This window comes from Micromonospora sp. IBHARD004 (genome assembly GCF_052814115.1).
The window spans coordinates 2,579,374-2,692,139 of sequence record NZ_CP199934.1 but is presented as its reverse complement, the minus strand read 5'-3'; the positions used below and the strand labels follow the sequence as shown (position 1 = coordinate 2,692,139).

Here is a 112,766-nt window from a genome sequence, read left to right as displayed (position 1 = left end):
CGCCGACGATAGGTTTCCTGCCGATTCAACACGATAAGAGCCGACAAGAGCGGGATGGCCAAGGAAAAAGCGATCACGCAGATCTTGGCGGACAGATCAAGCGAAGCGGCTTCCGACGTCAGGAACGGCTGCACGAAGACGGCTCCGATAGCGATCAAGCCGCCGTACATCAGGCTGTTCTGCCGGAGGGTCTCCTCCTGCTGTGCTGCCGCTCGTTTCTGCCACCGTTCCACTTGTACGGCGGCTTGCCGCCTCCACCACGCTTCGTTCGCGACGTTCTCGTCCATAGCGACCATTGTGCAGCTGGCGCGAGCCGCCTCCACCGGGCAGTGCCGCAGCCACGCTGCTCATCGCGGGCAGCGAAGCCTGCCGAGGCGCTTCCGGCATCCGGATCTGCCGCGAGTCGCGCGCTACGCAACGTCACGATGCTCGGTCGGGTCGGGGTCCGGCCGTGCCGGAGAGCGGACACCGCGTCGCCGACCCTGGATGACTGAGGATGCTTTCTCCCCACGCAGGCTCACTGTATAAACGGACCGTGGTTGAGCTTGCCGCCGCCTCAGCTATGGCCCAGCGGGAGAGCCTGGCGGGACGCGTGCGTGATGAACTGGCCGTGGCCGGCCTGCCGATCGTGGCCGCCGACATGAGTCCGCATCTACGACAGTCCGGCGCGGAGGTGAGGGTCGACAAACTTGCGGACTGCCATGCCCCGGTACGCGTCGAGTGGCGCACCGACCGCACGCTACAAGAACTGTTCCAGCGAGTAGCCATGGCGGAACAGGTCGATGCACCCGTCTTCCGCCATTACCAGATGGTTGTCGAGGCCATGCTCCGGACCATGACGGAGATCCTGACCGCGGCGGGCTTCACCGTCCATGGCAGCACCAATGACTTCGCACCGTTGACCCTCGAAATCCTCGACGGCCCGCGCGGCGCTTCTCCATGGTCTTCGCGCTAGCGGATCACGCTCGGCGCCAGCGTGGGCGCGACCCAATCCCAAGGTCAGGTGCACTGATCTGCCGCGATCAGGGCGCCGGCTCACCGGTCGCTGAACGACCGGATCTGCCGATGACCGTGCACCGCGCGACGTAGTCTTCAACGGTGGACACAACGGCCCTCACACCTCGCGTGCTGGTGATCGGGTTGGATCCGTATCGGGTGCCGGGGCCGTGGGACCCCAAGCCAGTCGCAGACGGCATCGAAGTCGGGAGGGCCCGATTCGTCGAACACGGAGTGGGGGCTGAATTCTGCCTGTTCGGCCTCGACGGCAGCGACGATGTGGAGGCGGTCGTCACCACTGCCCTTTGCGCCCAGCCTTGGGAGTGCGTCGTCATTGGTGGCGGGGTGCGCAATCAGCCGGAACTGTTCGAGCTGGTGGTCAATCTGGTGCGGCGGCACGCGCCCGACGCAGCGATCGCATTCAACGCCACCCCGGCGGACACGTTCGACGCGGCCGCCCGCTGGGTTGAGGTGCCCGGATGATCGCTCATGCCGCGATCCGGGCGTGCTGGCCGATCGTGACCATCACGCTCGGTGGCTGGCCTCTGAGTCGAGCGGGCATCCTGAACTGCCGATGAGAGGATGTTCGTTTCCTGGGATTCGCCGGTCCTTCGAACACGCCGCCGTGCGGCGCCCTCGTTCCCGAGCTGTATCAGGTGCCGCTCGCCGGGAGATCTGGTCGGGTAGGTTCGTCGATGGCGGTACCGGTACGTGCGGCCCGCGCGGCGCCCCAGTCGTACAGGGCCTGCAGCACCGGGACCAGGCTGAGTCCTTCCTCGGTGAGCCGGTACTCGACATGGGGTGGTGTGGTCTTGTGGTCGTGCCGCACGACGAGCCCGTCGGCCTCCAGCTCGCGCAGACGCTGGGTCAGCATCTTCTCGCTCACCCCTGGCATCCGGCGGCGCAGTTCGCCATAGCGGTGTACGCCCTCCTTGAGATGGGCCAGGATCACCGGCCGCCATTTGCCGCCGATGACGTCGACGGCAAGCTCCACCGGGCAGTGGTATCGCTTGGGCATGGTGGGCCCCCTTAAAGGCACGTACCAGATGGTGCGTACTTGATCGCCGTGGCTGCGGGTGTTGGGCTGTACCCATGGTCATCGAGTACATCAGGTACCGCGTGCCGCAGGAGCGGCTGGACGGCTTCGAGGCGGCGTACGAGCAGGCCGCTGACGCGCTACGCGCTGCGCCGCAGTGCGTGGACTACGAGTTGAGCCGCTGCCTGGACGACCCCGCCTGCTACCTGCTGCGCATCACCTGGACATCAGTAGACGAGCACCTGGGCGGGTTTCGGGGCGGCCCGGTGTTCGGGCAGTTCTTCGCCGCCATCAAGCCGTACGTCGAGGACATCGAGGAGATGCGGCACTACGCCCAAACCTCGGTTGCCGGCCCTGGTGGCGCCGCGCCGCCGAGCTTGTACGAGTGGGCCGGCGGCACCGACGCGTTCATGAAGCTCTGCGATGCGTTCTACCGCCTGGTCCGCTCCGACGACCTACTCGCGCCGATGTTCGCGCACATGGACCCCGACCACGCCCGGTATGTAGCGGTATGGCTTGCCGAGGTCTTCGGCGGACCGGCTACCTACACCATGGAGCACGGCGGCTACCGCCACATGGTCGGCCAGCACCTGGGCAAGGCGATCAGCGAGGCGCAGCGTCGGCGGTGGGTCAATCTGATGATGGACGCCGCCGACGAGGTCGGCCTACCCGACGATCCGGAGTTCCGCGCCGCCTTCACGAGCTACCTCGAGTGGGGCACCCGGTTGGCGGTACGCAATTCCCAACCCGACGCAGACCCGATCCGGCAGGCACCGGTACCACGCTGGGGCTGGGGTGTGGCCCCGCCTTACCAGGGATGACCCGCATCCCGCCTGACCTCGTGCCAGCAGTCGCTGATCCTGGTCCAACTCCGGCATGGCCAAGTCCTCATCTGCCGCGCAGCGTGCGCGGTGGCGGGTTGTGGTCCGTCACCGAGAGTGGTCGCTTGGTGGGTCGGCTCGGCATCCGGAACTGCCGAGAAGCGTGCAGTCGGCGACGAGCCTGAGCCAGCCGGATTCCGGTGCAGTGCGCGTCAGTGATAGAGGTCTTGCACCAGATCACACGGTCATCTCCAAAGTGGCCCGGCCGGGGGCCGGGCCACCTTGGTCCGATGGGATCAGGCGGGCCGCGGGGCGGGCGTCGCCGGAGCGGCCGCGACCTTGCGGGTCTCGCGCATCATCAGCAGGCCGTTGACCACGATCAGCGTCGCGGTCAGGCCGTGGACGCCGAGCGCTTTGGCCACGGAGCCGTGGTGGGCCAGCACGGTGGTCATGTCGCCGTACGCGGCGAGGGCCTCCACCAGCAGCACCCAGCCCAGCGCTCGGCGGTGGCCCGTCACCAGCAGGATGCCCAGGACCAGGGCCAAGACGATGTCGCGGATTCCCTTTATGATCAGGAAGCCGCCGCCGTCGCCGGACGGCCAGCTCGGCAGACCGAAGCCCGGCGCCGTCGTCTCCGGGTTCAGGATGAACTCCGTCCCGAACCAGAGGATGAAGAGAATGAAGGCGGCGGCCAGGACGGTGTTGATCTTCTTCAGCGACATTGTTCTTCTCCTTGCGAGTCTTCGTGAGCTTGGTGGAGCCTGGTGAGTCGTATGGAGCCTGGTCAGGCTGCGCGGACGCGGCTGATGTGGCGGGCGTAGCGGGGGCGGCCGATGATGTGCCAGATGCCGCGTACCGGAGCGGGAAGGGCGGACAGGAGCGTGGCGCGCTCGGCCGGGTTCGCATCCTCCAGGACGAGGCCGAAGAGGGTGAGCAGGGTGAGCATGGGCGTGTTGGCCACCAGGTGGTCGCCCAGGGAGGCCCATTCCTTTTCGGTGATGTGCTCGGCCGCGAGCGGAAGGAGAGTGGCCTCCTCGTCGTCGAGGTGTTCGAGGAGGACGGCCCGGTGGTCGGCTAGGGCGGCCACGAGCGTGTCGCGCTCGTCCGCCCCGGCGGTGGCCTCCCACGCGGGGACCGCCGCGTCCAGCCTGGTCAGCGTCGCGGCGACGCGTTCGTGCTGGGCCTCCATGCGCAGCACGATGTCGGCCTCCAGGTCCACCCGGGACAGGAGCGGCGGCCAGAGCAGCTCGTCCTCGCCCTCGTGGTGGTTCTTCAGTCCCAGCCGGTAGTCGCGGAAGTGATCGGCGATCACCTTTGCGCGAGCGGTGTCACCCGGGGCCACCGCCGCGACGAGCTCCATCAGCAGCCGCGACTCTCGGCGGAAGGCGCGGTGGACGATCTCCATGTCCTGGGTGTTGACGCTCATTTCGTTCCTGCCCTTCATCGGTTCGACGTGTCAAGGCTGCTCCCAGGCGTTTGGAAGGCACTTGGAACCGACTTGGAACACCCGCGCGCGTACGATGTCCCGCGTCATGGTCTTGATCCGGGTTTTGGGCTCTCTCGGCGCCGAGGTCAACGGCGAGTCCGTTCCCCTGGGCGGCCCGCGGCAGCGCGGCGTCCTGGCCCTCCTGGTCGCGGCGCGCGGACAGGTCGTGTCGGTCGACCGAATGATCGAGGACCTCTGGCGCGGCGAGCCACCCTCCCGTGCGCTGGCCTCCCTGCAGGCGTACGTCTCCAACCTGCGCCGGCTGCTGGAGCCCGGCCGCCCGCCCCGAACCCCGGCCCGCCTCCTGGTGAGCGCCTCCCCCGGCTACGCATTGCGGCTACCGCCGGAATCGGTGGACGCATGGCGGTTCGAGGACCTGCTCGACGAAGCCCGCACGCTCACCGAGCCTCAGGCCGCCCGCGCCCGCCTGGCCGAGGCACTGGGCCTATGGCAGGGACCCGCGTTCGCCGAGGTCGCCGACGAAGCCTGGGCCGCCGCCGAGACCGCCCGCCTGAACGAGCTGCGCCTGGTCGCCCGCGAGCTCCACGTCGCGGCGGGCCTGCGGACGGGCGACCCCGCCTCGGTGGTCCCCGAAGCCGAACGCCTCACCCGCGACGAACCCCTGCGCGAAGAGGGCTGGCGCCTGCACGCCCTCGCGCTGTGGAGCAGCGCCCGCCAGGCCGACGCCCTCGCGACGCTCCGCCGCGCCCGCGCCACCTTCGCCGACGACCTCGGCCTCGACCCCGGCCCCGACCTGGTCGCCCTGGAAGAGGCGATCCTCGCCCAGCGCATCGACATCCTCCGCGCGGCCGTTCCCGCACCCCCACAGGCCACGCCCTCGCATGACGCGACCTTGCACACCGCGTCGCCACACACCGCTTCCGCACACGCCACGCCCCCACACGATGCGCGCATGCACGACGCGTCCCCGCACCGTGCGGCCTCGCACGACGCGACTCCGCATCGCGCTGCCTCGTTCGTGGGGCGGGAGGCCGAGCTTGCCGCGCTGGTTTCGGCCGCCGGGGAGGCTGCCGCCGATGGGGCGCGCGTCGCTCTTGTCACCGGGGAAGCGGGGCTGGGCAAGTCGACGCTCTTGGAGCACCTCGGCGCACAGCTGGAGCGCGACGGCTAGCTCGTCGCCGCCGGGCGCTGTCCGGAGGTCGACGGCGCGCCGCCCGCGTGGGCGTGGGTCGAGGCGCTGCGGGCCGTCGCCGCGGCCGTTCCTCAGGGGGAGTTCGCGGAAGACCTGGCGCCGCTGCTCTCCGACTCCATGCCGGTGGACAGCGACGCCGCCGCCGGGCGGTTCCGGCTGCGCCGGGCCGTGTGGGGCTGGCTCGCGGCGGCCGCCACGCAACAGCCCGTCGCTGTCGTGCTGGACGACCTGCACTGGGCGGACACGACCACGCTGGGGCTGCTCGGCGGCGGCGTCGGCGTGCGGGCCCCGATCCTGGTCGTCGCGGCGTACCGCCCGGACGAGAGCGAGCACCTCACCGAGACGCTGGGCGCGCTCGCCCGCACCGCGCCGCTGCGGATCGCGCTGCCCGGGCTCGACGGCGCGGCGGTGGCCGAGCTCGTACGGGCCGAAAGCGAGGCCGACGACGCGACGGTGGCGGGGATCGCCGAGCGCACCGGCGGCAACCCGTTCTACGTGCGGGAGAGCGCGCGGCTGCTGAACGGCGAGGGTGCGCTGGTCGCGCTCTCCGAGGTCCCCGAGGGCGTACGGGACGTGCTGCGGCGGCGGCTCGCGCGGCTGCCCGGCGACGCGGTGCCCGTCCTGCGGCTGGCCGCGGTCGCCGGGCGGGAGAGCCCGGTGGACGTCCTCGTGCGGGCCGCCGACACGGGCGAGGACGGTGTCTTGGACGCGCTGGACGCGGGCGTCATCACCGGGCTGCTCGACGAGCCGGGGCCGGGGCGCGTCCGGTTCGTTCACGCGCTGGTAAGAGACACGCTGGTCGCCGACCTCAGCCGGTTGCGCGCCACCAGGATGCACGCCCGGATCGCCGAGGCGCTGGAGGGCACCGGCGACATCGCCGCGCTGGCCCATCACTATGCACGAGCGGGGTCGCCGAAGGCCGTCGGCTATTGCGTGCGGGCCGCCGAGCTGGCCGAGGCGCGCTACGCGCACCACGTGGCCGCCGCCCTCCTGACCGACGCAGTCGCGAATTCCGCCGAACCGGAGGAACGCATCAACCTGTTCGGCAGGCTGCTGCGCGCGCAGATCAGGGCCGGGGCCGTGACGGCGGCGCGGGACACGCGGCGGCAGGCCGTGGAGCTCGCCGAGTCTCTCGGGCGCGACGACCTGATGATCGCGGCGTTCACCGCCTGGACCGAGCCCACGCCCTGGCAGGCCCGCGCGTACGGCACCGTGGACCGGCCCATCGTCGACCGCCTCAGCCGCCTGCTCAAGCGGACGGACCTGGCGCCCGAAGTGCGGTCCCGCCTGCTGACCGCGTACGCCGAGGAGCTGGCGGGCGAGGACAATCCGACGGTGATGGAGGCGGCGCGGGAGGCACTCGACCTTGCCACCGATCCCCGCCTCCGGGGCGCGGCGCTCCAGGTGCTGGCGCGCGCCTCCGGCGGTACGCCCGGGCAGGACGAGGCCTGGCGCGAGCTGCTGGAGATCGGCCTCGAGCACGACCTGCCCGTCTACCGCGTGACCGGGCTACTGAACCAGGCCACCGGCGCCGCCGCGGCCAATGATCCGGCGACCCTGCGCGAGGCGGTCGGGGAGGCCCTCGCCCTCGCGCGCACCTACCGGATGCCCGAGGCGGTCGGCGTCGCGGAGATCGCGCTGGCGACCCTGGTGCTCATCGAGGGCCGGTTCGCCGAGGCCGAGCGCCTCTACACCGAGGCCACGGAACGCATGGAACGCGCCGGATCCGGCCACGCCGTGGGCTTCCTCCGCCTCGTACTGGCCGCGATCTGGCTGAACGACGGCACGCTCGGCGACCACCTGGACGAAGTGTGCGCCCTCCACGAGACGTTCGGCCCGATGGTTGCGGACCTGCTCGCCCTCGCCCTCCACGCCGCCGGCCGTGACGACGAGGCACGACGGGCCCGCACGCCACCAGGCCCGAGCCCGATCCGCCCCGACTTCTACTTCACCTTCCTGACCACCCTGCGCGCCATGGCCGTCATCGCCCTGAACGACACCGCCCCGATCGATAGCGACGCGGCCGAGGAGTGCTACGCCGCCCTGCTCCCCCATCGCGACGGTCCTCCGGCCGGCGCCACCAGCCTGTCGCTGGCCGTGCGCCCGGCCGCCCACACGCTCGGCGCGCTGGCACTGCTGCTCGGCCGCGACGACGAGGCCGCCGCCCACTTCGCGCGGGCCGCCTCCATCGCCGACCGATGGAACGCTCCACACTGGGCTGCCGAGGCCCGCGCACGCCTCTGACACGCGGGACTTGCTCCCAGCGGACAACAACACTCGCCGGTTTATCAATGGACGATAGAGGCGCAGCGGCCGGATCATCGAGGGCTCCCCGTAACGAACGCCGAGAATTCAACGATGGCGGATGGGTGGCCGAGGACCATGTTGCGCAGTTGCTGCGGCAGATCAGCACCTATATCGGCTATCCCTATGACGATCTGGACGAGGCGGCGCTCACCGGCGCGCTCGATGGCACGAACGACGAGGTAGCCAACGGCTGGCTCGAATACCCGCTCGCCGGCACGCCGCCACTGGTGATCCAGCTGGCGCAGTCACCGGGAAGCGCAGTGGTCAGCGTCCGCGTCGACGGGACCTTGGCCACACGGCTAGAAACGCTGCTCGACCTGTTGTCGCGGCTCGCAAAGTGAAGGGCCGTCCGTATCCGGATCTGCCGCATTGCGCGCGTTCGACCAGGCTGTCGCAGCGCCCGACTCCGACGGATCAGTTGAGGCTCAGCGATCTTTCGGCCGGACAAGCCGGAAGGCGAGGTGGGTGGCGATCGGGCCGTTAACAACTCCCGTTCGCTCAAGGTCGAGCCGTGTGAGCTCAGGGTGGTCGAAGAGGCGGGAGCCCGCGCCGATGAGGATTGGCGCCAGATGGATCCGCAACTGGTCGACGAGCCCTGCTCGTAGGCACTGCTGTGCGATGTCAGCCCCGCCCATGACGCAGACGTTTTTGCCGGCTGCGACTGTTCTCGCTTCCTTGACTGCTTGATCCACGCCGTCTGTGACGAAGGTGAACGTGGTGGGGCCCTTGGTGAGCGTTCCCTTGGCGCGTTGGGTGACGACGAAGCACGGCACGCCGAACGCGCCGTCGTCGCCCCATAGATCAATGCCCACGTCGAACGTCCGTCTGCCCATCACGAACGCACCCGTCGTCGTGAACATCTCCTGCACGGCTTGCCCATCCGCGTTGGGGCCATCGCTGCCCCCGGTGTTTGTGATCCAGTCGTGGAGGTGCTCGGCGCCCTCACCGAGGGGACTCGTCACACCGACGTTACGGCCGGCCGTAAAGCCGTCCAGGGACATGGTCATGTTGACGACTACCTGCGTCATACGTCTGGTTCCTTCCAGAATCCTGCGCGGCTGGTGCCGCTTTCGAAAGTGGAGACTGGCGGCCAGCGACGAACTCATCGGTCGGCGGCGACGCCACTGGCGACGGCTGGCGAACCGTGGACCATCAGGCGGCCTGCGCTGCCAGGCCTGTCCTCACCGGACGCGCGCTCATGCCGCCGGGGTTGGCCCTACAACGAACTCGATGACAGTACCTATAGAGGCCGGTGACCACCCCCTGACGGACACGCTCGCATACCGAGAACAGTGCGTCGCAATCTTGTTCGTGAAGCATGGGGAGGGGATCGGCGTGGATGAGTACGTCCAGCGGGCAGCGGTGATCTACGGTTTGAGAGACTTTCGGCGTGGCTGTAACGCGGCAACTGGCACGGCTCTCGCCCGGGCAGCTTGCCGCGTGCCGCAGCTCGGCCGAGGAGTTGGACAAGCTCTGTGAGTTCGGGCTGCTGCCCTCGTCGGATTACCTGGACCTCGATTTGGCGCCGGCGCCACTCATCCGCGTTTTCGAGCTAGCGCAGGTCAGCCCGCCGATCGTCGTAGCGCTGCGGCGCGGGCTCGACGGCGATGGGGAGATCAATCCGGCATATCGAGACCGCCAGGACACGATGTGGGGGCATCCCGTGGCGGCGCTTGAACCTGACATCGTCGCTGATGTTGCCAGGTTGCTCGGGCAGGTTGAGCCGGAGGTGGTGCTGGCCGCCCTGCCGGAGGACGCCGCGGCTGCAGCGCTGAGCATCGGAATGCGCGAGTTCGATGGACACCCGCGACCATACCTGCATCGGCATTTCGCCGCGCTCCGCGACTTTTATGCGTATGCGGCGCAACGGCGGCTTTCGGTTGCCCTCTGGTGGGACTGAGTCGCACCGAATCTGTTGCGCATCCTCAACTGCCGCCGGTCGGGCGTCGCACCGGATAATCAGCCGCGGTGCCTAGCCGTCCGGTCGTGCCGAGATCAGTGCGCCCCGGGCGCCTTCGTTGGCTGTGGGCAACGTGGTGACGCGGGCCGGTTGAGTGGGCTGAGGAGCGACAACCGACATCACCATATCGGTGCACATCGGCTCTAGTCACTCCATCGACCGGCCCTGTTGACTGTTGAACTGCGGACTTGCCTCCTACGCTGGCTGCACGCCATCCGGCCCGCACAGGACAGGGCACGGTCAAACGAGGCCTGGAGGTCTCGCTGTACGTCAACGACGCGTTCCTCGCCCATTACAACAAGCCGGCCCGAGCACGGCTGCGGGGCCTTGTCCGCAACCCCGCGATTCCCGGCACCGTGCTGCGGCGGCTCGTCAACGAGCAATTCACCGAGGTGAGGTCTTACCTCAGCTTCCGTCTAGAGTGGTCCAACGAGCAGTTCGAGGCACTGATCGACCACCCCGAGGTGCTGTGCGTGCTGGCGGAGGGCCCGATGACGGACGCTCTGCGGTTCACGACGCTTGAGCCGCTGCTGCCCCGATGGGCCTATCGCCGGCTGATCGAACGAGACGCTCGCCTGGGCGAGCTCCTCGCGACGAGTCGGTGGGTGCCGTGGGAACTGCGCGAACAGCTATCGCCGACGTTGGCGAACGCTTCGCGTCCGGCACCCGTCGAGGACTCTCCGTTGAACAGCGGGGAGGCCGAGGCCATCGCGGGTAGCGAGAGCGAGTGGACGCGAGCCGGCGGTGCCGCCGATCCCAGGCTGCCCGTCGACCTCGTGGCAAGACTCGCGGTCGATCCGTCCCCCATGGTCCGGCTGGCCGTGTCGATGCGTCCTGAGCTCAGCGAGGAGGAGCGCGCGGCCATCGACTACCAGGTGGCCCCGGACGACCGGATCGATCCGGCACATTGGGCGACGGTCACTCGCAATCCGCAGGAGCAGTGCCGGTGTGTTTACTCCGCGCACATCGGGCTTCGCCGCAGTGTCGCGTATAACCCATCGCTGTCACCGGACCTGGTCGCGGTGCTCGCCACCGACGACGACTTCGCGGTACGGCTACTGCTCTGCGAGAACCATGCCGACGTGCCGCCCGAGACCGTGCTCGATACCTATTTGAAGGCCAGGACCATTACCCGCGGTCGGCTGCTGCACCATCCCGCCTTCAAGCGGGTCGGACTGGCCCGCCTAACGGAGTCCCCGGATCCCAGTGCCCGCTGCCTGGCTGTGCTCGACCCCGAGGCTCCGGCGGAACTCCTCGAACGGCTCAGCCACGATCCCCACCCCGCCGTGCGCACATGCGTCGCGGCCGATCCTCGGCTGTCACGCGAGCGGGCGCTCGAACTGTTCGACGACCCGTTGACCACTGGTGAGGCCGCCGCCAACCCGCACCTACCCGTGCCGGTGATGGAGCGCATCCTGGCCGGCGCGACCAGCCTGAGCGAGGAGCAGGTCGAAGGCACACCAACCATGTACCTCGGGAACTGGAAGCCCGACGAACTGCCTGCCGACGAGACCTGACGCCGGGCGCCGCGACATCGAGAGTCAGCGGGTGTGGCTCCCCGGCCCAAAAGCGGACCCCATCCAACTGATTCCGGGCCGCGACGAATAGCGAGCGATCCAAGCTCAAACAAGATCACGTGCACTGATCTGCCGCTGGTAGCGCACACACCCTGAACCGCCCCGGGTTTGGTAGCGGCTAGATGGGTTGGGTTTCTGGCTGGGTCAGCCGTGGTTGGTTGGGATGGTAGAGGGCTTCGAAGGCGGCTGGTGGTAGGTCCGCGGCGCCGCTGTGGGGGCGGCGGTGGTTGTACCAGTCGACGTACTCCAGGGTCGCGATCTCGACGTGGTCGCAGGTGCGCCACGGCCCTCGCGGTTTGATCAGCTCGGTCTTGAACAGGCCGATGGTGGATTCGGCCAGGGCGTTGTCGTAGGCGTCGCCGACGGATCCGACGGACGGGTCGACGCCGGCGGCGGCGAGGCGTTCGGTGAACGCAATGGAGGTGTACTGACTGCCGGCGTCGGTGTGATGCACCAGCCCGGCCAAGTCCGTGACGCCGGTGCGGCCGCGGGCCCAGATCGCCATCTCCAGGGCGTCCAATACGAGACTGGTCTTCATGCTGGTGGCCGCCCGCCAGCCGACGATCCGGCGGGAGTAGGCGTCGATGACGAACGCGACGTAGACCATCCCGGACCAGGTGGGCACGTAGGTGAAGTCGGCGACCCACAAGCGGTTCGGCGCCTCGGTGGTGAACCGCCGTTGCACGAGGTCCGCCGGACGCGCCGCATGCTCGCCGGCGATCGTGGTGCGGCGGGTCTTGCCGCGCACCACCCCGCGCAAGCCGAGCTGCCGCATGAGCCGTTCGACGGTGCAGCGGGCAACCGGGACGCCTTCACGGTTGAGCGTCAGCCACACCTTGCGGGCTCCGTAGACGCCGTAGTTCGCCGCGTGCACCCGGCGGATCTCCTGCCCGAGCCATGCGTCACGGCGCGAGCGGGTTGAGGGCGTCCGTCGGCAGGCGGCGCGGTAGGTGCTGGCCGCGATCTGCCAGCCGTGCTCGCTCAGGGCACGGCAGATCGGCTCGACGCCGAACACCTGCTTGTGCTCGTCGATGAACCTCACGAGCGTGCCTGTGGCCGGTCGAGCTCGGCCGCGAAGAAAGCCGACGCCGCCTTCAGGATCTCATTCGCCCGGCGCAGCTCGGCGTTCTCCCGACGCAGCCGCTTCAGCTCCGCCGACTCGTCCGTGCTCACCCCGGAACGCTCACCGGCGTCGACCTGGGCCTGGCGCACCCACTTACGCAGCGTCTCCGCGGTGCCGATCCCAAGCTTGTGGGCCACCGCGCCGATCGCCGCGTACTCCGACTCGTAATTCGGCCGCACCTCGGCTACCATCCGCACCGCTCGCTCACGCAGCTCACGCGGATAGGGGGAAGGGCGTGACATGACTCGATCCTCCACAAGAGGTCGCGCCGCTACCAAACCCGGGGCGGTTCACACACCGATGGGCGGGTCGTCGACATCGCCGTCATGGGGTGGACCTTCTCGGTCAGACATAGCTGAACAACGGAGGGAAGAGGAGGACCACGATCCAGGCCCACACGGCGTACACGGGTAGGTAGCCGGTCTGCCAGCGCTCGAGCGCCGCGAACGGTGTGCGCCGCCGGATGAACCTCAGCAACAGCCACGCCGAGTAGGCGAGGTTGGCCAGCAGGATGACGTTCTCGCCGAGCGCGGCAGCCCTGTTGGGTGTGGTGCCGTACTCGTCGGTGATGCGTCCGGTGATCGCGAGCAGTACCAGTACGTCGATGGCCAACGCGCTGACCACGAGGGCGAGCTGAAGTTTGTCGAACAGGCCGGTCGGGGCCAGCGGATCGCGGGCTGAGATCGAGTAGAGCAGTAGCCCCAGCACCACGACCAGCAGGAGGTCGAACAGGATCAGCGCTTCGCGCTCCACGTTGATGCCATGGCTGGTCCAGACGACGGCGACGAGGAAGGCCAGCAGTGCTGCCGTGAACAGCGGAGTGAATAGCCGCGTGAGCACCGGGGCGATATTTTCGACCACGCTCTGCTTGGCCTCGACCAGCCACCCGGCCACGACAGCCCCGGCCACGGCGCCGCAGGGAAGGAGCCACTGCGAGATGAACTCCTGCGGGATGATCCCGATGGCATTGAAGGTGTGGAACAGGAACAAGCTGAGCACACCGCCGCCGAGGGCGATGAGGACGAAGTAGATGAACCACTCGCCGGTGAAGCGGATGAAGTCCATGCGTCGGCGCGAGGAGCGCCAGTCGTCGGCAACGTAGGCCAGACCCACCACAAGCCACAGGGCGATGGGGAGGTGGATGCTGGTGAGGACCAGCGACTTTGACTCCTCGGCCAGGGGGTAGGCGTTGGCCGCCACCGCGCCGAGCCCGAACAGCGCCACCAGTGTCCCGATCAGCGGGCGTCGGGCCTGTCGGCGCCAGGCCAGGAAGACCGCCAGCCAGGGCAGGGCGAACAGGGTGAAGTTCCGCGCGTAGAACGGGCCGTCGTCCGCCAACCTCAACCCGAACAGCTCCGGCACCTTGATGGACACCGCCGCGCCCGCCGCGCAGATGACCATCGCCCACAGGTCCCGCCGCGACCGCGTGTCCGCCATCGGGCTGCCGGCCTCGCCGGTCAGCACCAGCTGCTTCCACAATCGTTCCGAATGCTCCCGGGCGAACTCGAGCGACAGTTCGTCGAGGCTGCCCATCCGCTTCACCGCGACGAGGAACGCCTCGTCCGGGCTCAGGCCGACCGCGACGAGTTCGTCGACGGAACCGCGGAGATGGTCTTCGAGCTCGTCGGCGTCGGACGGCTGCAGTTCCCGGCGGCGCTGTACGTACTGACGCCACTGCCCGAACTGCGCCTCCAACTCCTCCTGACCCTCCCGCGCCGTCATGCCCGGCACCCCAGCGGGATCGCCGTCAGCGGCCTGCGGTCGCCGAGGCCGAGCCAGATCTCCTTGAGCGCGTCGGTGACCGTGTCCCACTGGCGGCGTTGCTCGGCCAACTCTGCCAGGCCCTTGTCAGTGATGCGGTAGTACTTGCGCCGCCGCTCGCCGGCTACCGACTGCCAGCTCGACTCCGAATAGCCGAGGCGCTCAAGCCGGTGCAGCAACGGGTACAGCAGCCCCTCGGTCCAGTCCAGCTCGCCACCGGACAGCTCGTTGATCCGCCTGAGGATGGCGTAGCCGTAGCTCTCCCCCTCGGCCAGGATGCCGAGCACCATCGGTGTCGCCGAGGCGGCCACCAGATCCTTGGCGACCTTCACGAGAACTCACCCCGTTCCATACCCTAGAAGTATTGTGCATAGTACTGCTAGGTATCGTGTGGCACAACGGCCCGGTCACGCGTCCGTGGCGGCGGTACCTGCGATCCCGCCGCAGCCAGATGACTGTCATGCCGCCGAGCGGGCGTCACCTTGGGTAAGCGACCGCGGCGCCGAGGCCGTCCGCTCGTGCCGATGAGCGTGCGGCATCCGAGTCTTCAGGCCTGTTGAGAAAGCATCTGCCATCCGCGCTCCTGCCAGGGCTCGTCCCGGCGCCGGAGTGCCCCGGCACGATCTTCGGCCGTGGACTGTGCGAGCTTGGCTTCATCCGCGCTCATCCAGCCGTTGCGGCACGCCTGTTCGTACTCGTCCCAGTCCTCGATCTCGACACGCCAATCCCGCTCGTGGAGCACCGGGTCCAGTTCGAGATCGACATACCGCCAGCCTGCTTCGGTACGCTCCGGCGGGAGGCACACGTCGATCTCAATCCGCCGATCAGCAGGATCGCCGACCCACCACGCCACCCACGGGCGGCCCGCCGTGAGCAGCACCACGACGGGTACCGAAAGAGCGCCACTGTCATGCGGAGCACCCCATGGTGAACCGTCCAGGCCCCGCAGCCACGTCCCGTCACGGTCTTGGAGGACCTGCTGGAGATCAAACCAAAAGACTCCTGCGGGGCGTTTGATTTTGCATAGACGTACGCTCCCGCTGTTCTGAACCGCGCCCACGGGAGCACGCTAGGGGCAAACGGAGTACGCCCGCGACCCGGCGCACCATGGAGCGTCCGCATCTGCCGCTATGAGCTCGAACCTGCCGATGACATCTCGGTTCCAGGCCGAGAAGATGGCTCCATGACCGAACCGCGCTGGACTCGCCTGCAGAGCGCCGCGCCGGCGCTGGTTGCAGCATTCGGGCATCGAGGGGTCGTCCGGGTCGAGTACGTGTCCGCCTTCCCCAGGCCCGAGGTCTGGGTCTGGCTGGGCACCTCTACCGACCAGGAGCGAGAGGCCCTGAAAGGTGGCCCAGAGTTGGTCGGCCAAGTGCTCCGAGTCCTCGACCTGAAGAGCGACGAGGGCATTGCAGTCGAGGGCGTCACGGTCCAGTCCGAGGAGACGGTCTCACGCGACTACGCCGGCAGTTGGTTCTACGCACTGCGCTGATCTGCCGCGATGCGAGCGCCGCCGTGACGACGGATATCCGGGCTCGGGCTTTCGAGGCGGCTGCTCCTCTCTGTTCACCAATCCGCCGCGGCAGGTAGGCGGCGGTCGTCCCCGCGAGGCTGCCGAAGGACAGGGCGAAGGCCAGCGGGAGGAACAAGTCCCACGGGGGCGGCCGGAATACGGCAGAAAGGGGGCGCGGGGGCGATCGGCGCGTGGTCGACGCCCAGCTCGCCGACCCCTCCCCTCAGTGCTCGGCACCAGGACAAAAATGGGTGGCCTCGCCAGCCCGTCCCGCCCTACCTTGTAACTGGATCTTCTTCTCCGACCCACTCACGAGAGGACTTCACCCCGCGTGACGCCGCCTGCTCTTTAGACCTGACACCTTCCCCGTGCATCGGTCGCCGACGTCGCCGTCGGCTCTTTTCCCATGCCTTCCGTCAGGTCTTCAGAGAGATCATGTCTACGCGTCCTCATATCGTGCTGTCCTGGACCCTTCGGCGCACGCGCCTTCCCCTGCTCGCGTTCCGCTGCGTCCACTGCCATTCCGGCCTCGCCAGCACCGGCGACGGGAAGTTCCGCGTCAATGCCAACGGCAAACTCCTCGACATCTGGCTCCTGGTCGCCTGCGTTTCCTGCGACCGCACCAGCAAAATCACCGTTCACGATCGCGTCCCGGTCCGGTACCTGGATCCGATCCTTCTGGAGGGCTACTCCGGCAACTCCTCTTCCCTCGTCGCCCGCGTCCTTCTCGACCCGCTGATCGCCCGGCGCAACCGGTTCGCCCTGGAGTGGGACTCATGCTGGGAACTGCTCGCCCCGTCCCCTCCCGAAAGCCCCTGGCCCGTCCAGGTTTCGGTCATCTTCGACGACCCCGTGCCCCTTCGCCCCGAACGGCTCATCGCCCAGGGGGCTGGGCATCAGCCGCGGGGAGGTCGCTCGCCGCGTCAAGATCGGCATTCCGCTGAACCGCAGAACTCACAGGGACTTCTCGTTCGTCCGGCTATGAGCCGCCGCCGTGGGCCTGAGCCGGGGCGAGAGGCAAGGTGGCCTTGCCCCGGACTGCATCACGCGGCGGTCCGCGCGCGGTCGCTCATGACCGGGCGCGAACGAAGGTCAGGGCCGGTCCGATACCGGCGACGAAGGTGAACGCCCGGGTGCATACATCCGGACGTGCCAATGAGAGGGTGCGCCGCTGGTCCGGTCTTGACAACTCCGGAAACCCTCGGAGTGCATCCTTTACGGCGTTCATCCTCCGGCTGCGCCGGTCGATCTTTGGCGGCCCGCCTGACAATCGGGATCCGCCCGGCGGCTCCGCTTCCGTCAGGCATGAGGGCTCGGATCTTCGTCCGGTGACGGCGCCCGGGTGGGCGGTACAGGAGACCGGTCCCGGCGGGTGCCGGTGATCCCGGCCGCCTGTTCGTGCGCCCGGTTCAGGATCGCCTCCGCCTCCCGTCGGGCGGCGGTCACGATCCCCTCGGCTTCGAGCCGCGCCTCGGCGCGGTGGTCGTCGGCCTGCTCCTCGGCGAGTTTGAGGATCTGTTCTACCCGGGTGCCCAGGCCGCTGAGGGTTGGCCGCTGCCGGTTCCGCCGTCGTCGTTCCGCGAGGACCGCGGTTCCTGTGGTCGTCCCGTCGCCTGCCACCCCGGCGTCCTCGTCGCGGTCGACCAGGCCGTCCCCGACGAGATCGGATTCCGTCGTACCGACCAGGGAGAGCGCGACGCCGAGCGCGGCGATCGCGACGCCGGACCAGACGGCGGCCGGCCCGAGGGATGGACCGACCGTGGCGCCGACGCCGAGCCCGAAAAGGACGGCGGCAGTCTTGGCCGGCTTGCGCACAGGTCCTCCTCGGGTGCGGGCGTGGGGCTTCCGGTTCCAGCATGACGAACGAGTCAACCCGGGTCGATCCCCGACGGAAGGTCCCGGCGCACGAGGGGCGCTGGATCAGCCGAGCTCGTAGTCCCCAGTGGCGGACAATCGAACATCCGGATCTGCCGCTGACCGCGCGGTCGTGCCGAGATGTGCGAGCACCGGCCCGTATGGTGGCGTCATGATCACCTGCGTCGTGCACTACACCATCAACCCCGCGCAGATCGAGGCGTTTGAACGCTTCGCCCGCGCGTGGATGCGGCTAGTGGCCAAGCACGGTGGTGTGCACCACGGCTACTTCCTACCCGCCGAGGGAGCCAGCGACCAGGCCGAGGCGCTGTTCAGCTTCGAGAGCCTGGCAGCCTACGAGCGTTACCGCGCACGGTTCGGCAATGACCCGGAGTTCGTCGCGGCTGACAGCATCCGCGACGACTCGGGTTGTGTCGTGCGGTACGAGCGAACGTTCATGCGCCCGCTCCTGCCGACTGATTGAGCGCGCACTCTTCTAATGGGTTCCGTCAGCCTGCTGGTGCAGGATGGCTCCGGTAGCGGCTGGCGGGTCAGCACTCCACTCTTCAGGCCTTCGAGGCCTTGCGGCAGACCGTGCGCCCGCTGGTCGTGAGGAGGCTGGACAGCTGATGGGATGACGTGCCCCGGGTTTGCGGTGAGCACTTGGCCATTAGATCGCTGGGGTCTCTTCCGCGCTGCCATGGACGATGTGGTCCATAGAGGAGGAGAGGCGTGATGCTGTTCCTGGGAGACGACTGGGCCGAGGACCACCACGACGTCGAACTCGTTGACGGCAACGGTGGCAAGCTGGTCCGTAAACGGCTACCCGAAGGCCTCGAAGGTGTCACCCGGCTGCACGCTTTGATCGCCGAGCACATGCCGGCCGACTGGGCCGATCTCGACCCGGCCGAGGCAGCAGCCCAGGTGCGGATCGGGATCGAGACCGACCGTGGCCCGTGGGTGCAGGCGCTGCTCGCGGCCGGCTATCAGGTGTATGCGATCAACCCGATGTCGGTCGCTCGCTATCGGGAGCGGCATTCCACCTCGGGGGCGAAGTCCGACGCCGGCGACGCGCACGTGCTGGCCGAGATCGTGCGTTTGGATCACGCCCATCACCGTCCGGTTGCCGGCGACAGCGCCGAGGCGGAGGCCATGAAACTGGTGGCCCGCACTCATCAGACGTTGATCTGGGACCGGTCGCGGCAGATGCTGCGGCTGCGCAGCGCGTTACGCGAGTTCTTCCCCGCCGCCCTGGACGCCTTCGACGACCTGACCGCGCCCGACGTTTTGGAGCTGCTCGGCCGCGCGCCGGACCCGACTCGCGCCGCCCGGCTGTCACGATCACAGATCGCCGCCGCGTTGCGGCGGGCGAACCGCCGCAACATCGACACGAAAGCCGCCGACTTGCAGCAGCGGCTGCGCGCCGGGCAGCTGCGCCAACCGGACGCGGTTCAGGCCGCTTACGCGGCCATCGTGACTGCCCAGGTTCGGCTGATCGCCGCTCTCAACGCCGAGGTCGAGCAGCTCGGGCAGGTGGTGGCCGACCATTTTGGCCGGCACCGGGACGCTGACCACTACCTGAGCCAGCCCGGCCTCGGGGTGGTCCTCGGCGCCCGGATCCTCGGCGAGTTCGGCGACGACCCGCACCGCTTCACCGACGCAAAGGCCCGCAAGAACTACGCCGGCACGTCCCCGATCACCCGGGCCTCCGGCACTCGCAAAGTCGTCTTGGCGCGCTACGCCCGCAACCGAAGACTCAGCGACGCCGTCCACCAATGGGCGTTCTGCTCGCTGAAAGGCTCACCCGGCGCCCGCGCCTACTACGACACTCTCCGCGCCCGCGGCACCGGTCACCAAGCCGCCCTGCGACAACTCGGCAATCGCCTCGTCGGCATCCTGCACGGCTGCCTCAAGACCGGCACCGCCTACAACGAGACAACGGCCTGGGCCCATCTCCACCCCAGTTCTTGACAACGAAAAACATGGGATGTCTGCCGCGATCCGCGCGAGTGCGGCGAGCGCCTCTTCACATCCGAACCGCGCCTACGCCGATACGCTCGCGGTGTGGGCCCCGAGGACGTTGGACCCCTGACCGACCTGAGTCCGGCCGACTGGTTGATCCAGGAGGTGACGGGCTTTGAGGGGCGGGTCCGCGACGTTGTGCCGGCGACGTACGACGCCTTCTCGCGGGTCGTCTCCCAAGAGGACCTGCCGTTGCCGCTGCTCCGCAACGTGCTGGCCAGGCATACCCAGACGCCGGACACGTGCTGGTTTGCCCTCTGGGACGGCTGGCCGGCGGCGGGGGCCTGGAGGCGGCGAGCACCGATGTTCCATCTGCCGCATCGCGAATTTCTCCTGTTCACCGGAAGCCTCGACGACGATCTGATGGCCTTCGCGGGCGACAACCGGGGGCCGAGCCTGTGGTGGCCTGAGGACAGGGCGTGGGTGGTCGCAAACGAAGTGGACTCCGATGCGACCTACATCGGCGGGTCGCGCCAACTCCTGGACGACCTCCTTCGAACCAACGGGCTCGACGTCGCCGAGGTCGGACCCAACGACCAGATCACGGTCGATGAATGACGAATCGCCGAGGCTGTTACCCGACATCCGGATCTGCCGCCGGGCGTGTCGGCTACGTGCGTCCGTCACGGTCGGGGTTCTCGGCTGCGAGGCCGCACAGTGCCGAGTCACTGTAAGTAACTGTGGACTATGGCCACAGCGCCGTGCCCTGTACGGGTTCAGGCCGTTGACCACGGTCGAGACGATTCGCTGAGCCGGGCGGGGCAACTCGTTGACGGCGGCAGGCCCGATGCCGCCGGCGACGAGGCCGACCGTGACCACGCCGACGACCCCGGCGCGGCGGGCGCGACGGGGTCGTACCGAAGCAAGGGTTGCGTGCCGGCCAGCAGTGCAGCCAAAGCGCCGACTCCCAGTCAGCCAGGACGGCGGTGCCGGCGACGCTGGGAACGGCTCCGGAACCAACGGTGCTGCCGGAACCTCGGGCGACGCCGGACAGGGCTGACCTCCCGCCGGCTCAGTGCCAGTCGCTGATCTGCACGTCCCGCGGCGCCGGCGCGCCCTCGCCGGTCTCCACCAGCGACTTCAGGCTCATCAGGAACGAGCCCCACTTGGTGCTGCAGTGGTGCATGAACTCCACCGGCTCCTTCCAGCCCTGGTGCTTGAACAGCACGATCGTGTAGTCGCCGTCCTGGCGGAGGTCCCAGTCGATCGTGGTCCCGATCCACTCCTCGGGGCCGTCGACCACCCGCCACGCCACCCGGTCGGACGGCCGTAGCTCGACGACCTCCATGTCGAAGCCACCGACCGGGAACCGGAACTCGAGGACGCCGCCGACGTCGCCACTGCCCTTCGTGTCGTCGGTCCACCAGCCGGCGAGGCCCTCGACCGTCGTCAGCGCGTCGTACACCTTCTCCGGCGTCGGGGTCTTGACCCCGACCCTGTGCAGAATGTCCACCATCTCGACTCTCCTTGATCTCGTCAGTCCTGTTGTCAGTCCTGTTGGGTGCGCTGGATCGCCTCGGCGATCCGCTTGATCCGCTGCAGCCGGGCATCCCACGCCGAGCCGACCGAGGACAGCTGGGCCACCGCGCGGGCGAGCTGGGCGTCGTCCACCCGGTACCGCTTCTCCCGACCCGCCGGCGTCGCCCGGACCAGGCCGACCCGGTCGAGGACGCCGAGGTGCTTGGCCACCGCCTGACGGGTGACCGGCAGCTGCTGGCCCAGCGTGGTCGCGGTGCCGTCGCCCTCGATGAGCAGCAGGTCGATCATTCGGCGCCGGGTCGGGTCCCCGATCGCGGACCAGAGGTCGTCGTCGACCTTCTCGGCCACCGCGGCGCTCATCGCCGCACCTGCAGCGTCGCGACGTACGGCGCCAGCCGCGGCAGATAGAAGTCCCACCCGGTGACGTGCTCCTGGTACTGCTGCTCCAGGACGGCGACCTCCCAGCCCATCTCGCGGAAGCCGGTCTCGGTCATCTTGAGCAGCGTCCCGCCGCCGGACGGGGTCAGGTCGAAGGTGACCAGCAGCGAGTTGCCCTCCGCCGCGACCTCGTCGGCCGGGTGCGTCCACCGGAACGACAACGTCCGCGGCGGTCGCGCGTCGACGACGGTGAACGGCACCACTGCGCCGCCGGCGTCGCGGTCGCCGAAGACGATCTCCCCCGCCGACCCGGGCGTCGGGTCGTACCGGGCGTCGTCCGGCCACCACTGCTTGAGGTGGTCGGGACTGCTCACCACCTCGAAGACGATCTCAGGCGACGCCTCGACGTAGATCTCGCGCTCGATGGTCCCGAACTCCATGACACCCTCCCGCAACGTTTGGTTGCGCATGACGGTACCCGGAAGGTCGGCGTCGCGCAACCATCAGTTGCACTTTGGAGGCGACAACCCGACCCGGTCCGATAGCTGGCCAACATGAGCACGCCCGATCCACGTCCTCCACCGCCGAGATCACGTGCACTGAAATGCCGCGATGCGCGCGTTCAGCACCGCTCCCGCAACGTCCGCCTTTGCCGATGTGAGGGCGTGGCTGGGTCTTCAGCAGGGCTTCGTTGCGTCCTGGTATGCCTGGTTCGCGTGGGACCGCCCCCACAAGTTCGGGGTCAGCGAGCGGGCCGCGGTCGTGGCGCTCGCCGGCTACAGCGCCCACGCGTTGCAACGGCTGTTGGACCTGCGGGCCCGCGTCACCGTCGCCGAGACGCTCCAGCGGGGCGATGCTCACCACGCTGCCGGGCGTGCCGGGCGCGGAGCTGGCCACCCAGTACCGGCCAGCGCACGCCGGAAAGGTCGGCGACGTCCACAACAACCGCATGGGCGCCAGTAGCTGCGCTCAGGCGAGGCGGGCGGCGCGCAGCGTGAGGTAGTCGCGTTCGGGACGGCTCGCGGTCATCCGCGCCGCACGCAGGTAGCTCTCGCGGGCCGCGGCCACGTCGCCGGCCTGGTCGAGCAGGTGGGCGCGGACCGCCTCGAGGCGGTGGGTGTGCGCCATCCGGTCGTCGCCGTCAAGCGTGCCGAGGAGTGCCAGCCCGGCGCGGGGGCCGCGCACCATCGCGAGGGCGACGGCACGGCTCAGCGTGACGAGCGGGCCGGGCGCGACGTGGTCGAGGACGTCGTAGAGGGCGAGGATCTGCGGCCAGTCTGTGTCGTCGGCGGTCGCGGCCTCGTCGTGCAGCGCGGCGACGGTGGCCTGGATCTGGTACGGCCCGACCAGCCCCGTCCCCAACGTCCGGGTCACCAGCGCGACGCCCTCGGCGATCGCGGATGCGTCCCAGAGTTCGCGCCGCTGCTCGGCGAGGGGCACGATCGCGCCGGCGGCGTCGGTGCGGGCGGCCCGGCGGGCGTCGGTGAGCAACATCAGCGCGAGGACCCCGGCGACCTCGCCCTCGACGGGCAGGAGCCGGTGCAGCAGCCGGGTCAGCCGGATCGCCTCGGCGGTCAGGTCGGCGCGATGCAGGACGGGTCCGGCGCTGGTGGTGTAGCCCTCGTTGAAGACCAGGTACAGCACGTGGAGGACGACGTCGAGCCGCGCCCGCCACTGCTCGGCAGCGGGCAGCTCGAACCGGGCCCCGGACGCGCGGATGCGCTGCTTGGCCCGGACGATCCGCTTCGCGATCGTCGCCTCTGGCACCAGGAACGCGGCGGCGATCTCGACGGTGGTGAGACCGCCGACGGCGCGCAGCGTCAGGGCGAGCTGCGACGAGGGTGACAGGTCGGGATGGCAGCACAGGAACAGCAGGACGAGCGTGTCGTCGACGTCCGCCGTCTCCGCTACCCCGGCCGGCTCGAGCGCGGCGGCCTCCAGTTCGCGCCGCCGGCGGGCGCTGTCGCGGCGCCAGAAGTCGACCAGCGTCCGGGTCGCTACAGTCAGCAGCCAGGCGTGCGGCCGCTCCGGCACGCCGTCGGCCGGCCAGCGCTGGGCCGCCGCGAGCAACGCCTCCTGCACCGCGTCCTCGCACACGTCGAACTGCCCGTGCCGGTGCACCAGCGTGCCGAGGACCCGCGGCGCGAACTCGCGCAGCAGGTCCCCGACGGACTGGTCGCTCACTCGGTCACGACTGGGGCGGCTGGTGGTCCATGAGGCGGCGGACCTCCATCGGGAACTCGATGTAGGCGACCGCCCGCGACGCGATCTCGATGGCCCGCTCCTCGCTCACATCGACGATCCAGAAGCCCGCGAGGGACTCCTTCACCTCGGCGAACGGCCCGTCCGTCGGCAGCGGCGCGCCGTTGTGGAAGCGCACCGTGGTCGCCTGCGCCGGGTCGACCAGCGCGTCGCTCGCCAGCAGCTCGCCGTTCTCCCGCAGCTCGCCGTCGATCTCCATCATGAGCTTCTGCATGCCGCTGATCCACTCCGGCGACCGGTTCGCGAGCGTCTCACCGAGCCCACCAAACATCATGATCATGTACTTCATGCCGCATCCTCTCCGTCCGGCGCCCTCATCCGGGGCGCGGCTCCTGGTCGGAGCCGCCACCCTGTTCTGGACATCCCGAGCGGAACTATTCTCCGGCGGTCGACCCGGCGTGATCGCGCGCCTCGATTAGCAGGCCCCGCCAGCGCGTCCGCGACGCCTGGGGACCGCCACCCTATCCGGAACACCCGCCCGGCCGATGCGAACGGTTCGCCGTGCCCGGCTGCGATCAGCGCGACGACACGCTCCCTCGGCAGCTTCACCAGCAAGCGCCGCTCCGTATTCCCCCGGTCGAGGCGCGACCTCGTGCGCAACACGCTGTCATGCCGCGATCAGGGCGCCGGCTCACCGGTCGCTGAACGACCGGCTCTGCCGAATAGCGGGCGTTTCCGCCTCAGCTCCTCTTCGGCCATCCGCCGAAACCCGCTGGAACACGAACCGCGGCTATTGCTGCCCGATCCCTGTCCCTGCAAGAGGAGCGCACGGTCTACGCCAGAGAGAAGACCCGCTGCAGCCGGACCAACGCGTCGGCGTCACCGTCGATCCGCACGCGGTCTCCTGCGTGGCCCCGGGCAAGCTCCATGAAGCCCTGTCGATCGGTGACGATCCTGAGCGTGGCGTGTTCCCCGGCGCCACCTGATGTGACATCGACCGTGCCGTCGTGAACCCGAACGGTGACTCGTTCACCGTCCACCTCGATGTCGTAGGTCTCATCCAGGCCAACTGCGGCATCCGGGTGGAACGCTGCCTCAAAGCCGAGCAAGAGGGCGCTGTCGGGCAGGCGGTCGTCGGCGGGATCGCGCAGCAGCGGGCGTCCCCAGCGCGCGAGCTCGAGGATCGTCGGCTTGAGCGCGTGGCCGCGCTCGGTCAGCTCGTACACCGTCGCCGGCGTCGGTGGCGGCACTTCGCGCCGATCGATCACACCGGCCTCCTGGAGTTCGCGCAGTCGCGCCGCAAGTAGATCGGTGGCCAGTCCCTCCAGTCCCTGCCGCAGGTCGGTGTACCGCTTCGGCCCGCTCAAGAGCTCACGGACGATCAGCAGGGTCCAACGCTCGCCGAGGACGTCGAGCGCCTTGGCGAGCGGGCAGAACTGTCTGTATCGGCGTCGAGACATGCGCCTAATACTACCGAACAGTTGACGAGTAGTCCTACCGTGGAGTTTGACAAGTCGTCGCATGGCTTGGAAAACTTGTCTCTACCTACTTCTCCCGATCTAGCGGAGGTAACCATGTCGATCCGCGACCTCCCGTTCCGACGCCAGGTTCGCCACGTCGATCCCGCCGTGCACGACCCGCGCACGTCCGCCGTACGCCGGCAGATCGTGCGGGACTTCGGCATGCTGGTCCCGCCGTTCGCGCTCCACCTCCCGGCGCCCGACGCCCTTTGCGCCTACTGGGCCATCGTTCGTGAACCGACCTACGGCCGGCTTGTCGATCGCGCGAAGAAGGAAGCTGTTGCCGCCGCGGTATCAGCGATCAACGCGTGTCCCTACTGCGTGGACGTCCACACGACGATGCTCGACGCCCTTGGAGACCGAGCCCCGGCCGCGGCCATCGTTTCCGGAGACACGGACGGCATCGCGGATCCGGACCTGCGTGCGGTGGTTGCTTGGGCACGCGCGAACCGCCAGCCGGACGCGCCCATCCTGCAACAACGGCCGTTTCCTGACCAGCACGCGCCCGAGCTGATCGGCGTCGCCCTCGCGTACCACTACATCAACCGCATGGTCAACATCTTCGCTGTCGCATCGCCGTTCCCGTTCGGGGACTCGAAGATCAAGCCGATCGCCAGACGCATCGCCGTGCCGGTCTTTCGGAGACTGCTCGCTCGCGAGGTACGACCCGGCGCGTCGCTCGACCTACTTCCCCCTGCCCCGCTGCCCGACGACCTCGGCTGGGCTCGAGGCGATCCGGTCATCGCCGATGCGTTCGGCCGAGCCGCGGCCGCGTTCGATGCGGTTGGCAAGCAGGCACTCCCAGAGCACGTGCGACAACTAGTGGCCACCCGGCTCAGCGCATGGCGTGGCGAGGAGCCAGGCATATCTCGCGGCTGGGTCGAAAGCGCCATCGAGACGCTGCCAGCACCACAACGGCCACTCGGGCGGCTCGCGCTGCTGGCCGCGCTCGCCTCCTACCAGGTCGACGCTCAGGTCCTCAACGACGCACGGGCGCGCCCCGGACCAGCCGGAGACGAAGCGCTCATAGCGGCGGCCGGCTGGGCAAGCTTCGCTGCCGCTCGTCGGATCGGGTCGTGGCTCCACACCGCACCCGCAACACCGACCAGCGGTGGCGACCTCACCCCCCGACCGTAACGAGCCGCCCCCGGACCGCGCGACGCTCGCAACCGGTGGCCGCGCCACGCCCAAACGCCGACCGAGCGGCGCTCGCAGCAACATCCGGTAGCCGATGAGCGCAAAGTTCTTTGACCGGCCGCCCAGCGGCGAACATGATCGACAGCATGCTGCCTCCGCAACTGCCGGTGCTCACCCGCGAGCCGGTACGTCTACGCGCCTTCCGCGAAACAGATGTTGACCTCGTCCTGTCCGTCGCGGGGGATCCGCTGATCCCGCTCATCACGACAGTGCCGACCGCCGGTGACCGCGAAGACGCCTTGGCCTACCTCGCACGCCACGCAAGCGGTGGGCGAGGAGCGCCATGACATGTACATGTACAGCCTCCTGAAGGGCGATCACTTCGCCTGACTCGCGTGCACTCTCATAGCCGCGATCAGGGCGCCGGCTCACCGGTCGCTGAACGACCGGATCTGCCGAGATCAGTGCGCCGTTGTCGTCGGACGTTGGATTGCGCGCTCGCTTGGGCGACGACGAGGAGCGTGGGTCGGCCGCGGCTATCTGCGCCGTTTAGGACGGGTACGCTTTGCCAGGCGTCGTTGCGATCAGTACATCGGCCACCGGCTGCCAGCCGAGCGTCATGTACAGACGCTGACCGTCCTCGCTGGCGATGAGAATGCCCTGTTCGACGCCTTCTTCGATCGCGGAACGGGCTAGTGCACTCATGACCGCGCTGGCTAGGCCCTTGCGGCGATGAGCCGGCATGGTTTCGATCCGGTCTGCGACCGCATCCGTACCGGCCAGTCCCATCGTCCCGCGCGCACCGACCTCTCCCGACTCGTGCCGTACCGTGGCCGTGACCACGCTGTCGCCTCCCTGCGAGTCGACCTGGGTCAGGAGCCGGTACGGTGCCACGGGCATGTTCTGCGGATGCCCGCGAAGATCGGCCGTCATCAGCAGTTCCGAGTGCTTAAGCACGATCAGGCCGGCAGCCGCCAGAGCCGAAGCCGCCCTCGCCGGGTCGGTGGTAGGCACGGTCAGCCACGTGACGGCGTCCTCGCCAGCGACTAGCTCAGCCAGCGTGGTGAGCGATGCGAGGTCCTCGCCGGCATCGAGCGCGACATACTCGATGTCGCGGCCGGGCTGCATGCACCGGACCCGCAACGCGCCGCCTACGTCTTCGGCGACGGGCAGCGCGCGAGCCACGCCCCAGCCGCGCTGCCAGCGGACGATGAGATCTCGCAGGTTGCTCACCCATCGAGTAGATCACTTGCACCTGAGCGGCCCGCCACGCCTTGGGACGCAATGAGCCCGAGATCACGTGCGCTGATCTGCCGCGATGCGCGCGGCGACTCGGGCGCCAAATCAGTCACCCTCAGTAATCACGATCTCGGCCCGACTCGGACAGCGATAGTCGTTGAAGCCGATGGCCGGATCGACCGCACGGGCACCGGACCTCCGGGATCAATCGTTGAACGTCGTTATGGACCTGTGCACGTTCGGCCGTACCCGGTTGGGCACGTTGACCCGTACGCCGACAGCGGTCGCCGCCCAGCAAATCCTCGACAGTCACGGGGCCGGACGAACCACCTACCAAGCCGGCACTAACGACGAGACCAGTTGATCCGTGTACGAGGTATACGCCGCGCTCGGCCAACCATCCGCTGGCTCCGCGAAGGAAATCAAGGCCGCCGAGGGGCCGCACGGGCGCCGACCCTACGCCTTGCAGCCGCGTCCGCTCCCGCCTCGTCTTGCCAGGTGGTGGGTCAGCAGCCTGCCACACCCGTTTCCGTAACAGGCCAGCCCGTAACACGCCGCTAGTCCAACGAACAGTTCATGCCGTAGGTGAAATAGACGTAGGCGTGGCCCGCCGGCCCGAACATCACCGCGTTGCGCGGGGTACGTCCCCGGTAGGCGTACGAGGCCGCGTCGCCGGCCGTCCCGGCGTACGCCTCGACCTCGGTGATCCGGACGGTGACCCCGCCCGCGGCGAGCCGGCAGCCGAGCAGTCCGCGCGCGGCCGGCACCACCGGGCCGGCGAGCAGGTCGGCCAGCCCGGCGCTGGTCACGGGTCAGCGATGGTCATGGCTCGACCCTACCGGCGACCCGGAGATGAGCACGACTTGCTTTCAACAGGCTGTTGACAAAAGGGCGTTCAAGCGGCTGTGATGGAACACATGGTCACGCTGGACAACGATCCGTTCACTGCTCCGGATGCTGCCCAGGCCCGGGCGCACCGCAACTACGCGGCGCTGCTGCGGATCGCCGAGCGGCACGCCGGCACGGACGCCCGCCGCCGCCGGTACGCCCACCCGGACGTGCCGGACGCGTACGAGGCGGCGACGCTGGTGATGGCGCTGGCCGGCGGGGCCGAGCTGGAGCCCGGCGAGGAGCCGGTCGACCAGGCCGATCTGATGGCGGCGCTGACCCTGATCCCGCACGTCCGCGCCGAGGTCGACGCCCTGGAGGCGGGGCTGTTGCAAGTCGCCCGCGGCCGGGGCCTGACCTGGCAGGCGATCGCCTTCGGGCTGGGGCTGGGCAGCGCCCAGGCGGCCCGCCAGCGCTACGAGCGGCTGACCGTCCGGACCGGCACCGGCGACTGAGCCGCGGCGCGAGCGGTGGGACTGTCGCAGGCACCGGCGAGACTGGGCCCGCAATGGGGCGACGGGAGGACGCGATGACGCGTGCGGAGATGCTGGCGTACTGCCTGGCCAAGCCGGGCGCCTGGCTGGACCGCCCGTGGGAGGGCGACGAGGTGGTGAAGGTGGGGAGCCGGATCTTCGCGTTCCTCGGCTCCCCCGACGGCGAGGCGCGGGTAGGGGTGAAGTGCGGCCCGAACCGGGACGTCGCCGACGAGTGGCTGCACCGGTTCCCCGACGATGCGAAGGCCTCGGCCTACATCGGGCGGTCCGGCTGGAACACGCTGCGCCTGGAGGGCGGGATCGACGACGAGGAGCTGATCGACGCCGTCGACGGGTCGTACGACGCGGTGGTGGCGAAGCTGCCGAAGCGGGAGCGCCCGGCGGGCTGAGGAGGGTCGGCGCGGGTGGAGTCACCCGCGCCGACCCGACGACCTCAGCGGGGGACGACCCGCGCCGCGGCCCACTCCCGCCAGCCGACCAGCTTGTCGGCGGCGGTGGCGAGCTGGTCGGCGACCGGGCCCGGCCCGGTCGAGCCGGGCGTGGTGCGCGCGGCGAGCGCGGAGCGGACCGACAGCACGTCGCGCACCGACGGGTCGAGGTGCTCGCTCACCGTCGCGAGGTCGGCGTCGGAGACCTCGTCGAGGGCGCAGTCCCGGGCCACGCAGAGCGCGACCAGCTTGCCGGTGATCTCGTGCGCGTCGCGGAACGGCACGCCCTTGCGGACCAGCCAGTCGGCCACCTCGGTGGCGAGGGAGAAGCCGACCGGCGCGGCGGCTACCAGGCGGTCCACCCGGACCGTCATGGTGGAGATCATCCCGGCCAGGGCCGGCAGCAGCAGCTCCAGGGTGTCGACCGCGTCGAAGGCCGGCTCCTTGTCCTCCTGCATGTCCCGGTCGTACGTCATCGGCAGGCCCTTGAGCATGGTGAGCACGCTCATCAGCCCGCCGACCAGGCGGCCGGACTTGCCCCGGGCCAGCTCGGCGATGTCCGCGTTCTTCTTCTGCGGCATGATCGACGAGCCGGTGGCGAAGGCGTCGTCCAGCTCGACCCAGCCGAACTCGTGCGACGTCCAGAGCACCACCTCCTCGCCGAGGCGGGACAGGTGCACGCCGATCAGCGCGGTGACGAAGAGGAACTCGGCGACGAAGTCCCGGTCGGCGACCGCGTCCATCGAGTTGGCGAAGGACGTGCGGAAGCCCAGCTCCTTGGAGACGGCCACCGGGTCCAGCGGCAGGCCGGAGCCGGCGAGCGCGCCCGCGCCGAGCGGGCTGATCGCCGCCCGGTGGTCCCAGTCGCGCAGCCGCTCCAGGTCGCGCAGCAGCGGCTGCACGTGGGCGAGCAGCCAGTGCCCGAAGGTGACCGGCTGGGCGTGCTGGAGGTGGGTCATGCCGGGCGCGGCGGTGTCCACGTGCCGCTCGGCCTGCTCGACCAGCGCCTCGGCCAGCTCGACCAGCCGGCTGGCCACCCCGCGGGCGTGGTCGCGCAGGTAGAGCCGCAGGTCGGTGGCGACCTGGTCGTTGCGGGACCGGCCGGCGCGCAACTTGCCGCCGAGGCTGCCGAGCCGCTCCAACAGGCCGCGTTCCAGGGCGGTGTGCACGTCCTCGTCGTCGACGGTCGGGCGGAACTGCCCGGAGGCGCAGGCCGCCTCCAGGTCGTCCAGCGCGGCCAGGATCCGGCCCAGCTCGTCGGGGTCGAGCAGGCCGGCGCCGGCGAGGACCCGGGCGTGCGCCCGGGAGCCGGCGATGTCGTACGGGGCGAGGCGCCAGTCGAACTGGACGCTCACCGACAGCCGCGCGAGGGCCTCGGCGGGGCCGCCGGCGAACCGGCCGCCCCACAGGCTCGTCCGGTTGGTGGCGGCGCTGTTCTCGGTCAGGCTCTTGTCGTCCACCCCGCCCATTGTGGTCCCCACGATCAGGAGCCACCCAGCCGGGCGTCCCGCGCGGCGGCCATCTTGCTGGGCAGGCCCCAGAGCTGCACGAAGCCCTTCGCGAGGGACTGGTCGAAGGTGTCGCCGGTGTCGTAGGTGGCCATGCCGAAGTCGTAGAGGCTGGCCTCGGAGCGCCGGCCGGTGACGGTGGCCCGACCGCCGTGCAGGGTCAGCCGCACCTCGCCCGAGACGTGCTGCTGCGCGTCGGCGATGAACGCGTCGAGGGAGTTCTTCAGCGGCGAGAACCAGAGGCCGTCGTAGACCAGCTCGCCCCAGCGCTGGTCCACGCCGCGCTTGAACCGGGCCAGGTCCCGCTCGACGGTGACCGCCTCCAGCTCCTGGTGCGCGGTGATCAGCGCGATCGCGCCGGGAGCCTCGTACACCTCGCGGCTCTTGATGCCGACGAGGCGGTCCTCCACCATGTCGAGCCGACCGACGCCCTGGGCGCCGGCGCGCCGGTTCAGCTCCAGGATCGCCTGGTACGGGGTGACGGTCTCGCCGTCGATCGCGACCGGGTTGCCGGCGTCGAAGGTGATCACGACCTCGTCGGCGTCCCGCGGCTCGGCCGGGTCGGACGTGTACGAGTACAGGTCCTCGATGGGGCCGTTCCAGATGTCCTCCAGGAAGCCGGTCTCCACCGCGCGGCCCCACAGGTTCTGGTCGATGGAGTACGGCGACTTGGCCGACACGTCGATCGGCAGCCCCTTCTCCTCGGCGAAGGCGATCGCCTTGTCCCGGGTCCAGGCGAAGTCCCGGGCCGGGGCCACGATCTTCAGGTCGGGGGCGAGCGCGCCCAGGCCGACCTCGAAGCGGACCTGGTCGTTGCCCTTGCCGGTGCAGCCGTGCGACACGATGGTGCCGCCATGCTTGCGGGCCGCGGCGACCAGGTGCTTGACGATCAGCGGCCGGGACAGCGCGGAGACCAGCGGGTAGCGGTCCATGTAGAGGGCGTTGGCCCGGATCGCCGGCAGGCAGTAGTCGGCGGCGAACTCGTCGCGCGCGTCGACCACCTCGGACTCGACGGCGCCGCAGTCCAGGGCGCGCTGCCGGATGGCGTTCAGGTCCTCGCCGCCCTGCCCGACGTCGACCGCGACCGCGATCACCTCGGCGCCGGTCTGATCGGCCAGGTAGGGAATGGCGACGGAGGTGTCCAGCCCTCCGGAGTACGCCAGAACTACACGTTCAGTCATCTGAGTTGCGGCGTGCCATCGAAGCGGGCGGGACGCGCCGCTCCCTCCCTTCAAGTGATTGTCGTACCCGGTTGGTAGAACCTGAGGCGTGGCTGGGGTGAAGCGGTCGTTCAAGTGCCGCTTCTATCCGTCTCCCCAGCAGGCTGAGCAGTTGAATAGGACGTTCGGATGTGTGCGTCTGGTCTACAACCGCGCGTTGGAGGCGCGGACCCGAGCGTGGAAGGTGGACCGGCAGCGAAGCAGTTACGCGCAGACCTCGGCTTGGCTGACGGAGTGGAAACGGACCGACGACCTGGCGTTTCTGAACGAGGTGAGTGCGGTGCCGTTGCAGCAGACGCTGCGGCATCTGCAGGCCGCATTCGCCGGCTTCTGGCAAAGGCGCTGCGGGTACCCGCGGTTTAAGTCCAAGCGCAGGTCGCGGGCGTCGGCCGAATACACCCGCTCGGCGTTCCGCTGGCGCGACGGGCATCTCACCCTCGCCAAGATGGACGCTCCCCTGGACATCGTGTGGTCCAGACCCCTGCCCACGGATGTCGAGCCGTCCACGGTCACCGTGTCGCGAGACGCAGCCGGCCGGTGGTTCGTATCCCTCCTGGTAGAGGACCCGACCGTGCAGGCCCTGCCCGCACTGGATCGGGCGGTGGGAGTGGACGCGGGGATCACCAGCCTGGTCACCCTGTCCACCGGGGAGAAGATTGCCAATCCGCGCCACGAGCAGGCGGATCGACGGAAGTTGGCCAAGGCGCAGCGCAACCTGTCCCGCAAGGAAAAGGGCTCCGCCAACCGGGCCAAGGCCCAGGCGAGGGTGGGCCGGATTCATGCCCGCGTCGCTGACCGGCGGCGTGATCATCTGCACAAGCTGAGCACTCGACTTGTTCGTGAGAACCAAGCGGTAATGATCGAGGATCTCAGCCTCCGCACCTTGCTGCGCAACCACCGCATGGCCCGGGTGATCTCCGACGCGGCGTGGTCGGAACTGCGTCGCATGCTGGAATACAAGGCCGCCTGGTACGGGCGCGCGGTGATCGTTGTGGACCGGTGGTTTCCGTCGTCGAAGACATGTTCCACGTGTGGCCGAATCAACCCGTCGATGCCGTTGACTGTCAGGGAGTGGGTCTGCACCGCCTGCCACACAGAGCATGACCGGGACGTCAATGCCGCACAAAACATCCTCGCCGCCGGGCTGGCGGAGAGGCGAAACGCCTGCGGAGCTGACGTAAGACCTCATGGGATCCCCTCCCTTCGGGGCAGTCGGCAATGAAACAGGAAGCCTCACGGGTGACCGTGGGAATCCCCTCGCTGCAACGAGGGGAGCAGGTCAAGGTGTGGTGCTCCCTTCAACGTTTTCTTCCCGGCGCGCCCACCCGGCGAGCTTGTCGCCCAACGCGGCGCCGCCGACGGCCTCGCGGGCGACGACGAGGATGGTGTCGTCGCCCGCGATGGTGCCGACGATCTCGGGCAGGCCCGCTCGGTCCAACGCGCTGGCCAGGTAGTGGGCTGCGCCCGGCGGGGTACGCAGCACGGCGATGTTGCCGCTGGAGTCGACCCCGTTGAGCAGCTCGCGCAGCAGCCGGACGAGCCGGGCCGGGGCGGCCTCAGCCTCGCGCAGCGGCCGCTGGCCGTCCTCGGGGATCACGTAGACGCCCCGCCCGTCGCCACCCCGCGCGGTGACCGCACCCAGCTCCTTGAGGTCCCGGGAGAGGGTGGCCTGGGTGACCTGGATGCCGTCGCCGGCGAGCCGGTCGGCCAGCTCGGTCTGCGAGTGGATCGCCTTGTCGCGGATCAGCTCGACGATGCGGGCGTGCCGCGCGGCGCGGGTCAGCGGGGCGGTCATGATGTCGGGGCCTCCTTGGTCGCGACTGCGGGGCTCGCAAGCTCACTCCTCGCGCTCCCGGATGCCTCCAGGAGAAACGTCAGCAGCGCCTTCTGGGCGTGCAGGCGATTCTCCGCCTGGTCGAAGACCGCGCTCCGCGGCCCGTCGAGGACCTCGTCGGTGATCTCCTCGCCCCGGTGGGCGGGCAGGCAGTGCAGCACGATCGCGTCCCGCCCGGCGTGGCCGAGCAGCGCGGCGTTGATCTGGTACGGCAGGAACGGGGTGATCCGGTCCAGCCCGTCGTCCTCCTGGCCCATCGAGGTCCAGCTGTCGGTGGCCAGCACGTCGGCCCCGCGGGCCGCCTCGACCGGGTCGGTGAGCACCCGCACCGAGCCGCCGGTGCCGGCGGCGATCTTCTCGGCCCGGGCCACGATCTCGGTATCGGGCTGGAAGCCGACCGGGCCGGCGATCCGGATGTGCATCCCGGCGGTGGCCCCGGCCAGCAGGTACGAGTGGGCCATGTTGTTGGCCGCGTCCCCCACGTACGCCAGGGTCCGGCCGGCGACGGCGCCGAACCGTTCGCGGACGGTGAGCAGGTCGGCGAGGAGCTGGCAGGGGTGGTAGTCGTCGGTGAGCGCGTTGACCACCGGCACGGTGGCGTGCGAGGCGACCTCGGCGATCCGGTCGTCGCCGTGGGTGCGCAGCACGATCGCGGCGACGTACCGGGAGAGCACCCGGCCGGCGTCGGCGAGGGTCTCGCCCCGGCCGAAGTGGGTGACCTGGGTGTCCACCACGAGCGGGTGGCCGCCCAGTTCGGCGATGCCGGCGTCGAAGGAGATCCTGGTGCGCAGGCTCTGCTTGTCGAAGAGCACCGCCACCGAGCGCGGCCCGGCGAGGGGCTGGTACGCGAACCGGTCGGCCTTCATCCGGGCGGCCAGGTCGAGCACCGTCGCCTGTTCGGCCGGGGTCAGGTCGTCGTCCCGCAGGAAGTGCCGGATCATGCGCTGACCTCCGTGCTGGTCGCGGTCGTCGGAGTCGGTGTCGGGATCGTGGCCGCTGCCGGCCCCTCCGGGGTGCCGTCGAGAACCGGAGCGGACGGGGCCGCCGCGTCGAGCGCCGCCGGGAGGGCGGCGAGGAAGGCGTCGGCCTGCGCCGCGGTGAGGATCAGCGGTGGGGCGAGCCGGACCACGCCGGGCTGCACCGGGTTGACCAGGAAGCCCGCCTCGCGCAGCGCGGTCGCCGCCGCGCCGGAGACCGGCTCGGTGAGCACGACGCCCAGCAGCAGCCCGGCCCCGCGCACCTCGGCCACCAGCGGGTGACCGAGCGCTTCGATCCCCCGGCGCAGCCGCTCGCCGACCCGCTTGACGTGGTCGAGCAGCCCCTCGTTGGCGATGGTGGCGATCACGGCGAGGGCGGCGGCGCTGCTGACCGGGTTGCCGCCGAAGGTGGTGCCGTGCGTGCCGGGACCGAGCAGCTCGGCGGCCCGCCCGAAGGCCAGGCAGGCGCCGATCGGCAGGCCGCCGCCGAGGCCCTTGGCCAGGGTGACGATGTCCGGCTCGACGCCCTCGGCCTGGTGGGCGAACCAGTGCCCGGTCCGGCCGACGCCGGTCTGCACCTCGTCGAGCACCAGCAGCGCGCCGTGCCGGGCGGTGATCCGCCGGGCCGCCGCGAGGTAGCCGGCGGGCGGGACCACCACGCCGTTCTCGCCCTGGACCGGCTCCAGGATCACCATCGCGGTCGCGTCGGTCACGGCCGCCTCCAGCTCCGCCACGTCGCCGTACGCCACGTGGGTGACGTCGCCGGGGAGCGGGCGGAACGGGTCGACCTTGGCCGGTTGGCCGGTGAGCGCCAGCGCCCCCATGGTGCGGCCGTGGAAGCCGCCCCGCGCGGCGACTACGTGGGTGCGGCCGGTGAGCCGGGAGAGCTTGAACGCGGCCTCGTTCGCCTCGGCGCCGGAGTTGGCGAAGAAGACCCGGCCGGGGCGGCCGGCCAGGGCCAGCAGCAGTTCGGCCAGGGCCACCGGCGGCTCGGCGACGAAGAGGTTGGAGACGTGGCCGAGGGTGGCGACCTGCTTGGAGACGGCGGCCACCACGGCCGGGTGGGCGTGGCCGAGGGCGTTGACCGCGATGCCGCCGAGCAGGTCGACGTACTCCCGGCCGGCCTCGTCGGTGACCACCGCACCGGTGCCGGAGACCAGCGCCAGCGGCGGGGTGCCGTAGTTGTCCATCATGGACTGGCCCCAGCGTTCCACCAGCGTGCTCATGACGGAGTCACCATCGTGCCGAATCCTTCCGACGTGAACACTTCGAGCAGCGTGGAGTGGGCGACCCGGCCGTCGACGACGTGCGCGGCGGGCACTCCGCCGCGCACCGCCCGCAGGCAGGCCTCCATCTTCGGGACCATCCCCGACTCCAGGGACGGCAGCAGCTTGGCCAGGTCGTCGATGCTGATCTCGCTGACCAGGCTGCCGGTGTCCGGCCAGTCCGCGTACAGGCCGGGGACGTCGGTGAGGACGACCAGCTTGCGGGCGTCGAGGGCGACCGCGAGGGCGGCGGCGGCGGTGTCGGCGTTGAGGTTGTGCAGCACCCCGTCGACGTCCGGCGCGACGGTGGAGATCACCGGGATCCGACCGGCGCCGATCAGGTCGGCCACCGCGGAGATGTCCACCGACTCCACGTCGCCGACCTGCCCGACGTCGACCGGCTCGCCGTCGACGTACGCCGGGCGGCGCACGGCGGTGAAGAGCCCGGCGTCCTCGCCGGAGAGGCCGACGGCGCACGGGCCGTACGCGTTGATCAGGCCGACCAGCTCCCGGCCGACCTGGCCCACCAGCACCATCCGGACGACGTCCATCGCCTCCGGGGTGGTGACCCGCAGGCCGCCCTTGAACTCGCTGGCGATGCCGAGCCGGCCGAGCATCGCGGAGATCTGCGGCCCGCCGCCGTGCACGACGACCGGCTTGAGGCCGGCGTACCGGAGGAAGACCATGTCGGCGGCGAAGGCGCGCTGGAGTGCGGGGTCGACCATGGCGTTGCCGCCGTACTTGACCACGACGGTCGCGCCGGAGAAGTTCGCCAGCCAGGGCAGGGCCTCGATCAGCGTCTCGGCCTTGGCCTGGGCCCGGGTGAGGTCCGCGGAGAGGCTCATGTCGAGTACGCCGAGTTCTCGTGCACGTACGCGTGCGACAGGTCGTTGGTCCAGATCGTCGCCGCCGCGTCGCCGGCGTGCAGGTCGATCCGGATGGTGACGTCCCGCCCGCTCAGGTCCACCTTGGACCGGTCCTCGGCGGCGGCGCCGGAGCGGCACACCCAGACGCCGTTGACCGCGACGTCCACGCCGTCCGGCTCGAACGCGGCCGAGGTGGTGCCGACGGCCGCGAGGATCCGGCCCCAGTTCGGGTCGTTGCCGAAGAGCGCGGTCTTGACCAGGTTGTTGCGGGCCACCGAGCGGCCCACCTCGACCGCGTCTTCCTCGTCGGCGGCGCCCACCACGTCGATCGCGATCTGCTTGGTGGCGCCCTCGGCGTCGGCGATGAGCTGCTGGGCCAGGTCGTGGCAGGCGGCGGTGACCGCGGCGGTCAGCTCGGCCCCGGTCGGCTCGATGCCGGACGCGCCGCTGGCCAGCAGCAGCACCGTGTCGTTGGTGGACATGCAGCCGTCGGAATCGATCCGGTCGAAGGTGACCCGGGTGGCGGCGCGCAGCGCGGCGTCGAGGGCCTCCGGCCCGGCCACCGCGTCGGTGGTGATGACGCAGAGCATGGTGGCCATGGCCGGGGCGAGCATCCCGGCGCCCTTGGCCATGCCGCCGACGGTCCAGCCGCTGCCCTTGGCAACGGTGGTCTTCGGCCGGGTGTCGGTGGTCATGATCGCCTCGGCCGCCGCCGCACCGCCGTCGCGGGCGAGGCCGCGGATGGCGGCGCGCACGCCGGGGAGGAGCTTCTGCATCGGCAGCCGCTCGCCGATCAGGCCGGTGGAGCAGACCGCCACCTCGCCGGCGCCGAGGATCAGCCGGTTGCTGCTGGAGGTGAGCGCGGCGGCGGTGTGCTCGGCGGTGGCGTGGGTGTCCTGGAAGCCGGCCGGGCCGGTGCAGGCGTTGGCGCCGCCGGAGTTGAGCACCACGGCGCGGACCACGCCGCCCCGGACCACCTGCTGGCTCCAGCGCACCGGCGCGGCCTTGACCCGGTTGGCGGTGAAGACGCCGGCGATCCCGGCGTCGGGGCCGTCGTTGACGACGAGGGCGAGGTCGGTGGCGCCGCTGGTCTTGAGCCCGGCGGCGACCCCGGCGGCCCGGAAGCCCCGGGGGGTGGTGACGGTCACGGCGCCACTCCGAAGGTCGAGAGGCCGGCGGTCTCGGGGAGGCCGAACATGAGGTTGGCGTTCTGCACGGCCTGGCCGGCGGCGCCCTTGCCGAGGTTGTCGATGGCGCTGACCACGATCACCCGGCCGGAGTCGACGTCGACCGTGGCCTGGAGGTGGCAGGAGTTCGCGCCGGCGGTGGCGGCGGTGTGCGGCCAGGCCCCCTCGGGCAGCACATGCACGAAGGGGGCGTCCGCGTACGCCGCGGTGAGCACCTCGCGCGGGTCGGCGTCGCCGGTGGGCACGGCGGTGACCGTGGCGAGGATGCCGCGCGGCATGGGGGCGAGCACCGGGGTGAAGGAGAGGCTGGTCGCGCCGGTGGCCTGCTTGATCTCCGGCACGTGCTGGTGGGCGCCGACCTTGTAGGGCGACAGGTCGCCCATCACCTCGCTGCCGAGCAGGTGGGCCTTGGCGGCCCGGCCGGCGCCGGAGGTGCCGGAGGCGGCGACCACCACCACGTCGGTGGGGAGGACCGCGCCCGCGGCGATCAGCGGCGCGAGGGCCAGGATGGTGGCCACCGCGTAGCAGCCGGTGCTGGCCACCCGGCTCGCGGCGGTGATGGCGGCCCGCTGGCCGGGCAGCTCGGGCAGGCCGTAGGTCCACACGCCGGCGTACGGGCCGCCGTAGTACCGGGCCCAGGCGTCGGCGTCGCACAGCCGGTGGTCGGCGCCGAGGTCGACCACCTTGACCGACTCGGGCAGGGCCGCGGCCAGGGCCGCCGACCCGCCGTGCGGCAGGGCCAGGAACACCAGGTCCGCGTCGCCCAGGGCGGTCGGGTCGGTCGCCCCGAGCACCAGGTCCAGGCCCGCGAGCTGCGGATGTACGGCGGCGACGGGCTGGCCGGCCTGCGCGTGGGCGGTGGCGGCGACCAGGTCGAACTCCGGGTGCCCGGCGACCAGGCGCAGCAGCTCGCCGCCGGCGTAACCGCTGGCCCCGGCGACCGCGACTCGGATGCCCATACTCACCTCCGCATGACTATGCAGAGAAGGTTAGTCGCAACCACCCTCCAGTGCAAGTTCATGCGTTCCACTGCATGGAAATGAAGGCGTGACCCCGACCACCTGATCTGAACGCCGAACGGCCCGGATCGCACTCAGGCGATCCGGGCCGTCCGGGACGAAGAGCGGGCAGCCGTCAGAGGCGGCCCTCCTCGACCGCCCGGGTCACCCACGGGATGACCTCGTCGAGCATCTCGTCCAGCGACGTGGTGGCGGCGAAGCCGAGCACCTCGCGGGACTTCGTCACGTCCGGCACCCGCTTCTGCACGTCGTACTGGAAGGGTTCGTCGGAGACGTGCCGGAACGGCACGTCCGGACCCTTGATCTTGTGCCAGATCAGCTCGGCCAGCTCCAGCACGCTCGTCGACTCGGCGGTGGAGAGGTTGAAGTCCTCGTTGCGGGCGGCGGGGTGATCGACCGCGGTGGCGATGCCCCGGGCCAGGTCTCCGCCGTAGGTGTAGTGCCGCACCTGGTCGCCCTCGCCGAGGATGTGCAGCGGGTCCTGCCCCTTGACGATCTTCTGCACCAGGTCGGGCACCACGTGCGACATGGCCAGCTTCACGTTGCCGGAGAGCACCTCGACCTGGCCCAGCGCGCGCCCCTCCCCCACGCCGACGCAGTTGAACGGCCGCACGATTGTGTACGGCAGCTGGTACTGCTCCCAGGCGGCCCGGGCGTAGTACTCCACGGCCAGCTTCTGGAACCCGTACGACGACAGCGGCGGTGGGATGCGCCGCTCGTCACCCTCCCTGCTCGGCCAGTGCTCCGTGGACTCGAAGACCATCGAGGAGGAGAGGTAGGTGACCTTCGCCAGCCGACCGTCCCGATGAGCGCGGATAGCCGCGTCGCAGGTGGCCGCCATGATCCGCTCGTTGGTGGCGAGCAGGTCGTAGGCGTACGCGTGGAAGTAGGAGATGCCGCCGATCATCGCCGCGCCCGCGACCAGGTGGTCACAGCCGTCCAGCAGCGTGGTCAGCAGGTCCGCGTCGCGCGCGTCGCCCTCGACGAACCGGAACCGGGGGTGGTCGTCGTAGCTGTGGCTGACCGGACCGTACTTGGAGAAGTTGTCGATCCCGACGACCTCGTGGCCCCGGCCCAACAACTCCTGCACCAGGTAGCCGCCGATGAACCCGGCCGAACCAGTTACCAGGACTTTCGCCACGTGCGCTCCTAAGCGGTCTTCTCGTACTCGCTGCTGTCATGCGGTTCGTGCGGTGCCGGCACCGCGGACGACCGCGAGCGGGCAGCCCGGGCCACCAGCCTCTCCCGGCTCAACCGTCGACCGTAGGCGAAGAGGTACCAGCGCAGGTAACCGGGAAGGAACCGACCCAGGTCGAAGTGGGACTCCCCGAGCGGCCGGTCCAACCAGATCGTGGGAATCTCGGCGACCGGCAGGCGCAGCCGGTTGGCCTTGGCGGTCAGCTCGAGCCCGATCTCGAAGCCGGTCCGCGACTCGATCCCCACCTCGCGGACAAACGCCGTGTCATAGGCCTTGAAGCTGTTGGTGGCGTCCCGGGTGCCGACCCGGGCGAAGGTGTAGAGGCTGCGCCCGGCCCAGCGGGACATCATCCGCTTCAGCCGGGGCCCGCCCACCTGCTGGCCGCCCGGCATGTAGCGGGACGCGGCCGCGACCACCACGCCCCGGTCCACCAGCCGGGCCAGCTCGTCGATCTGGCGCGGGTCGTCGCAGCCGTCAGCCATCGTCACCACCACGACCGGGGCGAGGGCCACGTCGATGCCGAACCGAATGGCGTTCGCCGGGCCCCGGCCGTAGGTGTTGAGCACCGCGCGCACCCGCGGATCGGTGCGGGCGATCTGCTCCACGTACGGGACCGTGGTGTCCTCCGGCATGTCGTGCACGATCAGCACCTCGGCCGGAAGCAGCATTTCGCGCAGCATCCGCTCCAGGCAGCGCAGAATCGCCTCGCCCTCGTTGTAGACCGGCACGATCACCGACACCCGCGGCGTCACACCCGCACCCCGGTCCCGGTCAGGCCCCACATGTCGATGACCGGTCGGTCGGTCTCCAGCCGGGCGTACTGCTCGTGCGGGGCGGCGATCACCAGCAGGTCCGCCCGACGCAGCACCTCGTCCAGGTCGACCAGGCGGTCGTCGGCGACGTACGGGTCGGTGCAGAGCGTCTCCCGGGTCTTCAACGCCAGGATCTTGCGCAGCTTGTACGCCAGGCTCTCCCGCGGGTCGTCGCTGCCGCCCTTGAAGGCCATCCCGAGGATGCCCACGGTAAGGTCCGCCAGGTCGAACCGGTCCTCCAGCCGGGACACCAGGTAGAGCGGCAGCCCCTCGTTGATCAGCATCGCGGAGTGGCCGAGCACGAAGTTGTTCCGGTTGAACGCGGCCAGCTGCATGGTGTCCTTGAACAGGCAGGGGCCGGCGGCGAAACCGGGCATCGGCAGGTCGGCGGCGCGCGGGTAGTCGTGGGCGACCGCGTGCCGGATCCGGGCGAAGTCGAGCCCGAAGTCGTTGGCCATCATCCAGAACTGGTTCGCGGTGGCGAACTTGATGTACCGCCAGGTGTTGGTGAACAACTTCGCCAGCTCGGCCTCCTCCGGCTCGAGCGGCACGATCTCCTCGGTCAGGTGCCGGAAGAGCTTCTCGGCGCGGGCGAGGGCGTGCGGCGTACGGGCGGCCACGATCTGCGGCAGCGCGAACAGCTCCGTCATCGCCCGGCCCTCGGCGATCCGCTCCGGGCAGAACGCCACGTCGGCGCGGATGCCCTTGCCGACCAGCAGCTTCTCGGTCAGCGCCGTCACCCCCGGGTAGACGGTGCTGCGCAGCACCACCAGCTGACCGTCGCGCAGGTGCTCGGCGCAGCGCTCCAGCGCCCGGGGCACCGCACCCAGGTCCGGGTTGAGGTGCTCGTCGACCGGGGTTCCGACGACCACGACCAGGTGCTCGGCGGCACCCACGCTGACCGGGTCGGTGCTGGCCCGCAGCCGGCCGGCGGTCACCGCCTCGGTGAGCGCCTCGGCGGCGCCCGGCTCCGCGAAGGGCAGGATGCCGGCGTTCACCGTGGCGACCGCGTCGGCGTTGATGTCGTACAGCACGACGGAGAGGCCGCGGGAGGCGAACGCGATGCCCAGCGGCAGACCGACCCGACCGCAGCCGCCGACGATGCAGACGTCGACGGAGATGGGCGGGGGAACCGGATCCTCGGACATGGCTGGACTCCCGTGTGGGTGGCGGGGGTGTGATCCCGGCGATAGCCGGAATCCAAGCAGGCTAACCGCTCGCAGGTGAGCCGTGGGTAGCCGAAGATGCCGTCGCCGCTGACCTTTCGGCCTATCCGTGACGCTGTGCATCAGTCGGATCACGAACGGCGAGAGACGGCGGTGGCCGGCCCCGACCCGGGGGGTGCCGGATCGGGGCCGTGCGCCGTACCGGTCAGGCGCCGCGCAGGGTGGCACCGAAGCGGCGGGCCGCCTCGGCGACCGCCGCGTCCCGGGCGGCCACCGCCTCGTCGACGGTCAGCGTCCGGTCCGGGGCCCGGAAGGTCAGCTTGTACGCGAGCGACTTGCGCCCCGCGCCGAGCTGCTCCGAGGCGTACACGTCGAAGAGCCGGACGCCCTCCAGCAGCTCGCCGGCCCCCTCGGTGAGGGCCCGCTGCACCTCGGCGGTCGGGACCGACTCGTCCACCACCAGCGCCACGTCGATCAGCGCCGGCGGGAAGGTGGACATGGCCGGCCCGGTCACCACCGGCGCGGCGGGCAGCGCGTCCAGGTTGAGCTCCATGGCGCTGGTCCGGCGGGGCAGCTCCAGCGTCGCCACCACGGCCGGGTGCAGCTCACCGGCGTGCCCGACCACCGCGTCGTCCACCAGCAGCTCGGCGCAGCGGCCGGGGTGCCAGGGGGCGTACCCGGCGGCCCGGACGGTGATCCGGTCGGCCGGGATGCCGGCGGCGGCGAGGACGGCCCGGCCGGCCTCGACCGCGTCCGCCCAGCCGGCCGCCCGACCCGCGCCCCACCAGCCGGCCGGCTCGATCTCACCGGCGAGCACCACGGCCACGTGCCGCGGCTGGTCCGGCACCACCGCGTCGGCGGCGGCGAACTCCTCGTCGGTCGGCCGCCGGTCCACGCCCATGGCCGGCGGGGCGCCGACGCCCGGACGCGGGTGGAAGACCGCGCCGATCTCGTAGATCGCCACGTCCCGCAGGCCCCGGCCGATGTTGCGCTTCGCGATGCCGAGCAGCGGGCCGAGCAGCGTGGTGCGCAGCAGTGGCTCCTCCTCGGAGAGCGGGTTGGCGACCCGCACCGCCGCCCGGCGCGGGTCGTCGCCCGGCAGGCCGAGCTGGTCGGCCAGCTCGGGGGAGACGAACGGGTGCGCGAGGACCTCGACGTACCCGCGCTCGGCGAGCGACCGGGCGACCGCCCGGCGGCGCTGCTGCTGCCAGGTGAGGCCACGGCCGGCGGGCGCGGTCGGCAGCACCGACGGCACCCGGTCGTACCCGTCGAGGCGGACCACCTCCTCGACCAGGTCGGCCGGGTCGGTGAGGTCGGGCCGCCAGGTCGGCGGGGTGACGGCGAGCACGTCGCCGCCGCCCGCGGCCACCCCGACCTCGCCCGGGTCCTCGGCGAGGCGGTCGGCGCCCCGGACCACGGTGCAGCCCACCTGCTCCAGCAGCTCGACCACCCGCTCCGGCGGGTACGCCACCCCGACCCGCCGGGACGGCAGGTCCGCCGGCAGGGTGACCGGGGTACGCGGCCGGACGTGGTCGATGTCGAGGATCTCGTCACCGACCGTGCCGCCGGCGTGCTCGGTGAGCAGCCGCACCGCGCGCTCCAGGGCGACCAGCGGCAGGGCCGGGTCGACGCCCCGCTCCCAGCGCTTCGCCGCCTCGCTGAACAGCTTGTGCCGGCGGGCGGTCCGGCCGACCATCGCCGGGTCCCAGTGGGCCGCCTCGAACAGCACGTCGGTGGTGGAGGCGATCACCTCGCTGGTCTCGCCGCCCATCACGGCGGCGAGCGAGATGGGCCCGGTGTCGTCGCAGATCACCATGTCCTCGGCGACCAGGGTGCGGGTGACCCCGTCCAGGGTGGTCAGCTTCTCCCCCGGCTCGGCCCGGCGGACCACCAGCGGCCCGCTGATCCGGTCGGCGTCGAAGGCGTGCATCGGCTGGCCGAGTTCGAGCATCAGGTAGTTGGTGACGTCGACCGGCAGCGAGATGCTGCGGATGCCGGCCACGGTGAGCCGCTGCTGCATCCAGCCGGGCGTCTGCGCGGTCGGGTCGATGCCGCGGACCATCCGGGCGGCGAACCGGTCGCAGCCGTGGGTGTCCCGCACCTCGACCGGGTACGCCGGCCGCTCGGTCGCGCCGGGCGCGGTCGCCAGGGCGGGGTCGCGGAACGGCACGCCGAGGGCGTGCGACAGCTCGCGGGCGATGCCCCGGACGCTGAGCGCGTAGCCGCGGTCCGGGGTGATCTCCAGCTCGACCACCACGTCGTCGAGGCCGACCACCGGGCGGGCGTCGTCGCCGGGCTTTGCCGGGGTGTCCTCGGGCAGCACGATGATGCCCGAGTGGTCGTCGCCCAGGCCCAGCTCCTTGGCGGAGCAGATCATGCCGTTGGAGTTGCGCCCGTACGTCTTGCGCGCGCCGATGACGAAGTTCCCGGGCAGCACGCCGCCGGGGAGGATCACCACCACCTTGTCGCCCGGGGCGAAGTTCGTCGCCCCGCAGACGATCTCCTGCGGCTCGCCGGTGCCGTTGGCGGCGCCGACGTCGACGCGACAGAACCGGATCGGCTTCTTGAAGCCGGTCAGCTCCTCGATCTCCAGGACCTCGCCGACCACCAGCGGACCGGTGACCGTCTCCCGCAGGTCCACGATGGACTCGACCTCGATGCCGAGGTCGACCAGCGCCTGCTCCAGGTCACCGACGGGCAGGTCGGCGGGGAGGTCGACGTACTCCCGCAGCCAACTGACAGAAACTCGCATGACTCAGACCACCGTCTCCGTAACTCGTGCCCGCATCGTCTACGCCCCGAACGCGCGGGTGAACCGCACGTCCCCCTCGACCATGTCCCGCATGTCGCCGACCCCGTGCCGGAACATCACCGTCCGGTCGATGCCCATGCCGAAGGCGAATCCGGAGTAGACCTCCGGGTCGATGCCGCAGGCGCGCAGCACCCGCGGGTTGACCATGCCGCAGCCGCCCCACTCGACCCACTGCGGCCCCCTGCGGTGCTCCGGGAACCAGACGTCGAACTCGGCCGATGGCTCGGTGAACGGAAAGTAGTGCGGCCGCCACCGGGTCTTCGCCTCCGGCCCGAACATCGCCCGGGCGAAGTGGTCCAGGGTGCCGCGCAGGTGCGCCATGGTGATGCCCTTGTCCACGACGAGGCCCTCCACCTGGTGGAAAACGGGGGCGTGGGTGGCGTCCAGCTCGTCGGTGCGGTAGGCCCGGCCGGGCACGATGACGTAGATCGGCGGCTTACGGGTCAGCATGGTGCGCGCCTGCACCGGCGAGGTGTGGGTGCGCAGCACCAGCCCGGAGCTCTCCGCCCCGTCCGGGGGTGCGATGTGGAAGGTGTCCATCAAGCCGCGCGCCGGGTGGTCGGCGGGGATGTTCAGCGCGTCGAAGTTGGTCCACTCCAGCTCGACCTCGGGCCCCTCGGCCACCTCGTAGCCCATCCCGACGAAAAAGTCGCTGATCTGCTCCATCAGCAGGCTGAGCGGGTGGCGGGCGCCGCGCGGACGCCGGTCGTACGGCAGGGTGACGTCGACCCGCTCCTCGACCAGCACCCGCTCGGCCTGCTCGCGCTCCAGGGTCTCCTGCCGGGCGGCGTACGCGGCCTCGATGGCGCGGCGGGCCTCGTTGACCCGCTTGCCGGCGTCGGACTTGGCGGCCGGCGGCAGCGCGCCGATCTCCCGCCGCGCCAGGGAGACCGGGGACCGGTCACCGAGGTGCGCGGGGCGCAGCGCGGCCAACGCGTCCGGGTCGGCGGCGGCGGCGAACGCCTTCTCGGCGTCGGCCACGGCCCCGGCCAGGGCGCCCGGGTCGAGCAGGGCGACCTGCTTCGGGTCGTACGGATCGTTGCGGTAGCTCATGGCGTACGGGCACTCCCTCACGGCGGCGCCGGCCCTCACGGGCGGCTAGGCGAGTCTACGGACGCGCGGCTGTGCCGCAGCCCGCCGGTGGGAGTTGCGCGCAGGAGGAAGGGTCAGGCCCGCCGCCCGCCGACACCGGCGGGCTGGCTAAACGAACGCCGTGGCGCGTTCATCATCCGGACGACTCCCCTGCTGTGACGACCGCGCGACCGGGTGACGGTCAACGCAGTGCTCTGGCTGAAGCGTACAGGCAGACGGCGGCGGCCGCAGCCAGGTTCAGGCTCTCGGCGCGCCCGTGCAGCGGCACCCGGACCCGGGCGTCGGCGGCGGCGGCCAGTTCCTCGGGCAGCCCGTGCGCCTCGGAGCCGAAGAGCCAGGCGGTGGGCGCGGCGAGCCGGCCGGCGTCGGCCAGATCGTCCAGGTTGGTGTCGCCGTAACCGGTGGTGGCGAAAACGGAGAGCCCGGCCGTCCGTAGCGCATCGACCACCTGGCGGGGGTCGGGGGCGCGGACCACGTCGACGTGGAAGAGGCTGCCGGCCGAGGCCCGCACGCACTTGCCGTTGTACGGGTCGACCGCGTCGCCGGCGAAGACCACCGCCCCGGCGCCGGCCGCGTCGGCGGTACGCAGCACGGTGCCGGCGTTGCCCGGGTCGCGGATCTCGGCGAGCACCGCGACCAGCCGCGGGCCCCGGGACAGGGCGGCGTCCAGGGGGACGTCGAGGTGCCGGCAGACGGCGACCAGGCCCTGCGGGGCGACGGTCTCGGCGAGCGCGGCGAGCCCCTCCTCGGTCACCTCGGAGACCGGTACGTCCGCACGGGCGGCCTGTGCCGCCAGGTCGGCGTACCGGTCGAGGGCGGCCGGCGTGCCGAACAGCTCGGTGACCGTCCCGGCGCGGGCCAGGGCCTCGCGGACCGCCTGCGGGCCCTCGGCCAGGAACCGGCCGGTGGCCTCGCGGTCCCGGCGGCGCTGGAGCCGGCGGGCGGCGACCACCCTGGGGGTACGCGGGGTGAACGGGCCGGAGACAGCGTCGAGGCGCCTCCCGCGCGATGGTGACTGCATGGGAGACGCCTCGATCTGCTGCGGGTGGATCAGGCGGCCTGGGCCGCGGCGCCACCGGTGCCCTCGGCCGCCACGGCGGCGCGGGCCAGCTCGACGATCGCGGCGAACGCCGCGGCGTCGTTGACGGCCAGGTCGGCCAGGATCTTGCGGTCGACCTCGATGCCGGCCAGGCGCAGGCCCTGGATCAGCCGGTTGTAGGTCATGCCGTTGGCCCGGGCGCCAGCGTTGATCCGCTGGATCCAGAGCTGCCGGAAGTCGCCCTTGCGGTCGCGACGGTCCCGGTAGGCGTACTGCATCGAGTGCAGCACCTGCTCCTTCGCCTTGCGGTACAGGCGGGAGCGCTGACCGCGGTAACCGCTCGCGGTCTCCAACAGGGTACGACGCTTCTTCTGGGCGTTCACAGCCCGCTTGACGCGTGCCATCTCAACTCCTTCTTCGGTTCAGGTGGCGCGCGTCAGCGGCCGAGCAGCTTCTTGATGCGCTTGACGTCGGCCTTGGCCAGCTCGACCGTGCCGGTCAGCCGCCGGGTGTGGGTGGAGGACTTCTTCTCCAGCTTGTGGCGGAGGCCGGCCTGCTGGGCAACGATCTTGCCCCTGCCGGTCACCTTGACCCGCTTGCCCGTACCCGTGTGGCTCTTCATCTTCGGCATGTGGAACGTCTTCTCCCTGTTACTGGCCGCTGGTGTCAGCGGTCGGGCCGGTCTCGCCGGCTGCTGCGGTCTCGCCGGCCTCCGGGGTCTCGCCGGCCTCCGGAGCACCGGCCTCCTCCGCGGCCCGTTCCCGAGGTCCACCGCGGGACGCCGTGGCGGCGACCGCGGAGGCCTTCACGGCCCGGTGCGGAGCGAGAACCATGATCATGTTGCGGCCGTCCTGCTTCGGAGCGGCCTCGACATATCCCAGGTCCGTGATCTCGGACTCGAGCCGGCGCAGGAGCCGGTAACCCAGCTCCGGGCGGCTCTGCTCGCGACCGCGGAACATGATCGTCACCTTGACCTTGTCGCCGGCCTTGAGGAACCGCACCACGTGACCCTTCTTGGTCTCGTAGTCGTGCGGGTCGATCTTCGGCCGGAGCTTCATCTCCTTGATGACGGTCTGCTGCTGGTTACGCCGCGCTTCGCGCGCCTTGAGTGCGCTCTCGTACTTGAACTTGCCGAAGTCCATGAGCTTGCACACCGGCGGGCGCGCCATCGGCGCAACCTCGACCAGGTCCAGGTCGACGTCCGCGGCCAGCTGCAGGGCGCGCTCCAGCGGGACGATGCCCACCTGCTCACCCTCAGGGCCGACCAGTCGGACCTCACGTGCCCGGATCTGTTCGTTCACGCGTGGTTCGACGCTGATGGGGCCTCCTCGAGTCGAGTCTCCTACCGTGCCGACTCCGCGGGCTCCCGGACGGGAGCCGACCCGGAAAGCAGAAGGCCCCGGCGCATGCCAGGGCCCGCTCGACCGGTCGGCACGATCACATGATCGCGCATCCGGGACCGGGATGTCCCCGGAACCGGTGACCGGACCCGGCCACCGTCAGGGGCGACTCGGGTGGGAGCAGGCGCTCCGCTTCAGGACCGCCCGCACGTCGGAAACGGGGGCAGTCTGGTCGACTCGGCAACACTACACCCTGGCCGCAGGCATCCCCAAACCGGGCTCGCAGCTCAGGCGGGTCGTCGGGGCGGATCGAAGCCGCCGGGCGGGGGCCCGGGCGGCGGGGCCGCCGTCAGCGGGCGGTGGGGCCGCCGGCGAGGGCGGCCAGGTGCGCCTGGTGGAGGCGGCGCAGGGCGCGCACGCCCTCGACCGCCAGCTCCTTGTCGGCCGCCTGCAGGGCGACCATCGGCAGCAGGTCGTCGTCGTGCAGCTCCAGGCTGGCCCACGGGGCGCCCCGGTCGAACCGGACCCCCCGGACGACCTCCCAGGGCAGCTCGTACGAGCCGATCACGTTGCGGACCCGGACGCCCCAGGCGTCGGCCACCACTCGTGGCCGGGTGAAGAGCAGGATGCCGAGCGCGCCGAAGACGCCCAGGCCGATCATGGCCAACTGGTCGCCGCGCTGGAACGTGCCGTAGCCGTCACCGGTCCGGCCGGTCAGCGAGGTCGCCACCAGGCTGAAGACCACCAGCAGGGTCGCCGCCGAGGCCCAGCAGACCAGCCGGATCCGCCGCGGCCGCACGGTCACCAGTGAATCGCTCACCCGACCAGTCTGCCATCCGGCTCCGGGCTCCGGTCCGGTACCACGCGGATCACGGCGCGTCGCCGGCCACCGGCCACCACGACCGCGACCAGGGTGAGCGCCGCGCCGGCCAGCACCGGCAGCCGCGCGCCCGCGCCGCCGGGCAGCAGCACGTCCAGCAGGAGCGCGCCACCGAGCTGCCCGGCGACCAGCGCCAGGCCGGTCCGCAGCACGCCGACCGCGCGTACCCCGACCAGCAGGGACAGCACGATGCCGACGCCGAGCAGGCCGCCCCCGTACAGCCACCACTGCCCCGGCCAGCTGGGGCGGGCGGCGAACGCGCCGACCAGCGCCGCGACGGCCAGGATCACCGGCGTGCCGACGGCGAAGTTGACCGCGATCCCGGCGGCGGTGCTGCCGGCGGCGGAGACCCGCCCGTTCAGCGCCGACTGGAGGGCGACCGCCAGGCCGCCCGCCACCGCGAGCAGCACCAGCCCGACCGCCAGGTCGCCGACCGGGCGGCCGAGCTGGGCCAGGGTCACCGCGCCGACGCCGAGCAGCGCCCCGGCCACCCGGGGCCCGGTGAACGGCAGCCGCCCCACCGGGGCCAGGCCGGCCCGGTCCACCGCCAGCCCGCCGACGCTGCCACCGGCGACCTGGGCGATGGTGAAGACCGCCACCCCGAGCACCGGAACGACGTACGTGCCGATCACCACGATCGCCGCGCCGCCGAGCCCGCCCAGATACGACCACCAGGGCAGCCGGGACCGGCGCAGCGCGGCCAGCCCGGCGCGCATCGACGGCACGGCGAGCAGCCCCACCACGACGAGCAGGCTGCCGCCGAGGTTGTTGACCACCGCGCCGAGCACCGGGCTGCCGGCGCGCTCGCCCAGCTCGGCGTTGACCACGCCCTGGGCCGCGGAGGCCGCGCCGCCCAGCACCACCATGGCGAGGGCGGCCGACGGCGGGAGCGGCCTCACAGCCGGCAGGCGTGGATGTTGGTGACCAGGATCGCCCGGGCGCCGAGCTCGTAGAGCTCGTCCATGATCCGGTGCACGTCGTCGCGCTGCACCATCGCCTGCACGGCGACCCAGCCCTCCCGGTGCAGCGGGGAGACGGTCGGCGACTCGATCCCAGGGGTCAGCGAGCTGGCCCGGTCGAGCAGGCCGGCCGGCACGTCGTAGGCGAGCATCACGTAGCGCCGGGCGACCAGCACGCCGTGCAGCCGGCGGAGCAGCTGCTCGGCCTGGGCACAACCGGGCGCGCCAGCGCGCCGGACCAGCACCGCCGAGGAGACCAGCAGCGGCTCGCCGATGATCTGCAGCCCGGCCTGGCGCAGGGTGGCCCCGGTGGAGACCACGTCGGCCACCACGTCGGCCACGCCGAGACGGACGGCGTTCTCCACCGCGCCGTCGAGCCGGATGACGTCCGCGGTCAGCCCGTTGTCGTCGAGGTAGCGGCGGACCACCCCCGGGTACGCGGTGGCGATCCGGTGCCCGCCCAGCTCCTTGGGCGAGTCGATGGTGTCCGGGCCGGCGGCGAAGCGGAAGGTCGCCCCGCCGAAGGCGAGGTCGACGATCTCCTCGGCCGGGGCGCCGGAGTCGACCAGCAGGTCCCGGCCGGTGATGCCGAGGTCCAGGTCGCCGGAGCCGACGTAGGTGGCGATGTCCCGGGGACGCAGGTAGAGGAATTCGACGTCGTTGGCCTCGTCCCGGCAGGCCAGGTCCTTGGGGTCGCGGCGCTGCCGGTAACCGGCCTCGCGCAGCATCTCGGCGGCCGGCTCGGCCAGGGTGCCCTTGTTCGGAATGGCGACACGCAGCATGGGAGTGCTCCTTCGATCGGGTTGATCAGCGGACGGGGGCAATCACCGAAAGGCTGCCAGGATGCCCCGTCCTTCAAGGTGGGGAGGAATGGCGGCCCACTGCGCTTCAGCCATGATCGTCCCTTTTGGTAAATCTGCCGTGTGAGGACGGCGTACCGGTGCCGGGCGTACCCGACACCCGAACAAGCGGCGGTGCTGAACCGAACGTTCGGGTGCGTGCGCGTGGTCTGGAACCGCACCCTCGCCGCCCGGCACGCCCGCTACCACATCGAAGGAAAGTCCACCTCGTACGCCGAGACAGACCGGGCGTTGACCGAGATGAAGAAGCAGTCCGATCTGGCGTTCCTGGGCGAGGTCTCGTCGGTGCCGTTGCAACAGACGCTGCGGCATCAGCACAACGCCTTGGTCGGCAACCGCAAGCTGGCCCGCGCGATCTCCTGCACCGGCTGGGCCGAATTCCGCGAACTGCTGACCTACAAGGCGCACCGGGATGGGCGGCACCTCGCGGTCGTGGACCGCTGGTATCCGTCCTCGAAGACCTGCTCGGCGTGCGGACATCTGCTCGCCACACTCTCCCTCGGCACACGCCGTTGGACGTGTCCGAACTGCGGCACCCTGCACGACAGGGACGTCAACGCCGCCAAGAACATCGCCGTCGCGGCCGGGCTGGCCGAGACGAAAAACGCCTGCGGAGCGGACGTCAGACACGAAGGGCAACCTTCCGTGCAGTGTGCGATGAACCAGGAACACTCACCCGCGAGGGTGGGAATCCCGGCCCTTTAGAGCCGGGAGGATGTCAAAGATGTCGGTAGACGTCCTTGAGCTCGAGACCGGTGGCGAGCATCAGCACCTGGGCCTGGTAGAGCAGCTGGGAGATCTCCTCGGCGGCCCGCTCGGGACCCTCGTGCTCGGCGGCCATCCAGGACTCGGCCGCCTCCTCGACGACCTTCTTGCCGATGAAGTGCACCCCCTTCTCGAGCGCGGCGACCGTGCCCGAGCCCGGGGTGCCGGCGGCGGCCTTGGCCTGCAGCTCGGCGAACAACTCCTCGAACGTCTTCACGGAATGCGATTCTTCCAGCCGCCCGGATCCACGACGTGCTCCGGGTCCGGGCGCGTCATCTTTCCCCCGCCGTGCCGACGGCGCCCGGACAGCCGTGGCGTACGTCCGGACGCCGTCGAGCGCGCCGGCCAGCGCGGACCAGGTGGCGCCGTCCGCCGGGCCGGCGTGCAGCGCGACCAGCGGCCGCCCGTCGGCCGGGCCCCAGCTGCGGTACGCCATCCGCAGCCCGGGCAGGTCCGCGTACTCGATCTCCGCCACCCCGGAGTCAGCCACGACGATCAGCTGGGGAGGTCAGCCGCCGAAGCCGACCCGCTGGGCGGCGGCCGCGGACAGGCCGCGGATCGCCAGCGCGGCATCCAGCGCGGCGACCGTCGCCGCCCAGCCCTTGTCCTCCGCCGAGCCGGGCAGCCCGGCCCGGTCCCGGGCCTGCTCGATCGTCTCCACCGTCAGCACCCCGTGCGCGACCGGCTTCCCCTCGTCCAGGGCCACCCGGGTCAGCCCGTCGGTGACCGACCGGCAGACGTAGTCGAAGTGTGCGGTCGCCCCGCGGACCACCACGCCGAGGGCGACCACCACGTCGTACCGGCGGGCCATCGCCTGGGCCACCACGGGCAGCTCCACCGAGCCGGCCACCCGGGCCACCACCGCGCGGGCCCCGCACGCCTGCGCGGCGGCGACCGCCCGGTCGACCATGTGGTCGGTCAGGTCGCCGTGCCAACGCGCGGCGACCACGCCGACGGTCAGCCCGGCGGCGTCCACGGACGTCACGCCCGGTTCGCCGAAACCCGCCATGTCTACGCTCCGATCTCGTCGCCGTCGACCGGGCGGCCCATCGGCGCCTCGGTCACCTCGTCCAACTCGTCCAGCAGGTGCCCCATCCGGTCCCGCTTGGTCCGCAGGTACCGCACGTTCTCCGGGTTCGACCGGATCGGCAGCCCCTCGCGGCCGCTCACGGTGAGGCCGTAGCCCTCCAGGCCGGCCCGCTTGGCCGGGTTGTTGGTGAGCAGCCGCATCGAGCGCACGCCGAGGTCGTAGAGGATCTGCGCGCCGGTGCCGTAGTCGCGGGCGTCGGCGGGCAGCCCCAGGTCGAGGTTCGCGTCCACGGTGTCCCGGCCCAGGTCCTGGAGCTGGTACGCCTGGAGCTTGTGCAGCAGGCCGATCCCGCGCCCCTCGTGCCCGCGCACGTAGAGCACCACCCCGCGCCCCTCCTGCGCCACCCGGGCCAGCGCGGCCTGCAACTGCGGGCCGCAGTCGCAGCGCAGCGAGCCGAAGACATCCCCGGTGAGGCACTCGGAGTGCACCCGGACCAGCACGTCCCGACCGTCGCCGAGGTCGCCCATCACCAGCGCGACGTGCTCGGCCGGGTCGTGCTCGGCGCGGTAGCCCAGCGCCCGGAACACCCCGTACGGGGTGGGCATCCGCGCGTCCGCGACCTGCTCCACCTGCTTCTCGGTCCGCCGCCGGTACGCGATCAGGTCGGCGATGGTGACCAGGGTCAGCCCGTGCTCGGCGCAGAACTTCTCCAGGTCCGGCAGGCGCATCATGGTGCCGTCGTCGTTGACCATCTCGCAGAGCACCCCGGCCGGACGCAGCCCGGCCAGCCGGGTCAGGTCGACGGCCGCCTCGGTGTGCCCGGGCCGGCGCAGCACGCCGCCCTCGCGGGCCCGCAGCGGCACCACGTGCCCGGGGCGGGCCAGGTCGGTGGGGTCGGTGGCGGCGTCGGCGAGCAGCCGGATGGTGTGCGACCGGTCGGCCGCCGAGATGCCGGTGCTGATCCCTTCCCGGGCGTCCACGGTCACCGTGTACGCGGTGCCGCGCCGGTCCTGGTTGGTGTGGTGCATCGGCGGCAGGTCCAGCCGGTCGCACTCGCTCTCGGTCAGCGGCACGCAGATGTAGCCCGAGGTGTACCGGACCATGAACGCGACCAGCTCGGGCGTGGCCAGCTCGGCCGCGAAGATCAGGTCGCCCTCGTTCTCGCGGTCCTCGTCGTCGACCACGACGACGGGCCGCCCGGCGGCGATGTCCGCCACCGCCTGCTCGATGCTGCCAAAGGTGGTCATGCGACGGCCTCCGAATAGGTGGGCGGGATCGGGGTGCGGACCGGCGGGGTGGTCCGCGAGGCGCGCCACCAGGCGGCCAGGCCCCAGACGCAGAACGCGCCGTAGACCAGGTACATGGCGGCCGACGGGTAGAAGCCGCCGCGCAGCAGCAGGGGCACGCCGACCGCGTCGACGGCGATCCAGATCAGCCAGAACTCGACCCAGCCGCGGGCCATGCCGTACGTGGCGAGCAGGCTGCCGACCAGGATCCAGGCGTCCGGCAGCGGACCCCACGAGCCGAGCGCGGCGAGCACCGGGTACCCGGCTGCGGTGCCGACCGCCGCCGCGGCGAGCAGGCCGAGGCGTTCCCGGCCGGTGGCCCAGCGGGGCGTCACGGCGGGCTGCTCCCCGGCCGCGGAGCGGCGGTTGCGCGACCAGCGCCACCAGCCGTAGACGCTGACCGCGAAGAAGAAGACCTGCCGGCCGGCCTGGCCGTAGAGGTCGTGCGCCTGCGGGGTGACGAAGACGCCGCCGAGGAAGACGGTGAAGAGCAGCGCGTTGCCGATCATGCCGACCGGCCAGGCCCAGACCAGCCGGCGCAGCCCGAACAGCGCCGAGGCCAGGCCGAAGACGTTGCCGACGATCTCCCGGACCAGCACCGGCGAGCCGGCCACCTGGACCTGGGCGTCGAGCAGCCAGCCGAGCGGGCCCATCAGAGCTCACCGCCCGGTACGGCCGCGCCGCCGGCGAGCCGGTCGCCGAGCAGCCGCTCGACGTACTTCGCCACGACGTCCACCTCCAGGTTGACCGGGGCGCAGACGCCCTTGGCGCCGAGCGTGGTCAGCTTGAGGGTGGTGGGGATCAGCCCGACGGCGAACCAGTCGTCGCCGACCTCGGCGACGGTCAGCGAGACGCCGTCGATGGTGATCGAGCCCTTCTCCACCACGTACCGGGACAGCGCGGCGGGAAGCCGGAACCGGACCGTCTCCCACTGCGCGGCCGGCTCCCGGGAGATCAGCTCGCCGACCCCGTCGATGTGGCCCTGCACCAGGTGGCCGCCGAGCCGGCTGCCGAGCGCGGCGGCGCGCTCCAGGTTGACCGGGTCGCCCGGACGCAGCGCGCCGAGCGCGGAGCGGCGCAGGGTCTCCCCCATCACGTCGGCGGTGAAGACGCCGCCGTCGACGTCGACCACCGTCAGACAGACCCCGTTGACGGCGATGGAGTCGCCGTGCCGGGCGTCCGAGGTGACCAGCGGGCCGCGGATGGCGACCAGCGCCGAGTCACCCCCGGTCTCGGTGGTCCGGACGACCTCGCCCAACTCCTCGACGATGCCGGTGAACATGTCAGGCCTCCCTCTTCCGGGGCAGCGCGGTGATCCGCAGGTCGGGACCGACCTGCGTAACGTCGGTGATCTCCAGATCGATGGCGTCGGCGACGGTGCCCACACCCGCGTCGAGCAGAGCGGTGGGGCCGGCGCCGAGCAGCTTCGGCGCGACGTACCCGACGACCTTGTCGACCAGCCCGGCGGCGAGGAACGCACCGGCCAGTTGGGGGCCGCCCTCCAGCAGGGCCGCCCGCACGCCGCGGTGGTGCAGCTCGGCCAGGAGCGCCGGCAGGTCGACCCGGCCGTCCGGGCCCGCCCCGACCTCCGCGGCGGTGGCGATCCAGGTCCGCGCGGCGCCGTCGCGGACCCGGGCCGCCGCGGGCGTACGCCCCGAGCTGTCCACCACCACGCGCAGCGGCTGCCGGATCGCGAGGGTGCCGTCACGCAGGTTGCGGGCGGTGAGCCGGGGGTCGTCGGCGAGCACGGTGCCGACCCCGGCTAGCACCGCGTCGACGGTGCCGCGCAGCGCGTGCACGTCCATCCGGGCCGCCTCGGAGGTGATCCACATGCTGGTGCCGTCGGCCGCGGCGGAGCGCCCGTCGAGAGTGGCGGCGTATTTCCAGATGACGTACGGCCAGCCGCGGCGCATCGAGGTCAGCCAGGCCACGTTGCCGGCCTCGGCCTCCTCGGCGCGTACCCCGAACTCGACCTGGATCCCGGCGGCGCGCAGGGTGGCGGCGCCACCGGAGGCGACCGGGTTGGGGTCGCCGACCGCGACCACCACGCGGGCCACGCTGGCCTGGATCAGCGCGTGGCTGCAGGGGCCGGTGCGGCCGGTGTGGTCGCAGGGTTCCAGGGTGACCACGGCGGTGCCGCCGCGGGCGCGGCGGCCGGCCTGGGCGAGCGCGACGATTTCGGCGTGCGGCCCGCCGGCGTACGCGTGGAAGCCCTCGCCGACGACCTCGCCGTCCGGGTCGAGGAGCACGCAGCCGACGACCGGGTTGGGGCTGGTGGTGCCCAGCCCGCGGGCGGCCAGCGCGATCGCGCGACGCATCGCCTCGTCGATGGAGACGCTCGCCATCGCCTGTCACTGCCCTTTCACTCGCCGGTCGCGCGCGGGCGAGGGCGGGAGGCAGTCGGCACGGTGTGCCGCAGGCAGGCGGCGGCGGAGATTCGGGGACGGCACAGCCGACCCCGGGAGCCCACGCGGCGCTGAGGAACAGCAGCCGGCAGGGGCCCTCCCCGTCCCGCGCGCTGTCTCCCATCCGGACTTTCGGGGGGCGGACGGACCGCTCCCCACCGTCGGCCCCGGATTCTCACCAGGTCCACCGTCCGGCCGAAGCCGTCCGGGTCGCGGGCTTACCACGGTCGGACCGTGGATCACCGCCGGTTCGGAATTTCACCGAGCCCCGCCAGCGCGTGGTGGGTACACCGAAGTCTTACACGCCGGACGGCCGCCGTCGCCACCGAAGGCGAGCTACCTCACAGATGTCCGGTTGCGCTCAGGTGACGCCGCGGCGCCGGTCGACCGCCACGTACGACCCGGGCTGGCTCTTCGCGACCGTCTTCATCTCCGAGGCCACCGCGATCGCCTCCAGCGGGTCGGTGAAGCGCTTCCCGGAGTCGGAGAGGGAGACGCCGATGGAGAGGGTGACCAGGGCGGCCCGCCGGATGTTGCCCCGCCGGTCCTTGAGCTCGACGAAGCCGCGCTCCCGGTCGGTGGGGTCGTAGAGGGCGTCCGCGGCCTTCTCGAAGTCGACCACCGCCCGGCTGGTCAGCGGCCGGACCTGGCCGGGGGTGCAGACGATGACGAAGTCGTCGCCGCCGACGTGGCCGAGGAAGGCCGGCGGCAGCCCGATCGAGACCACCGCCCGGTGCAGGCTGCGGGCCAGGGCGGAGATGAATTCGTCGCCGCGGACGAAGCCGTACCGGTCGTTGACGCTCTTGAACCGGTCGATGTCGATGTACCCGACAGCGTAGTCGACGCCGTTGCGGACCCGGTCGCTGATCTCCCGCCGGATCCGGCTGTTGCCGGGCAGCCCGGTCAGCGGCGAGACCTCGCGGAACTCCTTGTTGCGGCGCAGCGTGGAGTTGACCCGGGCCACCAGCTCCAGGGTGTCGAAGGGCTTCACCAGGTAGTCGTCGGCACCGACGCTGAGGCCGTTGACCTTGTCCTGCGTCATCCCCTTGGCGGTCAGCATGATCACCGGCAGGGCGGAGGTCATCGGGTCGGCGCGCAGCCGGCGGGTCAGCTCCAGGCCGTCGATGCGCGGCATCATCAGGTCGACCACGGCCAGGTCGGGCCGTTGCCGCTCGATCACCTCGAGCGCCTCCTGGCCGTCGCTGGCGTGGAGCACCTCGAAGCCGTGCAGCCGCAGGTTGAACTCGACGAAACGCGCGATGTCCTCGTCGTCGTCGACGACCAGGATGATGTCGGGTCGCTCGCCGGCCGGGTCCACCTCAGGCCCCGGTGGCCGCGCGTTCCGCCAGGGCGCGCAGGCGGCGGACCGCCTCGGCGGGGTCGTCGGCGCCGTAGACGGCGGTGCCGGCGACGAAGGCGTCCGCGCCGGCCGCCGCCGCCTGCTCGATGGTGTCGGCGGCGATCCCGCCGTCGACCTCGATCCGCAGCTCCAGGTGGCCGCTGTCGACGTGCCGCCGGGCGGCCCGCACCTTGTCGAGGAGCTGCGGGATGAACCGCTGGCCGCCGAACCCGGCCTTGATCGTCATGATCAGCAGGGTGTCGAAGCTGGGCAGCAGGTCGAGGTACGGCTCGATCGGGGTGTCCCGGTCGATCGCCAGCCCCGCCTTGGCGCCGGCCGAGCGCAGGTCCTTCGCCAGGGCCACCGGGTCGTCGCACGCCTCGGCGTGGAACGTCACGTTGTACGCCCCGGCGTCGGCGTACCCGGGCGCCCAGCGGCGCGGGTCCTCGATCATGAGGTGCACGTCGAAGGGGAGTTCGGTCGCGGCGCGCAGGCTCTGCACCACCGGCAGGCCGATGGTCAGGTTCGGCACGAAGTGGTTGTCCATGACGTCCACGTGCAACCAGTCGGCGGCGTGCTCTACGGCGCGGACCTCGTCGGCGAGGTGGGCGAAATCGGCGGCCAGGATGCTCGGCGCGACGATGGGCGGCGGTACGGTCACGGGGCCAGTGTACGAACGCGGTCACCCGCCGCCCGCAGCACGGCACCAACCGGGACCCGCTGTGACCCAGCCGTGACCGGTGGTGCAGAATCGGCCCTCCCGGACCCGATATCCCGGACGAAAAGCCAGTCGCGACTGGCCGATCGACGGAAACCCCGCAACACTCCATCGGGGACGGTCACAGATGCCGCACGCCCGTCGGCGGGGAACGCCGTACGGGCCGCGGCGACCGGCTGCCATCTCCCGGAAGGGGCGGAGGATGCGACGGTGGCTCGTGGCGCTGGCGCTGGCCGGCACGGCGACGGCGGCCCTGAGCGGCTGCGTCAAGTCGCACCGGGCCGACGGCGACCTGACCGACGACTGGCCCGCCCTGCCGGCGCCCCAGCTGTTCATGCCCGCCACGGACGCCTGCCTGCCCCGGATCACCGCGGTCGTGCAGGCCGGCACCTACGAGACGGTGGCCTGCGGACGCAGCCACCTGGCCGAGGCCGTGCACGTCGGCACCTTCACCGGGCCGGCCGCGGCCGGCGCCCGCCCCGAACCGGGCTCCCCCGCACTGCGGACCGCCCGGGCGGAATGCGATCAGCGGGCCCGGGAGGTGATCGGCGGGGACTGGCACTCCGCCCGGCTTACCATGAACATCGCGCTGCCCTCGGTGACCGCCTGGCTCGCCGGCGCCCGCTGGTATCGGTGCGACCTGGCCGAGACCGACAGCATCGACAACACCCGGCCGGTAAACCGGGTGGGCAGCCTGCGCGGCGCGATGGTCGGCGACAACCCGCTGGTCCACCGCTGCTTCGACCCGAAGCTGATCGGCGACAACCTGAACTACATGGCGCCGGTGCTCTGCACCGAGCCGCACCGGGCCGAGTTCGTCGGCGTCTACGTGGAACGCGACATGAGCTGGGCGCAGTTCAGCCGGTCCAGCCAACTGGTGCACCGGCGCTGCATGGCGCTCATCGCCCTCTTCGCCAACGTGCCGAACAACAGCGAGCTGCCGTACCGGGCCGGCTCGATCTTCTACCCGCCGTCGCAGCGGGAGTGGGCGGAGGGCGACCGGGGGGTGCGCTGTTTCCTGTGGAGCGACGACCGGAAGCTGACCCGCTCGATGCGCGGCGTCGGCCCGCAGGGACTCCCCGTCATCTGAGCCCGATTGCCGTATGCTGCTGCGCCGTGGCGTACCGGCGGTGCCAGCCGGGTCGGCGCGACGACGGACGACGGGGAGGTCGGCGGATGCGGCGGTGGTGGACGACGGTCGTCGTGACCGGAACGGTGGCGCTGGCGCTCGCCGGCTGCGCGCCGGCCGGGGTGGACCGGAACCTGGCCGACGACTGGCCGGACCTCGCGCCGGCGAAGGCCTTCGTGCCGGAGAACGGGGCCTGTCACCCCACGGTCCAGGATGTCGGCTACCTCAGCGGCTACAACCCGGTCGAGTGCACCGCCACGCACCGGGCGGAGACCCTGCACGTCGGCACGCTGACCGGGCCGGACGCCGAGCGGAGCGCTCCACCGAAGGCCGGCTCGACCGGCGTGCGGACGGCCCGCGCCGAGTGCGACAAGCAGGTCAGCAAGGCGGTCGGCGCCGACTGGCGGTCCGGACGGCTGCTGGTCTCCGTCATCTTCCCGTCGGCGCTGGCCTGGACGGGCGGCGCCCGCTGGTTCCGCTGCGACGTCGCCGAGGTGGCCGGCCTCGACGACAGCAGCATCACCCCGCGCGGCGCCTCGTTGCGCGACGCGCTGGCCCCGGGCTCCCCGCTCGCCTACGGCTGCTTCAACCCGAAGCTCGTCAAGGACGACATCGACCAGATGCGGCCGGTCGCCTGCACCGCCAAGCACCACGCGGAGTTCGTCGGCGTCTGGCAGGCACCGGACATCAGCTACGACGAGTTCCGGCGCACCTCGCTGCGGGCGCACAAGGCGTGCCGGGGGCTGATCGCCAAGTACGTCAAGGTGCCGAACAACAGCGACATGCAGTACCGCGCCGGCACGGTCATCTACCACCCCTTCGAGCAGGAGTGGCAGGACGGCAACCACGGCGTGCAGTGCTTCCTCTGGGTCGACGACCGCACGTTGACCCGGTCGTTGAAGGGCGCCGGGACCAAGGGCCTGCCGGTCCAGTGAGCGGGGTGGGCCGTCGCCCGCCGCGCTCCCCGGTGCCGCCTAGTGCGGTGTCCACCAACGTTCACCGGGTTTCCGGTGGGTGTTGTGGATCCTCGCCTTGAGGGGCGAGCGACTCCCCACCGGATGGTGGGGCGGGCCTCCGCAGGCCAACTGATCCTCGCGCCACCCCTGGTGGGCGGCGGGGGTCACGTCGGGACCGGCCGGCACCGGGCAGGTGCCGGCCGGCTCGACGGTGCGTGACCACCTCCGGCAGCACAACGGCTGCCGGGGTGGTGGGTCCGCCGCCCGGAACGCGGGTGGCGATGCTGGCGGCCGCGACCAGGTCGCGGTGGCCGGAGAATGCGCAGTGCGGGCAGGACAATGTCCTGCCCCGGGGTTTCGGCACCCGCCGTCGGCAGGCGGGGCAGGTGGAGGAGGTGCCGCGTTCGTCGACCAGCCGGACGGTGATCCCGGCCAGCGCGGCTTTGTCGGTGAGGACCTGCAGGAGCCGGCCGATCTGCCACTGCCGCAACCGCAGGTTGTGCCGCCGCCCCGCCGGCAGATTCAGCACCCCGCGGGGATCACCGACGTGCAGCACACCGACCCGCTGCCGCACCGCCCACGAGACGACGCCGCGGGCGGCTTCGTGCTGGGCCTGGCGGACCCTGCGCCGGTGCCGGCCCCTCCACCAGGCGTGTCCGGCGGCGGTACTGCCGCCACCGCCGCGACCCCTTCTCACCACGTTTCGGCGCCCGCCGTGCCACGGCGCGGCGGCGGGCTTTGGTGTCGGCGAGGTGCATGCGGTGCTCGGCGCGGATCGCCCGCCCCGACACCAGCAGTGCCTCCCCGTCGGGGCCGGCCACGGCGTAGGGGTGGATAATCCCGAGATCCACCCCGGCCACCCTGCCGGAGTCCGGTCCCTCACCCGGCGGGTAGACCGCCACCGGCACCTCGGCGGTGACGTCGAGGAACAGCTGGCCACCCTCACACAGCAACGTGACCGACCGGACCTGCTCGGCCGGATACGGCACCTCCCGCGCCAGGCGCACCCACAACGGCGCACTGCCCCTGGCGGTCGGGATCCGGACGCGGCGCCCGTCGAGGGTGAACGTGCCGTGATACCAGCGCACCGGCACCAACCCCCGCCGACGACGCGGAAACCGGGCCGACACGTCACCGCCCTTGCGGCGTTTCGCCGCCGCGAACCACGCATCGGAGAACCGGCGCAACACCGACCGGGCACCCGTGGTGTCCAGTTCTGCGAACGTGCCCGGCCCCGACGCGGACAGCTCCCGGCATAGCTGCTGATAGCCGACCAGCGGCGCGTCGTGACGGCGGCGCCGCCACGTGTTGACCTCCAACACGCACGCCCACAGGTCACCGGCGGAGCGCAGCAGCCCGAAACACCGCCGCCGCTGCCCGGCTGTCACCCGCAACGCGACGCGCGCGGTGCGGTGCACGACCCGCGGGGCGGCGGGATCCCGACGGCGAGGCACGAACCGAAGCCAACATCACCGGTACGACACTTTCCCCCACCCCGACCAATCCGGCCAACGTTTGTGGTCAGAGCACTAGCTGGCCTGCAGCGTCACGTCGTCGACGACGAAGCTCGTCTGCAGCGACGAGTCCTCGACCCCGGTGAACTTCATAGTGACGGTCTGGCCGGCGTACGCGGCCAGGTTGAAGGTGCGCTGCACGTAGCCGCTGGCGGCGTTGAGGTTCGAGTACGTCGCCAGCGTGGTGGTGCCGATCTGGACGGTCAGCCTGTCGTACGCCGTCGAGGTGGTGGTCTCGGCGGTGTCGATGTGCAGCCAGAAGGCCAGGGTGTAGCTGGCGCAGCCGGCCGGCACCGTCACCGACTGGGACAGCGTGTCGGTGTGGGTGCTGCCGTACCCGTCCAGCCAGGCCTTGTAGGAGCCGGTCCGGGCCGCCTGGCTGGTCGAGTTGGTGATCACGCCCGAGGTGGCGGTCCACGGCGTGGTGCCCGACTCGAAGCTGCTGTTGCCGATCAGCTGACCGCCGGCGCATCCGCCGCTGCCGGTCACCGTGACGCGGTACGTCGCGCTGCGGCTGACCGAGCCGGTGCCGGTGACCGTGATGGTGAAGGTGCTGGTGGTGGCGGTCGACGAGGCGCTGACCGTCATGGTGGCGGAGCCGCCGGAGGTCACCGACGACGGGCTGAACGACACGGTGACCCCGCTCGGCGCGCCGGCGGCCGACAGGCTGACCGTCTGCGCGCTGCCGCTGGTCGTGGTGGTGCTGACCGTCGCGGTGGTGGAGGCGCCCCGGGCCACGCTGCCGGAGGTGGGGCTCACCGCCACGGAGAAGTCGTTCGTCGGGGTGCCGCCGACCGCGAGCTGCCAGATCGCGTACGCGACGCCGTCGGCGCTGCGGTTGAGGATCGTCGCGTTGATGTTGCTGGTGGTGTCGCAGGAGCGGTGGTAGCAGGAGTCGTACGCCGCGCCGGCCGTGCCGCCCCACTTGCTGGCCTGCGCGGAGGTCTTGGTGGCGCTGGCCCCGGCGGCGTACCCCGAGGTGGGGATGCCGGCGTTCTGGAACGAGTAGTCGTCGGAGCGGCCCTGCCCCTCGACGTTCTCCTCAGGCTGAAGGCTGAACGAGTCCCAGTACGCCTTCAGCGGCGCCGCCGTGGTGGAGGTGACCCGGTTGATGAAGTAGCCCCCGTTGGGCGAGCCGACCATGTCGAAGTTGTAGTAGCCCTTGAGGTAGCTCTTCTGGGTGGCGCTGAGCGAGTTGACGTAGAACTTCGAGCCCTGCAGGCCCTGCTCCTCGCCGTTCCACCAGGCGAACCGGACGCGCTTGGTCATGCTCGGGTTCTGCTGGGCCAGCACGAGCGCGTTCTCCAGCAGGGTGGCCGAGCCGGAGCCGTTGTCGTTGATGCCCGGGCCGGCGGAGACGCTGTCCAGGTGGGCGCCGAACATGACCACCTGGTCGGCCGGGCCCTGCGGCCACTCGGCGATCACGTTGTTGCCCGGGTAGGTGCAGGTGGTGCAGTTCTGCTCGGTGACGGTGTAGCCGGCGGCCTGGAGCCTGCCCTTCACGTAGCTGACCGAGGCGGTGTAGCCGGCGGAGCCGGCCCGTCGGTTGCCGCCGTTGTTGGTGGCGATCGTGTTGAGCTGGGTCAGGTGGGCCTGGACGTTGGTCACCGAGATGTCCGGCGCGGCGGCGAGCAGGGTGGGGGCGGCCGCGGCCGCGGTCACGGGCGCGGGTGCTGCGCTGGCCGTGGTCGCGGCCAGCGTCGACGTCATGCCGGCGAAGAGGGCGAGCGCGAGGCCCGCGATCGGGGTGCGACGACTCATCGAGACTCCTCGTGGGGGTCGGCGGGGAGCGGTTCGGGGATGGTGCTGGTGATCGAAACAGTTACATGTATCGATTGAATAGTCAACGGGGTGTCACCGATCCGGCGCGGTCGGGGGCGGGCCGACGTCCGCCCCCCGACGCCGTACGACCCGGTCCGCGTCGCCTGGCCCCGTGTCATTGGTGATCACACCGCTGCTCGCCGTCCACGGCGTCGTGCCCGACTCGAAACCGCCGGCGCGGGTGCCGGCGGGTCGGGTGGTGCAGGCATGCACCACCGCATCCGGGCAGGTCATTGCGGTGCGTCGCGGGTTCAGCCCCGGCGCAGCACCGCCAGGAACATCGCGTCGGTGCCGTGCCGGTGCGGCCAGAGCTGCACCGTCGGCCCGTCGCCCAGCCCCGGCATGCCCGCCGGCATCAGCGGCCGGGCGTCGACGAAGTCGACCGGCAGGCCGCAGCGGCGGGCGGCCTCGGTCACCGTCACGTGCGTCTCCACCGTGTGCGGTGAGCAGGTGACGTAGGCGACCAGACCGCCCGGGCGAACCGCCCGCAGCGCCGCGGTGAGCAGCTCCCGCTGCAACCGGGTCAGCGGCGGCAGGTCGGAGGGCTGGCGGCGCCAGCGGGACTCCGGCCGGCGGCGCAGCGAGCCCAGACCGGTGCAGGGGGCGTCGACCAGCACCCGGTCGAAGTGCCCCTCGGGCAGCTCCGGGTCGGCGCCGACCGTCCGGCCGTCGGTGGCGAGCACGGTCACCGGCAGCCCCCGGGTCGCCTGCTCGACCAGCCGGGCCCGGTGCTCGGCCACCTCCACCGCGGTGAGCCGGGCACCCCGCTGCGCGGCGAGGGCGCCGAGCAGGCCGGCCTTGCCGCCCGGACCCGCGCAGAGGTCGAGCCAGCGGGCGTCCGGGCCGTCCAGCGGCGCGGCCACCAGGGCGTTCGCCACCAGCTGGGAGCCCTCGTCCTGGACGTGCGCCCGACCGTCGAGGACCGCCCGCAGCTCGCCCGGCGCGCCGCCGGAGAGGTAGACCGCGTACGGCGAGAAGGCGCCCGGGGCGCCGCCCACCTCGTCGGCCAGCTCCACCGGATCGGCCAGGCCGGGCCGGGCGCACAGGTGCACCGGTGGCCGTTCGTTGTCCTCGATCAGCAGCCGTTCCGTCTCGCCGAGATCGCCGCCGAGCGCCTCGGCGAAGGCCCGGACGATCCACTGCGGGTGGCTGTACGCCAGCGCGAGGTGCCCGACCGGGTCGGTCTCCGTTGCCGGGGCGAGCTTCGCCACCCAGCCGTCGTGGTCCCGGGTGGTGATCTCCCGCAGCACCGCGTTGGCGAAGCCGGTGGCGCCCGGACCCACCGACCGCACCAGGTCGACGGTCGAGGAGACCGCCGCGTGCGCCGGCACCCGGGTGTGCAGGAGCTGGTACGCCCCGAGCCGCAGCGCGTCGCGTACCGGCGGGTCGATCCGCTGCACGTCGCGGGCGGCGGCGTCGGTGATGATCGCGTCGAGGGTGCCGGTCTGGCGCAGGGTGCCGTAGGTCAGCTCGGTGGCGAAGGCGGCGTCCCGACCGACCAGCCCCTCCTCCCGCAGCATCACGGGCAGCACCAGGTTGGCGTACGCGTCGTCCCGGTGCACCGCCGCGATCGCCTGGTACGCGACCTGCCGTGGCAGGTCGACGACGGGCCGGACCGGCCGCCGGCCGGCGCCACGCCGGTCCGCGCCGAACTGGCCGCCGCGCGGGCGGTCCCCGCCCTGGCCCGTTCGCCCGCCGCGCGGGTACCGGTCGCCGCGCTCGGCCCCGAAGGACCGGCCCCGGTCGCCGGGCCGCTCCCCGCGGCCACCCTCGTCGGAGCGCGGGCCGTCGGCACGGTCGAACCCGCCCCGCTCGCCGCCGGACGGCCGTCCGGTCGACGGGCCGCGTCGGCCCTCGTCGGAGTCGCGCCCGCCCCGGGGCTCGGCCGGCCCGGTCACGCGAGTACCTCCCCGGCGGCGACCCGGGCGCCGCGCGCCCAGTCGCTCGCCGACATGGCCTTCTTGCCGGCCGCCCGCACCTCGCCGAGCAGCACCGGGACGGTGGCCGTACCGGCCAGCACCCGGGCCTTCTCCACCAGCAGCTCGCCGGGCTTCAACTCGGGGCCGTTCGCCACCGGGACGACCGGGCCGAGCTTGACCCGCTCGGCGCGGAAGGTCGTCCACGGGCCGGGGGCCGGCGTGCAGGCGCGGATCCGCCGGTCGACGGCGAAGGCGGGGTCGCCCCAGCGCACCCGGGCGTCCTCGACGGTCAGCTTCGGGGCGAGGGAGACCCCGTCGGCCGGCTGCGGCTCGGCCCGCGCGGTGCCGGCCTCGATCGCGTCGAGGACGGCCACCAGCAGGCCGGCGCCGGAGTGGGCGAGCCGCTCCAGCAGGTCGCCCGAGGTGTCGGCGGGGCGGACCTCGTCGGTCACCGTGCCGTACACCGGGCCGGTGTCCAGCCCCTGCTCGAGCTGGAAGACGCTGGCCCCGGTCAGCTCGTCGCCGTGCAGCACGGCGTGCTGCACGGGCGCCGCGCCCCGCCAGGCGGGCAGCAGCGAGAAGTGCAGGTTGATCCAGCCGTGCCGGGGGATCTCCAGCGCGACCGGCGGCACCAGCGCGCCGTACGCGACCACCGGCACGCAGTCCGGCGCCAGCTCGCGGAGCCGGTCCAGGAACTCGGGCTCGCGGGGCCGGGCCGGGGTGAGCACCTCGACGCCGTGCGCGTCGGCCCAGGCGCCGACGGGCGAGCGGACCAGGCCCCGGCCGCGACCGGCCGGCGCGTCGGGACGGGTGACCACGGCCAGCAGCTCGTGGCCGGACGCGGCGATGGCGTCCAGGGCGGGGACGGCGACGTCGGGGGTGCCGGCGAAGATCAGACGCACCGGCGGCTCACCTACCCAGACCGAACGGATTGCTCAGGTGCGGGCTGAGCTTGACCACCGGCGGGGCGGCCTGGTCGTACCACTCGGCCTGGCGGATCGCCTTCATGGCCTCCTTGCGCCCTTCGGGATCCAGCCGGTCGACGAAGAGCACCCCGTCGAGGTGGTCGGTCTCGTGCTGCACGCAGCGGGCCATCAGGCCGCTGCCCACGATCTGCATCGGGTCACCGAAGGCGCTGAACCCCTTGGCGATCACGTTCTGCCGGCGCTTGGTGTCGAAGTAGAGCCCGGGGATGGACAGGCAGCCCTCCGGGCCGTCCTGTTCCTCCTCGTCGGGGAACTCCAGCACCGGGTTGACCAGGTGGCCGAGCACGTCGTCCACGTCGAAGGTGAACACCCGCAGGCCCACGCCGAGCTGGGGCGCGGCCAGGCCGGCGCCGCTCTGCTCGCGCATCGTGTCGGTCAGGTCGGCGACGAGCTTGCGCAGCTCGGCGTCGAAGTCGACCACCGGATCGGCCGGCGTGCGCAGCACCGGATCCCCGAACAGACGGATGGGCTGAACGGTCACGCGGGGTGGCTCCTTCGACGGCGGGACGAACTCTGCAGCACCAGTCTACGGAGTGGCCCGGGCCGCCCCGGCCGGCGTACCGCGATCGGTGAGCGGGGACTCCTCACCCACGGTGACCGGCAGGGTGGCGTAGCCGCGCAGGGTCAGCCGGACCCGCCGCACCGGCTCGCCGGCCAGCGCCAGCCCGGGCAGCCGGCTCAGCAGCAGCGGGAAGGCGACCTGCGCCTCCAGCCGGGCCAGCCCCGCGCCGAGGCAGTAGTGCGGGCCGGCGCCGAAGGAGAGCGGGTGGATCTGCGCCCGCCACGGGTCGAACCGCGCCGGCTCCGGGTACCGGCGGGGGTCCCGGTTGGCGGCGCCGAGCATCACGATCAGCCAGCTGCCGGCGGGCAGGTCGAGCCCGCCGTAGCTGGCCGGGGCGATGCTCATCCGGGAGGTGAGCTGGACCGGCGAGTCGTAGCGCAGCAGCTCGTCGACGAATGCGGCGGCGAACTCCGGGTGCCCGCGCAGCGCCTCGGCCGCGCGGGGGTGGCCGAGCAGCACCGCGAGGCCGTTGCCGAGCAGGTTGGTGGTCGTCTCGAAGCCGGCCACCAGCAGCACCACCAGGTTGGCCAGCAGCTCGTCGCCGGAGAGCCGCTCGCCGTCGGCGTCGTGCACCTGCACCAGGGCGGTGGTCAGGTCGTCGGCCGGGGCGCGGCGGCGGGCCCGCACCAGCTCGGCGAAGTAGTCCCGCAGCTCGGTGGCGCCCCGGTCGGCGACGGCCAGCTCCTCGGGGGTGATCTCCGGCTCCAGCACGCCGGTCAGGTCGGTCGCCCAGCGTCGGAACAGCGGCCGGTCCGCCGCCGGCACGCCGAGCAGGGCACAGATCACCCCGACCGGCAGCGGGTACGCGAAGTCGGCCATGAAGTCGACCGGCTCGCCGGCGCGACCCCGGTCCCGCATCTGGTCGACCAGCTCGTCGGCCTGGGCGACCACCACGTCGCGCATCGCGGCGATCCGGCGCGGGGTGAAGGCGCCCGCCGCGAGCCGCCGCATCCGGCTGTGGTCCGGCGGGTTGGTGCGCAGCATCGACCGGGAGATCGACGCCACGGCCGGGCTCTCCCGCCAGCCGGGCAGGAACTGGTCGCGCAGGTCGTCGTCCATCACCCCGAACCGGGGGTCGCGGAGGATCTCGTCAGCCTCGGCGTAGCCGGTGACCGCGTAGAAGACCGGCCCCGCCTGGACGACCGGACCGTGCGCCCGCAACCGCTCGTAGGTGGGATAGGGGTTCACCCGCCCCTGCGGGGACATCAGCAGCGCGAGGGCGTCGGCAGGATCCACGGTCAGCCTCCCGGGAGATGGGCGACCTTCATCATGCGCCCGTGGCGCCGATCCGGCGATCCCCCGCCGACCCCGCCGGCCGGATCAGCTCGACCCGGTGCACCAGCCGCGGCTCGCGCACGTCGACCCCGACCAGCTCCGGGTGGGCCCGAACGGTCCCGGCGGGCAGCACCGCGAGGCCGTGGCCGGCGGCGACCGCGGCGAGCAGGCCGGCGACATCGGTCCCGTCGTACCGGACGGCGGAACGGAACCCGTCCGTGCCGGTGGCGGCCCGCAGCTGCGGCAGCGGCGCCGCGACGTCGGGCGCGTCGATCCAGCGCGCCTCGGCCAGGTCCGCCAGGGCCAGGGCCGACCTGCCGGCCAGCGGGTGCGCCCGGGGCAGCGTCACGACCGCCGGCTCCTGCCCGTGCACCGACACCTCCGTCGGGCCGAGGTCGGTGACCGGCAGCGGGTCGTTCGGGGCGGTGAACCCGTCCAGCAGACCGAGGTCGAGGGCGTCGGTCGCGACCTGCCGCACCAGCTCGTCCCGCGCCGCGACCCGGAGCACCAGCCCGGCCGCCGCCTCGCCGGCCGCCAGGATCGCCGCCGCCGGCACGGCCAGCGGCGTGGCGCCGACCCGCAGCCGACCGGGGCGCGGGGTGGCCAGCCGGGCCAGGTCGGCCCGGGCGGCGGCCAGCCTGAGCAGGATCGGCCCGGCGTACGTCAGCAGCCGCTCCCCCGCGACGGTCGGCGCCACCGGCCGACGCGCCAGCAGGCGTACGCCGAGGTCGGCCTCCAGCGCGGCGACGTGCTGGCTCACCGCCGACTGGGTGTAGCCGAGCTCCACGGCCGCCGCGGAGAACGACCGGAGGCGCGCCACGACGGTGAAGGTGCGCAGCAGGTGCGGGTCCACGTCGATAAGCCTTTCTGATCGCGGCAGCAGAGATCATCGTTGGACCTGATCCACCGCCCGGGCGAGGATGATCGCATGACCGCCGCCCGCCTCGCCCTCGTCGCCGATCGCTCCCCCGCCGTCCGGTCGCACACCCGGGTGCCCGCCCTGCTGGCCGCGCTACGCGACCGCCACGGCATCGACCTCGACGCCTACTGGATCCCCACGGAGGAGGTGGCGGCGAGCCGGCTGGCCGAGTTCGACGGGGTCTGGCTGCTGCCGGGCAGCCCGTACCGTAGCGAGCCGGGCGCCCTCCGCGCGGTGCGCACCGCCCGCACCGGCGACCTTCCCTTCCTGGCCACCTGCGGCGGCTTCCAGCACACCCTGCTCGAGTACGCCCGGGCGGTGTGCGGCCTGACCGGGGTCGCGCACGCCGAGAACACGCCCGGGGCGGAGGATCTGCTCATCGAGCCGCTCTCCTGCGCCCTGCGCGGGCACGAGGGGGTGGTGCGCTTCACCGCCGGCTCACTGGCGCAGCGGGCGACCGGCGTCGAACGCAGCGTGGAGCGGTACCAGTGCGGCTACGGCCTCAACCACCGCCACCTGGACACTCTCGTCGCGCACGGCCTGCGTTTCACCGGGCACGACGACGACGGCCAGGTACGGGTGGCCGAGCTGCCCGGACACCCGTTCTTTCTGGCCACCCTCTTCCAGCCCGAGCTGGCCGGCGACGGCGACGAGCCGCACCCGATGGTGCGGGCGTTCGCGTCGGCTGTCGCGGCCCGGGCGGGCCGCCGCCACCCGGCCGCGCCGGTCCGGTAGGTCGCGCGCTCAGACGCCGGTGCCCGGCTCCCCGGCCAGCACCGCGTCCCCGCCGAGCAGGGCGTGCTCGGGCAGCGGCAGCGCGATGCCGTGGGCGGCCTCCCAGTCGTGGATCATGCTGGGGCGGACCTGGGCGGCGAGGTAGTCGACGGCGCTCATCCCGCCGACCACCGGCTCCTCCACCTCGGCGACCAGCCGGGCCGGGACGAGGGGGAAGCCGCTCTGGATGGCGGCGCTGAGCCGGCGGTGCCCGTCGACGACGAAGAAGTACTCGCCGGTGTAGCCGATCCGCAGCGGTTCGAGGGCCTCGTCGCCGGCCCCGGCCACCTCGCCCACGAACTCGGAGTCCCAGAGCCCGCGCAGGGTGGTGATGTCCTCGGTCGGGTAGACCCGGGCCGGGTCGAGCAGCAGCAGCGGCTCGCCGTCCGCCAGCACGTCAGCCCCGAGCCGGCCCTCGTACGCGTCGATGATGTGCGCGATCACCTGCTCCGGGTTGGCCCGGGTGGTGTCGCAGATCAGGTCGTAGTTGCGCAGCCGGGCCTTGTCGACGCCGTACCGGACGATGAACCGGCCGCGCTCGCTCTCGCTGCGCTCCCGGAGCTTCGCCTTCGCTTCCTCCAGGGAGGCGTAGCTCTCGGCCGGGCCGGACGGGCGGGCGAGCACCCGGCGGGCCGCCTCGGTCGGCTCGGTGATCATGTGCACCTTGAGCGCGTCGGTGAAGAAGTGCCAGGCCAGCCGGGAATCCATCACCAGCGACTCGCCGGAGGCAGCGATGTCCCGCTGGAGCTGGTCGACGTAGCCGTCGACCGCCTGGTCCAGCTCGGCGTGCAGGTTGAGCTGGAGCGCGGTCATCTGCCGCTCCTGCGCCATCTGCCGGTAGAGGTCGCCGACGCTGACCCGGCGCAACCCCAGCCGCTTGGCGATCTCGACGGAGACGGTGCTCTTGCCGCTGCCGAGGTCGCCGTTGAAGACGATCGATTGACGAACGGTCACAACTGGTCCACCCCTGCTCACCGGCTGATTGACATCATCGATTTGGCGTCGGATCGACGCGTTCCCGCCTTCGTCGCGCCATCCGTGCGCCCGGGCATGACGGGCGATGCTATCACGCAGGCGCCAGCGCTTTACCGTACGCGATGTGCGACCGGCGTTCCGCCATACCCGCCGCCACGTCGCCCGCGAGGGCCCCCGCAGATCCTCCCGCCGTCCCGACGCGTGGCTGTCACACGGCGAGGCGGCCCCTCCGACGGGTGGCGCGGGCGGGGTCAGAAGAGGCTCAGCGGGTCTACCTGGAGGCGCACCGGGTCGGCGGCCTTCCGGGCGCTGCGCTGCCCGGCGGCCGCGTGCAGCGCGTCCGCCAGGGCTGCCGCCCGGGCCCGGGGCACCCGCACCAGCATCCGCTCGCGGCCCTCGTCGGCGGGGACCGGGCCGAGCACCTCGGCGCCGTCGGGCAGCCGCGCCCCGGCGAGCAGGTCGGCCACCGCCTCGGCCGGGCCGGTGACGCTGGCCATCTTCACCGCCGGCGGGAAGCCCAGCTCCCGCCGCTCGGCCAGCTCCCGGGCGGCGAACCAGGCCGCGTCCCAGCGCAGCAGCGCCTGCACCGGCGCGAGGGCGCCGTCGGCGACCACCACCACCCGGCCGCCGGCCGCGGCCGGCCGGGCCAGGGCCGCGGCGGCCAGCCAGCGACGCAGCGCCTCCTCGCCGGCCCGCAGGTCGGCCCGGGTGAGCAGCGCCCACGAGTCGAGCAGCAGCACCGCCCCGTAGCCGCCCTCGGCGACCGGCTCGGCGCCCGGGGTGGCGATCACCAGACCGGCCCCGGCGGGCACGGTGGTGAGCACCTCCTCCCGGCCCGAGGTGCGGACGGGCACCCCGGGGAAGGCCCGACCCAGCTCCTCGGCGGTGCGCCGGGCGCCGGTGACGGAGGCGCGCAGCCGCCGCCCGCCGCACTCCGGGCAGGCGTACGCGGCGGCGACCCGGCCGCACCAGCGACAGGCGGGCGTCCCGGCGGCGGAGGGCAGCGCGAGCGGGCCGGCGCAGTGCGGGCAGCGGGCCGGGGTCCGGCAGTCGGCGCAGGCGACCGAGGGCAGGTAGCCGCGGCGGGGCACCTGCACCAGCACCGGGGCGTCGGCGCGCAGGGTGTCCCGGGCGGTGGTCCAGGCGAGGCTGGGCAGCCGGGCCGTCGCCGCGCCGGGGTCGCGGGCCAGCTGCGGGTCGTCCCCGGTCGGCGCGATCGCCGGGGTACGCGCCCGGACGGTCGCCCGGTCGGCGACCACCTCCCGGGCCCAGCCGGTCTCCACCAGCAGCTGCGCCTCGGCGGTCCGGGCGTACCCGCCGACCAGGGCCGCCGCCCCGCCGAGCTGGGCCCGGGTGAGCAGCACCTCCCGCGCGTGCGGGTACGGCGCCCGGGGCTCGGCGTGCAGGTCGTCGCCGTCGTCCCAGATCGCCACCAGGCCGAGCCGGTCCACCGGGGCGAACATCGCCGCGCGGGTGCCGATCACCACGGGCGCCTCGGCCCGCCGGGCGGCGAGGAAGGCGCGGTAGCGCCGGGCCGGTCCGAGCGCGGCGGAGAGACAGACGTGCCGGTCGGGCCCGAGCGTGCCGGTGAGCGCGGCGTCGAGGCGGTCCAGGTCCCGGGCGTCGGCCACCACCACCAGCGCGCCCCGGCCGCCGTCCACGGTGGCGGCGACGGCGTCGGCGTACCGGGCGGCCCAGTCCTCCCCCGGCAGCGCCGACCAGACCGCGCGGGGCGCCCGCCCGCCGGTGAGCGCGCGGAGGAACGCCGGCCCGGCCGGGTAGTCCCGCCACCCGCGCGGGTCGACCGGTACCGCCTCGACGGCCGGGCCGGCCGGGGCGGGGTCGGTGGTGCCGCCGGCCGGGGCCGTATCGGCGACCGGGCCGGCCGGGGTGGTGTCGGCCGGGGGCGGCGCGGCCCCGACGAGCTCCTTCTCGGCGCGGGCGTGCCGGGGCGGCACGGCGAGGCGGAGGACGTCGGCGAGGCTGCCGGCGTACCGGTCGGCCACCGCCCGGGCCAGCCGGGCGATCTCCGGCGCGAGCACCGGCACCGGCGACACGACCTTCTCCAGGTACGCCAGCCGGGGATGGTCGGACTGCTCGACCCGCTCCAGCAGCCAGCCGTTGACCAGCTGGCCGGCGAAGCGCACCTTGACCCGGACGCCAGGGGTCGCCTCGGCGTCCAGCTCGGCGGGGACCAGGTAGTCGAAGGGGCGGTCCAGGTGGGCCAAGGGCATGTCCACGCAGACACGAGCGACCGGCGACCCCTCAGCGGGTCGCCGGTCGCTGCGCCTGGTGCCGGTCAGGCTCCCGCGGCCGACTTGAGGTCGGCGGCCCGGTCGGTGCTCTCCCAGGTCAGGTCCGGCAGCTCACGGCCGAAGTGGCCGTACGCGGCGGTCTGCTGGTAGATCGGGCGGAGCAGGTTGAGGTCCCGGATGATCGCGGCCGGGCGCAGGTCGAAGACCTCGACGACGGCCTTCTCGATCGAGGCGACCGGCACGGTCTCCGTGCCGAAGGTCTCGATGAAGAGGCTGACCGGATGGGCCTTGCCGATCGCGTACGCGACCTGCGCCTCGCAGCGCTCGGCCAGGCCGGCGGCGACCACGTTCTTGGCCACCCAGCGCATCGCGTACGCGGCCGAGCGATCGACCTTGGACGGGTCCTTGCCGGAGAAGGCGCCGCCACCGTGCCGGGCGTACCCGCCGTAGGTGTCGACGATGATCTTGCGGCCGGTGAGGCCCGCGTCACCCATCGGGCCGCCGATCTCGAACCGCCCGGTCGGGTTCACCAGCAGCCGGTAGCCCTCGGTGTCCAGCTCGAGGCTCTCCAGCTCGGGGGCGATGACGTGCTCGCGCACGTCGGGGGTGAGCAACGACTCCAGCGAGATGTCGGCGGCGTGCTGGCTGGAGACCACCACCGTGTCCAGCCGGACGGGGCGCAGCCCGTCGTACTCGATGGTCACCTGGGTCTTGCCGTCCGGCCGCAGGTACGGGATGGTGCCGTCCTTGCGGACCGCGGAGAGCCGCCGGGCCAGCCGGTGCGCGAGCGCGATCGGCAGCGGCATCAGCTCGGGCGTCTCCGAGCAGGCGAAGCCGAACATCATGCCCTGGTCACCGGCGCCCTGCGCGTCCAGCGCGCTCTCCGACGAGCCGGTACGCAGCTCGAAGGCGTTGTCGACGCCCTGGGCGATGTCCGGCGACTGGGCGCCGATGGAGACGCTGACGCCGCAGGAGGCACCGTCGAAGCCCTTCTTCGACGAGTCGTAGCCGATCCCCAGGATGGTGTCCCGGACGATCGTCGGGATGTCGGCGTACGCCTTGGTGGTCACCTCACCCGCGACGTGCACCTGGCCGGTGGTGATCAGGGTCTCGACCGCGACCCGGCTGTGCGGGTCCTTGGCGAGCAGCGCGTCCAGGATGCCGTCGCTGATCTGGTCGGCGATCTTGTCCGGATGGCCTTCCGTGACCGATTCGGACGTGAAGAGACGTGTCACGGCACTCCTAAGCACTTGAAAACTCTTATACGGTCGCTCCGCGGCAGTTTAGTCACCGTGCCTCGAGGGTGACTCAGGGAATGCGGTGGTGACCAGTGTTCAGGACCGGTCTGCCAGCCGGGCCACGACGAGATCCCAGACGTCGTCGGCGAGGTCCTCCTTGGACCGCTCGGCCAGCCGGGCGACCGAGCCGTCCGCGCCGATGACAGTCGCCGCGTTGGTCTCGGCACCGAAGACCTTGTCCGGGCCGACCTCGTTGATGACGATGAGGTCCGCCCGCTTGCGGGCCAGCTTGGCCCGGCCGTTGGCCTCGGCGTCGCCGGTCTCGGCGGCGAACACCACCAGCACCTGTTCGGGTCGACGGCTACGGCCCAGCTCGGCGGCGATGTCCGGGTTCGTGACCAGGTCGATCGTCGGCGCGCTGCCGTCGTCCGCCTTCTTGATTTTGCCAGGCGCGTACGTCGCCGGACGGAAATCGGCGGGAGCGGCTGCCATCACCACGGCGTCCGCGCCGGCCGCGGCCTCCAGGGTCGCCTTGCGCAGCTCCTCGGTGGTGCCCACCCGGACCAGGTCGACGCCGGCCGGATCGGCCAACGAGACGTTCGCCGACACCAGGGTGACCCGGGCGCCCCGGGCCACCGCCGCGCGGGCGAAGGCGTACCCCTGCTTGCCGGACGAGCGGTTGCCGAGGAACCGGACCGGGTCGAGCGGCTCGCGGGTGCCGCCGGCGGTGACCACCACGTGCCGGCCGGCCAGGTCGGCCGGGGCGGTGCCGCCCCGGGCGAGGGCGCGGCGGGCGACGGCGAAGATCTCCGCCGGGTCGGGCAGCCGGCCCTTGCCGGTGTCGGCGCCGGTGAGCCGGCCGACGGCGGGCTCGATCACCCGGACGCCCCGGGCCCGCAGGGTCGCGACGTTCGCGACGGTGGCGGGGTGCTCCCACATCTCGGTGTGCATCGCCGGGGCGAGCAGGACCGGGCAGCGGGCGGTCAGCAGGGTGTTGGTCAGCAGGTCGTCGGCGAGCCCGTGGGCGGCCTTGGCGAGCAGGTCGGCCGTGGTCGGCGCGACCACCACCAGGTCGGCGTGCTGGCCGAGGCGGACGTGCGGCACCTCGTGCACTTCGGACCAGACGTCGTCGGCGACCGGCCGCCCGGAGAGCGCGGCCCAGGTCGGCGCCCCGACGAAGCGGAGCGCCGACGCGGTCGGCACGACCCGGACGCGATGACCCGACTCGGTGAAGAGCCGGAGCAGCTCACACGCCTTGTAGGCGGCGATGCCACCGCCGACCCCGAGGACGATCTCGGCGGACATCGACGCGGGCGGGCTTACGGCTGGTCGGTCGGCTCGGCGGTGAGCAGGCCCGCGTTGATCTCGCGCATGGCGATCGAGAGCGGCTTCTCCTGCGGGGTGGTCTCCACGAGCGGACCGACGTACTCCAGCAGGCCCTCACCGAGCTGGCTGTAGTAGGCGTTGATCTGACGCGCGCGCTTGGCGGCGAAGATCACCAGCGCGTACTTCGAGGTCGTCTTCTCGAGGAGCTCGTCGATCGGCGGGTTGGTGATGCCTTCGGGGTTGGCGATGGATCCCACGAATTAACCTCTGCGTCTCTGCACCGCGCGAAAGCGGTGGTCTCTCAACCGCTCGGGCGCGGTTGGGCCGGAGCCAGGAAGGAAGAACCGAGCAAGCCTACCAGCTCGTCGGCCGCGCGCTCGGCACGGTCGTGCGTCACGGCGTGCGAGAAGACCGCCGCCAGGGCCGGGTCCGGCCGGTACCCGGGCGGGGCGAGGAGCACCAGCTGCGCGTCCGGAGCGACGGCCCGGACGGCGAGCGCGCCGGGCAGGTCCAGCGGGAGCAGCACCGGCCGACCGGCGGCCAGCCGGGAACGGATCCCCGCGCGCGGGATACCGCGCCGGTACGGCCCGATCCGGCTCCACTCCAGCAGCTCGTCCCCGGCGATCATCCGCTCGAACTCGGCCGCGGCGAGGAAGAGCCGGTCCACGCCGTCCACCTCGCCCGCGCCGGGCGGCCGGGTGGTGGCTGCCACGGGAACCCAGGCGGACGGGAAACGCGCCCGGACCAGCTCGACGACACTCTCCGTGCCGGCCCCGGAAGGTCCGGCCAGGACAGTGAGCCGAGCCGCCGGGCGCGCCTCGTCATCCCTGCTCACCGCTTGTTTCTACACGTTGCGGCGTTCAGTTGGCGGCGAACTCTCCAAGCAGAGCCTTGCGCTGCTGCTCGCCCAGGCCACGCAGTCGGCGGCTGTCGGCGATCTTGAGCTTCTCCATGATCTGGGTGGCCCGGATCTTGCCGATGCCCGGCATTGCCTGCAGGACGGCCGACACCTTCAGCTTGCCGACGACGTCGTTGGACTCGGCCTGCTCGAGGACCGTGGCGAGGTTGGTCTTGCCCTGCTTCAGGTCCTCCTTCAGCTTTGCACGGGCCTTGCGGATCTCCGCGGCCTTCTCCAGCGCGGCAGCGCGCTGCTCGGGGGTCAGTGACGGGAGCGGCACCAGTTCTCCTCAGGTCCCTATCGCGGCGGGCGGGGCGCACCGCCGCATCTGTGAAACGTGGTGTCGCTGGCAACCAAAGGGGTCCGTGGTTCCCAGCGCGGGGAAAACTAGCGGTCATCGGAGATTTCGGCAACGTGGGCGCGCGAAGATCAACGCAAAGTGACCGAGCCGTCACTCCGTCAGGACCTGGCCCAGCGCGGCCCGACACTCGCCGAGGACCCGGTCCGCCGCGGCCCGCAGGGCGGCGATGTCCGGTCCCACATGCAGGACCTCACGGGAGTACGAGGGCAGCACCGAGGGCAGGCTGGAGCCGAAGACGGTCCGCAGGTCGGCCGCCGTGCCACCCTGGGCGCCAAGCCCCGGCGCGAGCAGCGGACCGTTCACCGCCGACAGGTCGTGACCGGTGTCGCCGATCGTCGCGCCGACCACCAGACCGAAGCTGCCGAGCGGCTCGACACCCCTGTTGAGCTGGGAAATCTCGTCGATCACGGTCTGCGCGACGGTCCGCCCGTCGGCCGTGACGGCGCGCTGCACCGAGGCGCCCTCCGGGTTCGAGGTGAGCGCCAGGACGAAGACGCCGCCCCCGTGCGCGGCGGCCAGCTCGAACATCGGCGCGAGGGATCCGACCCCGAGATAGGGGCTGGCCGTGATCGCATCGACATACAGCGGACTGGATGGATCGAGGTAGGCCGAGGCATACGCGCTGACCGTCGAACCGATGTCGCCACGCTTGACGTCGAGGAGAACGAGCGAGCCCGCATCCCGTAACTGTCGGATAGTTGACTCAAGAATCCCGACACCCCGGGCACCGAACCGCTCGAAAAAGGCCGACTGGGGCTTGACGACCGCAATCCGATCACCGAGCGCCTCGACCACGGTCCGGGCGAACCGGTCGAGCCCGGCGACGTCGTCGGACAGCCCCCAGCGCGCCAGCAGGCCCGGATGCGGGTCGATCCCTACGCAGAGCGGTCCCCGTTCGGCCACGGCCCGGTGCAGGCGGACGCCGAAGCTCTCCATCGCGACTCTCCCTCTCCTTCGCGCGGCGCCGCGCCGCGGTGGTCGTACGGCGGTGAACGCCGCCGCTCGTCGTGTGCCGCCCGGGCGGACCGTCGGGCCGCTCCCCCGGTACGCCTCAGCCGGCCTTGACCGCCGCCTCGACGCCGCTGACGATCCGCGCCACGTCAGCGTCGTCGGTGACGTACGGCGGCATGGTGTAGACCAGGTCGCGGAACGGGCGCAGCCAGACGCCCTGCGCCACCGCGGCCGCGGTGGCCCGGGCCAGGTCCACCTCGCGGTCGAGCTGGACCACGCCGATCGCGCCCAGGACCCGCACGTCCGCCACCCCGGGCGCGTCGCGCAGCGGCTCCAGCCCGGCCCGCAGCCCGTCCTGGATCCTCGTCACCCGCCCGGCCCAGTCCCCGGCCCGCAGCAGGTCCAGCGAGGCGTTGGCGACCGCGCAGGCGAGCGGATTGCCCATGAACGTGGGACCGTGCGCCAGCACCCCGCCCGCCGAGATGCCGCGGGCGATCTCGGGCGTGCAGAGCGCAGCGGCCAGGGTCAGGTAGCCGCCGGTGAGCGCCTTGCCGACGCAGAGCACGTCCGGGGTGACGCCGGCGTGTTCGGCGGCGAACATCGCGCCGGTACGGCCGAAGCCGGTGGCGATCTCGTCGAAGACGAGCAGGACGCCGTGCGCCCGGGTCACCTCGCGCAGCACCCTCAGGTAGTGCGGGTGGTGGAAGCGCATCCCGCCGGCGCCCTGGACCACCGGCTCCACGATCACCGCCGCCAGCTCGTCGGCGTGCCGCTCCACCGCGTCGATCAGGGCCTGCTCGTACGCCGGGTCCGGCGGGGTGTCGAAGCCGCCCGGCGGCACCGGCGCGAAGACCTGCCGGGGCAGCACGTCCCCCCAGAGGTGGTGCATCCCGCCCTCCGGGTCGCACACGCTCATCGGGTGGAAGGTGTCCCCGTGGTACCCGCCCCGCCAGGTGCCCAGCCGGCGGCGCTCCGGCCGGCCGGTGGCCCGCTGGTACTGCAGGCACATCTTCACCGCCACCTCGACGCTGACCGAGCCGGAGTCGGCGAGGAAGACGTGTTCCAGGCCGTCGGGGGCCAGCTCGACCAGGGTGCTCGCCAGCCGGACCGCGGGCTCGTGGGTGAGCCCGCCGAACATCACGTGGCTCATCCGGCCGAGCTGGTCGGTGACCGCCGCGTCGAGCACGGGGTGGCGGTAGCCGTGGATCGCCGCCCACCACGACGACATCCCGTCGACCAGCTCCCGGCCGTCCGCCAGCCGCAGCCGTACGCCCTCCGCGCTCGCCACCACGTGGGGCGGGCTGGCCGGCGGCAGCGCCGCGTACGGGTGCCAGACGTGCCGGCGGTCGGCGGCCAGGATCTCCTCAGGCGTCACGGGCCCTCCTTCGTGTCCTCGCGCGGACTGATGCGCACCCCGATGGCCGGCACGCGCGGACCGGGCCGCACGCCGGTGGGGCCGGACGGTGCTCCCACGGTCCCTTTGCTCTGCTGCAGCGACGGCAACACCGGGTGTCCGGACACCGGACGGCGGCCGTTGCGCCGGGGGCAGCAGAGCAAAGGGCGTGCCGCGGGGATGTCGTCCGGCCCTGGTTCACCGGTGGCCGGCCGGTACCGCCGCCGTCCCGGCCGCCGCGCGGGCGGCCGCGCGGACCAGAGCGGGGCCACGGTAGATGAAACCGGTGTAGAGCTGGACGAGGCTCGCTCCGACGTCGAACATCCGGGCCGCGTCGGCCGGGTCCAGGATGCCGCCGACCCCGATCACCGGCAGCCGGCCGCCGGTCTCCCGGTGCACGAAGGCGACCACCTCGCGGGCGCGTCCGGCCAGCGGACGGCCGGAGAGGCCGCCGGTCTCCGCGCCGCGCTCCCGGTCGGCCGGGGCGAGCCCGTCGCGGGCCAGCGTGGTGTTGGTGGCGATCACCCCGGCCGCGCCCCGGTCCAGGCAGACCTCCAGCAGCTCGGCGATGGCCGGCTCGGTGAGGTCCGGGGCGATCTTCACCAGCACCGGCTTCTCCCCCACCAGCGCCGCGAGCAGCGCGTCCAGGTGGGACTTGTCCTGAAGGGACCGCAGCCCCGGGGTGTTCGGTGAGGAGACGTTGACGGCGAAGTAGTCGCCGTGCCCCTTCAGCGCCCGGTAGGAGGTCAGGTAGTCCTCGACGGCCTCGTCCAGCGGGGTCACCTTGGACTTGCCGAGGGAGATGCCCAGCGGTACGCCGATCGGGCGCGGCAGCGCCGCCAGCCGGTCGGCCAGGGCCGCGGCGCCGGCGTTGTTGAACCCCATCCGGTTCACCACGGCCTCGCTGTCCCGCAACCGGAACAGCCGGGGCCGGGGGTTGCCCGGCTGGGCGTGCGCGGTGACCGTGCCGACCTCGACGAAGCCGAAGCCGAGCGCCGGCCAGGCCGGCAGCGCCACCCCGTTCTTGTCCATTCCCGCGGCCAACCCGACCGGGTTCGGGAACTCCACCCCGAACACCGTCCGGGGCGCCCGCCGGAGGTAGCGGGCCCGCAGCGCCGCCAGTGCCGCCGGCCGCCGGGACACCGCGGCCAGCCGCCGCAACGTCCACTCGTGCGCCGCCTCGGCGTCCCCACCCCCCACCCGGAACAGCCCCGGCCGCACGACCTTCTCAAAGATCACGCCGGGCCTCCCCGGTAGGGGTCGATCATGAAGTTGGTGCCCCGCGCCCCGACGTGTCGAGGCCACAACTTCATGATCGACGCGGCGATGCGGGGGGTCACTGGGCGGCCCGCAGGGCGGCGTGGAGCTCCTGGAGGGGGCGGACGCGCATGTCGCCGCGGATGCGGGCCTCGATGCCCATGACCGCCGCCGCCGCGCCCGGGACGGTGGTGATGCAGGGGATGTCCGCCGTCACCGCGGCGCTGCGGATCTCGTAGCCGTCGGAGCGGGCGCTGGCGCCGGAGCCCTGCGGCGTGTTGACCACCAGGGCCACGTCGCCACCGAGGATCATCGAGACCGCGTCCTCGCCCTCACCGGCCTCGTAGTGCTTGCGGATCTGCTCACAGGCGATGCCGTGCCGGCGCAGCACCTCGGCGGTGCCGGTGGTGGCGACGATCTCGAAGCCCAGGTCGGCCAGGCGCTTGATCGGGAAGATCATGCCGCGCTTGTCCCGGTTGGCCACCGAGACGAAGATCCTCCCGGCGGTCGGCAGCGAGCCGTACGCGGCGGACTGCGACTTGGCGAAGGCGTGCCCGAAGTTGGTGTCGATGCCCATCACCTCGCCGGTGGACTTCATCTCCGGGCCCAGCAGCGAGTCGATCCCCTTGCCGGACGGGGTGCGGAACCGCTTGAACGGCAGCACCGCCTCCTTCACCGCGATCGGGGCGTCGGCCGGCATCGCGCCGCCGTCCCCGGTCGGCGGGAGCAGGCCCTCGGCGCGCAGCTCGGCGATGGTGGCGCCGAGCGCGATCCGGGCCGCCGCCTTCGCCAACGGCACGGCGGTCGCCTTGGAGACGAACGGGACCGTCCGGGACGCCCGCGGGTTCGCCTCCAGCACGTAGAGCATGTCGTCCTTGAGGGCGTACTGCACGTTGAGCAGGCCGCGGACGCCCACGCCCTTGGCGATCGCCTCGGTGTAGCGGCGCACCTGGGCCAGGTGCGAACTGGCCAGCGTGATCGGCGGCAGCGCGCAGGACGAGTCGCCGGAGTGGATGCCGGCCTCCTCGATGTGCTCCATCACGCCCCCGAGGTAGACCTCGCCGTCGGCGTCGCAGAGCGCGTCCACGTCGATCTCGATGGCGTCGTCGAGGAAGCGGTCCACCAGCACCGGGTGGTCCGGCGAGATGTCGGTGGCCCGGCCGATGTAGTCGCGAAGCGTGGCGTCGTCGTAGACGATCTCCATGCCCCGCCCGCCGAGCACGTACGACGGGCGCACCAGCACCGGGTACCCGATCTCGTCGGCGATCGCCTTCGCCTCGTCGTACGAGGTGGCCATGCCGTGCGCGGGGGCGCGCAGCCCGGCCCGGGCGAGCACCGAGCCGAACGCGCCCCGCTCCTCGGCCAGGTGGATCGACTCCGGGGAGGTGCCGACCACCGGCACCCCGGCGTCCTTGAGCCGCTGCGCCAGCCCCAGCGGGGTCTGCCCGCCGAGCTGCACGATCACCCCGACCACGCCCGGCCCGCCGGCCGCCCGGCCGGAGGAGTCCTCGGCGTGCCAGACCTCCAGGACGTCCTCGAAGGTCAGCGGCTCGAAGTAGAGCCGGTCGGCGGTGTCGTAGTCGGTGGAGACCGTCTCCGGGTTGCAGTTGACCATCACGGTCTCGTAGCCGACCGCCCGCAGCGCCATCACGGCGTGCACGCAGGAGTAGTCGAACTCGATGCCCTGGCCGATCCGGTTCGGTCCGGAGCCCAGGATGAGCACCTTGGGCCGGTCCGAGGGCGCGACCTCGGTCTCCTGGTCGTAGGTGGAGTAGTGGTACGGGGTGGTCGCCTCGAACTCGGCGGCGCAGGTGTCAACCGTCTTGTAGACCGGGCGGACGCCGAGCCGGTGCCGCAGCGTGCGGACGCCGTCCTCGGCGGCCAGCTCCGGGCGGAGCGCGGCGAGCTGCCGGTCGGAGAGCCCGGCCCGCTTGGCCCGGCGCAGCAGGCCGGCGTCGAGCACCGGGGCGTCCACGATCTCCGTGCGCAGCTCGACCAGCGCGGCGATCTGGTCCAGGAACCACGGGTCCATCCCGCCGGAGGCGGCGGCGACCTCGGCGATGGAGGCGCCGAGCCGCAGCGCCCGCTCGACGGTGTAGAGCCGGCCGTCGTGCGGCATCTTCAGCGCGGCGAGGGTGTTCTCCTTCGTCGCGCCGGCCGGGTCGGCGCCCGTCGCGGCAGCGACGACCGGATCCGGCACAGTCCAGAATCCGGCTGCTTTCGTCTCCATCGAACGCATCGCCTTGTTCAGCGCCTCGGTGAAGTTGCGGCCCAGGCTCATCGCCTCGCCGACCGACTTCATCGTGGTGGTCAGCTCCGGGTCCGCGCCGGGGAACTTCTCGAACGCGAACCGCGGGATCTTCACCACCACGTAGTCCAGGGTGGGCTCGAAGGCCGCCGGGGTCTTCAGGGTGATGTCGTTGGGGATCTCGTCGAGGGTGTAGCCGATGGCCAGCTTCGCGGCGATCTTGGCGATCGGGAAGCCGGTGGCCTTCGAGGCCAGCGCCGAGGAGCGGGACACCCGGGGGTTCATCTCGATCACGACGATCCGGCCGTCGGCCGGGTTGACCGCGAACTGGATGTTGCAGCCGCCGGTGTCCACCCCGACCTCGCGCAGCACCGCGATGCCGAGGTCGCGCAGGCGCTGGTACTCCCGGTCGGTCAGCGTCATGGCCGGGGCCACGGTGACGCTGTCGCCGGTGTGCACGCCCATCGGGTCGACGTTCTCGATCGAGCAGACGACGACCACGTTGTCATGGCGGTCGCGCATCAGCTCGAGCTCGTACTCCTTCCAGCCGAGCACGCTCTCCTCGATGAGCACCTCGTGCACCGGGCTGGCGGCCAGGCCGGCGCCGGCGATCCGAGCCAGGTCCTCGGGCGTGTGCGCCATGCCGGAGCCCAGGCCGCCCATGGTGAACGACGGCCGGATCACCACCGGCAGGCCCAGCTCGGTGACGGTCGCCTCGACCTCGGCCATCGAGTGGCAGACCCGCGACCGGGGCACCAGGCTGGTCGGGTCGTCCAGACCGAGCCGTACGCCGGCCTTGGCGACGACTTCCTTGAACAGCTGCCGGTCCTCGCCGCGGTTGATCGCCTCGATGTTGGCGCCGATCAGCTCCACGCCGTACTTCTCCAGCACGCCCGCCTCGTGCAGGGCGACCGCCGTGTTCAGCGCGGTCTGCCCGCCCAGCGTGGGCAGCAGCGCGTCGGGGCGCTCCTTCGCGATGACCAGCTCGACGAACTCCGGGGTGATCGGCTCGACGTACGTGGCGTCGGCGAACTCCGGGTCGGTCATGATCGTCGCCGGGTTGGAGTTGACCAGGCTGACCCGGATCCCCTCGCTGCGCAGCACCCGGCAGGCCTGGGTGCCGGAGTAGTCGAACTCGCAGGCCTGCCCGATCACGATCGGCCCGGAGCCGATCACCAGGATGTGCTTGAGATCGGTCCGCTTAGGCATTCTTGCCGCCTTCACTCTGCTGTCGGTCGAGGCCACGGCCCTCGCTGCGCTTCCGGTCGAGGGCGCCAGCGCCCTCGATCAGTTCGGCGAAACGGTCGAAGAGGTAGTCCGCGTCGTGCGGGCCGGCCGCCGCCTCGGGGTGGTACTGGACGGTGAAGGCGGGCACGTCCCTCGCCCGCAGCCCCTCGACCACGTTGTCATTGAGGCAGACGTGGCTCACCTGGACACCCCCGAACTCGGTCTCGATCACCTGGTCGGGGACGACCGCGCCGTGCCCCGCGCCCGGGACCTCGACGGCGAAGCCGTGGTTGTGGCTGGTCACCTCGACCTTGCCGGTGGCCCGGTCGAGCACCGGCTGGTTGATGCCGCGGTGGCCGTAGCCGAGCTTGTAGGTGCCGAAGCCGAGCGCCCGGCCGAGGATCTGGCTGCCGAAGCAGATGCCGAAGAGCGGGACCCGCCGGCGCAGCACCTCCCGGGCGAGCGCGACCGGGCCGTGGGCGGTGGCCGGGTCGCCCGGGCCGGGCGAGAGGAAGACCGCGTCCGCGCCGGTGGCGAGCAGGTCGTCGATGCTCGAACCGGCGGGCAGCACGTGGGTGGTGACCCCGCGCGCGGCGAGCCGGCGCGGCACGTTGCGCTTGATGCCCAGGTCCAGCGCGGCGACCGTGAACCGGTGCTCGCCCTGCGCCTCGACGACGTACGGCTTCTCGGTGGTCACCTCGGCGGAGAGGTCCGCGCCGACCATCCGCGGCGACTGGCGGACCCGGGCCAGCAGGGCGCGCGGGTCGTCGTCGATGCTGGAGATGCCGACCCGCATGGCGCCCCGCTCGCGCAGGTGTCGGGTCAGCGCCCGGGTGTCGACGCCGCTGATGCCGACCACGCCCTCGGCGGCGAGCCGGTCCTCCAGCCCGCCGGTGGCCCGCCAGTTGGAGCCGATCCGGGCCGGGTCGCGGACCACGTACCCGGCGACCCAGATCCGGCCGGACTCGTCGTCCTCGTCGTTCACGCCGGTGTTGCCGATGTGCGGGGCGGTCTGCACCACCACCTGTCGGTGGTAGGACGGGTCGGTCAGGGTCTCCTGATAGCCGGTCATGCCGGTGTTGAAGACCGCCTCGCCGAAGGTCTCCCCGACGCTGCCGTACGCCTCGCCGTGGAAAGTCCGGCCGTCCTCGAGAACGAGGATCGCGGAACGTCTGCGGGTCACTTGACTGCCTTTCCGTCCAGGACCGTCGGCTCGCCGCGCAGGAAGGTCGCCACGATGCGACCCGGCAGCGTCATGCGGGCGTACGGGGTGTTGCGACTGCGACTGGCCAGCTCCGCCGGCTCGATGGTGCGGCGGGCGGCCGGGTCGACCAGGGTCAGGTTGGCCGGCACGCCGGGGGCCGGGTCGACGCCGTGCCCGTCCAGGCCGGCGATCCGGGCCGGGGTGCGGGACATCCGCTCGGCGATCAGGTCCCACTGCGGGCCGAGCACGTCGAGGGCGATGGAGAGCGCCGTCTCCAGGCCGAGCATGCCCGGCCGGGCGTACGCCCACTCGCACTCCTTGTCCTCCACGGCGTGCGGCGCGTGGTCGGTGGCGATGATGTCGATCACGCCCTCGGCCAGCGCGGCGCGGAGCGCGGCGACGTCGGTGGCGGTCCGCAGCGGCGGGTTCACCTTGTAGACCGGGTCGTACGTCTCGGCCTTGGAGTCGGTGAGCAGCAGGTGGTGCGGGGTCACCTCGGCGGTGACCTTCACCCCGCGCGCCTTCGCGTGCCGCAGCACCTCGACGCTCCCGGCGGTGGAGACGTGGCAGATGTGCAGCCGGCTGCCGACGTGCTCGGCCAGCAGCACGTCCCGGGCGATGATCGCCTCCTCGGCGACCGCCGGCCAGCCGGTCAGCCCGAGCCGGGTGGAGACCTCGCCCTCGTGCATCTGCGCGCCCTCGGTGAGCCGCGGCTCCTCGGCGTGCTGCGCGATCACCCCGTCGAACGCCTTGACGTACTCCAGCGCCCGGCGCATCAGCTTCGGGTCGGCGACGCAGTGCCCGTCGTCGGAGAAGATCCGCACCCGGGCCGCCGAGTCGGCCATCGCGCCCAGCTCGGCGAGCTGCCCGCCGGCCAGCCCGACGGTGACCGCGCCGATGGGCTGCACGTCGACCAGCCCGGCCTCCCGGCCGAGCCGCCAGACCTGCTCGACCACGCCGGCGGTGTCGGCGACCGGGGAGGTGTTGGCCATCGCGCAGACCGCGGTGTAGCCGCCCAGCGCCGCCGCCCGGGAGCCGGACTCGACGGTCTCGGCGTCCTCCCGGCCGGGCTCGCGCAGGTGGGTGTGCAGGTCGACCAGGCCGGGCAGGGCGATCAGCCCGGTGCCGTCGATCACCGTGGCGTCCGGCGCGGTCAGCCCCACGCCGGCCTCCGCCACGACGCCGTCGTGGATCAGCAGGTCGGTCGGCGCGGCGCCGACGACGCTCACGCTCTTGATCAGGTACGCGGTCACCGGTTGTTCCCTCCGAGCAGCAGGTAGAGGACGGCCATCCGCACGGAGACCCCGTTGGCGACCTGTTCGACGATGGTGGAGCGGGGCGAGTCGGCGACCTCGGGGGTGATCTCCATGCCCCGGTTCATCGGGCCCGGGTGCATGACGATCGCGTGCTCGGGCAGCCGGCGCATCCGCGGGCCGTCCAGGCCGTAGCGGCGCGCGTACTCGCGGGCGGAGGGGAAGTAGGAGTCGTTCATCCGCTCGCGCTGCACTCGCAGCATCATCACCACGTCCACGCCGGGCAGCACGGCGTCGAGGTCGTAGGAGACGTCGGTGCCCGGCGCGAGCGCCCCGGAGATGTCGACGGGGATCAGCGTGGGCGGGCCGACCAGGGTGACCTTGGCGCCGAGGGTGGAGAGCAGCAGCACGTTCGAGCGGGCCACCCGGGAGTGCAGCACGTCGCCGACGATCGCGACGTGCAGGCCGGCGAGCCGACCCAGCCGGGAGCGCATCGTGTACGCGTCGAGCAGCGCCTGGGTGGGGTGCTCGTGGGTGCCGTCGCCGGCGTTGACCACCGACCCGTCCACCCAGTTGGCCAGCCGGTGCGGGGCCCCGGAGGCGGGGTGCCGGACGACCACCGCGTCGGCGCCCATCGCCTGGAGGGTGAGCGCGGTGTCCTTCAGGCTCTCGCCCTTGGTCACGCTGGAGCCCTTGGCGGAAAAGTTGATCACATCGGCGCTGAGCCGCTTGGCGGCCGCCTCGAACGAGATCCGGGTCCGGGTGGAGTCCTCGTAGAAGAGGTTCACCACGGTCCGGCCGCGCAGCGCGGGGAGCTTCTTGACCTCGCGGCCGGCGACGGTGGCCATCTCGGCGGCGGTGTCCAGGATCAGGGTGGCGGTGGCCGCGTCGAGGTCGCCGCCGGAGAGCAGATGCCGGATCATGCGGGATTCCCCCCGTACAGCTTGACCTCGTCAGCGCCGTCGGTCTCGGCGAGGGTGACCTTCACGCTCTCGGCGAGCGCGGTCGGGATGTTCTTGCCGACGTAGTCGGCGCGGATCGGCAGCTCGCGGTGGCCCCGGTCGACCAGGACGGCGAGCTGCACGGAGGCGGGGCGGCCGACGTCGCTGAGCGCGTCCAGGGCGGCCCGCACGGTGCGGCCGGAGAAGAGCACGTCGTCGACGAGGATGACCCGCTTGCCGTCGATCCCGCCGGGCGGCAGCTCGGTCGGGCCGACCGCGCGGGTGGCGTGCCGGCGCAGGTCGTCGCGGTAGAGGGTGATGTCGAGCACGCCGACCGGGACGGCCACGTCCTCGAAGGTGCTGATCCGCGCGGCGAGCCGGCGGGCGAGCGGCAGGCCCCGGGTGGGGATGCCGAGCAGCACGGTGTCGGCGGCGCCCTGGGTCTTCTCGAGGATCTGGTGGGCGATGCGGTCGACCACGCGCGACACGTCGGCGGCGGCGAGGATCACCTTCACCGAGGGTTGTCGCGGCGGCGACGACTGGGCAGCCGGTGGGTAGGCCACGGCGGACCTCCTTCCCCGCCTCACGGGACGGGTCGTTAAAGGATGTCTGGGTTGCCGGTCCGGCCGGGAACGGCCTGGACCGGGGCTTCACGCCACGTTACCAGCGGTCACCGGGCCGACCGCCGCCGGTGCTGACCCCAGAATCAGGGTGGCGAAATGGGGATAACTCCCCCCGTGCCCCCCAACGGTGTTGTCACGACCACTTGACCAGGTGTCGCAATCCCCGTACCGTCACGCTCCGTAGCGATAGCTGGGAGAACCCCGAGCAGCACTGGGAGTGTCCGAATGCCCTCTGAATACGCCAAGTCGCTGGGCGCCCGCCTGCGCTCCATCCGCCAGCAGCAGGGCCTGTCCCTGCAGGGTGTGGAGGAGAAGTCGAACGGGCGGTGGAAGGCCGTGGTGGTCGGCTCGTACGAGCGCGGCGACCGGGCCGTCACCGTGTCCCGCCTGGCGGAGCTGGCCGACTTCTACCGCGTTCCCGTCTCGGAGCTGCTGCCCGACGGCAGCGGGGTGCGCCACGAGCCGACCAGCAAAATCGTCCTGGACCTGGAGCGGCTCTACGACGAGGCCTCCGAGGACCTCGCCTACGTCGCCCGGTACGCCCGTGCCATCCAGCAGCAGCGCGGTGACTACAACGGCCGGGTGCTCTCCATCCGCGCCGACGACCTGCGCGCGCTGGCGATCGTCTACGACGCCTCGCCGTCGGGCCTGATCGAGCGGCTCACCGAGCACGGTGTGCTGGTCGCCGACCCGCGGGCGTTCTTCGCGTCCTGACCCGTAGCAGCAACCGAAAGGGCCCGTGCCGTCCGGCACGGGCCCTTTCGTCGTACGGGTGCGGTCGCCGTGGCGCGTCGGCCGCGACTCAGCGGGTGGCGTACTCGGCGATCCGGCCGAGCACCCCGTTGAGGAAGCGCGGCGAGTCGTCGGTCGACATCTGCCGGGCCAGCTCCACGGCCTCGCTGATCGCCACCGCGTCGTCGATGTCGTCGACGTAGAGCAGCTCGTAGACCGCGATCCGGGCGAGGTTACGGTCGACCACCGGCATCCGGTCCAGCGTCCAGCCCTCGGCGTAGCTGGCGATCAGCTCGTCGATCCGGTCGAGGTGCGCGGCGACGCCCTCGACCAGGCTGACCGCGTAGCCCAGGTGCTCCGGGCGGGGCTTCTCGATCCGCTCGATGTAGCCGGCGAGCACCTCGACCGGGGGCCGGTCGCGCAGATCCGCCTCGAAGAGCACGTCCAGCGCCCGCTTGCGCGCCTTGCGGCGCGCCGGCATCTGCTGCTTGGGACCCTCAGCCATCAGGCGCGGCCGAGGTAACGGCCGTCGCGGGTGTCGACCTTGATCTTCTCGCCGGTGGTGATGAAGAGCGGCACCGGCACGGTCGCGCCGGTCTCGACGGTGGCCGGCTTGTTGCCGCCGGTCGACCGGTCGCCCTGCAGACCCGGCTCGGTGTAGGTGACCTCGAGCACGACGGAGGTCGGCAGCTCGATGTAGAGCGGGACGCCCTCGTGGGTGGCGACGGTCGCCTCGGCCTCCGGCAGGAGGTAGTTGGCCGCCTCGCCGACGGTGCCGCCGGGGACGGTGATCTGGTCGAACGTCTCCAGATCCATGAAGACGTAGTCCTCGCCGTCGGCGTACAGGTACTGCATGGTGCGCTTGTCGACGGTCGCGGTCTCGACCTTGGTGCCCGCGTTGAAGGTCTTGTCGACGACCTTGCCGGACAGCACGTTCTTCAGCGTGGTGCGCACAAAGGCGCCACCCTTACCGGGCTTGACGTGCTGGAACTCGACGACGGCCCAGAGCTCCCCGTCGAGGTTGAGTACGAGGCCGTTTTTGAGCTCGTTGGTGGTGGCCATTTCCTGCCTTGATCATCAATTGGCGGACAGACCTGCAAAGTCTACTAGCTGTGTCGAACCGACAGCGCCGCCGCTGTCCCGCCCGGCCTGAGGGTCACCCCGGGTGCCGGCGCCGGGACGCGACGGAACGTGACCGCGGCCGGCTCAGTCGGTCGCCGCCAGCCGGGTGGCGATGTGCTGCAGGGCGAGGCGGTAGCCGTCCACGCCCAGCCCGCAAATCACCCCGGTGGCCACCGCGGAGACCACCGAGTGGTGCCGGAACTCCTCCCGGGCGTGGATGTTGGAGATGTGCACCTCCACCAGCGGCCCGCGCAGCATCGCGCAGGCGTCCCGCACCGCGATCGAGTAGTGCGACCAGGCGGCGGGATTGAGCACCACCGGGGCGCCCTCGTCGGCCGCCGCGTGCAGCCAGCCGAGCAGCTCGTGCTCGGCGTCGGTCTGCCGGACCACCACGTCCAGGCCCAGCTCCCGGCCGACGTCCACGCACCTGGTGACCAGGTCGGCGTAGCTGGTCACCCCGTAGACGTCGACCTGCCGGGTGCCGAGCCGGCCCAGGTTGGGGCCGTTGAGCACGTACACCCTCACGAGGAGATCTCCCGGTAGGCGGCGTGCAGCAGGTCGTCGTCGGGGCCCTCCAGGATCGCCGGCTGGGCCAGGCCGTCGAGCACCACGAAACGCAGCGTGCTGCCCCGGGCCTTCTTGTCGACCCGCATCGCGGCGAGCAGCCGCGGCCACGCGTCGGCGGGATAGCTGGTCGGCAGGCCGAGCGCGGCCACCACCGCCCGGTGCCGCTCGGCGGTCGCCGCGTCCAGTCGACCGGCGAGCCGGGCCAGCGTGGCAGCGTAGACGAGGCCCACGGAGACCGCGTGCCCGTGCCGCCACCGGTAGCCCTCCACCTTCTCGATCGCGTGGGCCAGGGTGTGCCCGTAGTTCAGCACCTCCCGTACCCCGGACTCGCGCAGGTCGCCGGAGACCACGTCGGCCTTCACCCGGATCGCCCGCTCGATCAACTCGCGGGTCACCGGCCCGGTCGGGTCGAGCGCGGCCGCGGGATCCCGCTCGACCAGGTCGAGGATCACCGGGTCGGCGATGAAGCCGCACTTGACCACCTCGGCCATCCCGGCGGCCAGGTCGGCCGGGGGCAGGCTGTCCAGGGTGGTGAGGTCGCAGATCACCCCGGCCGGCGGGTGGAAGGCGCCGACCAAGTTCTTGCCGGCGGCGGTGTTGACCCCGGTCTTGCCGCCCACCGCCGCGTCGACCATGCCCAGGAGCGAGGTCGCGATCGGCACCCAGCGCACCCCGCGCAGCCAGCAGGCCGCCACGAAGCCGGCCAGGTCGGTGACCGCGCCGCCGCCGATCCCCACCACGGCGTCGGTACGGGTGAACCCGGCCTCGCCGAGCCGGTCCCAGCAGTCGGCGGCCACGTCGATCTGCTTGCCCGCCTCGGCGTCGGGCACCTCGATCAGCAGCGGTTCGACCCCGACCGCGCGGACCCGCTCACCGAACGTCTCCGCCAACTCCTTGAGCGGGGGAGCGTGCAGCACCGCCACCCGGTTCGCGCCGGGCAGCAGTCGGGGCGGCGGGTCGAGCAGGTCGCGTCCCACCAGCACGTCGTACGGCCGCTCGCCGCCGACCGGGATCCGGGTCACCTCGTCCATCGCCGGCAGCCTAGTCGAGCCGGCGGTCCCCGGGCGGCGACTGTCCAGTCCGTGACCGGAACGGCACGCCGACGTCCGACCGGTCCGGCGCGTCGTCACCACGCCGGTTCCCGGTCGTCAGGGCTTGAGCAGGGCGGCGACCTCGGCCGCGATCTCCTCCGGGGTGCGCCCGTCGGTCAGCACGGTCGCGGTGGCCACCTCGGCGTAGAGCGGACGGCGCTGCTCCATCAGGTGCTTGAGGGTGGCCCGCGGGTTGATCGCCAGCAGCGGTCGCCCGGCACCGAGACCGACCCGCTTCACCGCGTCGGGCAGCTCCACCGAGAGGTGCACCACGGTGTGCCCGATCAGCGCGGCGCGGTTCTCCTCGGCGAGGATCGCGCCGCCGCCGAGGGCGAGCACCCCGCCGTGCGAGGCCAGCGCCGCCGCCACCGCCGCCCGCTCGAGGGTACGGAAGTGGTCCTCCCCCTCGTCGACGAAGATCTCCGGGATCGGCTTGCCGGCGAGCTGCTCGATGTCGAGGTCGGTGTCCCGGAACTCGACGCCCAGCTCGGCGGCGAGCGCCTGGCCGACCGTGGTCTTGCCGGAGCCGGGCGCCCCGACCAGTACGCAGACCGGCCGGTTCACCGGGTCACGCTCCCCGCGGTCACCGGGTCCCTCTTTCGTTCGCGACTGCGGGGCTCCGCTCCGCTGCACTCCTCGCGCTCACCCGGGTCCCTCTTTCGTTCGCGACTGCGGGGCTCCGCTCCGCTGCACTCCTCGCGCTCACCGGATCACCAGGGCGTCGAGGTAGCCGGCGAGGTTGCGGCGCATCTCGGCGACCGAGTCACCGCCGAACTTCTCCACCGCCGCCTCGGCGAGCACCAGGGCGACCATCGCCTCGGCGACCACCGCCGCGGCGGGCACCGCGCAGACGTCCGAGCGCTGGTTGATGGCGGTGGCCGGCTCACCGGTAATGACGTCGACGGTGGCCAGGGCCCGGTTCAGCGAGGAGATCGGCTTCATCGCCGCCTTCACCCGCAGCGGCTCGCCGGTGGTAATGCCACCCTCCAGGCCGCCGGCCCGGTCGGTGACCCGGCGCACCCCGGCGGCGGTCGGCAGGATCTCGTCGTGGGCCTCGGACCCCCGGGAACGGGCCTGCTGCCAACCGTCGCCGATCTCCACGCCCTTGATCGCCTGAATGGACATCAGCGCGGTGGCCAGCCGGGCGTCGAGCTTGCGGTCCCACTGCACGTGGCTGCCCAGGCCCGGCGGGACCCCGTACGCCAGCACCTCGACCACGCCGCCGAGCGTGTCGGCGGCCTTCTTCGCGGCGTCGACCTCGGCGACCATCCGGGCGCTCGCCTCCGGGTCGAGGCAGCGCAGCGGGTCGGCGTCGATCCGCTCGGCGTCTTCGGGGGTGGGGCGCAGCCCGGGCTTGGCGACGACCGGGCCCAGCTCCACCACGTGGGAGACGATCTCGACGCCGAGCGCCTGCTTCACCAGGGCCTTGGCGACGGTGCCCACGGCGACCCGGGCGGCGGTCTCGCGGGCGCTGGCCCGCTCCAGGATCGGCCGGGCGTCGGTGTGGCCGTACTTCTGCATGCCGGCCAGGTCGGCGTGGCCCGGCCGGGGGCGGGTGAGCGGCGCGTTGCGGGCCTGCCCGGCCAGCTCGTCGGGGTCGACCGGGTCGGCGGCCATCACGGTGCGCCACTTCGGCCACTCCGAGTTGCCCACCCGGATCGCCACCGGGCTGCCGATGGTGACCCCGTGCCGGAGCCCGCCGATGATCTCGATCTCGTCCTGCTCGAACGACATCCGGGCGCCCCGGCCGTAGCCGAGCCGGCGCCGGGCCAGCTCACCGGCGATCTCCCCGGTGGTCACTTCGATCCCGGCAGGCACCCCCTCGAGCATCGCGACGAGGGCGGGTCCGTGCGATTCACCTGCAGTCAGCCAGCGCAACACAGCGGTCAGTCTGTCACGCCCGGTGGCCGCGGCGACGCCGTGCCCACCGCGTCCCGTCCTACGGACGCGCCCGTCCGGGCACCGGCCGTAGCGGGCGGCCCGGGGCGCCGCGAGGTCAGCCCGGGCGGCGCGCCCCGGCCAGCGCGGCGGCCATCGCCTCCCGGGGTGCCGGCACCCCGGTGAACTGCTCGAACTGGCCGACCGCCTGGGCGAGCAGCAGGTCCAGCCCGGAGACCACCCGGCAGCCTGCGGCGAGCGCGGCGGCGGCGAGCGGGGTGGGCCACGGGTCGTAGAGGGCGTCGAAGAAGACCGTCCCCGGCCGCCAGTCGAAGTGCGCGGCGAGCGGGTCGGCCACCCCCTTCGGCACGGTGGAGACGACCAGGTCGGCCCGGGCGTGGCTCGGCGCCCCGTCCCAGTCGGCGCCGGCGAGCGGCACGCCGACGGCGCGGGCCACCGGGACCAGTTCCTCGCACGCCTCCGGGCGGCGGGCCACCACGGTGACCTCGGCCGCGCCGAGCCGGGCCGCCGCGGCGAGGGCCGCCCGGGCGGTGCCACCCGCGCCCAGCACGGTGACCGTCGCCCCGGCGGCCACCCCGGCGGCGGTGAGCACGTCGACCATGCCGGTGACGTCGGTGTTGTCGGCGTACCAGGTGCCGTCGGGCCGGCGTACCAGCGTGTTGGCGGCGCCGACGGCGGCGGCGACCGGCGAGACCTCGTCGGCCAGCGCGAGCGCCGCCTCCTTGCCCGGCATGGTCACCGACAGCCCGGCCCACTCCGGACCCAGCCCGGCGACCAGGCCGGCCAGCTCGTCGGCCGCGCACTCCAACCGGGTGTACGACCACCCGGTCAACCCGGCCGCCGCGTACCCCGCCTCGTGGATCACGGGGGAGAGCGAGTGGGCGATCGGCTTGCCGACGACAGCGGCCCTCACCCGCAGTTCGTCCCGCTCAGGACGCCGTTGTCGCACATCTGCTTCTGCAGCTTCCGGAAGTCGGCGTCGTTGGAGCCGTAGCCCATCGTGCCCTTCTGGTCGATGGTCATGAAGTAGATCCAGTCACCCGCCGGCGGGTTCACCGCGCCCTTGAGCGCCTCCTCGCCGGGGTTGCTGATCGGGGTGATGGTCAGCCCGTCGGCACCGTGCGTGCGGTACGGGTTCTTCGGGTCGTTGAGCTCGGCCTGCGTAAGGACGTCGGAGTCCTTCGGGGCCTTGCCCTGCAGGCGCTTCCAGTAGTTGATCGCGCTGTCGATCTCCAGGCACTTGCAGTGGTACTTGTCGGTGTAGACCCGGTTGTAGATCACCCGGGCCACCTTCGGCATGTCCACGTGGTTGACCGACTCGGCCTGGGCGATGGACGCGGTGATCAGCGCCTCGTACGGGGAGATCTTCCGCTCCTGCTGCGCCTTCTCGACGAAGTTCAACTCCTTGGTGACGGTGAGGAACTGGTCCACCATCATCGACAGGATCTGCTCGGCGGTCGCCTTCGGCGGGATCTCGTAGGTCGCCGGGAACAGGAAGCCCTCGATGCTCTTCGGGCCCTTCTTGCCGTCGCCACGCGTGAACCAGTAGGCCGGCACACCCAGCTTGACCGGATCCTTCGCGGCAGCCTTGAAGTCGGCGACCGGGATCTTGGTCTGCTTGGAGAGAATGTCGTAGATCGCCAGGCTGATCGTGCCCTCGGGGATGGTCACCCCGCTCACCACCCGGTTCTTCGGGTCGAGCAGCATGGTCACCGCGTCGGCGGCCTTCATCTGCTTGCGGACCTTGTACCGGCCGACCTGGATGTTCTTGCTGCGGGAGTTCGCCTCCGCGGCCTCGATGAACGCCTTGGTGCTCTTCACCACGCCGACGTCGTAGAGGGAGTCACCGATGTCGGTGAGCGTGTCCCCGTTCTTCACCTCGACCAGCGCCTCGCCCGAGCCCGGGCCGTCGTAGTCGGGGGTGACGAAGTGGTTGCGGATCCGGTCGAAGCCGACGTACGCGCCGCCGCCGATGCCGCCGAGCAGCACGAGCGCCATCAGCAGGGCGAAGATCGTCTTGCCCCGGCCGCGCGACTTGCCGTTGCGCTTGGCCACGGCGCCGCGCCGGTGCCGGCCCTTCTCCCCCCTCTCCGACTCGTCGAACACCAGATCCAGATCGTCGATCATTACGTCCGCCTCCGCTGCGCGTCCAGCCAGCTCTGCAGAATCTCCACCGCGGCGGCCTGGTCGACCACCGCCCGTTGACGTTTTCCCCGGACGCCACGTTCGGCCAGCCTACGACTAGCCACGACGGTCGACATCCTCTCGTCCGTCAGCGCCACCGGAACCGGCGCTATTACCTCGGCCAGACGGGCAGCGTACGCCGACACGTGGACCGCCGCAGGACCGTGTTTGCCGGCAAGATTGACCGGAAGACCCACCACGACCTCGACGGCCTCGTGCTCCGCGATGAGGTCGACCAGCGCCGCCATGTCGGCCGGCACCGCGTCGGCCGCGGCGGTCAGGTCCCGGGCGAGGGTGACCAGCGGGGTGGCCAGGATGCCGTGCGGGTCGGAGCGGGAGACGCCGACCCGGACCTGCCCGACGTCCACCCCCAGCCGGACCCCACGGGACAGCTCAGCCACTACCGGACACCGCCCCGTGACAGGCCAGGGCGGACCGGCATGGTCCGCCCTGGCCCCAGTCGGTGCGCCATCACGCGTCGGCGATCGCCTTCTCCACGGTGGCCAGCAGGTTCGGCGCCTCGGCCGCCGGCAGGCCACCACCCTGGGCGAGGTCGTCGCTGCCGCCACCGCGGCCGGAGAAGGCCGCCTTGACCAGCTCCTTCGCGGTCAGGCCGCGACCGCGCGCGGCCTGGTTGACCGCCACCACCAGGGACGCCTTGCCTCCTGCCCGGGCCGCCACGGCGACCACCGCCGGCCGGGCCGGGTCGATCCGGCCGCGGATCTCCTGGGCCAGGGTCCGCACGTCGTTGCCGGCCGCCCCCTCGGGCGCCTCGGTGCCGACGTACGCCACCCCGCGCACGTCCTTCGCCTGCCCGGCGAGCGCCGCCGCACCGCCGAGGACCAGCTGGGCACGGAGCTTCTCCAGCTCCTTCTCCGCGTCCCGCAGCTGGGTGACGGTCTGCTCCACCCGGTCGGCGACCTGGTCGCCGGGGACCCGGAACAGCTCGGCCAGCCGGGAGACCAGCAGGTGCTCGCGGGCCAGGAAGCCGAAGGCGTCCATGCCGACGAGGGCCTCGATCCGGCGCACGCCCGAGCCGACCGAGGCCTCGGAGAGAATCTTCACCAGGCCGAGCTGCGCCGACCGGGCCACGTGCGTGCCGCCGCACAGCTCCCGGGCGTAGTCGCCGACCTCGACGACCCGGACCCGCTCGCCGTACTTCTCGCCGAAGAGCGCCATCGCGCCGATCCGGCGGGCCTCCTCCTGAGTGGTGATGAAGGCGTGCACCTCCATGTCGGCCAGGAGCACCTCGTTGACCTGCTGCTCCACGTCGCGCAGCACGCTCGGCGCCACCCCGGTCGGGGTGTTGAAGTCGAACCGCAGCCGGCCCGGCGCGTTCAGCGAACCCGCCTGGGTGGCCGACTCGCCGAGGAAGTTGCGCATGGTCTGGTGCACCAGGTGGGTCGCGGTGTGCGAGCGGGAGATCGCCCGCCGCCGGGACACGTCGATCTCGGCGTACCCGGTCTCCCCGGCGCGCACCTCGCCCCGGACCACCCGCGCCCGGTGCACGATCAGGCCCGGCACCGGCTGCTGCACGTCGAAGACCTCGAGCTGGCCGCCGCCGACCGTGATCAGACCCTGGTCCGGCTGCTGGCCGCCGCCCTCCGCGTAGAACGGGGTGGTGTCGAGCACCAGCTCGATCGTGTCGCCCTCGACCGCCGCGCCGACCTCGGCGCCGCCGGCGAGCAGCGCCCGCACCCGCGACTCCCGGTTCAGCTCGGTGTAGCCGGTGAACTCCACCGGACCACCGCCGTCGAGCACCGACCGGTACGCCGACACGTCGGTGTGCCCGGTCTTGCGCGCCTGCGCGTCCGCCTTCGCCCGGCTCCGCTGGTCGGCCATCAGCCGGCGGAAGCCCTCCGCGTCGACCTGGAGCCCCTGCTCGGCCGCGATCTCCAGGGTCAGGTCGATCGGGAAGCCGTACGTGTCGTGGAGCTGGAACGCCTTGTCGCCGGAGATCGCCGCCTTGCCGGCCGACTTGGTCTCCGCGATCGCGGTGTCCAGGATGGTGGTGCCCGACCGCAGCGTGGCGAGGAACGCGTCCTCCTCGGCGTACGCGTACTGGGAGATCCGGCCGAACTCGGCGGACAGCTCCGGGTACGACGGCGACATGCAGTCCCGGGCCACCGGCAGCAGCTCGGGCAGCGCCCGGTCCTGGTAGCCGAGCAGCCGGACCGCGCGGATCGCCCGGCGCATGATCCGGCGCAGCACGTAGCCACGGCCCTCGTTCGACGGGGTCACCCCGTCGCCGATCAGCATCAGCGCGGTGCGCACGTGGTCGGCGATCACCCGCAGCCGGACGTCGTCCGGGTGCGACTCGCTGGCCACGTGGCCGGAGCGCGCGCCGTACCGCTTGCCGGTCAGCTCGGCGGCCTTGTCGAGGATCGGCCGGACCTCGTCGATCTCGTAGAGGTTGTCGACGCCCTGGAGGATGGAGGCCATCCGCTCCAGGCCCATGCCGGTGTCGATGTTCTTCGCCGGCAGCTCGCCGAGGATCGGGTAGTCCTCCTTGCTGGTGCCCGGACCCCGCTCGAACTGCATGAAGACGAGGTTCCAGAACTCCATGTAGCGGTCCTCGTCGACCGCCGGGCCGCCCTCGCGGCCGTACTCGGGGCCACGGTCGTAGAACAGCTCGGAGCACGGGCCGCAGGGGCCGGGGATGCCCATCGACCAGAAGTTGTCCGCCTTGCCCCGGCGGACGATCCGCTCGGCGGGCACGCCGACGGAGCGCCAGATCTGGTACGCCTCGTCGTCGTCCAGGTAGACCGTCGGCCAGATCCGCTCCGGGTCCAGCCCGAAACCGCCCTGGTCCTGCGGCTTGGTGACCAGGTCCCAGGCGAGCGGGATGGCCCCGTCCTTGAAGTAGTCGCCGAAGGAGAAGTTGCCGTTCATCTGGAAGAACGTGCCGTGCCGGCTGGTCTTGCCGACCTCGTCGATGTCCGGCGTGCGGATGCACTTCTGGACGCTGACCGCGCGGGAGTACGGCGGGGTCTGCTGGCCCAGGAAGTAGGGGACGAACTGCACCATGCCGGCGTTGACGAACAGCAGGTTCGGGTCGCTGATGGCGGGCAGCGGAGCGGACGGCACCACGGCGTGGCCGTTCGCCTCGAAGTGGGCGAGGTACCGCCGCTTGATCTCCGCCGTCTTCATCGCTGGTGCTCCTCCGGGAAAATCTCTCGGTCGCCGATGCGCGGGTCCTCCCGCAGCTCGGCGAACTGGTCGTCGAACGTCTCGCCGCGGGCGAACGCCTCGTGGATCTCCTGCTCGCGCTCGGCCATCCCGACCCGGACGTCCTCCACGAAGCTACGCAGCGACTCGACCAGGCCGCCAGCGGATTCCGACAGGCCGCTGGCGATGCCGGCCGGCGTGTACGCCTGCGCCGTTCTGGTCGCCTTGCGCACCACCAGCACGCCCACGGCCAGCCCGACGCCCAGCCAGAACAACCGCCTCATGTTCTCATCCTCCTGGTCAGCGCCGGCCGGTCAGCGGTTGCCGCGCTTGGCGGCCCGACGCTGCTGCTTGATGGTGTCGCGCACCTCGCGCTCGGTCTCCGCGTGCCGGCGGGCCGAGGCCGCCCGGCGCACGCCGTAGCCGAACGCGGCCACCTTCACCAGGGGGTTCGCCGCGGCGGCGGAGACCACGGTGGCCAGGTTCGCCACGTTGGCGGTGACGTTCTGCGCGTGAGTGGTCATGGTGTCCACCTTGGCCAGCTGGAGGTTGACCCCGTCGAGGGAGGTCTGCACCTGCTCCAGGGCGACGTTGACGTTCTTCACGGTGGTGTTGACGTCGCCGAGCAGCGGCGTGGTGCGCTCGTTCAGGTCGTTGATCATGCGGGTCGTCGCATCCACGGTGTGCCGCAGCCGCAGGATCGGCACCGCCAGCACGAGCACCAGCATCAGGAACGCGCCGGCCGCGATCAGCGCAGCGATCTGTCCACCATCCACGCGCATGTCCTCCTCAAGCAGGCGTTCCGGGATCCGACGTCCCGGAACGCGCGACCGTCCTGCCCACTCGCCCCGCGCCGACCCACCACCGCGGTCGACGGGCGCACGCGGGCCCGCCAGCCCCAGACCCTACCGTCCGTGATGGAAACCGGCTCAGGACGGTGAGCGTGTCTGTTCGCCCAGTGGATCGTCGGTGAGGGTGGGGAACGGATCCTCACCGGTGAGTGACGGGTCAGTGCTCGGTTGTGGTCCGGTCCGCTCGTCGTCGATCGCGTTGCGCACCTTCACCGACACCAACGAACCGGCGCACTTCCCCGCTGCGGGCGAGGGCGCCGGAGACGGCGCGGGTTGCCCGTTGACCGGCGGCAGGGCGCAGGTGGGCTCGCGTACCCACAGGTCGAGGGTGAGTTCGTCCCGACGCCAGCAGGTGTAGCTGCCCTTGGCCGGCTGCTCCGGGCAGCGGCTGACCTTCCACCGCCGCCAGCCGTCCCGGGTCAGCGCCTGCTCGTAGGCCTGGGCGGTCTCCTTCGGCGCCCGCTGCGACTCCACGGTGCGCTCCCGGAGCCGGCAGTCCTGCAGGCACCAACGGCTCCCGCTGACGTTGTCGACGGTCTTCACCGTCGCCCAGGTCGGCAGGTCGAGCGCGTCGAGGGAGTCGAAGACCGGGTCCCGACTGAGCGTCCGGAGGCCGAAGTAGAGCGGCACCGCGCCGAGCAGCAGCAGACTGACCAGCGCGAGGATGCCCATCCGCAGGCGGCGCCGCTCGCGCATCTGCCGGCGCAGCTCGGACCGGGCGCCGCGCAGGCCACCGGCCGGCGTCAGGTCGTCGTCCGCCGACTCCGACCCGGCCCGCCGCAGCGCCGGTCCGGAATGGTCCGCCGGTTGCGGCCGCAGACCGACCGGCTCCGGCTGCGGTACGACCGCGGCGGCGCGCGCCACCGCGGGCGCGTCCCCGGGGCGACCGGGCGGCGGTACGGCCGCCGCGCCGCGCGGTTCCGGGCGGCCCGGCTCCCGCTGCGGCTGGGCCGACCGGCCGACCGGCGGCTCGTCGGGTCCGGCGGGCCGGGCCACGGGGGCGGCCGCGCGGGCCACCGCGGGCTGCCCGCCCGTGGTGCGGGGGCCGACGTCGCCGGTCTGGGGGCCGAGCCGGTCGGCACCGGGCGACCGGGGTGGGACGGGACCGTCGGACGCGACGCCCGGCCGGGCCGCGCCGCGTGCCGGCCCGGCCTGGCGGCCGTCACCGGCGGCCGGCGACGGAGCGGAACGACCGGCGGGGGCCGGACCGGGGCCGCCGACGGTTGGCGCTCCCGGCCGGCCGGCCGGGGCGGGACCGCCGGGGCGCGCCGCCCCGCGGGCGCCGGTGGGCTGATCGGGTACGGCAGCCGGTCCCGGCGGCACGGCGGCGCCGGCCCGGCCGGTCGCGGCCCGACCGGGGCCGGCGGGGGTGCCCCGTCGTCCGGCGGGCGGCTCCTCGACCGCGGGCCCGGCCGACGCCGTCCCGTCGACCACCGGCAGGGCCGGGTCGCTGTGGTGTCCGCGGCCGGCCTGGCGTAGCCAGTCGGCCGGCCGCTCGGGGCGGTCGCCGCGCGGCCCGTCGCCGCCGTCCCGCCCGGCGCGGCGTGGGCTGGGCGGCGCGGACGCGTCGGCCCCGCCATGACGGCCCCCCGGGCTCTCGCCGCCCTCGGCGGCGGCCCGACGGCCGGCCGGCAGGTCGGTACCGCCGGCGGCGCGACGGCCGGTCGGCGGCCCGGTGACCTCCGGCGCGGCCGGGCGGCCACCGGTCGACGGGGTGTCGGGCGCGGCGCGACGACCGGGCGCGGCCGGGCCGGCCGGCTCCGGTCGGGGACGCCGACGGTCACCCGCACGTCCCGGGTCGGTGCCGGGAGCGGAGCGGGCGGTCCCGGGCGACGTGACGTCCCCCGGCACCGACGGTGCGTTGCCGCTCCTCGGCAGGACCGGCTCCTCGGGCTCGCTGGCGCGGCGACGACCGCCCGCGCGCGGTGCACCGGGCCCGGTCGGGCCGTCGGTCACCGGCGGCACACCGGCGGTGGCCCGGTCCGCGGGGCCCGGCTGGGCCGGCGCGCGACGGCGCCGCCCCTCGGCTCCACCCGGGCCGGGGCGCGGCGCGCCGGTGGCCGGGTCGACGGTCGGGTAGGCGGCGCCGGGCGGAGTCGCCGCCCCACGGGGCGGATCCCCGGCCGGTGCGCCACGGCGGCCGGGCTCGGCGCCCGCCGGAGCGGAGCGACGACCCGCGCCGGAGACCGGACGGACACCGGGATCGCCGCCGTCAGGCATCCCCCGCCGGCCCGCGCCCGAGACGGGGCGAAGTCCAGGATCGGTGCCGCCGGGGATCGCGCGCGGGCCCGCACCCGAGACCGGACGGCCGCCCGGTTCGGCGCCTTCGGGCACAGCACGGCGGCCCGCCCTCGAGGTGGGCGGGGCGGACGTCGGGGCGCCAGGGCCCTCGGGGCCGCGCCGGCCGACGCCGGGCGGCGCGGACCGGGGGCTGTCGGAGGGGGCGCCCGACCCGGGCGCCGGCCAGCCGGTCGCGGGCGGCTGCCCGCCCCGGCCGGGATGGCCGCCGGCCGGAGCCTGCGGGCCGCCGGCGGCCGGCGGGACCGTGCCGTGCGCGCCGGTGGACCCGGCCACGCCGCGGCGCGGGGGTCGGGACGGCTCGGCCGGGCGGCGGACGGGCCCGGCCGGCTCGGGCGACCCGGGCCAGGGCCCCTCGGCCGGGCGCGACCGGCCGGCGGCCGGATCGGGCCCGCCGGGACGGACCGGGGGTGCCGCCGGCCCGGCCTCGGCCGGGTTGCGCCGCACGGGCGGCCCGTCGGGAGCGGGGCGGCCCGCGCCGGGCGGGGGCACGCTTCCCGGCCGGGCACCCCGGTCAGGCTCGGGTGACGGGGGCACCGAGCGCGGCGGCGGGCCGGCGGGCGGCATCGGGCCGCGCGGCGACGCCGGGCCCGGGCCGCCACCTTCCGGGCCGAGCTCCGTCCGCTGCTCCTTGGCCGTACGCAGGTCGTCGATCCAGCCGAACTCCTCGCCGGCGACCCCGCCGTCCGGCTCGGCGTCGGCCTTGCCGCGCCCCCACCGGCGACCCTTGGCACGAGGGTCCCGCCGCTCGTCGGGGCCGTCCTCCGGCCGCTCCGGACCACGCGCCATCACTGCTGACCCTCCCCGACGGCGTCGCTGCCGCCCTCATCCGCCCCGCTGGCCCGCTCCGGGCTCGCCGGGTGGCGACCGTTCACGGCGGCCGGTGCGGGCTGCTCCGCCCGCGCCGCCGGTGCGGCCAACCCGCGGACGATCCGGCGCAGCAGCGGCAGCCGGGTGGCCACCGACCGCTCGGCGCCGTGCCCGCTGGGCTGGTAGTAGTCGGTCCCGACGAGGTCGTCCGGAGCGTACTGCTGGGTGACCACACCGCGGTGGTCGTCGTGCGGGTAGCGGTAGCCGGCACCGTGCCCGAGGCCCCGCGCGCCGGAGTAGTGCGAGTCGCGCAGGACGCGCGGCACCGCGCCGCCGCGACCGGACCGCACGTCGGCGATGGCGGCGCCGAGGGCGGTGGTGGCCGAGTTCGACTTCGGGGCGGTGGCCAGGTGGATCACCGCCTGGGCGAGGTTCAGCTGCGCCTCGGGCAGGCCCACGTACTCCACGGCGTGCGCGGCGGCGGTGGCGACGCTCAGCGCGGTCGGGTCGGCCATCCCGACGTCCTCGCTGGCGAAGATCACCAGACGGCGGGCGATGAACCGGGCGTCCTCACCGGCGACCAGCATCCGGGCCAGCCAGTGCAGCGCCGCGTCCACGTCCGAACCGCGCATGCTCTTGATGAACGCGCTGGTCACGTCGTAGTGGGCGTCGCCGTCCCGGTCGTAGCGGACGGCGGCGACGTCGACCGCCTGCTCGGCGGTGGCCAGCTCGATCCGACCGGCGCCGAGCGCCGTGGCGGTGGCGGCCGCCGCCTCCAGGGCGGTCAGCGCCTTGCGCACGTCCCCGCCGGCGAGGCGTACGAGGTGGTCCTCGGCGTCGGTCTCCAGGGTGAGCGCGCCGCGCAGGCCGCGCTCGTCGGCGACCGCGCGGCGCAGCAGGCCGCGGACGGCGTCGTCGTCCAGCGGCTGGAGGGTGAGCAGCACGCACCGCGACAGCAGCGGCGAGATGACCGAGAAGTACGGGTTCTCGGTGGTCGCGGCGAGCAGGGTGACCGTCCGGTCCTCCACCGCGGCGAGCAGCGAGTCCTGCTGGGTCTTGCTGAACCGGTGCACCTCGTCGATGAAGAGCACGGTCTGCGGGCCGCCCGCACGACGCTGCCGGCGGGCGGTCTCGATCACCGCCCGGACGTCCTTCACCCCGGCGGAGAGGGCCGACATGGCGACGAACCGGCGGTCGGTCGCCCGGGCCACGAGGTGGGCGATGGTGGTCTTCCCGCTGCCCGGCGGGCCCCAGAGGATCACCGACATGGGCGCCGCGCCGCCGACCAGCTGCCGCAGCGGCGCGCCCGGGGCGAGCAGCTGGTCCTGCCCGACCAGCTCGTCGATGCTGGCCGGCCGCATCCGCACCGGCAGGGGCGAGTCCTCGCCAACGGCGGTGAACCCGTCGACGCCACCGGAACCCGCGGGGGCGCTGGGCGCTCCGGCGGGTTCGCCGAGGGTGAAGAGGGCTTCGGACTCCATCACGAAGACAGTACCGGGCCCGGCCGACGACGCTGGAATCGCGCCGCGGACCGGGCCAGCGGTGATCCGTTCCGGTCAGCCACGACCCGGACGGCGACCCCGGTACCAGCGGCCGCCACCACCGCCGCGCGGGCCGGAGCCGACCCCGGCCAGGTAGAGCGAGAGCAGCAGGAAGCCGATCAGGGCCAGGGTCCAGTTGTTGAAGAGGTCGGGGGCGCCGAGGTTCGTGTTCAGGAAGTCGAGCAGCAGCGCGAAGCCGAACACGATGGCCGCGAGAATGGCGAGCATGTCGTTCCTCCGGTGGGGGGTCCCAGTAGGTCGGCGGCTGATGTACCCAATCGGTCTGTTCGTCAATCTCCACCGTGGAGCGGGCCAGCTCAGCGGTCCGTGGCGAGCACCGCGTACCGCACCGAGTCCCACCAGCGGCCGCGGACGAACAGGTGCTCCCGGCTGACCCCCTCCGGCCGCAGCCCGGCCTTCTCCAGCACCCGCCGAGAGGCGATGTGGTCCGGACGGGTGGTGGCCTCGATCCGGTGCAGGCCCACCGCCCCGAACCCGAGGCGCAGCAGCAGGCGGGCGACCTCGGTGCCGAGGCCGAGCCCCCAGTGGTCGGGATGGAGCACGTACCCGATCTCACCCCGGCGGTGGGCCGGGCTCTCCACCGTCAGGGTGCCCAGGCCCACCAGCCGGTCGCCCGTCACGACGGCCAGCCGGTAGTGCCGGCGCGGCTCGCCCGCCGCCTCGCGCCGCCACGCCGGCACGGCCGCCCGGATGTCGTCGAGGGAGGGCGGCGCCTCGTCCAGCACCCACTCGGTGACGCGGGGGTCATTGCTGAGCGCGTGCAGGGCCTCGGCGTCGTCGTCCCGCCACTCCCGCAGGGCGCACCGGCCGCCCGCCAGTTCGACCGGACGGACGGAGCTCAACTCGGTCATCGGTACTCCTCTCGTAGGCTGGCGGCATGATCACTGCCGACCAGGTGCTGACGGGTCGGGACGCCCTCCTGGCCGCCACCGGACACCACCCGTACGCCCGGCACGCGCTCTGGCACGACCCTGAGGCCCGCGGCTGGCGACGGGACGGGGCGGTGGGCTGGCTGCTGCCGCCGGAGCAGGGGCCGGCCGGCGGCGCGCTCGGCGCCCCCGGCCCGGCGCTGGACGTCTTCGCCGGCCTGGTGGCCGACGGGGTGCTGCGTGAGGGTCAGTGGCTGCACCTGCCGCGGGCCGACCGGGACGAGGTGACGGCCCGGCTGACCGTGGCCCGGCTGGACGAGTGGGACTTCCTCTGGACCACCGCTGCACCGCCGCGCCAGCCGGCGGAGGAGCGGGTGGTCCGCCTCACCGAGGCCGACCACCCGGCCCTCGCGGCGCTGATCGAGGAGTCCTTCCCGACCACCACCTCCCGTCCGGGCGACCCGCGGATCGTCGACTGGTACGGCATCCGGGACGGGGACCGCCTGGTGGCGTGCGGGGCGGACCGCAGCCGGGGCGACGTCGGGTTCCTGGCCGGGTTGACCGTGGCGACCGACCGGCGGGGCCGAGGGCTCGGGGCGGCGCTGACCGCCGGGATGACCCGGGCCCTGGCCGCGCGATACGGCCTCGTCGCGCTCGGCGTCTACACGGACAACGTCGGCGCGATCCGGCTCTACCGCCGGCTCGGCTACACCGGCACCGAGCCGCGCAGTTCGGTCCACCTGGGCTGAGGGTGGGACAGCGGCGGACCCGGCCGTCGGGGCCCGCCGCTGGTCGGTCACCGGGCCCGGGCCGGCGTCCCCACGGCGTCGCCCGCCGGCGGCGGCACGACGGGGCCGGGACCGGCGAGGGTGTCGTCGGGACCGGTCGGCAGGCCGGTGACCGGTCCGTCGGCCGCCGCCGTGCCGGCCCGCCCGGCGCGCCAGGCCGGCAGGTAGAGCGGGGCGGCCAGGGCGAGCACCACCGCGCCGACGAACATGGCGGTGCTGACGCTGCTGCGGTCCGCCAGGGTGGTCAGGACGAGCCCGCCGAGCGCTCCGGCCGGTTGGGCCATCATCGAGTTCAGCGAGATCACGCTGGTCCGGTACGGCCCGTCGACCTGGCGGTGCAGCAGCCCCATGTGCAGCGGGTTGGAGGCGCCGTGCACGGTGTAGCAGGCCAGGTAGGCGATGAGCACCCCGACCGGGCCGGCGAAGACACCCATCCCGACCACCGTCACACCCTGCAGGATCCGCAGCAACGCGGCGCTGGGCGCGGCGCCCAGCCGGCGCAGCAGCAGCGGGGTCAGCGCGGCGCCCGCCGCGTTGGCGAGCCAGGCCACCGAGCTGGCCGGGCCGAGCAACGCCGCCGCCCGGTCGGCGTTCCCGACCACCTCGGCGAGGCGGACCGGCAGCAGCGACTCGAAGGTCACCATCCCGAAGCCCCAGAACAGCTCGACGCAGACCAGGGCGAGCAGCACCCGGGAGCGGCGCAGCAGTCCGACCGCCTGCCCGACCATCCGGGGCGCCTCGACCATCGAGGCCCGCAGCGCGCCCGCGCCCTTGGCCGGGCGGATCTCGACCAGCAGCATCAGCAGGACGATCAGGGCGACCGCCTGGAGGGCGATGGCCACCAGCACGGGCAGGGTCAGCGCGCTGACCGGGCCGACCGGACCCAGCGCGACCAGGCCGCCGCTGAGCAGCGCGCCGGCGCCGATGGCGATGCCGATGACGGTGCCGGCGTGGCCGAGGCCGGGCTCGTACTCGGCCTTCGGGTCGGCGGCGAGGGTGGCGTCGACGTACCAGGACTCCAGTGGTCCGCTGTCCAGCGCCCGGTAGACGCCCTGCAGCGCCCAGGACAGGAAGAAGAGCCAGAACGAGTCGGCCACCGCGAAGATGGCCAGGGAGGCCAGGCAGACCACCCAGGCGGCAACGAGCACCGGCTTGCGGCCGAGTGCGTCGGCAAGCCCGCCGGTCGGCAGCTCCAGCGCGAGCACGATCAGACCCTGGGCGGTGCCGACCAGGCCGATCTGGGTGAGCGACAGGCCGCGTTCCTGCATCAGCAGGATCATCACCGGGATCATCAGGCCGGCGGGCAGCCAGCGCAGGCCGTAGAGGGTGAGGTAGCGGAACCGGACCTGGCGTACGGACAGCGCGCTCATCGCATCTCCTGGATCAACGGGTAGGCGGCGAGGAAGACCTGCACCGGCGCGGCGTCCGGCTCAGCGGGTTCTGATTCGGCGCGGTAGCGCTCCAGGACCTGCCACAGCTCCGCCTTCAGCCCCTCCAGGCGGTCCGGCGGGATCGTCATGAAGGTGTCTCCCATGCCAAGGGCGTCCCGCCAGGCGGGCGACCACTCGTGCTGCTCCGAGAACCACCGCTCCGCGTGCTCGACCAGCAGGCGCACCTGGTCGCCCTGGATCCACTCGATCGCGGCCCGGGCGTCGGGGTCGTCGTCGAAGTCGGTGGGCTCCCAGTTGGTGACGTCGTGCGCGGCCCGCCACCAGCGCTGCCGGCCGGTGCCCCGGTCGGGGTCCTCGACGACCAGCCCGACCTCGGCGAGCTGGCGGAGGTGGTAGCTGGTGGCGCCGGTGTTCGTGCCGAGCAGTTCGGCGAGGGCGGTGGCGGTGGCCGGGCCCTTCACGCGCAGGGCGCCGACGAGGCGCATGCGCAGCGGGTGAGCGAGCACCCGCACCTGGCGGTGGTCGATCCGCACCGCGCGGGGCTCGGGTCGGGTCCCCGGGTCGTCGTTCTCCATGCCTTGCACAATATCCGTGCACACTTCCTGTGCACAATAGTTGTGCATAAAAAGTGTGCGTGATCTGGCGACGGCGGCGAGGCGGGTCAGGAGGCGAGGAGTTCCCGGATCCCGCGCAGGCGGGTCCGCAGCAGGTTGGCGGCGCGGGTGGAGTCGAGGCGTACCTCGGTGGGGCGGTGCAGGCCGGAGGCGGCGCTGGTGGTGGTCTTCATCCCGGCCGGGTCGATGCCCTCCTGGCGGGCCACCAGCAGGCCCAGCTCGGCGCGGCTGACCGCGTCCGGGCCGGCCACGTTGAGCGGGCCGGCGTACCCCGAGGGCACCAGTTCGAGGACGGCGGCAGCCACGTCGACCACATCGACCGGGCAGCGGAGCTCGTCGGTGAACAGGGTGGCCCGGCCGGCCAGCGCGTCGCGGCAGAGCTGGATCTGCTTGCTCCCCTCCCCCACGATCAGCGAGGTCCGGACCAGCACGGCCCTCGGGTCGATCGCCCGCACCGCGGTTTCCGCCGCCGCCTTCGCCGCCCCGTACGGGAAGACCGGACTGGGCGGCTCGTCGTCGAGGTAGGGCGACGGTCGGCCGCCGTGCAGCGCGTCGCTGGAGAGGTGCACCAGCCGGGCGCCCACCTCGGCGGCGGCGACCGCGATGTGCGCCGCCCCGTCGGCGGTGACCGCCCAGTCGTCGTACCGGTAGGGGGTGCCGACGACGGCGTCGGGGCGTACCGCGGTGACCAGCGCGCGCACGGCGGACCGGTCGGTGACGTCGAGCCGGCGCGCCTCGACGCCCGGCACCGCGACGGCGGCCGAGTGGTACGTCCCCACCACCCGCTCCCCCGCGGCCACCGCCTGCCGGCAGATCTCCGCGCCGAGGAAGCCGCTGGCCCCCACCACGAGCAGTGTCATTCGCATCCCCGTTCCCTGAAACGATCGAGAGGTCCGCATCATCATGACGCGGACCTCTCGATCAGGTGGGGACGGCTCAGGTGGGGTCGGCGACTGGCGCCACCGGGCCGGCGGTGCCGGCGTGCACCCCGGTCGGGGCCTTCGGCTTGGCGTCGATGCCGGCCTCGGCGCGCTGCTGCGCGGTGATCGGCGTCGGCGCGCCGGTCAGCGGGTCGAAGCCGCCCCGGGTCTTCGGGAAGGCGATGACCTCGCGGATCGAGTCGGCGCCGGAGAGCAGCATGCAGACCCGGTCCCAGCCGAACGCGATGCCGCCGTGCGGCGGGGCGCCGTACCTGAACGCCTCCAGCAGGAAGCCGAACTTGTCCTGCGCCTCCTCCGGGGTGATGCCGAGCAGGTCGAAGACCCGCTTCTGCACGTCGCCCCGGTGGATACGGATGGAGCCGCCGCCGATCTCGTTGCCGTTGCAGACGATGTCGTACGCGTACGCCAGCGCCCGGTCCGGTGCCTCCTCGAACTTGTCGACCCACTCCGCGTTCGGCGAGGTGAAGGGGTGGTGCACGGCCGTCCAGCCGCCCTCGTCGGTGCGCTCGAACATGGGCGCGTCGACCACCCAGCAGAACGCCCAGGCGCTCTCGTCGATCAGGCCGGCCCGCTTGGCGATCTCGATCCGGGCCGCGCCGAGCAGCTCCTGCGCCTCCCGGGTGTTGGTGCTGGCGGCGAAGAAGACCGCGTCGCCCGGCTTCGCGCCGACCGCGTCGGCGAGCCCGCCCAGGTGCTCGGCGGAGAGGTTCTTCGCCACCGGGCCGCGCGCCTCGCCGGTCTCGGCGTCGAGCACCACGTACGCCAGGCCGCGCGCGCCGCGCGCCTTGGCCCAGTCCTGCCAGCCGTCCAGCTCCTTGCGGCTCTGGCCGGCGCCGCCCGGCATGACCACCGCGCCGACGTAGCCGCCCGCGTCGATCGCGCCGGCGAAGACCCGGAACTCGGTGCCGCGCAGGTAGTCGGTCAGCTCGGTCAGCTCGACGCCGTAGCGCAGGTCCGGCTTGTCCGAGCCGTACCGGGCCATCGCGTCGTGCCAGGTGATCCGCGGGATCGGCCGGGAGATCTCGTGGCCGGCCAGGTCCTTCCAGAGCGCCGAGACGATCGCCTCGCCGAGGTCGATCACGTCGTCCTCGGTGACGAAGGACATCTCGATGTCGAGCTGGGTGAACTCGGGCTGCCGGTCGGCCCGGAAGTCCTCGTCCCGGTAGCAGCGGGCGATCTGGTAGTACCGCTCCATGCCGCCGACCATGAGCAGCTGCTTGAACAGCTGCGGCGACTGCGGCAGGGCGTACCAGCTGCCCGGCTGGAGGCGGACCGGGACCAGGAAGTCGCGGGCGCCCTCCGGGGTGGAGCGGGTCAGCGTCGGGGTCTCGATCTCGAGGAAGTCGCGCTCGTGCAGCACGCCCCGGGCGAGCTGGTTGGCCCGCGAGCGCAGCCGCATCGCGTTCGCCGGGCCGCTGCGGCGCAGGTCCAGGTAGCGGTACTTGAGCCGGATGTCGTCGCCGGCCTCGATCTGGTCGTCCACCGGCAGCGGCAGCGGGGCCGCCTCGGAGAGCACCTCCAGCTCGGTGGCGGTCACCTCGACCTCGCCGGTGGGCAGCTCCGGGTTCGCGTTGCCGGCGGGGCGGTCGGTCACCTCGCCGGTGACCTTCACGCAGAACTCGTTGCGCAGCGCGTGCGCGTCCTCCTCGCGGAAGACCACCTGGACCACGCCGGAGCCGTCGCGCAGGTCGACGAAGATGACACCGCCGTGGTCGCGCCGGCGGGCCACCCACCCGGCGAGCGTCACCGTCGAGCCAGCGTCCGCGGCGCGCAGGCTTCCGGCATTGTGGGTACGGATCACGGCAGGCAACTCCTCGTCGTGGAACAGTCGTCACCCGCATTCTGTCAGGGGCGCCCGCCCTCCCTCCGGGCACCCGCAGGGACGGCCGATCCGGATCGCGGCGGCTCCGGCGATCGCCGGCCGGCGGACCGGTCGGGCGGCTACCGTGGCCGCATGCGTGCGGTACCGACGTGGGCCGTGACGACGGCCGCGGCGGCGCCCGTCCTGCTGGTGGGCGGTTGGACGGTCGCGGGCTCCCGGCAGCCCGGCGGCTACGACCCGGTGCGGGACACCATCAGCGAACTCGCGGGCCAGGGCGCGACGGACTCCTGGATCATGATCGGTTGTCTCGTCCTGCTCGGCTGCTGCTACCTGGCGACCGCCGCCGTGCTGCACGCCGCCGGACTCCCCAGCCGGTTCCTGCTCGCCGTCGGCGGGGTCGCCACCATCGCGCTGGTCGCCTTCCCGCGGCCGAAGGTCGGGGGCTCCCTCGGCCACGGCACCGTGGCGACGGTCGCCGTCCTCGCCCTGGTGCTCTGGCCGGCCGGATCGGCACTGTGGTTGCCCCGCAACGGGGATGCCGGCCACCCGGCCCGCGCGGAGCCGCCCTGGGCGTTCCGGCGGGCGGTGGCACTGACCGTCACCGCGCTGCTGCTGGGGCTGTTCGGCTGGTTCACCTTCGAGGTGACCGGGGGCTCCCGCACCGGCCTGGCCGAGCGGGTGGCGGCGGTGGCGGTCGCGCTGTGGCCGCTGCTCGCGGTGCTCTCCGCGCGGCGGGCGCACCTGAGCCGGCACACCACCTACGTTCCGCCGATCAGTCCGGATCGGCCGGGAGCAGGTGGTTTACCCGGACCGGTTCCTCGGCGAGCACCCGGGCCCGCTCCTCGATCGCCTGGTCCGCCCCGGTGAGCCGGCCGCCGTGTTGGCGCAGGTGCTCCTCCCGGGACGGCACCTGGTAGACCTCGACGAAGCCGTGCGGCCGCTCCCCCCGCCCGGAACAGTCCCCACCGCATCGCCCCGGTACGCCGGCGGGACCGGCCGACCGCCCGCATCGCCGCGACGAAGTCGGCCTGCCGCTCCGGCGGCACGGTGTAGGAGACGGCCGCCAGCACCAGCACCGGCCCGGTCCGCGGCTGCGCTTCC

112 protein-coding genes, 3 pseudogenes and 1 riboswitch (2 of these 116 only partly in view) are annotated in these 112,766 nt (G+C 72.5%); of the genes and pseudogenes, 25 read left to right on the top strand and 90 right to left on the bottom strand.

What is annotated here, in order from left to right:
* Positions 1 to 287: the 5' portion of a hypothetical protein gene (locus tag ACTWO6_RS13095; protein WP_446219889.1), read on the bottom strand. The gene continues 223 nt to the left of window position 1, outside the view; 287 of the gene's 510 nt are visible here — the first part of the coding sequence; it begins with the start codon at positions 285 to 287; its stop codon lies off the left edge, out of view.
* A 248-nt stretch (positions 288 to 535) separates the two neighbouring features.
* Between ACTWO6_RS13095 and ACTWO6_RS13090 the strand changes: the two genes are divergently transcribed.
* Positions 536 to 955 carry a hypothetical protein gene (locus ACTWO6_RS13090; RefSeq protein WP_446219888.1) on the top strand — a complete coding sequence of 140 codons (420 nt, stop codon included), beginning with the start codon at positions 536 to 538 and terminating at the stop codon, positions 953 to 955.
* Between the two features lie 143 nt (positions 956 to 1,098).
* Entirely contained in the window at positions 1,099 to 1,479 is a 381-nt protein-coding gene (locus ACTWO6_RS13085; protein WP_446219887.1) for a hypothetical protein, read from the top strand.
* Positions 1,480 to 1,648: 169 nt separating this feature from the next.
* Here ACTWO6_RS13085 and ACTWO6_RS13080 read toward each other — a convergent pair whose 3' ends face one another.
* Complete coding sequence (locus tag ACTWO6_RS13080) at positions 1,649 to 1,990, bottom strand: winged helix-turn-helix transcriptional regulator (RefSeq protein WP_446219886.1); 342 nt, start codon at positions 1,988 to 1,990, stop codon at positions 1,649 to 1,651.
* Between the two features lie 98 nt (positions 1,991 to 2,088).
* Here ACTWO6_RS13080 and ACTWO6_RS13075 point away from each other — a divergent pair, with 98 nt between their 5' ends.
* Positions 2,089 to 2,853 carry a globin domain-containing protein gene (locus tag ACTWO6_RS13075; protein WP_446219885.1) on the top strand — a complete coding sequence of 255 codons (765 nt, stop codon included), beginning with the start codon at positions 2,089 to 2,091 and terminating at the stop codon, positions 2,851 to 2,853.
* Positions 2,854 to 3,149: 296 nt separating this feature from the next.
* Here ACTWO6_RS13075 and ACTWO6_RS13070 read toward each other — a convergent pair whose 3' ends face one another.
* Both ACTWO6_RS13070 and ACTWO6_RS13065 read right to left on the bottom strand, forming a co-directional pair.
* On the bottom strand, positions 3,150 to 3,575 hold the full coding sequence (locus ACTWO6_RS13070; protein ID WP_446219884.1) for a DUF4267 domain-containing protein: 426 nt from the start codon (positions 3,573 to 3,575) through the stop codon (positions 3,150 to 3,152).
* A 62-nt stretch (positions 3,576 to 3,637) separates the two neighbouring features.
* Positions 3,638 to 4,279: a hemerythrin domain-containing protein gene (locus ACTWO6_RS13065; RefSeq protein WP_446219883.1), complete on the bottom strand. Its 642-nt coding sequence runs from the start codon at positions 4,277 to 4,279 to the stop codon at positions 3,638 to 3,640.
* Here ACTWO6_RS13065 and ACTWO6_RS13060 point away from each other — a divergent pair.
* A pseudogene (locus ACTWO6_RS13060) lies at positions 4,257 to 7,736 on the top strand (BTAD domain-containing putative transcriptional regulator). The gene ACTWO6_RS13065 and the pseudogene ACTWO6_RS13060 sit on opposite strands and share 23 nt — an antisense overlap.
* 125 nt (positions 7,737 to 7,861) lie before the next feature.
* Positions 7,862 to 8,140 (top strand): hypothetical protein, encoded by a 279-nt coding sequence (locus tag ACTWO6_RS13055; RefSeq protein ID WP_446219882.1) that lies wholly within the window; start codon positions 7,862 to 7,864, stop codon positions 8,138 to 8,140.
* A gap of 84 nt (positions 8,141 to 8,224) precedes the next feature.
* On the opposite strand, the gene ACTWO6_RS13050 is transcribed toward ACTWO6_RS13055, so the two are convergent.
* On the bottom strand, positions 8,225 to 8,827 hold the full coding sequence (locus tag ACTWO6_RS13050) for a dihydrofolate reductase family protein (protein WP_446219881.1): 603 nt from the start codon (positions 8,825 to 8,827) through the stop codon (positions 8,225 to 8,227).
* A gap of 362 nt (positions 8,828 to 9,189) precedes the next feature.
* Here ACTWO6_RS13050 and ACTWO6_RS13045 point away from each other — a divergent pair, with 362 nt between their 5' ends.
* Both ACTWO6_RS13045 and ACTWO6_RS13040 read left to right on the top strand, forming a co-directional pair.
* A complete protein-coding gene (locus ACTWO6_RS13045) occupies positions 9,190 to 9,699 on the top strand; it encodes a hypothetical protein (protein ID WP_446219880.1) in 510 nt (169 codons plus the stop codon).
* A 248-nt stretch (positions 9,700 to 9,947) separates the two neighbouring features.
* Positions 9,948 to 11,276 carry a hypothetical protein gene (locus tag ACTWO6_RS13040; protein WP_446219879.1) on the top strand — a complete coding sequence of 443 codons (1,329 nt, stop codon included), beginning with the start codon at positions 9,948 to 9,950 and terminating at the stop codon, positions 11,274 to 11,276.
* A 178-nt stretch (positions 11,277 to 11,454) separates the two neighbouring features.
* Here ACTWO6_RS13040 and ACTWO6_RS13035 read toward each other — a convergent pair.
* The 4 genes from ACTWO6_RS13035 to ACTWO6_RS13020 form a co-directional block, all read right to left on the bottom strand.
* Positions 11,455 to 12,701 (bottom strand): IS3 family transposase gene (locus ACTWO6_RS13035; RefSeq protein ID WP_446220646.1). Its coding sequence is split into 2 segments (ribosomal slippage): positions 11,455 to 12,419 and positions 12,419 to 12,701, totalling 1,248 coding nucleotides; the frame shifts between segments, so codons are not numbered across the junction.
* 103 nt (positions 12,702 to 12,804) lie between these two features.
* Positions 12,805 to 14,181: a permease prefix domain 1-containing protein gene (locus tag ACTWO6_RS13030; protein ID WP_446219878.1), complete on the bottom strand. Its 1,377-nt coding sequence runs from the start codon at positions 14,179 to 14,181 to the stop codon at positions 12,805 to 12,807.
* Positions 14,178 to 14,552 (bottom strand): PadR family transcriptional regulator, encoded by a 375-nt coding sequence (locus ACTWO6_RS13025; protein ID WP_109801855.1) that lies wholly within the window; start codon positions 14,550 to 14,552, stop codon positions 14,178 to 14,180. Before ACTWO6_RS13025 ends, ACTWO6_RS13030 begins: the two co-directional genes overlap by 4 nt.
* A 215-nt stretch (positions 14,553 to 14,767) precedes the next feature.
* Positions 14,768 to 15,103, bottom strand: a complete 336-nt coding sequence (locus ACTWO6_RS13020) for a DUF402 domain-containing protein (protein WP_446219877.1) — start codon at positions 15,101 to 15,103, stop codon at positions 14,768 to 14,770.
* Between the two features lie 300 nt (positions 15,104 to 15,403).
* On the opposite strand from ACTWO6_RS13020, the gene ACTWO6_RS13015 reads away from it, so the two are divergent.
* Complete coding sequence (locus ACTWO6_RS13015) at positions 15,404 to 15,712, top strand: hypothetical protein (protein ID WP_446219876.1); 309 nt, start codon at positions 15,404 to 15,406, stop codon at positions 15,710 to 15,712.
* A 456-nt stretch (positions 15,713 to 16,168) separates the two neighbouring features.
* Positions 16,169 to 16,858, top strand: a complete 690-nt coding sequence (locus tag ACTWO6_RS13010; protein ID WP_446219875.1) for a DUF1062 domain-containing protein — start codon at positions 16,169 to 16,171, stop codon at positions 16,856 to 16,858.
* Positions 16,859 to 17,032: 174 nt separating this feature from the next.
* Here the strand turns inward: ACTWO6_RS13010 and ACTWO6_RS13005 are convergent, their stop codons facing one another.
* Positions 17,033 to 17,548, bottom strand: a complete 516-nt coding sequence (locus ACTWO6_RS13005) for a DivIVA domain-containing protein (protein ID WP_446219874.1) — start codon at positions 17,546 to 17,548, stop codon at positions 17,033 to 17,035.
* 211 nt (positions 17,549 to 17,759) lie between these two features.
* Between ACTWO6_RS13005 and ACTWO6_RS13000 the strand changes: the two genes are divergently transcribed.
* The 3 genes from ACTWO6_RS13000 to ACTWO6_RS12990 all read left to right on the top strand — a co-directional run bounded on the left by ACTWO6_RS13000 (position 17,760) and on the right by ACTWO6_RS12990 (position 20,167).
* Entirely contained in the window at positions 17,760 to 18,071 is a 312-nt protein-coding gene (locus ACTWO6_RS13000) for an NIPSNAP family protein (protein ID WP_154936452.1), read from the top strand.
* A gap of 251 nt (positions 18,072 to 18,322) precedes the next feature.
* On the top strand, positions 18,323 to 19,558 hold the full coding sequence (locus ACTWO6_RS12995) for an IS110 family transposase (protein WP_446220645.1): 1,236 nt from the start codon (positions 18,323 to 18,325) through the stop codon (positions 19,556 to 19,558).
* 93 nt (positions 19,559 to 19,651) lie between these two features.
* A complete protein-coding gene (locus ACTWO6_RS12990; protein ID WP_446219873.1) occupies positions 19,652 to 20,167 on the top strand; it encodes a hypothetical protein in 516 nt (171 codons plus the stop codon).
* A 454-nt stretch (positions 20,168 to 20,621) separates the two neighbouring features.
* Here the strand turns inward: ACTWO6_RS12990 and ACTWO6_RS12985 are convergent, their stop codons facing one another.
* From ACTWO6_RS12985 to ACTWO6_RS12960, 6 genes are all read right to left on the bottom strand, one after another.
* Positions 20,622 to 21,065, bottom strand: a complete 444-nt coding sequence (locus ACTWO6_RS12985; protein ID WP_446219872.1) for an SRPBCC family protein — start codon at positions 21,063 to 21,065, stop codon at positions 20,622 to 20,624.
* A gap of 32 nt (positions 21,066 to 21,097) precedes the next feature.
* Entirely contained in the window at positions 21,098 to 21,448 is a 351-nt protein-coding gene (locus tag ACTWO6_RS12980; RefSeq protein ID WP_446219871.1) for an ArsR/SmtB family transcription factor, read from the bottom strand.
* Positions 21,445 to 21,906, bottom strand: a complete 462-nt coding sequence (locus tag ACTWO6_RS12975) for an SRPBCC family protein (protein WP_446219870.1) — start codon at positions 21,904 to 21,906, stop codon at positions 21,445 to 21,447. The genes ACTWO6_RS12980 and ACTWO6_RS12975 overlap by 4 nt, the downstream gene beginning before the upstream one ends.
* Positions 21,907 to 22,435: 529 nt before the next feature.
* Positions 22,436 to 23,650: an RNA polymerase sigma factor gene (locus tag ACTWO6_RS12970; RefSeq protein WP_446219869.1), complete on the bottom strand. Its 1,215-nt coding sequence runs from the start codon at positions 23,648 to 23,650 to the stop codon at positions 22,436 to 22,438.
* Positions 23,651 to 23,654: 4 nt separating this feature from the next.
* Entirely contained in the window at positions 23,655 to 24,017 is a 363-nt protein-coding gene (locus ACTWO6_RS12965) for a YciI family protein (RefSeq protein ID WP_446219868.1), read from the bottom strand.
* A gap of 484 nt (positions 24,018 to 24,501) precedes the next feature.
* A complete protein-coding gene (locus ACTWO6_RS12960) occupies positions 24,502 to 25,128 on the bottom strand; it encodes a winged helix-turn-helix transcriptional regulator (RefSeq protein WP_446219867.1) in 627 nt (208 codons plus the stop codon).
* A gap of 114 nt (positions 25,129 to 25,242) precedes the next feature.
* Between ACTWO6_RS12960 and ACTWO6_RS12955 the strand changes: the two genes are divergently transcribed.
* Entirely contained in the window at positions 25,243 to 26,325 is a 1,083-nt protein-coding gene (locus ACTWO6_RS12955; protein WP_446219866.1) for a carboxymuconolactone decarboxylase family protein, read from the top strand.
* 134 nt (positions 26,326 to 26,459) lie between these two features.
* On the top strand, positions 26,460 to 26,672 hold the full coding sequence (locus ACTWO6_RS12950) for a hypothetical protein (protein WP_446219865.1): 213 nt from the start codon (positions 26,460 to 26,462) through the stop codon (positions 26,670 to 26,672).
* 202 nt (positions 26,673 to 26,874) lie between these two features.
* Here the strand turns inward: ACTWO6_RS12950 and ACTWO6_RS12945 are convergent, their stop codons facing one another.
* Positions 26,875 to 27,558, bottom strand: coding sequence for a GNAT family N-acetyltransferase (locus ACTWO6_RS12945; protein ID WP_446219864.1), 684 nt, complete (start codon positions 27,556 to 27,558; stop codon positions 26,875 to 26,877).
* A gap of 566 nt (positions 27,559 to 28,124) precedes the next feature.
* A pseudogene (locus ACTWO6_RS12940) lies at positions 28,125 to 28,373 on the bottom strand (DNA-3-methyladenine glycosylase); the annotation flags it as partial.
* Positions 28,374 to 28,472: 99 nt separating this feature from the next.
* Here ACTWO6_RS12940 and ACTWO6_RS12935 point away from each other — a divergent pair.
* Entirely contained in the window at positions 28,473 to 28,907 is a 435-nt protein-coding gene (locus tag ACTWO6_RS12935; protein WP_236647405.1) for a DNA-binding protein, read from the top strand.
* Positions 28,908 to 28,981: 74 nt separating this feature from the next.
* Positions 28,982 to 29,335 (top strand): MmcQ/YjbR family DNA-binding protein, encoded by a 354-nt coding sequence (locus ACTWO6_RS12930; RefSeq protein WP_446219863.1) that lies wholly within the window; start codon positions 28,982 to 28,984, stop codon positions 29,333 to 29,335.
* A 44-nt stretch (positions 29,336 to 29,379) separates the two neighbouring features.
* Here ACTWO6_RS12930 and argH read toward each other — a convergent pair whose 3' ends face one another.
* Positions 29,380 to 30,843: an argininosuccinate lyase gene (argH, locus tag ACTWO6_RS12925; protein WP_446220644.1), complete on the bottom strand. Its 1,464-nt coding sequence runs from the start codon at positions 30,841 to 30,843 to the stop codon at positions 29,380 to 29,382.
* A gap of 14 nt (positions 30,844 to 30,857) precedes the next feature.
* A complete protein-coding gene (locus tag ACTWO6_RS12920) occupies positions 30,858 to 32,063 on the bottom strand; it encodes an argininosuccinate synthase (protein WP_446219862.1) in 1,206 nt (401 codons plus the stop codon).
* A gap of 88 nt (positions 32,064 to 32,151) precedes the next feature.
* On the opposite strand from ACTWO6_RS12920, the gene ACTWO6_RS12915 reads away from it, so the two are divergent.
* The gene (locus ACTWO6_RS12915; RefSeq protein ID WP_446219861.1) at positions 32,152 to 33,324 is read left to right on the top strand and encodes an RNA-guided endonuclease InsQ/TnpB family protein; all 1,173 of its coding nucleotides are present in this window, start codon (positions 32,152 to 32,154) and stop codon (positions 33,322 to 33,324) included.
* A 57-nt stretch (positions 33,325 to 33,381) separates the two neighbouring features.
* Here ACTWO6_RS12915 and ACTWO6_RS12910 read toward each other — a convergent pair whose 3' ends face one another.
* The 18 genes from ACTWO6_RS12910 to hisG form a co-directional block, all read right to left on the bottom strand.
* Positions 33,382 to 33,897 (bottom strand): arginine repressor, encoded by a 516-nt coding sequence (locus tag ACTWO6_RS12910; protein ID WP_446219860.1) that lies wholly within the window; start codon positions 33,895 to 33,897, stop codon positions 33,382 to 33,384.
* Positions 33,894 to 34,877 carry an ornithine carbamoyltransferase gene (argF, locus tag ACTWO6_RS12905; protein ID WP_446219859.1) on the bottom strand — a complete coding sequence of 328 codons (984 nt, stop codon included), beginning with the start codon at positions 34,875 to 34,877 and terminating at the stop codon, positions 33,894 to 33,896. Before argF ends, ACTWO6_RS12910 begins: the two co-directional genes overlap by 4 nt.
* Complete coding sequence (locus ACTWO6_RS12900; protein WP_446219858.1) at positions 34,874 to 36,139, bottom strand: acetylornithine transaminase; 1,266 nt, start codon at positions 36,137 to 36,139, stop codon at positions 34,874 to 34,876. Before ACTWO6_RS12900 ends, argF begins: the two co-directional genes overlap by 4 nt.
* Positions 36,136 to 37,023, bottom strand: coding sequence for an acetylglutamate kinase (gene argB, locus ACTWO6_RS12895; protein WP_446219857.1), 888 nt, complete (start codon positions 37,021 to 37,023; stop codon positions 36,136 to 36,138). The genes ACTWO6_RS12900 and argB overlap by 4 nt, the downstream gene beginning before the upstream one ends.
* On the bottom strand, positions 37,020 to 38,192 hold the full coding sequence (gene argJ, locus ACTWO6_RS12890) for a bifunctional glutamate N-acetyltransferase/amino-acid acetyltransferase ArgJ (RefSeq protein WP_446219856.1): 1,173 nt from the start codon (positions 38,190 to 38,192) through the stop codon (positions 37,020 to 37,022). Before argJ ends, argB begins: the two co-directional genes overlap by 4 nt.
* On the bottom strand, positions 38,189 to 39,190 hold the full coding sequence (gene argC, locus ACTWO6_RS12885; protein ID WP_446219855.1) for an N-acetyl-gamma-glutamyl-phosphate reductase: 1,002 nt from the start codon (positions 39,188 to 39,190) through the stop codon (positions 38,189 to 38,191). Before argC ends, argJ begins: the two co-directional genes overlap by 4 nt.
* 175 nt (positions 39,191 to 39,365) lie before the next feature.
* Entirely contained in the window at positions 39,366 to 40,391 is a 1,026-nt protein-coding gene (locus tag ACTWO6_RS12880) for an NAD-dependent epimerase/dehydratase family protein (RefSeq protein ID WP_446219854.1), read from the bottom strand.
* Positions 40,392 to 40,399: 8 nt separating this feature from the next.
* Positions 40,400 to 41,200 (bottom strand): glycosyltransferase family 2 protein, encoded by an 801-nt coding sequence (locus ACTWO6_RS12875; RefSeq protein ID WP_446219853.1) that lies wholly within the window; start codon positions 41,198 to 41,200, stop codon positions 40,400 to 40,402.
* Entirely contained in the window at positions 41,197 to 42,408 is a 1,212-nt protein-coding gene (locus tag ACTWO6_RS12870) for a nucleotide sugar dehydrogenase (protein WP_446219852.1), read from the bottom strand. Before ACTWO6_RS12870 ends, ACTWO6_RS12875 begins: the two co-directional genes overlap by 4 nt.
* Before the next feature lie 223 nt (positions 42,409 to 42,631).
* A complete protein-coding gene (gene pheT, locus ACTWO6_RS12865; RefSeq protein WP_446219851.1) occupies positions 42,632 to 45,178 on the bottom strand; it encodes a phenylalanine--tRNA ligase subunit beta in 2,547 nt (848 codons plus the stop codon).
* A gap of 39 nt (positions 45,179 to 45,217) precedes the next feature.
* Entirely contained in the window at positions 45,218 to 46,291 is a 1,074-nt protein-coding gene (pheS, locus tag ACTWO6_RS12860; RefSeq protein ID WP_446219850.1) for a phenylalanine--tRNA ligase subunit alpha, read from the bottom strand.
* Between the two features lie 220 nt (positions 46,292 to 46,511).
* Positions 46,512 to 47,351: a TrmH family RNA methyltransferase gene (locus ACTWO6_RS12855; protein WP_446219849.1), complete on the bottom strand. Its 840-nt coding sequence runs from the start codon at positions 47,349 to 47,351 to the stop codon at positions 46,512 to 46,514.
* A gap of 29 nt (positions 47,352 to 47,380) precedes the next feature.
* Entirely contained in the window at positions 47,381 to 47,773 is a 393-nt protein-coding gene (gene rplT, locus ACTWO6_RS12850) for a 50S ribosomal protein L20 (RefSeq protein WP_030335718.1), read from the bottom strand.
* Between the two features lie 32 nt (positions 47,774 to 47,805).
* Complete coding sequence (gene rpmI / locus ACTWO6_RS12845; protein ID WP_089015061.1) at positions 47,806 to 48,000, bottom strand: 50S ribosomal protein L35; 195 nt, start codon at positions 47,998 to 48,000, stop codon at positions 47,806 to 47,808.
* Between the two features lie 19 nt (positions 48,001 to 48,019).
* The gene (infC, locus tag ACTWO6_RS12840) at positions 48,020 to 48,670 is read right to left on the bottom strand and encodes a translation initiation factor IF-3 (protein ID WP_089015062.1); all 651 of its coding nucleotides are present in this window, start codon (positions 48,668 to 48,670) and stop codon (positions 48,020 to 48,022) included.
* Positions 48,671 to 49,058: 388 nt separating this feature from the next.
* Positions 49,059 to 49,529: a PH domain-containing protein gene (locus ACTWO6_RS12835; RefSeq protein ID WP_446219848.1), complete on the bottom strand. Its 471-nt coding sequence runs from the start codon at positions 49,527 to 49,529 to the stop codon at positions 49,059 to 49,061.
* On the bottom strand, positions 49,526 to 50,488 hold the full coding sequence (locus ACTWO6_RS12830; protein ID WP_446219847.1) for a DMT family transporter: 963 nt from the start codon (positions 50,486 to 50,488) through the stop codon (positions 49,526 to 49,528). The genes ACTWO6_RS12835 and ACTWO6_RS12830 overlap by 4 nt, the downstream gene beginning before the upstream one ends.
* Positions 50,485 to 51,330 (bottom strand): ATP phosphoribosyltransferase, encoded by an 846-nt coding sequence (hisG, locus tag ACTWO6_RS12825; RefSeq protein ID WP_446219846.1) that lies wholly within the window; start codon positions 51,328 to 51,330, stop codon positions 50,485 to 50,487. The genes ACTWO6_RS12830 and hisG overlap by 4 nt, the downstream gene beginning before the upstream one ends.
* A gap of 141 nt (positions 51,331 to 51,471) precedes the next feature.
* Between hisG and ACTWO6_RS12820 the strand changes: the two are divergent.
* Both ACTWO6_RS12820 and ACTWO6_RS12815 read left to right on the top strand, forming a co-directional pair.
* Positions 51,472 to 51,546: pseudogene (locus tag ACTWO6_RS12820) on the top strand (helix-turn-helix domain-containing protein); the annotation flags it as partial.
* A complete protein-coding gene (locus ACTWO6_RS12815) occupies positions 51,547 to 52,113 on the top strand; it encodes an RNA-guided endonuclease TnpB family protein (protein ID WP_446220643.1) in 567 nt (188 codons plus the stop codon).
* 13 nt (positions 52,114 to 52,126) lie between these two features.
* On the opposite strand, the gene ACTWO6_RS12810 is transcribed toward ACTWO6_RS12815, so the two are convergent.
* The 8 genes from ACTWO6_RS12810 to rpe all read right to left on the bottom strand — a co-directional run bounded on the left by ACTWO6_RS12810 (position 52,127) and on the right by rpe (position 58,894).
* Positions 52,127 to 52,390 (bottom strand): phosphoribosyl-ATP diphosphatase, encoded by a 264-nt coding sequence (locus ACTWO6_RS12810; RefSeq protein ID WP_036375234.1) that lies wholly within the window; start codon positions 52,388 to 52,390, stop codon positions 52,127 to 52,129.
* 291 nt (positions 52,391 to 52,681) lie between these two features.
* Positions 52,682 to 53,182: a 6,7-dimethyl-8-ribityllumazine synthase gene (gene ribH / locus ACTWO6_RS12805; RefSeq protein WP_446219845.1), complete on the bottom strand. Its 501-nt coding sequence runs from the start codon at positions 53,180 to 53,182 to the stop codon at positions 52,682 to 52,684.
* A gap of 2 nt (positions 53,183 to 53,184) precedes the next feature.
* Positions 53,185 to 54,450, bottom strand: a complete 1,266-nt coding sequence (locus ACTWO6_RS12800) for a bifunctional 3,4-dihydroxy-2-butanone-4-phosphate synthase/GTP cyclohydrolase II (RefSeq protein WP_446219844.1) — start codon at positions 54,448 to 54,450, stop codon at positions 53,185 to 53,187.
* Positions 54,447 to 55,142: a nicotinamide riboside transporter PnuC gene (gene pnuC / locus ACTWO6_RS12795; RefSeq protein WP_130334368.1), complete on the bottom strand. Its 696-nt coding sequence runs from the start codon at positions 55,140 to 55,142 to the stop codon at positions 54,447 to 54,449. Before pnuC ends, ACTWO6_RS12800 begins: the two co-directional genes overlap by 4 nt.
* A complete protein-coding gene (locus ACTWO6_RS12790) occupies positions 55,142 to 55,771 on the bottom strand; it encodes a riboflavin synthase (protein WP_446219843.1) in 630 nt (209 codons plus the stop codon). The genes pnuC and ACTWO6_RS12790 overlap by 1 nt, the downstream gene beginning before the upstream one ends.
* 1 nt (position 55,772) lies before the next feature.
* Positions 55,773 to 56,834, bottom strand: a complete 1,062-nt coding sequence (gene ribD / locus ACTWO6_RS12785) for a bifunctional diaminohydroxyphosphoribosylaminopyrimidine deaminase/5-amino-6-(5-phosphoribosylamino)uracil reductase RibD (protein WP_446219842.1) — start codon at positions 56,832 to 56,834, stop codon at positions 55,773 to 55,775.
* Between the two features lie 168 nt (positions 56,835 to 57,002).
* Positions 57,003 to 57,174, bottom strand: a riboswitch (FMN riboswitch).
* Positions 57,175 to 57,255: 81 nt separating this feature from the next.
* Complete coding sequence (locus ACTWO6_RS12780) at positions 57,256 to 58,212, bottom strand: GGDEF domain-containing response regulator (RefSeq protein WP_446219841.1); 957 nt, start codon at positions 58,210 to 58,212, stop codon at positions 57,256 to 57,258.
* Position 58,213: 1 nt separating this feature from the next.
* Complete coding sequence (gene rpe, locus ACTWO6_RS12775) at positions 58,214 to 58,894, bottom strand: ribulose-phosphate 3-epimerase (protein WP_446219840.1); 681 nt, start codon at positions 58,892 to 58,894, stop codon at positions 58,214 to 58,216.
* A 259-nt stretch (positions 58,895 to 59,153) separates the two neighbouring features.
* Between rpe and ACTWO6_RS12770 the strand changes: the two genes are divergently transcribed.
* Together ACTWO6_RS12770 and ACTWO6_RS12765 are read left to right on the top strand one after the other, a co-directional pair.
* Positions 59,154 to 60,041, top strand: coding sequence for a septum formation family protein (locus ACTWO6_RS12770; RefSeq protein WP_446219839.1), 888 nt, complete (start codon positions 59,154 to 59,156; stop codon positions 60,039 to 60,041).
* 86 nt (positions 60,042 to 60,127) lie between these two features.
* Complete coding sequence (locus ACTWO6_RS12765; RefSeq protein ID WP_446219838.1) at positions 60,128 to 61,015, top strand: septum formation family protein; 888 nt, start codon at positions 60,128 to 60,130, stop codon at positions 61,013 to 61,015.
* Between the two features lie 61 nt (positions 61,016 to 61,076).
* Here ACTWO6_RS12765 and ACTWO6_RS12760 read toward each other — a convergent pair whose 3' ends face one another.
* From ACTWO6_RS12760 to ACTWO6_RS12725, 8 genes are all read right to left on the bottom strand, one after another.
* On the bottom strand, positions 61,077 to 61,565 hold the full coding sequence (locus tag ACTWO6_RS12760; RefSeq protein ID WP_446219837.1) for a zinc ribbon domain-containing protein: 489 nt from the start codon (positions 61,563 to 61,565) through the stop codon (positions 61,077 to 61,079).
* Positions 61,566 to 61,575: 10 nt separating this feature from the next.
* The gene (locus ACTWO6_RS12755) at positions 61,576 to 62,490 is read right to left on the bottom strand and encodes a hypothetical protein (RefSeq protein WP_446219836.1); all 915 of its coding nucleotides are present in this window, start codon (positions 62,488 to 62,490) and stop codon (positions 61,576 to 61,578) included.
* A gap of 75 nt (positions 62,491 to 62,565) precedes the next feature.
* Complete coding sequence (locus ACTWO6_RS12750; RefSeq protein WP_446219835.1) at positions 62,566 to 64,311, bottom strand: M28 family peptidase; 1,746 nt, start codon at positions 64,309 to 64,311, stop codon at positions 62,566 to 62,568.
* A 311-nt stretch (positions 64,312 to 64,622) separates the two neighbouring features.
* Complete coding sequence (locus ACTWO6_RS12745) at positions 64,623 to 66,269, bottom strand: transcription antitermination factor NusB (protein ID WP_446219834.1); 1,647 nt, start codon at positions 66,267 to 66,269, stop codon at positions 64,623 to 64,625.
* The gene (fmt, locus tag ACTWO6_RS12740) at positions 66,266 to 67,192 is read right to left on the bottom strand and encodes a methionyl-tRNA formyltransferase (RefSeq protein WP_446219833.1); all 927 of its coding nucleotides are present in this window, start codon (positions 67,190 to 67,192) and stop codon (positions 66,266 to 66,268) included. Before fmt ends, ACTWO6_RS12745 begins: the two co-directional genes overlap by 4 nt.
* 7 nt (positions 67,193 to 67,199) lie before the next feature.
* The gene (gene def / locus ACTWO6_RS12735) at positions 67,200 to 67,757 is read right to left on the bottom strand and encodes a peptide deformylase (RefSeq protein WP_130334348.1); all 558 of its coding nucleotides are present in this window, start codon (positions 67,755 to 67,757) and stop codon (positions 67,200 to 67,202) included.
* A gap of 45 nt (positions 67,758 to 67,802) precedes the next feature.
* On the bottom strand, positions 67,803 to 69,044 hold the full coding sequence (locus tag ACTWO6_RS12730; protein WP_446220642.1) for a cytochrome P450: 1,242 nt from the start codon (positions 69,042 to 69,044) through the stop codon (positions 67,803 to 67,805).
* A gap of 61 nt (positions 69,045 to 69,105) precedes the next feature.
* Positions 69,106 to 69,966, bottom strand: coding sequence for a LysR family transcriptional regulator (locus ACTWO6_RS12725; protein WP_446219832.1), 861 nt, complete (start codon positions 69,964 to 69,966; stop codon positions 69,106 to 69,108).
* A 75-nt stretch (positions 69,967 to 70,041) separates the two neighbouring features.
* Here ACTWO6_RS12725 and ACTWO6_RS12720 point away from each other — a divergent pair, with 75 nt between their 5' ends.
* Positions 70,042 to 70,767 carry a CTP synthase C-terminal region-related (seleno)protein gene (locus tag ACTWO6_RS12720; protein WP_446219831.1) on the top strand — a complete coding sequence of 242 codons (726 nt, stop codon included), beginning with the start codon at positions 70,042 to 70,044 and terminating at the stop codon, positions 70,765 to 70,767.
* A 9-nt stretch (positions 70,768 to 70,776) separates the two neighbouring features.
* On the opposite strand, the gene ACTWO6_RS12715 is transcribed toward ACTWO6_RS12720, so the two are convergent.
* The 15 genes from ACTWO6_RS12715 to pyrR all read right to left on the bottom strand — a co-directional run bounded on the left by ACTWO6_RS12715 (position 70,777) and on the right by pyrR (position 88,896).
* Entirely contained in the window at positions 70,777 to 71,760 is a 984-nt protein-coding gene (locus ACTWO6_RS12715; protein ID WP_446219830.1) for an AAA family ATPase, read from the bottom strand.
* Positions 71,761 to 72,032: 272 nt separating this feature from the next.
* Positions 72,033 to 74,021: a primosomal protein N' gene (locus ACTWO6_RS12710; protein ID WP_446219829.1), complete on the bottom strand. Its 1,989-nt coding sequence runs from the start codon at positions 74,019 to 74,021 to the stop codon at positions 72,033 to 72,035.
* Positions 74,022 to 74,080: 59 nt separating this feature from the next.
* On the bottom strand, positions 74,081 to 75,271 hold the full coding sequence (metK, locus tag ACTWO6_RS12705; RefSeq protein WP_130334338.1) for a methionine adenosyltransferase: 1,191 nt from the start codon (positions 75,269 to 75,271) through the stop codon (positions 74,081 to 74,083).
* Positions 75,272 to 75,370: 99 nt separating this feature from the next.
* Positions 75,371 to 76,579: a bifunctional phosphopantothenoylcysteine decarboxylase/phosphopantothenate--cysteine ligase CoaBC gene (gene coaBC / locus ACTWO6_RS12700; RefSeq protein ID WP_446219828.1), complete on the bottom strand. Its 1,209-nt coding sequence runs from the start codon at positions 76,577 to 76,579 to the stop codon at positions 75,371 to 75,373.
* Positions 76,580 to 76,593: 14 nt separating this feature from the next.
* Entirely contained in the window at positions 76,594 to 76,857 is a 264-nt protein-coding gene (gene rpoZ / locus ACTWO6_RS12695) for a DNA-directed RNA polymerase subunit omega (RefSeq protein ID WP_130334334.1), read from the bottom strand.
* A 44-nt stretch (positions 76,858 to 76,901) separates the two neighbouring features.
* A complete protein-coding gene (locus ACTWO6_RS12690) occupies positions 76,902 to 77,435 on the bottom strand; it encodes a guanylate kinase (protein WP_446219827.1) in 534 nt (177 codons plus the stop codon).
* A 25-nt stretch (positions 77,436 to 77,460) separates the two neighbouring features.
* Positions 77,461 to 77,778, bottom strand: a complete 318-nt coding sequence (mihF, locus tag ACTWO6_RS12685) for an integration host factor, actinobacterial type (RefSeq protein WP_130334330.1) — start codon at positions 77,776 to 77,778, stop codon at positions 77,461 to 77,463.
* A gap of 171 nt (positions 77,779 to 77,949) precedes the next feature.
* The gene (pyrF, locus tag ACTWO6_RS12680) at positions 77,950 to 78,795 is read right to left on the bottom strand and encodes an orotidine-5'-phosphate decarboxylase (RefSeq protein ID WP_446219826.1); all 846 of its coding nucleotides are present in this window, start codon (positions 78,793 to 78,795) and stop codon (positions 77,950 to 77,952) included.
* Between the two features lie 115 nt (positions 78,796 to 78,910).
* Positions 78,911 to 80,185 (bottom strand): adenosylmethionine--8-amino-7-oxononanoate transaminase, encoded by a 1,275-nt coding sequence (locus ACTWO6_RS12675; RefSeq protein WP_446219825.1) that lies wholly within the window; start codon positions 80,183 to 80,185, stop codon positions 78,911 to 78,913.
* A gap of 216 nt (positions 80,186 to 80,401) precedes the next feature.
* A complete protein-coding gene (locus ACTWO6_RS12670) occupies positions 80,402 to 81,442 on the bottom strand; it encodes a quinone-dependent dihydroorotate dehydrogenase (protein WP_446219824.1) in 1,041 nt (346 codons plus the stop codon).
* A gap of 97 nt (positions 81,443 to 81,539) precedes the next feature.
* A complete protein-coding gene (carB, locus tag ACTWO6_RS12665) occupies positions 81,540 to 84,917 on the bottom strand; it encodes a carbamoyl-phosphate synthase large subunit (RefSeq protein ID WP_446219823.1) in 3,378 nt (1,125 codons plus the stop codon).
* Positions 84,910 to 86,118 (bottom strand): glutamine-hydrolyzing carbamoyl-phosphate synthase small subunit, encoded by a 1,209-nt coding sequence (gene carA / locus ACTWO6_RS12660; protein WP_446219822.1) that lies wholly within the window; start codon positions 86,116 to 86,118, stop codon positions 84,910 to 84,912. Before carA ends, carB begins: the two co-directional genes overlap by 8 nt.
* A complete protein-coding gene (locus ACTWO6_RS12655; protein WP_446219821.1) occupies positions 86,115 to 87,392 on the bottom strand; it encodes a dihydroorotase in 1,278 nt (425 codons plus the stop codon). The genes carA and ACTWO6_RS12655 overlap by 4 nt, the downstream gene beginning before the upstream one ends.
* Positions 87,389 to 88,315 (bottom strand): aspartate carbamoyltransferase catalytic subunit, encoded by a 927-nt coding sequence (locus ACTWO6_RS12650; RefSeq protein ID WP_446219820.1) that lies wholly within the window; start codon positions 88,313 to 88,315, stop codon positions 87,389 to 87,391. The genes ACTWO6_RS12655 and ACTWO6_RS12650 overlap by 4 nt, the downstream gene beginning before the upstream one ends.
* Positions 88,312 to 88,896, bottom strand: a complete 585-nt coding sequence (pyrR, locus tag ACTWO6_RS12645; RefSeq protein ID WP_446219819.1) for a bifunctional pyr operon transcriptional regulator/uracil phosphoribosyltransferase PyrR — start codon at positions 88,894 to 88,896, stop codon at positions 88,312 to 88,314. Before pyrR ends, ACTWO6_RS12650 begins: the two co-directional genes overlap by 4 nt.
* 285 nt (positions 88,897 to 89,181) lie before the next feature.
* Between pyrR and bldD the strand changes: the two genes are divergently transcribed.
* Positions 89,182 to 89,670, top strand: a complete 489-nt coding sequence (gene bldD, locus ACTWO6_RS12640; RefSeq protein WP_013285505.1) for a transcriptional regulator BldD — start codon at positions 89,182 to 89,184, stop codon at positions 89,668 to 89,670.
* An 88-nt stretch (positions 89,671 to 89,758) separates the two neighbouring features.
* Here bldD and nusB read toward each other — a convergent pair whose 3' ends face one another.
* From nusB to ACTWO6_RS12560, 16 genes are all read right to left on the bottom strand, one after another.
* Positions 89,759 to 90,169 carry a transcription antitermination factor NusB gene (gene nusB, locus ACTWO6_RS12635; RefSeq protein ID WP_446220641.1) on the bottom strand — a complete coding sequence of 137 codons (411 nt, stop codon included), beginning with the start codon at positions 90,167 to 90,169 and terminating at the stop codon, positions 89,759 to 89,761.
* A gap of 23 nt (positions 90,170 to 90,192) precedes the next feature.
* Positions 90,193 to 90,750, bottom strand: coding sequence for an elongation factor P (gene efp, locus ACTWO6_RS12630; protein ID WP_446219818.1), 558 nt, complete (start codon positions 90,748 to 90,750; stop codon positions 90,193 to 90,195).
* Positions 90,751 to 90,894: 144 nt separating this feature from the next.
* Positions 90,895 to 91,335: a type II 3-dehydroquinate dehydratase gene (aroQ, locus tag ACTWO6_RS12625; RefSeq protein ID WP_446219817.1), complete on the bottom strand. Its 441-nt coding sequence runs from the start codon at positions 91,333 to 91,335 to the stop codon at positions 90,895 to 90,897.
* Positions 91,332 to 92,408, bottom strand: a complete 1,077-nt coding sequence (aroB, locus tag ACTWO6_RS12620; protein WP_446219816.1) for a 3-dehydroquinate synthase — start codon at positions 92,406 to 92,408, stop codon at positions 91,332 to 91,334. The genes aroQ and aroB overlap by 4 nt, the downstream gene beginning before the upstream one ends.
* A 117-nt stretch (positions 92,409 to 92,525) precedes the next feature.
* Complete coding sequence (locus tag ACTWO6_RS12615) at positions 92,526 to 93,032, bottom strand: shikimate kinase (RefSeq protein ID WP_446219815.1); 507 nt, start codon at positions 93,030 to 93,032, stop codon at positions 92,526 to 92,528.
* Positions 93,033 to 93,170: 138 nt separating this feature from the next.
* A complete protein-coding gene (gene aroC / locus ACTWO6_RS12610; protein WP_446219814.1) occupies positions 93,171 to 94,349 on the bottom strand; it encodes a chorismate synthase in 1,179 nt (392 codons plus the stop codon).
* A gap of 115 nt (positions 94,350 to 94,464) precedes the next feature.
* Positions 94,465 to 95,280, bottom strand: a complete 816-nt coding sequence (locus ACTWO6_RS12605) for a shikimate dehydrogenase (protein WP_446219813.1) — start codon at positions 95,278 to 95,280, stop codon at positions 94,465 to 94,467.
* Complete coding sequence (gene mltG, locus ACTWO6_RS12600; protein ID WP_446219812.1) at positions 95,277 to 96,494, bottom strand: endolytic transglycosylase MltG; 1,218 nt, start codon at positions 96,492 to 96,494, stop codon at positions 95,277 to 95,279. Before mltG ends, ACTWO6_RS12605 begins: the two co-directional genes overlap by 4 nt.
* Positions 96,494 to 96,952: a Holliday junction resolvase RuvX gene (gene ruvX, locus ACTWO6_RS12595; protein WP_446219811.1), complete on the bottom strand. Its 459-nt coding sequence runs from the start codon at positions 96,950 to 96,952 to the stop codon at positions 96,494 to 96,496. Before ruvX ends, mltG begins: the two co-directional genes overlap by 1 nt.
* 70 nt (positions 96,953 to 97,022) lie before the next feature.
* A complete protein-coding gene (gene alaS / locus ACTWO6_RS12590) occupies positions 97,023 to 99,701 on the bottom strand; it encodes an alanine--tRNA ligase (RefSeq protein ID WP_446219810.1) in 2,679 nt (892 codons plus the stop codon).
* Positions 99,698 to 100,003 (bottom strand): hypothetical protein, encoded by a 306-nt coding sequence (locus tag ACTWO6_RS12585; RefSeq protein WP_446219809.1) that lies wholly within the window; start codon positions 100,001 to 100,003, stop codon positions 99,698 to 99,700. The genes alaS and ACTWO6_RS12585 overlap by 4 nt, the downstream gene beginning before the upstream one ends.
* Positions 100,004 to 100,033: 30 nt before the next feature.
* A complete protein-coding gene (locus tag ACTWO6_RS12580) occupies positions 100,034 to 100,495 on the bottom strand; it encodes a DUF948 domain-containing protein (RefSeq protein WP_109802369.1) in 462 nt (153 codons plus the stop codon).
* A 153-nt stretch (positions 100,496 to 100,648) separates the two neighbouring features.
* Entirely contained in the window at positions 100,649 to 101,266 is a 618-nt protein-coding gene (locus tag ACTWO6_RS12575) for a hypothetical protein (protein WP_446220640.1), read from the bottom strand.
* 2,390 nt (positions 101,267 to 103,656) lie between these two features.
* Entirely contained in the window at positions 103,657 to 105,159 is a 1,503-nt protein-coding gene (locus ACTWO6_RS12570) for a replication-associated recombination protein A (RefSeq protein ID WP_446219808.1), read from the bottom strand.
* A 75-nt stretch (positions 105,160 to 105,234) separates the two neighbouring features.
* Positions 105,235 to 105,447 (bottom strand): hypothetical protein, encoded by a 213-nt coding sequence (locus ACTWO6_RS12565; RefSeq protein ID WP_130334282.1) that lies wholly within the window; start codon positions 105,445 to 105,447, stop codon positions 105,235 to 105,237.
* Positions 105,448 to 105,536: 89 nt separating this feature from the next.
* A complete protein-coding gene (locus ACTWO6_RS12560) occupies positions 105,537 to 106,091 on the bottom strand; it encodes a GNAT family N-acetyltransferase (RefSeq protein ID WP_446219807.1) in 555 nt (184 codons plus the stop codon).
* Between the two features lie 26 nt (positions 106,092 to 106,117).
* On the opposite strand from ACTWO6_RS12560, the gene ACTWO6_RS12555 reads away from it, so the two are divergent.
* The gene (locus tag ACTWO6_RS12555) at positions 106,118 to 106,858 is read left to right on the top strand and encodes a GNAT family N-acetyltransferase (protein ID WP_446219806.1); all 741 of its coding nucleotides are present in this window, start codon (positions 106,118 to 106,120) and stop codon (positions 106,856 to 106,858) included.
* Between the two features lie 47 nt (positions 106,859 to 106,905).
* Here the strand turns inward: ACTWO6_RS12555 and ACTWO6_RS12550 are convergent, their stop codons facing one another.
* The 4 genes from ACTWO6_RS12550 to aspS all read right to left on the bottom strand — a co-directional run bounded on the left by ACTWO6_RS12550 (position 106,906) and on the right by aspS (position 111,644).
* Positions 106,906 to 108,267 carry an MFS transporter gene (locus ACTWO6_RS12550; RefSeq protein ID WP_446219805.1) on the bottom strand — a complete coding sequence of 454 codons (1,362 nt, stop codon included), beginning with the start codon at positions 108,265 to 108,267 and terminating at the stop codon, positions 106,906 to 106,908.
* On the bottom strand, positions 108,264 to 108,863 hold the full coding sequence (locus tag ACTWO6_RS12545; RefSeq protein WP_446219804.1) for an ArsR/SmtB family transcription factor: 600 nt from the start codon (positions 108,861 to 108,863) through the stop codon (positions 108,264 to 108,266). Before ACTWO6_RS12545 ends, ACTWO6_RS12550 begins: the two co-directional genes overlap by 4 nt.
* An 86-nt stretch (positions 108,864 to 108,949) precedes the next feature.
* Positions 108,950 to 109,762, bottom strand: coding sequence for a sugar nucleotide-binding protein (locus ACTWO6_RS12540; protein WP_446220639.1), 813 nt, complete (start codon positions 109,760 to 109,762; stop codon positions 108,950 to 108,952).
* Between the two features lie 76 nt (positions 109,763 to 109,838).
* Positions 109,839 to 111,644 (bottom strand): aspartate--tRNA ligase, encoded by a 1,806-nt coding sequence (aspS, locus tag ACTWO6_RS12535; protein WP_446219803.1) that lies wholly within the window; start codon positions 111,642 to 111,644, stop codon positions 109,839 to 109,841.
* Between the two features lie 153 nt (positions 111,645 to 111,797).
* Between aspS and ACTWO6_RS12530 the strand changes: the two genes are divergently transcribed.
* Positions 111,798 to 112,532 (top strand): DUF998 domain-containing protein, encoded by a 735-nt coding sequence (locus ACTWO6_RS12530; RefSeq protein ID WP_446219802.1) that lies wholly within the window; start codon positions 111,798 to 111,800, stop codon positions 112,530 to 112,532.
* On the opposite strand, the gene ACTWO6_RS12525 is transcribed toward ACTWO6_RS12530, so the two are convergent.
* On the bottom strand, positions 112,424 to 112,766 hold the 3' portion of the coding sequence (locus ACTWO6_RS12525) for an MFS transporter (RefSeq protein ID WP_446220638.1). Its footprint extends 101 nt past the window's final position; 343 of the gene's 444 nt are visible here — the last part of the coding sequence; its start codon lies beyond the right edge, outside the window — the gene reads right to left on this strand; its stop codon occupies positions 112,424 to 112,426. The genes ACTWO6_RS12530 and ACTWO6_RS12525 overlap by 109 nt on opposite strands.

Coding starts and splice junctions, on each gene's coding strand:
- ACTWO6_RS13075 (WP_446219885.1), top strand. CDS start 2,089: ATGGTCATCGAGTACATCAGGTACCGCGTGCCGCAGGAGCGGCTGGAC.
- ACTWO6_RS13070 (WP_446219884.1), bottom strand. CDS start 3,575: ATGTCGCTGAAGAAGATCAACACCGTCCTGGCCGCCGCCTTCATTCTC.
- ACTWO6_RS13065 (WP_446219883.1), bottom strand. CDS start 4,279: ATGAGCGTCAACACCCAGGACATGGAGATCGTCCACCGCGCCTTCCGC.
- ACTWO6_RS13050 (WP_446219881.1), bottom strand. CDS start 8,827: ATGACGCAGGTAGTCGTCAACATGACCATGTCCCTGGACGGCTTTACG.
- ACTWO6_RS13030 (WP_446219878.1), bottom strand. CDS start 14,181: ATGACGGCGCGGGAGGGTCAGGAGGAGTTGGAGGCGCAGTTCGGGCAG.
- ACTWO6_RS13015 (WP_446219876.1), top strand. CDS start 15,404: ATGACCGAACCGCGCTGGACTCGCCTGCAGAGCGCCGCGCCGGCGCTG.
- ACTWO6_RS13010 (WP_446219875.1), top strand. CDS start 16,169: ATGTCTACGCGTCCTCATATCGTGCTGTCCTGGACCCTTCGGCGCACG.
- ACTWO6_RS13000 (WP_154936452.1), top strand. CDS start 17,760: ATGATCACCTGCGTCGTGCACTACACCATCAACCCCGCGCAGATCGAG.
- ACTWO6_RS12995 (WP_446220645.1), top strand. CDS start 18,323: ATGCTGTTCCTGGGAGACGACTGGGCCGAGGACCACCACGACGTCGAA.
- ACTWO6_RS12985 (WP_446219872.1), bottom strand. CDS start 21,065: ATGGTGGACATTCTGCACAGGGTCGGGGTCAAGACCCCGACGCCGGAG.
- ACTWO6_RS12980 (WP_446219871.1), bottom strand. CDS start 21,448: ATGAGCGCCGCGGTGGCCGAGAAGGTCGACGACGACCTCTGGTCCGCG.
- ACTWO6_RS12975 (WP_446219870.1), bottom strand. CDS start 21,906: ATGGAGTTCGGGACCATCGAGCGCGAGATCTACGTCGAGGCGTCGCCT.
- ACTWO6_RS12965 (WP_446219868.1), bottom strand. CDS start 24,017: ATGAAGTACATGATCATGATGTTTGGTGGGCTCGGTGAGACGCTCGCG.
- ACTWO6_RS12960 (WP_446219867.1), bottom strand. CDS start 25,128: ATGTCTCGACGCCGATACAGACAGTTCTGCCCGCTCGCCAAGGCGCTC.
- ACTWO6_RS12955 (WP_446219866.1), top strand. CDS start 25,243: ATGTCGATCCGCGACCTCCCGTTCCGACGCCAGGTTCGCCACGTCGAT.
- ACTWO6_RS12950 (WP_446219865.1), top strand. CDS start 26,460: ATGATCGACAGCATGCTGCCTCCGCAACTGCCGGTGCTCACCCGCGAG.
- ACTWO6_RS12935 (WP_236647405.1), top strand. CDS start 28,473: ATGGAACACATGGTCACGCTGGACAACGATCCGTTCACTGCTCCGGAT.
- ACTWO6_RS12930 (WP_446219863.1), top strand. CDS start 28,982: ATGACGCGTGCGGAGATGCTGGCGTACTGCCTGGCCAAGCCGGGCGCC.
- argH (WP_446220644.1), bottom strand. CDS start 30,843: ATGGGCGGGGTGGACGACAAGAGCCTGACCGAGAACAGCGCCGCCACC.
- ACTWO6_RS12920 (WP_446219862.1), bottom strand. CDS start 32,063: ATGACTGAACGTGTAGTTCTGGCGTACTCCGGAGGGCTGGACACCTCC.
- ACTWO6_RS12910 (WP_446219860.1), bottom strand. CDS start 33,897: ATGACCGCCCCGCTGACCCGCGCCGCGCGGCACGCCCGCATCGTCGAG.
- argF (WP_446219859.1), bottom strand. CDS start 34,877: ATGATCCGGCACTTCCTGCGGGACGACGACCTGACCCCGGCCGAACAG.
- ACTWO6_RS12900 (WP_446219858.1), bottom strand. CDS start 36,139: ATGAGCACGCTGGTGGAACGCTGGGGCCAGTCCATGATGGACAACTAC.
- argB (WP_446219857.1), bottom strand. CDS start 37,023: ATGAGCCTCTCCGCGGACCTCACCCGGGCCCAGGCCAAGGCCGAGACG.
- argC (WP_446219855.1), bottom strand. CDS start 39,190: ATGGGCATCCGAGTCGCGGTCGCCGGGGCCAGCGGTTACGCCGGCGGC.
- ACTWO6_RS12870 (WP_446219852.1), bottom strand. CDS start 42,408: ATGTCCGAGGATCCGGTTCCCCCGCCCATCTCCGTCGACGTCTGCATC.
- pheT (WP_446219851.1), bottom strand. CDS start 45,178: ATGCGAGTTTCTGTCAGTTGGCTGCGGGAGTACGTCGACCTCCCCGCC.
- pheS (WP_446219850.1), bottom strand. CDS start 46,291: ATGAGCTACCGCAACGATCCGTACGACCCGAAGCAGGTCGCCCTGCTC.
- ACTWO6_RS12855 (WP_446219849.1), bottom strand. CDS start 47,351: ATGCAGTCACCATCGCGCGGGAGGCGCCTCGACGCTGTCTCCGGCCCG.
- rplT (WP_030335718.1), bottom strand. CDS start 47,773: ATGGCACGCGTCAAGCGGGCTGTGAACGCCCAGAAGAAGCGTCGTACC.
- rpmI (WP_089015061.1), bottom strand. CDS start 48,000: ATGCCGAAGATGAAGAGCCACACGGGTACGGGCAAGCGGGTCAAGGTG.
- hisG (WP_446219846.1), bottom strand. CDS start 51,330: ATGCTGCGTGTCGCCATTCCGAACAAGGGCACCCTGGCCGAGCCGGCC.
- ribH (WP_446219845.1), bottom strand. CDS start 53,182: ATGGCGGGTTTCGGCGAACCGGGCGTGACGTCCGTGGACGCCGCCGGG.
- ACTWO6_RS12800 (WP_446219844.1), bottom strand. CDS start 54,450: ATGACCACCTTTGGCAGCATCGAGCAGGCGGTGGCGGACATCGCCGCC.
- pnuC (WP_130334368.1), bottom strand. CDS start 55,142: ATGGGCCCGCTCGGCTGGCTGCTCGACGCCCAGGTCCAGGTGGCCGGC.
- ACTWO6_RS12790 (WP_446219843.1), bottom strand. CDS start 55,771: ATGTTCACCGGCATCGTCGAGGAGTTGGGCGAGGTCGTCCGGACCACC.
- ribD (WP_446219842.1), bottom strand. CDS start 56,834: ATGGCGAGCGTCTCCATCGACGAGGCGATGCGTCGCGCGATCGCGCTG.
- ACTWO6_RS12770 (WP_446219839.1), top strand. CDS start 59,154: ATGCGACGGTGGCTCGTGGCGCTGGCGCTGGCCGGCACGGCGACGGCG.
- ACTWO6_RS12765 (WP_446219838.1), top strand. CDS start 60,128: ATGCGGCGGTGGTGGACGACGGTCGTCGTGACCGGAACGGTGGCGCTG.
- ACTWO6_RS12750 (WP_446219835.1), bottom strand. CDS start 64,311: ATGAGTCGTCGCACCCCGATCGCGGGCCTCGCGCTCGCCCTCTTCGCC.
- ACTWO6_RS12730 (WP_446220642.1), bottom strand. CDS start 69,044: ATGTCCCCGCAGGGGCGGGTGAACCCCTATCCCACCTACGAGCGGTTG.
- ACTWO6_RS12720 (WP_446219831.1), top strand. CDS start 70,042: ATGACCGCCGCCCGCCTCGCCCTCGTCGCCGATCGCTCCCCCGCCGTC.
- coaBC (WP_446219828.1), bottom strand. CDS start 76,579: ATGTCCGCCGAGATCGTCCTCGGGGTCGGCGGTGGCATCGCCGCCTAC.
- pyrF (WP_446219826.1), bottom strand. CDS start 78,795: ATGGAGAGCTTCGGCGTCCGCCTGCACCGGGCCGTGGCCGAACGGGGA.
- carB (WP_446219823.1), bottom strand. CDS start 84,917: ATGCCTAAGCGGACCGATCTCAAGCACATCCTGGTGATCGGCTCCGGG.
- ACTWO6_RS12650 (WP_446219820.1), bottom strand. CDS start 88,315: ATGATCCGGCATCTGCTCTCCGGCGGCGACCTCGACGCGGCCACCGCC.
- bldD (WP_013285505.1), top strand. CDS start 89,182: ATGCCCTCTGAATACGCCAAGTCGCTGGGCGCCCGCCTGCGCTCCATC.
- nusB (WP_446220641.1), bottom strand. CDS start 90,169: ATGCCGGCGCGCCGCAAGGCGCGCAAGCGGGCGCTGGACGTGCTCTTC.
- efp (WP_446219818.1), bottom strand. CDS start 90,750: ATGGCCACCACCAACGAGCTCAAAAACGGCCTCGTACTCAACCTCGAC.
- aroB (WP_446219816.1), bottom strand. CDS start 92,408: ATGGACGAGGTGACCCGGATCCCGGTCGGCGGCGAGCGGCCGTACGAC.
- mltG (WP_446219812.1), bottom strand. CDS start 96,494: ATGATCGACGATCTGGATCTGGTGTTCGACGAGTCGGAGAGGGGGGAG.
- alaS (WP_446219810.1), bottom strand. CDS start 99,701: ATGAAGACGGCGGAGATCAAGCGGCGGTACCTCGCCCACTTCGAGGCG.
- ACTWO6_RS12585 (WP_446219809.1), bottom strand. CDS start 100,003: ATGAGGCGGTTGTTCTGGCTGGGCGTCGGGCTGGCCGTGGGCGTGCTG.
- ACTWO6_RS12575 (WP_446220640.1), bottom strand. CDS start 101,266: ATGCGCGAGCGGCGCCGCCTGCGGATGGGCATCCTCGCGCTGGTCAGT.
- ACTWO6_RS12570 (WP_446219808.1), bottom strand. CDS start 105,159: ATGGAGTCCGAAGCCCTCTTCACCCTCGGCGAACCCGCCGGAGCGCCC.
- ACTWO6_RS12565 (WP_130334282.1), bottom strand. CDS start 105,447: ATGCTCGCCATTCTCGCGGCCATCGTGTTCGGCTTCGCGCTGCTGCTC.
- ACTWO6_RS12560 (WP_446219807.1), bottom strand. CDS start 106,091: ATGACCGAGTTGAGCTCCGTCCGTCCGGTCGAACTGGCGGGCGGCCGG.
- ACTWO6_RS12555 (WP_446219806.1), top strand. CDS start 106,118: ATGATCACTGCCGACCAGGTGCTGACGGGTCGGGACGCCCTCCTGGCC.
- ACTWO6_RS12550 (WP_446219805.1), bottom strand. CDS start 108,267: ATGAGCGCGCTGTCCGTACGCCAGGTCCGGTTCCGCTACCTCACCCTC.
- ACTWO6_RS12545 (WP_446219804.1), bottom strand. CDS start 108,863: ATGGAGAACGACGACCCGGGGACCCGACCCGAGCCCCGCGCGGTGCGG.
- ACTWO6_RS12540 (WP_446220639.1), bottom strand. CDS start 109,762: ATGACACTGCTCGTGGTGGGGGCCAGCGGCTTCCTCGGCGCGGAGATC.
- ACTWO6_RS12530 (WP_446219802.1), top strand. CDS start 111,798: ATGCGTGCGGTACCGACGTGGGCCGTGACGACGGCCGCGGCGGCGCCC.